The organism is Streptomyces sp. NBC_00727 (assembly GCF_045161745.1).
Classification (GTDB): domain Bacteria; phylum Actinomycetota; class Actinomycetes; order Streptomycetales; family Streptomycetaceae; genus Streptomyces.
In genome coordinates this window covers 4111384-4223330 of record NZ_CP108981.1, presented here as the reverse complement: position 1 = coordinate 4223330, position 111947 = coordinate 4111384, and the positions used below count along the sequence as shown (strand labels likewise).

The window sequence follows — 111947 nt, the reverse complement described above, 5'->3', positions numbered from 1 at the left end:
TGGTCGTTGACGAGCACCGCACCGGCGGTCACATGACCTGGGAACTCCTTCCGGCTCGTCACGTCGGCACCCTGGTCCAGCAGGTCACCGAGCGGTGCGAGCGTGCGTTTGTCCTCGGGGTGCGCGTCGGCGTACTCGGCGACGGCCGTACGGATGTGGTCTGCCGCAATGGGCATGCGATCACCTGTTGTGGTAATGGAGCCAGGCGGCCGCGATGGCCTCCCGGTCGGGGGTGGGTACCTCATGCATAGCGCTGTCCAGATCACCGCGGGCGAGTTTGGCGGCGCCTGCCAGAAGTTCACCCCGAACGAGCGCGATGAACGGTCCGACGCTCGCTAGGAGCGCTTGTCGTGGTCCGCGGCGACGTGGCGTCCGCGCAGCACGCGGCAGTCCGTCTCCCGGCTCCCGTCCCGTTCGTTCCGGGCGACGGCCTCTTCGAGGTCGAACTCCTGGCACGTGCGGCACGGTTCGGGTTCCTCCGGGGCGCTCATGCGACCTCGCCCCGGCTGCGGGCGTTCTCCCGCGCGGTCCTCGCCGCGAGGCGCTCTGCGGGCGTCGCCTCCCGCGTGTGCTCGGGGCGGACCCTCCACTCCGTGCCGCCCTTCGGCGACCGAAGCGTCCAGTAGGGGCCGGCGACTCCTCGGAACTCCCCGACCAGCGGCTGATCCCAGCGCCCGACGTCCACGACGATCGTTCCGACAGCGGGAGTTTCTTCCTGTTCCGGCATAGCCGTACCTCTCCGTAGTCATTCCACCACCAAGCGGGTTCAGCGTGGCCTAGAGTGCAAGGGTCTTCAACTTGCACGATTCGTACGGAGAGTTGGGCGGTGGGCTGTGAACCGCAAGGAGCTGAACCCCGAGAATTCCCCAGTCGCAGCCTTTGGCGAGCGTCTTCGCAGGTTACGAGACGAGCGCGGCTGGACCCAGGATGAGCTGGGGGCGATCATGGGGTACTCGGGAACGCACATTTCAGCCGCCGAAACTGGTCGTCGACCCCCAACTCCCCGTTTCGCGAACAGAGCTGACAGGGCCTTCGGTACCGGAGACCTGTTCGAGCGCCAGGCGCGAGCGGCACGGGATACAGCCCTCCTGGAGGGCTTCCCGGAGTACGTGCGGCACGAGGCCCAAGCCGCCGAGATCCGCCTCTACGAGGTGGGCGTCATGCCAGGTCTGCTCCAGACCCCGGAGTACGCGAGGGCTCTGGCGGAGAGCGCCGTGAAACGAGGGGCGATCACGCCCGACCAGGCGCTCCAGCGGGTGGAGCTCGTCGCCGAGAGGCAGGCTTCACTCCTGCGGCCGGACCCACCGCTGGTGCTGGTCGTCCTGGACGAGAGCTGCCTCCGCCGCCCCATCGGTGAACCCGACGCCATGAAGGCACAGCTGGACCGGCTCATCGAATTCGCCGAACTACCCAACACGGTGCTCCAGGTCGCCCCGTTCACCATGGGCGTCCGTCGGCCGTTCAACCTTCCGCTCTACATACTGACGATGCCCGATCGCTCGCTCATGTCCTACGCAGAGTCGGCGCAACAGGGCCACCTCGAACGGGAAAGCACGTTCGTGCTGCCTCTACTGACGGCCTACCATCAGCTACAGGCCGAGGCGCTCTCTCAGCCGGCGTCCGTGGCCATGATCGAGCAGTTACGAAAGGGCACTCCGTGACGACCGAATCCCCCCGCTGGTACACGTCCTCCTACAGCGACAACGGCGGCGCCTGCGTCCAGGTCGCCACCAACCTCGCTGCCCCCACCGGCGTGGTCCCCGTCCGCGACTCCAAGGTCCCGGACGGCCCCGCCCTCCCCCTCCGCGCCGGCGCGTTCAGCGCCTTTGTCGCGGGCGTCAAGGGCAACGGGCTCGGCCCGGCCTAGTCGCCCCCGGCCCAGGCCCCGGGGCGGACTTCGTGCGGTCGCTCGGGGCCGACGAAGTCGGTGACGTACACCGACGAGAGCTGGGGCGAGCCCCGCGACATCGTGCTGGACGCGGTCGGCGGCGCCCTCCTCCCACGAGCCGTCCACGCACTCGCCCCCGGCGGCCGGCTGGTCGCGTACAGCTCGGGCGGCGGCACGATCGAGGCGTACGACCTCCTCGTGGGCGGCAAGTCGGCCATCGGCGTCGTCCTCACGGTCCCGTAAGCGTGCCCCTCTACCGGACTCCCCCGCCCCGCCACAACTCCGGCCGGGCTCCGGAAACCAGCGCCTACGCTTGCTGCCATGCCCATCCCACCCGCATATGCCCTTGTCGCCACGGACCTGGACGGCACCCTGCTGCGCGGCGACGACACCGTCAGCCCCCGGACCCGTGCCGCGCTCGCCCTGGCCCGCGCGGCCGGGGCCCGGCACCTCGTCGTCACCGGGCGGCCGGTGCCCGGCGTGCGGGGGCTGCTGGACGGGCTCGGGTACGAGGGGCTCGCCGTCTGCGGGCAGGGGACGCAGGTGTACGACGCCGGGGCACGGCGTACCGTCCGGGCCGTCACGCTGGACCGGGAGGCGGCCGACGCGGCGCTCGGGAAGATCGAGGCGCAGGTGGGGCAGGTCTTCGCGGCCGTCGACCAGGACGGGGCCGAGGGGCGGACGCTCATCGAGCCCGGGTACCGGCTGCCGCACGCCACGCTGCCGGCGCAGCGGACCCGGCACCGGGACGAGCTGTGGGCCGAGCCCGTGATCAAGGTGCTCATCCGGCACCCCGAGCTGAGCGACGAGGCGCTGACCGCCGAGGCCCGGGCGGTCGTCGGGGACCTCGCCACGGTGACGCACTCCGGTCCCGGGACCGTCGAGCTCCAGCCGTACGGCATCGACAAGGGTGCCGGGATCGCGCTCGCCGCCGAGGAGCTGGGCGTGGACCCGGGCACGGCGATCGCCTTCGGGGACATGCCCAACGACCTGCCGATGTTCCGCAGCTGCGGCTACGGCGTCGCCATGGGCAACGCCCACCCTGAGCTGCGCGCGGCGGCCGACGAGGTGACGCTGTCCAACGAGGAGGACGGGATAGCGGTCGTGCTCGAGCGCCTCTTCGGCTGAGACGCCGGTCAGCCCGCCGCCACCGCCCCCAGGGACCGCAGTACGTGATCCACCAGCTTCCCCACGTCCTCCGCGTCCTGCATCGGCTTGCGCAGCACGTGGCGGTAGTACAGCGGGCCGTACAGCATCTCCACCGCCAGGTCGAGGTCCGCGTCCGGCGGGATCTGGCCCTGCTCCTGCGCGCTGCGCAAGCGGCCGACCGCCTCGTTGAAGCGGGGTTCGATCAGCTGCGTGCGAACCGTTTCGGCCAGTTGGTCGTCGTGGTGGAGTTCCGAGAGGATTCCCGCGTAGGCCGGGCCGTAGGGGGGAACGGCGAGGACGTTCACCGCACCCGTGAGGTGGGTACGCATGTCCCTCGCGATGTCGCCGGTGTCCACGAACGGGGTCGCGGAGACCAGCATCTCCGTGAACGCCTCCAGCAGGACCGCGCTCTTCGAGGGCCACCAGCGGTAGATCGTCTTCTTGCTGACGCCCGCCCGCGCCGCGATCGCCTCGATCGTGACCCGGCCGTATCCCCTCTCCGTACAGAGATCCAGGGCGGCGTCCAGGGTCGCCCTGCGTGAGCTCTCGCTCCGGCGCAGCGAACTCGGCGATGTGTTCATTCGGTGAGCATAGGTGTGTTCGAGCCAAACCTTATTGACAGCGCGTCGCTACAAGTCGAACAATGCTCTGGCGGAAACGGAACGTACCGTGTCGGCTCGTTCCTTCTGTTTTTCGCACCGTTCGTGCCGTTCGTGCCGCGACGAGCCGATCGGGGGACGGCTCGCCGGCCGACGGTACGGGTGCCGCCTCCGTTTCAGGCCGCGATGTCCTTCGTCGTGAACCGGGCCCAGGCCGCCGAGCCGAACACCGCCGCGTACAACGCCTGAAGCTCCAGGTTCTTCAGCACCTCGTCCCAGTAGACGGGTTCGCGCAGCAGGTCCGAGAAGGACAGCCAGTAGTGCGGGAAGAGGTAGGGGTGGACCGCGCTCAGCTGGGGAATCGTGTCCACGATCTGCACGGTGATCAGCAGGCCGACCGTCGCCGCCATGGCCGCGATACCGCTGTTGGTGAGCGTCGAGACGAACAGGCCGAGCGCCGCGAAGCCGGTCAGGGACGCGGCCACGAACACCGCGACCAGCCCCGCCCGTACCAGGCCCTCGCCGAAGCCGATCGTCGTCCCCGAGATCGTCGTGACGTCGCCCACCGGGAACAGCAGCGCGCCCACGGCCAGCGCCGAGGCGGCCACGACGAGCGTGGCGACCAGGCAGAAGAAGAGCGTGGCGGCGTACTTGGCGAGCAGCAGCCGCGTCCGGCCGGCCGGGGCGACCAGGAGGTAGCGCAGGGTGCCCGCGTTGGCCTCGCCGGCGATCGCGTCGCCCGCGATGACGCCGACGGCCATGGGGAGGAAGACGGGGAGCGTCGCGGCGAGCGCGGCGAAGACCAGGAAGAGGCCGTTGTTCGTCACCTGGGAGAGGAACGCCGGGCCGCCCTCCCCGCCACCGGCCCCCGCCGACGAGCCGTCGGCCGTCTCGATGCGGACCGCGATCCCGATGAGCACGGGGACGGCGGCCAGGACGCCGAGCAGCGCGAGGGTGCGCCAGCGGCGCAGGGTGGTGGCGAACTCGGAGCGGAGGATGCCGAACGTCCAGAGGGGGTTGCGCCCGGCGGACGCGGTCTCGGCCACCGGCTCGGCCACGGCGTCAGCTTGCGACATCGAATCCCTCTCCCGTCAGAGCCACGAACGCGTCCTCCAGCGATGCCCGTTCCACGCCGAACGCGCGCACCCGTACGCCATCCCGCACCAAGGCCGCGTTGAGATCGGCCAGTTCCACCGTGCCCGGCGGGGCGTCGGCCCTGACCCGGTCGCCGTCCACGGTGATGCCCGTGACGCCGTGCTCCTTCAGCACGCGCGCCGCGTCCGCCGGGTCCGGCGTGGTGACGGCCAGGCGGCCGCCCGTGGCCAGGCCCGCGACCGGGCCCTGGGTGAGGAGGCGGCCCCGGGCCATCACCGCCGCGTGGGTGCAGACCTGCTCGATCTCGTCCAGGAGGTGGGAGGAGAGGAAGACCGTGGTGCCGTCCGCCGCCAGTTCGCGGACCAGGGCGCGGATCTCGCGCATGCCCTGCGGGTCCAGGCCGTTGGTCGGCTCGTCCAGGACGAGCAGCCGGCGCGGCCGGAGCAGGGCGGCGGCGAGGCCGAGGCGCTGTTTCATGCCCAGCGAGTACGCGCGCGCCTTCTTGCCGGCCGCCGGGGCGAGCCCGACCCGTTCCAGGGCCTCGCCGACCCGGGCGGTGCGGGTGCGCGGGTCGGCGGTGGGGTCGGCCCTGTCGTAGCGCAGGAGGTTGTCCCGGCCGCTCAGGAAGCCGTACAGCGCCGGGCCCTCGATCAGCGCGCCGACCTCCGGGAGCACCGTGCGCGAGGCGTCGGGCATGGGGCGGCCGAGGACGCTCGCGGTGCCGGAGGTCGGGGCGATGAGGCCCATGAGCATCCGGATGGTGGTGGTCTTGCCCGAGCCGTTGGGCCCGAGGAAGCCGAAGACGCTGCCGCCGGGGACGCTGAGGTCGAGGCCGTCCACGGCGAGCTGCCCGCCCCGGTAGCGCTTGGTCAGCCCGCGCGTCTCGATGACGGGTGCGGTGCCAAAACCTCTCATCGTGTGCTCCCCACTATCGCGCCCGCCCCGCCGCGCTGTCGCACGACGGGGCGGGTGATGGACCGGGCGTCAGCCCGCGTTCGCGGCGGCGACCAGCGCGTCCTTGGTGACCGCGCCCACGTAGATCCGGCCGTCGTCCGTCATCAGCGCGTTGATCAGGCGCGTCTTGAAGACCGTGCCCGAGCCGAACGTGCCGCTGACCTTGTCGCCGAGCGCGTCCAGGAACTGCTGGGCCTCGGCCGGGACGCCCTTCGACGCCTCGGAGGGCAGCGCCGCGCCGCCGGGGGTCTTGAACTCGGCGATGCTGTTCCAGCCCTTGCCGATGACCTTCGGAGCGCCGGCGCCCTCCGCGTCCTTGAACACTCCCAGGTCGCCCGGCGCCTTCTCGTGGCCCTTCGCGTCGTCCGCCTCGGTGATCTTCGCGCCCTTCGGCGGGGCGAAGGTGAAGGAGGACGCGGCGGGCTTCCCGAAGTCGACCGACGTGAAACCGGCGTCGACGACCGCCTTGCCGCCGCTGCTGGGCCGGAGCGTGAACTTGAGCGGCACGCCGTTCTCCGCGTCCACCGCGACGGTGATCGAACCGACCGTGGAGCCCTTCTGCTCGGGCTTCAGGACGAGGCGGTACGCGTCGCGCCCGGCGACCCGGGCGGTGCCGTCCACCGTGACGGACGTGGTGCCGTCGGCGGCCTTCAGCGCCTGCTCGGCCAGGGCCTTCGGGGTGGTGGGGACGCCCTCGGGGGCGGCCTGGTCCTTGCCGTGGGGCGCCTTGCCCTCGCCCTTGCCGTCCGCGTGGTAGACCGCGTTGGACGCGCTGTCGTACGCCCAGACCTGGTCGCCGTTGTGGATCAGGCTGTACTCGGACGTGTCGTCCAGGACCGACAGGCGCTGCTTGTCGGGGCCGTCGGCGGCCACCCGCAGGGTGTGCGTACCGGAGGCGAGCTCGGTGAGCTTGGCCTGCGGGTCGGCGCTCGACGCGTCCTTGCTGCCGTCGCCGCCCCGGGCCGCGCCGGACAGGAAGGAGCCGGCGAGGCCGCCCATGGACGGGATGCCGAGGTCCGTGCTGATCTTCACCGTGCCGGAGAGCTGCTCGGTGTCCGACGCGGCGATCTTCTCGATGAGTTCCTGGGCGGTGATCTTCGGCAGATCGGGGTCGCCCGAGCTGGCGAGCGCCGGGACCAGGCCGATCGTCGCCGCCGCCACCCCCGCCACCGCTACGGGGACGATGTAGCGCGCCGCCTTGCGGCGGCCGGGCCGGGCGGCCGTGCCGGTGGTCTCCGCGCTGTCGTTCGGTGCCATGTGTGCCCTACCTCCGTGGTCGGCGGCTTCCGTCGGGATGCACTCGCCCACTCCAGTGCCGCCATTCTCACCCGTTTTGGTCAGGAGTGGTTGTTCTCCATCTGACCAAATCGGGCGGCCCGAAGCGTCAGCCCCCGGGAGCAACTCCGCGTACCTCTTCGGTATGACGGCGGGGCACCGATTCTCGCCCATCCAGTAGGGGTTGGGCCGCCACGGGCCCTGGGGGGCCGTCAGCCGGCGCGGTGGACCACCGCGTCGCACATCTCTTCCAGGGCGAGCTTCGCGTAGCACTCGGGCAGCGGCCGCAGCGTGGCGCGCGCCTCCTGGGCGTACCGGACGGTGTCGCGGCGGGCCTGTGCCAGCGCCGGGTGGGCGCGCAGCAGGCGCAGCGCCTCGGTGAGCGTGTCCGGGTCGCTGAGGTCGCCGTCGAGCATCTCGACGAGGGCGAGGTCGTCCGGCTTGCCGTCGGCCTCGGCCTGCGCCCTGAGGTGGAGGACGGGGAGGGTCGGGATGCCTTCGAGGAGGTCCGTGCCGGGGGTCTTGCCGGACTCGTGGGAGTCGGAGGCGATGTCCAGGACGTCGTCGGCGAGCTGGAAGGCGACGCCGAGCCGCTCCCCGTACTGGGTGAGGATGTCGGTCGTGGACTCGTCGGCGCCTGCCATCATCGCGCCGAAGCGGCAGGCGACGGCGATCAGCGAGCCGGTCTTGCCGCGCATGACGTCGAGGTAGTGCTCGACGGGGTCGCGGCCGTCGCGCGGGCCCGCGGTCTCCAGGATCTGGCCGGTGACCAGGCGCTCGAACGCCTCGGCCTGGATGCGGACGGCCTCCGGGCCGAGGTCGGCCAGGATGTGCGACGCGCGCGCGAAGAGGAAGTCGCCGGTCAGTACTGCGACCGAGTTGCCCCAGCGGGAATTGGCGCTGTCGACGCCGCGCCGCACGTCGGCCTCGTCCATGACGTCGTCGTGGTACAGCGTCGCGAGGTGGGTCAGCTCCACCACGACGGCCGCGGGCACCACGCCCGGGGCGTCGGCGTCGCCGAACTGGGCGGCGAGCATCGCAAGCAGCGGCCGGAACCGCTTGCCGCCCGCGCGCACCAGGTGCTGCGCGGCGTCCGTGATGAAGGGCACGTCGCTCTTGGTGGCATCGAGCAGGCCCGACTCGACAGCAGCCAAACCGGCCTGGACACCGGCTTCAAGAGCCTGGTCCCGCACGCTCAGTCCGAACGGCCCGACGACGGTCACGAGGGGATCTCCTGTCTGCTGACGATCACACGGAATGTCGATGTGTCGTTGTCATCACTCAAGTCAGCGTATCCGGTCCCCTTTGGATCACCGTGGGCGCCTTCCCGCCGCCGCCGGTATGTTCGGGATCAGCTCATACGATCAGGAGTTGCCGCTTTGTCCCGCACAGCAGCAGACACCGAACCGGCACAGCCGCCCCCGGCGGACGACCACGCCTTTTTCGGCCAGCCCCGGGGTCTGATGACCCTGTCCGGCCTGGAGGTGTGGGAGCGGTTCTCGTTCCTGGGCATGCAGGCGATCCTGGTCCTCTATTTCGCGGACACGGTCGCCAACGGCGGCATGGGCATGGAGGCCGGGACCGCAGCCTCCGTCTCCGCCGCGTACGGCACGCTCGTCTATCTGGTGTCGGTGGCCGGCGGCTGGCTGGCCGACCGCATCCTGGGCTCGTACCGGGCCGTGCTGTACGGCGGCGTTCTGATCGCCTGCGGGCATTACGCCATGGCGGTGCCCACCGACGCCATGACGTGGGTCGGCCTCGGGCTGATCAGTGCCGGTACGGGGCTGCTGAAGCCCAATGTGGCGACCATGGTCGGCAAGCTCTACCGCACGGACGACGAGCGGCGGGACGCGGGCTTCGCCCTCTATTACATGGGCATCAACATCGGCGCGTTCCTCGGCCCGCTGATCACCGGCTGGCTCGGTGACCACGCGAGCTGGCACTGGGGCTTCTCGGCCGCCGCCTTCGGTATGACGCTGGGCCTCGTCCAGTACGTGGCGGGCCGCCGTCACCTGGCCGGGCGAAAGCACGCCGCCGAATTCGCGCTGGCCCCCGGGCCCATGCGCCGGGCGGTCCTGCTCATCGTCGTCGGGGCGGTGGTGGTGGCGGCCGTCGCGACCGCGCTGGCCCTGGCCGGGTGGCTGACCATGGACCGGTTCGTGGACGTGCTCACCCTGATCTCGGTGATCGCGCCGGTCGTCTACTTCGCGGTGATGTTCCGCAGTCCCCGGGTCACCCACGAGGAGCGCGGCCGGCTGCGCCCGTACGTGGTGCTGTTCCTGGCGTCCGTGGTGTTCAACTTCATCCTCTTCCAGGCGTACTCGACGATGATGCTGCTGGCGTCGGCCAACGCCCGTACCGAGATCTTCGGCTTCCACTTCCCGGCGAGCTGGTACGCCTCCGCGCTCGGCGCCTTCGAGGTGCTGCTCGCCCCGGTGGTCGCGGCCGTCTGGGCGAGGATGGGGACCCGCCAGCCGCACGCGTCCAACAAGATCGCGATCGGGGTGATCCTCGGCGGTCTCTCGTTCCTGCTGATGGTCCTGCCCACCTCCGGGCACACCGGCGACACGTACAAGATGGCCGCCTGGTGGATCGTCGGCTCCTATCTGCTGCTCGGGCTCGGCGACATCCTGCTGGAGACCTCCGGCATGTCGGCGACGACCAAGCTCGCCCCGAAGGCGTTCGCCAGCCAGACCATGGCCCTCTGGTTCCTCTCGCTGGCCCTCGCCAACGGCGTCCAGGCCCAGATCGTGAAGCTGTACGGCGAGGTGTCCAACCCCGCCTACTTCGGTGTCAACGGCGCCATCGCGGTGGTGGCCGGTGTGGCCGTCATCGCCGCCGCCCCCTGGCTCAGGCGCACTATGCACCCCGTCCACTGAGGTACGCCCATGCACATCCAGACCGCGTTCCCGTACGAGACGACCCGTGAGGACCTCTATATCCCGCTCGCGGACGGCACCCAGCTGTACGCCCGGATCTGGCGGCCGGTCACGGAGGAGCCGGTGCCCGCGCTCCTCGAATACCTGCCGTACCGGCTGAGCGACTGGACCGCGCCGCGCGACTGGCAGCGCCACCCCTGGTACGCCGGGCACGGCTACGCCTCCGTCCGGGTGGACGTGCGCGGCCACGGCAACAGCGAGGGCATGCCGGGCGACGAGTACGACGCGACGGAGCTGGCGGACGGGGTCGCGGTCGTCCACTGGCTGGCCCAGCAGGAGTGGTGCTCGGGCCGGGTCGGCATGTTCGGGATCTCCTGGGGCGGCTTCAACTCGCTCCAGATCGCCGCGCTGGCCCCGGAGCCGCTGAAGGCGGTCGTCACGGTGTGCTCGGCCGACGACCGCTACGACAACGACGTCCACTACATGGGCGGCTCGGTCCTCGCCGTGGACATGCACGCCTGGGCGGCCACCATGCTGGCCTTCGTCTGCCGCCCGCCCGACCCTGCGGACGTCGGCGACGACTGGCGGCAGATGTGGCTGGACCGGCTGGAGGCCGTGGACCCCTTCATCCACACCTGGCTCTCCCACCAGACCCGGGACGCCTACTGGAGGCACGGCAGCGTCTGCGAGGACTACTCCGCGATCAAGGCGAACGTCCTGGCGGTCGGCGGCTGGCACGACCCGTACCGCGACACCGTCCTCCGTCTCGTCGAGCACCTGGACGCGGCGAAGGTGCGCGGGCTCATCGGCCCCTGGTCGCACCAGTACCCCGACCGGGGGCTGCCGCCCGGACCGGCCGTCGGCTTCCTCCAGGAGACCCTGCGCTGGTGGGACCAGCACCTGAAGGACGAGGACACCGGCGTGATGGAGGAGCCGCTGCTGCGCGCCCGGATCAGCGAGTCGCACCGGCCCGCCACGGTGTACGAGACGCTGCCCGGCCGCTGGGTCGGGGAGACCGGCTGGCCCTCGGAGAACGTCACCCCGGTGGCGTACGCCCTCCAGGGCGGGCCGCAGATCGTCCACTCGCCGCAGCAGACCGGGCTCGACGCCGGACGGTTCTTCCCCTTCGGCAACGACGCCGACCTGCCGCCGGACCAGCGCGACGAGGACGCCAAGTCGCTCTGCTTCGAGTTCCCGGTCGCGGACGCGCCGATCGAGATCCTGGGCCGGCCCCGGGTGAGGCTGCGCATCAGGATGGACGTGGAACGCGGCCAGGCGATCGCCCGGCTCTGCGACGTCGCCCCCGACGGCTCGTCCACCCTCGTCACGCGCGGCGCGCTCAACCTCGCCGCCCGCAACGGCCGCGACCGCACCGAGGACTGGACTCCCGGCGCCACCGAGGACGTGACCTTCGAGCTGAACGGCATCGGGCACACCTTCCCGCCCGGCCACCGCATCCGGCTCGCCGTCTCCTCCTCGTACTGGCCCTGGATCTGGCCCCAGGCGGGCTCGGCCGGCTTCACCCTGGAGGCCGACGGCAGCCTCGTCGAACTCCCCGTGCGCCGGCACACCGAGGACCCCGCGATCCGCTTCGATGAGCCCGAGCAGTCCGAACCGCTGGGCGTGGTCTTCCCGGAGACGCTGGACGCGCCGCGCCCCGAACGCCTCGTCGTCCGCGATGTCGCGAAGGGCGAGTGGCGGCTGGAGGTGGACCCCCGCTACGGCGGCACCCGGGTCTACCCCGACGGGCTCGAGTTCACCGAGGACGCGCTGGAGACGTACACGATCCAGGAGGACGACCCGCTCTCCGCGCGCACCCGGTCCGACTGGACGATCCGGCTGCACCGGCCGGAGATGTCCTGGGACGTGCAGATCGACACGCGCTCGGAGATCACCGCCGACGCGGACGACTTCCACACGGTCAACGAAGTCGTCTGCACCGAGGGCGGCGAGGTCGTCTTCCACCGGACCTGGGAGAAGAGCATCCCGCGCACATCCGGGTGACGGGGCATCCGGGGCTTACTTTCCGGGGCAATGGGGATGGTTGGGACACCACCCGGGTGGGAGCCGTCAGGCACACCGCCCGGGGCGACGGCCCCGACGTAACGTGTCACCCAAGCGACCCGGAAAGCGAGGCAGCGACCGATGCCCGAGCAGAGCAGCCCGCTCGATGTGGCCGAGGGCCATCCCTTCGGCCCGCACAACCTGCCGTACGGCGTGTTCTCCACCCCCGACCGGCCGGAGCGGCGCGTCGGCGTCCGCATCGGCGACCACGTCCTGGACGCCGGGGCCGCCGCGCTCGCCCTCGGTTCGCCGTACGCCCAACTGCTGGCCAAGACCGACCTGACGCCCCTGCTCGCGGCCGGGCGCACCGCCTGGCGCGATGTGCGCCGTGCGCTGACCGCCTGGGTCACGGTCCCCGCCCACCGCGCGGACATGGAGCCCCTGCTGCACCCGCTGGACGCGGTCACCCTGCACCTGCCGTACCAGGTCGCGGACTACGTGGACTTCTACGCGAGCGAGCACCACGCTACCAACGTGGGCCAGATCTTCCGGCCCGACGCCGACGCGCCGCTCACCCCCAACTGGAAGCACCTGCCGATCGGTTACCACGGGCGTGCCGGGACCGTCGTGGTCTCCGGCACCGACGTGGTCCGCCCGGCGGGCCAGCGCAAGGGTCCGGCGGACCCGGCGCCCGTGTTCGGCCCGTCCGTGCGGCTCGACATCGAGGCGGAGGTCGGCTTCGTCGTCGGCACCCCGTCCGAGCAGGGCACGGCCGTGCCGCTGGCCGACTTCCGGGAGCACGTCTTCGGGCTCTCGCTGCTCAACGACTGGTCGGCGCGCGACATCCAGGCCTGGGAGTACGTGCCGCTCGGCCCGTTCCTCGGCAAGTCCTTCGCCACCTCCGTCTCCGCCTGGGTGACCCCGCTGGAGGCCCTGGACGCCGCCCGCACCGCCCCGCCCGCCCGCGACTTCCCGCTCCTCCCCTACCTGGACGACGCGGACGAGGACGAGCCCGGCGGCTACGACCTGCGGATCTCCGTCGCGATCAACGGGCAGGTCGTCGCGGAGCCGCCGTTCTCCACGATGTACTGGACGGCCGCCCAGCAGCTCGCCCAGATGACGGTCAACGGCGCCTCGCTGCGCACCGGCGACCTCTACGGCTCCGGCACCGTCAGCGGCGCCGAGCCGTCCCAGCGCGGCTGCCTGCTCGAACTCACCTGGAACGGGCGCGACCCGCTGGAACTGCCCGACGGCAAGCGGACGTTCCTGGAGGACGGCGACACGGTGACGATCACCGCCTGGGCCCCGGGGCCGGACGGCACCCGGGTGGGGCTGGGCGAGGTCACGGGGCGGGTGGTGTCTGCGGGGTGAGCCGGAGGCGCCAGGGGGCGGTCAAGGACGCGTGAGTCGTTCACACGTTCAGGGGAGCCGCTTCCGGTTCCCTGCGGATACGCTGAAAACTCCGCGAGACTCCGTTCATGGGAGCACTAATGAGCGTCGAACCCGAGGCCCCCGAGCCGCGGTGGGCGGTCCCGCCCGAGGGCGGCTGGACCGCCGATGACCTGGACACACTCCCGAATCTGCCTCCGCACACGGAGCTGATCGACGGGAGCCTTGTTTTCGTGAGTCCGCAGACCCTTTTCCATTCGCGAGCGGTCAGCTTCTTCGAGTGGCAGCTGCAGTCGCTGGCGCCGCCCGACCTGGAGGTCGTGCGTGAGTTCACGATCGACATCGACCGCTACAACCGGCCCGAGCCCGACGTGATCGTCATCGACGGTGAGATCGTCCACGATCCGCGTCAGACTCGCTTTCCCGCCGGGTCCGTCCAGCTCGCGATCGAGGTCGTGTCGGACGAGTCCGTCACCCGCGACCGGGAGACCAAGCCGGTGAAGTACGCCCGGGTGAAGATCCCGCACTTCTGGCGGGTGGAGAACCATGACGGCCGTGCCGTCGTCTACGTCTTCGAGCTGGAGCCCGCCACCGGTGCCTACACCTCGACGGGGATCTTCCACGACCGGATGAAGGTGTCTGTCCCCTTCCCGGTCGACCTCGACCTCAGCGCCATCACGCCGCGCCGCCGGGCGGCGGACTCCCAGTAGGGCCCGCCGCGCGTCCCGCCCGCCTCACTCGTACTCCGGGGGCTCCTCGCCCCAGCCGAACTCGGCGTCGTCGTGGGGGGCCTCCTGGGCGGGGGGCGCGGTCTCGGCGGGCTCCGGGGCCCGGGGCGCCGCCGGAGTGGCCCGATCCGGGGCGGCCGCGCGCTCCGAGGGCTCTGCGGTGAGCCCCGACAGGACCTCCAGCACCCCCTCCCCGTACGTCGCCAGCTTCTTCTCGCCCAGGCCGCTGATGCCGCCCAGCTCGCCGAGGGTCGTCGGGCGGACCGTGGCGATCTCGCGCAGGGTCGCGTCGTGGAAGATCACGTACGCCGGGAGGCCCAGCTCCTTGGCCTGGGCGGCGCGCCAGGCGCGCAGGGCCTCGAAGACCGGGACGGCCGTCTCGGGGAGGTCGGCCGCCGCCGCCTTCGGCTTGCGTTCGCCGCGGCCGGATGAGGACGAGCGGGAGGCCGTCGGCTTCTTGGGCTCCTTGCGGAGCTGGACCTCGCGCTCGCGGCCCAGGACCTTGCCGCTCTCCCCGGTCAGGACCAGCGTGCCGTACTCGCCCTCGACGGCGATCAGGCCCTGGGCGAGGAGCTGGCGGACGACGCCGCGCCACTCCGCCTCGGCCAGCTCATCGCCGATGCCGAACACCGAGAGCTGGTCGTGGTCGAACTGGATGACCTTGGCCGTCCGGCGGCCGAGCAGGATGTCGATGATCTGGCCGGCGCCGAACTTCTGGCCGCGCTCCCGCTTCAGCCGTACCACCGTGGACAGCAGCTTCTGGGCGACCACCGTGCCGTCCCAGGTCTCGGGCGGGGTGAGGCAGGTGTCGCAGTTGCCGCAGGACGCGGTGGTCGGCTCCTGGCCGAAGTACGTGAGGAGCTGGGCGCGGCGGCACTGGGCCGTCTCACAGAGGGCCAGCATCGAGTCCAGGTGCGATGCGGCCCGGCGGCGGAAGGCCTCGTCGCCCTCGCCGCCCTGGATGAGCTTGCGCTGCTGGACGACGTCCTGGAGGCCGTACGCCATCCACGCCGTGGACGGGGCGCCGTCGCGGCCTGCGCGGCCGGTCTCCTGGTAGTAGCCCTCGACGGACTTCGGCAGGTCCAGGTGGGCGACGAAGCGGACGTCCGGCTTGTCGATGCCCATGCCGAAGGCGATCGTCGCGACGACGACCAGGCCCTCCTCGCGCAGGAACCGGGACTGGTGGGCCGCGCGGGTCCCGGCGTCCAGGCCCGCGTGGTAGGGGACGGCCTCGATGCCGTTGCGGCAGAGGTACTCGGCGGTCTTCTCCGTGGAGGCGCGGGAGAGGCAGTAGACGATGCCCGCGTCCCCGGCGTGCTCCTCCTTGAGGAAGGTGAGCAGCTGCTTCTTCGGGTCGGCCTTGCCCACGATCCGGTACTGGATGTTGGGGCGGTCGAAGCTGGCCACGAAGTGCTCGGCGTCGGGCATGCCGAGGCGCTGGGTGATCTCGCGGTGCGTGGCGCCCGTCGCCGTGGCCGTCAGGGCGATGCGCGGCACGTCCGGCCAGCGCTCGCCAAGGACCGAGAGGGCCAGGTAGTCGGGGCGGAAGTCGTGGCCCCACTGGGCGACGCAGTGCGCCTCGTCGATGGCGAAGACGGAGATCTCGCCGCGGGCCAGCAGCGCCAGCGTGGCGTCCAGCCGCAGCCGCTCCGGGGCGAGGTAGAGCAGGTCCAGCTCGCCCGCCACGAACTGCGCCTCCATGGAGCGGCGCTCGTCGAAGTCCTGCGTGGAGTTGATGAAGCCGGCCCGCACGCCGAGCGCCCGCAGCGCGTCGACCTGGTCCTGCATGAGGGCGATCAGCGGGGAGATCACGATGCCGGTGCCCCGGCGGACCAGGGACGGGATCTGGTAGCAGAGGGACTTGCCGCCGCCCGTGGGCATGAGCACGACGGCGTCCCCGCCGGCCACCACGTGGTCGACGATCGCCTCCTGCTCGCCGCGGAACGCCTCGTAGCCGAAGACACGGTGCAGGGTCCGCCGCGCCTCGCTCTCGGTCGCACCGGGGGCCCCGCCCGTGGTCACATCCGTGGTCATGCCCGTCACGCCCGTCCCGCTCATCGCTCTGTCCCCCGATACCGCTCCCGCTGCGTCCCAGCGCTCTCCCCTGCCACGATAGGCGCCGCCTGTGACAACGCCGGACGGGCTTGACTTCCCCTGGGGAATGCCAAGCCCGTCCGGCGTTCTCGTACCGCTGTTTCCGCTACCGCACGAACGTCCCCGCCTGGCTCGCCAGGTCCAGGAAGTACTGCGGGGCGAGGCCCAGCACCACGGTGACGGCCACGCCGACCGCGATGGTGGTCATCGTCAGCGGGGACGGGACGGCGACCGTCGGGCCGTCCGCCTTCGGCTCGCTGAAGAACATCAGCACGATGACCCGGATGTAGAAGAACGCCGCGATCGCCGAGGAGATCACACCGACCACGACCAGGCCGCCCGCGCCGCCGTCGGCCGCCGCCTTGAACACCGCGAACTTCCCGGAGAAGCCCGAGGTCAGCGGGATGCCCGCGAAGGCCAGCAGGAACACCGCGAAGACCGCCGCGACCAGCGGCGAGCGGCGGCCGAGCCCGGCCCACTTCGACAGGTGCGTCGCCTCGCCGCCCGCGTCGCGTACCAGCGTGACGACGGCGAAGGCGCCGACCGTGACGAAGGAGTACGTGCCGAGGTAGAAGAGGACGGACGAGATGCCGTCGGGGGTGGCCGCGATCACACCGGCCAGGATGAACCCGGCGTGCGCGATCGAGGAGTAAGCCAGCAGTCGCTTGATGTCGGTCTGGGTGATCGCGACGACCGCGCCGCCCACCATCGTGACGATGGCGATGCCCCACATGACCGGCCGCAGGTCCCAGGTGAGCCCCGGCAGCACCACGTACAGCAGGCGCAGCAGCGCGCCGAACGCGGCGACCTTGGTGGCCGCGGCCATGAAGCCGGTGACCGGGGTCGGGGCGCCCTGATAGACGTCCGGGGTCCACATGTGGAACGGGACGGCGCCGACCTTGAAGAGCAGGCCGGTCAGGATCATCGCGCCGCCGATGAGCAGCAGCGCGTCGTTGCCCATGGTGTCCGCGAGCGCCGGGTCGATCTTCTGGATCGAGCCGTCGACCACGGTCGCGATCTGCCCGTACGAGACGGAGCCCGCGTACCCGTAGAGGAGGGCGATCCCGAACAGCAGGAACGCCGAGGAGAACGCGCCGAGCAGGAAGTACTTCACGGCCGACTCCTGCGACATCAGCCGCTTGCGGCGGGCGACGGCGCACAGGAGGTAGAGCGGGAGGGAGAAGACCTCCAGGGCCACGAAGAGCGTCAGCAGGTCGTTGGCCGCCGGGAAGACGAGCATGCCCGCCACCGAGAACAGCACCAGTGGGAAGACCTCGGTGGTGGTGAACCCGGCCCGGACCGCGGCCTTCTCGCTGTCGCTGCCGGGGATCGACGCGGCCTGCGCGGCGAAGGAGTCGACCCTGCTTCCATGCGACTCGGGGTCGAGCCGCCGTTCGGCGAACGTGAAGACCGCGACCAGGGACGTCAGCAGGATGACGCCCTGGAGGAACAGGGCCGGTCCGTCGACCGCGATGGCGCCCATCGCGGCGATGTGCGCCTTGGTCGTGCCGTACCCGCCGGCCGCCAGGCCGACCACCGCGGCGAACGCGGCGACCAGCGCGGCGACGGTCAGGAAGACCTGCGTGTAGTAGCGGGCCCGGCGCGGCACGAAGGCCTCGACGAGCACACCGAGGACGGCGACGCCGATCACGATCAGGACCGGGGTCAGCTGGGTGTACTCGATGACCGGGGCCTTGAACTTCTCGTCCGGGGCGGCAGATGTCACCCCGCTCGCCGTCGTCCACAGACTGTGGACAGCTGTTGCGCTCACTTGGCGGCCTCCACCTCGGGCTGGGGGTCCTTCTTCTGTACGTCCGACATGGTGTGCCGCACCGCCGGGTTGACGATCTCCGTCAGCGGCTTCGGGTAGACACCCAGGAAGAGCAGCAGCGCGATCAGCGGGACGACCACCACGAGCTCACGGGCCTTGAGGTCCGCCATGCCCTGCACCTCGGCCTTGACCGGGCCGGTCATGGTGCGCTGGTAGAGGACCAGGACGTAGATCGCGGCGAGCACGATGCCGGTGGTGGCGATGATGCCGACCGCCGGATACGCGGCGAACGCGCCGACCAGGACCAGGAACTCGCTGACGAACGGGGCGAGCCCCGGCAGCGACAGCGTGGCCAGGCCGCCGATCAGGAAGGTGCCGGCGAGCACCGGGGCCACCTTCTGCACCCCGCCGTAGTCGGAGATGAGGCGCGAGCCGCGCCGGGTGATCAGGAAGCCCGCGACCAGCATCAGCGCGGCCGTCGAGATGCCGTGGTTGACCATGTACAGCGTCGCGCCCGACTGGCCCTGGCTGGTCATCGCGAAGATGCCCAGGACGATGAAGCCGAAGTGCGAGATGGACGCGTAGGCGATCAGCCGCTTGATGTCGCGCTGGCCGACCGCGAGCAGCGCCCCGTACACGATGCTGATCAGCGCCAGTACGAGGATCACCGGCGTCGCCCACTTGCTGGCCTCCGGGAAGAGCTGGAGGCAGAAGCGGAGCATCGCGAACGTGCCGACCTTGTCGACGACGGCGGTCAGCAGCACCGCGACCGGGGAGGTCGCCTCGCCCATCGCGTTGGGCAGCCAGGTGTGCAGCGGCCACAGCGGGGCCTTCACCGCGAAGGCGAAGAAGAACCCGAGGAACAGCCACCGCTCCGTGCTGGTCGCCATGGAGAGCGAGCCGTTGGCACGGGCCTCGGCGATCTCGGAGAGCGAGAACGAGCCCGCGACCACGTACAGGCCGATCACCGCGGCCAGCATGATGAGGCCGCCGACCAGGTTGTAGAGGAGGAACTTGACCGCGGCGTAGGAGCGTTGCGCCGCCGCGTTCTCGTCGCTGCCGGAGTGCGCCCGGTCCCCGAAGCCGCCGATGAGGAAGTACATCGGGATGAGCATGGCTTCGAAGAGGATGTAGAAGAGGAAGACATCGGTGGCCTCGAAGGAGAGGATCACCATCGCTTCGACCATCAGGATCAGGGCGAAGAAGCCCTGAGTGGGGCGCCAGCGCGAGGATTTCGTCTCCAGGGGATCGGCGTCGTGCCAGCCGGCCAGGATGACGAAGGGGATCAGTAGGGCGGTGAGCGCCATGAGCGCCAGGCCGATGCCGTCGACGCCCAGTTCGTAGCGGACGCCGAAGTCCTGGATCCAGGCGTGCGATTCGGTGAGCTGGAAGCGGTCGCCGCCGGGCTCGAAGCGGACGAGCGCGATGCCCGCCAGGACCAGCGTGGCCAGCGAGAAGACCAGGGCCAGCCATTTGGCGGCGGTGCGCCGGGCGGCCGGGACGGCGGCCGTGGCCACCGCGCCGATCGCCGGGAGCGCCGCCGTCGCTGTCAGGAGGGGAAAGGACATGTGATCAGACCGCCCTCATCAGCAGGGTCGCGGCGATGAGAACCGCCGTACCGCCGAACATCGAGACCGCGTAGGAGCGGGCGTAGCCGTTCTGCAGTTTGCGCAGCCGGCCGGAGAGCCCGCCCATGGAGGCGGCCGTGCCGTTGACGACGCCGTCGACCAGGGTGTGGTCGACGTAGACCAGGGAGCGGGTCAGGTGCTCGCCGCCACGGACCAGGACCACGTGGTTGAAGTCGTCCTGGAGGAGGTCGCGGCGCGCGGCGCGGGTGAGCAGCGAGCCGCGCGGGGCGGCCACCGGCACCGGCTTGCGGCCGTACATCGCCCAGGCGATGGCGACACCGATGACGAGCGCCACCATGGTGGCCGCGGTGACGGTGGACGCGCCGATCGGGGCGTCTCCGTGGTCGTGGCCGGTGACGGGCTCCAGCCAGTGCAGGAAGCGGTCGCCGATCGAGAAGAAGCCACCGGCGAAGACCGAGCCGAAGGCCAGCACGATCATCGGGATCGTCATGGACTTCGGGGACTCGTGCGGGTGGGGCTCCGCGTGCTCGCCGCGCGTCTCGGCGGCGGGCTCGACGTCCGGCGCGTCAGGGGACGGTGTCGCCGTGCGGCGCCAGCGCTCCTCGCCGAAGAAGGTCATCAGCATCACGCGCGTCATGTAGAACGCGGTGATCGCGGCGCCCAGCAGGGCGACCGAGCCGAGGATCCAGCCCTCGGTGCCGCCCTTGGCGAAGGCCGCCTCGATGATCTTGTCCTTGGAGAAGAATCCGGACAGGCCCGGGAAGCCGATGATGGCGAGGTAGCCGAGGCCGAAGGTGACGAAGGTGACCGGCATGTACTTCCGCAGGCCGCCGTACTTCCGCATGTCCACCTCGTCGTTCATGCCGTGCATGACCGAACCGGCGCCGAGGAAGAGCCCGGCCTTGAAGAAGCCGTGCGTCACCAGGTGCATGATCGCGAAGACGTAGCCGATGGGGCCGAGCCCGGCGGCCAGGATCATGTAGCCGATCTGGGACATCGTGGAGCCGGCGAGGGCCTTCTTGATGTCGTCCTTCGCGCAACCGACGATCGCACCGAACAGCAGCGTGACCGCGCCGACGACCACGACGACCATCTGGGCGTCCGGGGCGGCGTTGAAGATCGCGCCGGAGCGGACGATGAGGTAGACACCGGCGGTGACCATGGTCGCGGCGTGGATGAGGGCGGAGACCGGGGTCGGGCCCTCCATCGCGTCACCGAGCCAGGACTGCAGCGGCACCTGGGCGGACTTGCCGCAGGCGGCGAGGAGCAGCATCAGGCCGATCGCCGTCAGCTTGCCCTCGCTGGTCTCGCCGGTCGCCTCCAGGACGGGGCCGTACGCGAACGTGCCGAAGGTGGTGAACATCAGCATGATCGCGATCGACAGGCCCATGTCGCCGACGCGGTTGACCAGGAACGCCTTCTTCGCGGCGGTGGCCGCGCTGGGCTTGTGCTGCCAGAACCCGATGAGCAGGTACGACGCCAGGCCGACGCCCTCCCACCCGACGTACAGCAGCAGGTAGTTGTCGGCGATGACCAGGATCAGCATCGCCGCGAGGAACAGGTTGAGGTAGCCGAAGAAGCGGCGTCGGCGCTCGTCGTGCTCCATGTAGCCGATCGAGTAGATGTGGATCAGCGTGCCCACACCGGTGATCAGGAGGACGAACGTCATCGACAGCTGGTCGAGCTGGAAGGCCACATCGGCCTGGAAGCCCTCGACCGGGATCCAGCTGAACAGCTTCTGGTGCAGCGCCCGGTCCTCGGCGCCCTTCCCCAGCATGTCGGTGAAGAGCACCACGGCCACGACGAACGAGGCGGCGGCGAGCAGGGTGCCGAGCCAGTGCCCGGCGCGGTCGAGGCGCCGGCCGCCGCAGAGCAGCACCGCCGCTCCGAGCAGGGGCGCCGCGACGAGCAGCGCAATCAGGTTCTCCACGATGCAAGCGCCCCTTACAGCTTCATCAGGCTGGCGTCGTCGACCGAGGCCGAGTGGCGGGAACGGAACAGCGACACGATGATCGCGAGCCCGACCACGACCTCCGCGGCGGCGACGACCATCGTGAAGAAGGCGATGATCTGGCCGTCGAGATTGCCGTGCATACGGGAGAAGGTGACGAACGCGAGGTTGCAGGCGTTGAGCATCAGCTCCACGCACATGAACACCACGATCGCGTTCCGCCGGATCAGCACCCCCGCCGCGCCGATGGTGAACAGCAGGGCGGCGAGATAGAGGTAGTTGACCGGGTTCACTTGGCGACCTCCTCTTCTTCTGTGTCCCGGCCGAGCCGCTCACCGGAGCGCTGCTCCAGTGCCTTGAGGCCGGCCAGTGCTTCCTGGGACACGTCGCGCATCTGGCCGCGCTTGCGCAGCGTCCGCATGACGGTCAGCTCGGACGGGGTGCCGTCGGGGAGCAGGCCCGCGATGTCCACCGCGTTGTGCCGGGCGTAGACGCCGGGGGCGGGCAGCGGCGGGAGGTGGTTGCTCCGCACGCGCTCCTCGGACATCTCCCGCTGGGTCTTGGCCCGTTCGGTGCGCTCGCGGTGCGTGAGCACCATCGCGCCGACGGTCGCGGTGATCAGCAGGGCGCCGGTGATCTCGAAGGCGAAGACGTACTTGGTGAAGATGAGGCTGGCGAGCCCCTCCACGTTTCCGCCGTGCGCGGTGTTGGCGGTGCCCAGGCCGTTGAAGCTCTTCAGCGAGGCGTTGCCGATACCGGCGATCAGCAGGACGCCGAAGCCGAGACCGCATCCGGCGGCCAGCCAGCGCTGGCCCTTGATGGTCTCCTTCAGCGAGTCCGCCGCCGTGACGCCGACGAGCATGACCACGAAGAGGAACAGCATCATGATCGCGCCGGTGTAGACGACGATCTGGACGATGCCGAGGAAGTACGCGCCGTTGGCGAGGTAGAACACCGCCAGGATGATCATCGTCCCGGCGAGGCTCAGCGCGCTGTGCACGGCCTTCTTCATCAGTACGGTGGACAGGGCGCCGATCACGGCGACCGTGCCGAGCACCCAGAACTGGAAGGCCTCGCCGGTCGAGGTCTGCGAGGCCGCTGCGGCCAGGCCGGTCATGCGTCCACCTCCTGCGCGGCGCCGTTGGTCCCGCCGGCCTCGTCGGACGACGGCTTCTCGCCCTTGGAGACGGCGGGCTGGCGCTCCGTACCGGGGGCGGCCTCGGTGACCACGCCCCGGTAGTAGTCCTGTTCGTCCATGCCGGGGAAGATCGCGTGCGGGCTGTCGACCATGCCTTCCTCCAGGCCCGCGAGCAGCTCGTCCTTGGTGTAGATGAGGCTCTCGCGGGTGGTGTTGGCGAGCTCGAACTCGTTGGTCATCGTGAGCGCCCGGGTGGGGCACGCCTCGATGCACAGTCCGCAGAGGATGCAGCGCGCGTAGTTGATCTGGTAGACGCGGCCGTAGCGCTCCCCCGGGGAGTACCGCTCCTCGTCGGTGTTGTCCGCGCCCTCCACGTAGATCGCGTCGGCGGGACAGGCCCAGGCGCACAGCTCGCAGCCGACGCACTTCTCCAGCCCGTCCGGATGGCGGTTGAGCTGGTGGCGGCCGTGGAAGCGGGGCGCCGTCACCTTCGGCGTCTCCGGATACTGCTCGGTGAGCCGCTTCTTGAACATGGCCTTGAAGGTCACGCCGAAGCCGGCCACCGGGTTGAGGAACTTGTCCTCCGAGTTCGGGGAGGACTGCGAGGACGCCGTCGACCCCGTCGGCCCGGTGGACTTCGCCGGCCTCTTGGACCCCGGCAGATCTGGCAGTTCAGGCACCGTCGGCCTCCTTTCCGTCACTCGGATCTCCGTCACTCTGAGTATCCACGCCACCACTGACAACGAGCTCCCGCTCGCGGCGCGGCCTGCGCCGCGGCACGGGCGGCAGGGTCTGTCCGGGCAGCGGTGGCACCGGGAATCCGCCGGCCATCGGGTCGAACGCCGGCTCGGGCCCGGCCTGTTCGGCGGCGGCCTTGTCCTTCTTGTCGCGGAAGATGTCGGCGACGAAGGAGATCAGCAGCACCGCGATCACGGCACCGGCCACGTAGAGCAGGATCCTGGAGAAGTCGTAGCCCTCGTTGCGCAGCGCCCGCACCGTCGCGACCAGCATCAGCCAGACGACGGAGACCGGGATCAGGACCTTCCAGCCGAGCTTCATCAGCTGGTCGTAGCGGACGCGGGGCAGCGTGCCGCGCAGCCAGATGAAGAAGAACAGCAGCAGCTGGACCTTGACGACGAACCAGAGCATCGGCCACCAGCCGTGGTTCGCGCCCTCCCAGAAGGTGCTGATCGGCCACGGGGCCCGCCAGCCGCCCAGGAACAGGGTCGTGGAGACGGCGGAGACGGTGACCATGTTGACGTACTCGGCGAGCATGAACATCGCGAACTTGATCGACGAGTACTCGGTGTTGAAGCCGCCGACCAGGTCGCCCTCGGACTCCGGCATGTCGAACGGGGCGCGGTTGGTCTCACCGACCATCGTGACGATGTAGATGATGAAGGAGACCGGCAGCAGGATGACGAACCAGCGGTCCTGCTGCGCCTCCACGATCTTCGACGTCGACATCGACCCGGAGTAGAGGAAGACCGAGGCGAACGCGGCGCCCATCGCGATCTCGTACGAGATCATCTGCGCGCACGAGCGGAGCCCGCCGAGCAGCGGGTACGTCGACCCGGACGACCAGCCGGCCAGCACGATGCCGTAGATGCCGACCGAGGCGACCGCGAGGATGTACAGCATCGCGATCGGCAGGTCGGTGAGCTGCATCGCCGTACGGTGCCCGAAGATCGAGACCTCGTTGTCCGACGGCCCGAAGGGGATCACCGCGATGGCCATGAACGCCGGGATCGCGGCGACGATCGGGGCGAGGACGTAGACGACCTTGTCCGCCCGCTTGACGATGACGTCTTCCTTCAGCATCAGCTTGATGCCGTCGGCGAGCGACTGGAGCATGCCCCAGGGGCCGTGCCGGTTGGGGCCGATGCGCAGCTGCATCCAGGCGACGACCTTGCGCTCCCACACGATGGAGAAGAGCACGGTCACCATCAGGAACGCGAAGCAGAAGACGGCCTTGATGACGACGAGCCACCAGGGGTCGTTGCCGAACATCGACAGGTCCTCGGCGGCGAGCACCGAATGGTGCGGTGCCGCGGCCAGTTGAGCGAAGGCGGTCACGCCCGCACCTCCGGTGTGACGTCGGGAGTACCGGCAGCGGCGGGGCCGATCCGGACCGGGCCGCCGGGGCGGGCCCCGGTCATGGCCGGCACGCCCCGCCCGGCCGAGTTCAGCGGCACCCAGACCACGCGGTCCGGCATGTCGGTGACCCGGAGCGGGAGTTCGACGCTGCCCGCCGGGCCGGACACCGCCAGCAGGTCGCCGTCCTTGACCCCGGTCTCCGCGGCCGTGGCGGCCGACAGCCGGGCCACCGCCTCGTGCCGGGTCCCGGCGAGCGCGGTGTCACCCTCCTGGAGGCGGCCCAGGTCGAGCAGCATCCGGTGGCCGGCGAGGATCGCCTCGCCGTTGGCGGGCCGGGGCAGCGGCTGCGCGGAGACGCGCGGTTCGTCCGCGTACCCGCCCTGCCAGCCGCCGAGGCGGTCCAGCTCGCGGCGGGCGGCCCTCAGGTCCGGCAGCGCGAAGTGGACGTCCATGGCGTCGGCCAGCATGTGCAGGACGCGCGCGTCGCCCGGGGCGAGGTTGCGGGTCATCTGGTCGGGCTTCAGCGCGGCCTCGAACATCCGCGCCCGGCCCTCCCAGTTGAGGAAGGTGCCGGACTTCTCGGCGACCGCGGCCACCGGGAACACCACGTCGGCGCGGTCGGTGACCTCGCTCGGCCGCAGCTCCAGGGAGACCAGGAAGCCGACCCGGTCCAGGGCCTCCAGGGCCCGCGCCGGGTCCGGCAGGTCCTCGGTCCCGACGCCGGCGACGACCAGCGCTCCCAGCTCACCGGTGGCCGCGGCCTCGATGATCTGGCCGGTGTCGCGGCCGAAGCGGGACGGGAGTTCGGCGACACCCCAGGCGGCGGCGACCTCGTCGCGGGCGCGCGGGTCGGTCGCCGGACGGCCGCCGGGCAGCAGCGACGGGAGCGCGCCCGCCTCCACCGCACCGCGTTCGCCCGCCCGGCGCGGGATCCACACCAGCCGGGCCCCGGTCGCGGTCGCGGCCCGGACCGCGGCGGTCAGCCCGCCGGGCACCCCGGCCAGCCGCTCGCCGACCACGATCAGCGCGCCCTCACCGCGCAGCGCCTCGGCCGCGACGGCGCCCTCGCCCTCCAGCCCGACGCCGCCCGCGATGGCGTCCAGCCACTCGGTTTCGGTGCCGGGTGCGGCGGGAAGCAGTGCGCCGCCGGCCTTCACCAGGCCCCGGGTGGCGTGCGAGGCGATGGAGAAGGTGCGCTGGCCGTTCTTGCGGTGGGCCTTGCGCAGCCGCAGGAAGACGCCGGGCGCCTCCTCCTCCGACTCGAACCCGACCAGCAGCACGGTCGGCGCCTTCTCCAGCGAGGTGTACGTGACACCGCTGCCGTCCAGATCCTTGCCGCGCCCCGCGACCCGGGCGGCCAGGAAGTCGGCCTCCTCGTCGCTGTGGACCCGGGCCCGGAAGTCGATGTCGTTGGTGTCCAGGGCGACCCGGGCGAACTTGGCGTACGCGTAGGCGTCCTCGACGGTCAGCCGGCCGCCGGTCAGGACACCGGTCCTGCCGCGCGCCCCGGCCAGCCCCTCGGCCGCCGCGGCCAGCGCCTCGGGCCAGCTCGCCGGTTCCAGCTCGCCCGACTCGCCCCGCACCAGCGGGGTGGTGAGCCGGTCGCGCTGCTGGGCGTAGCGGAAGCCGAAGCGGCCCTTGTCGCAGAGCCACTCCTCGTTGACCTCGGGGTCGTTGGCCGCGAGGCGGCGCATGACCTTGCCGCGCCGGTGGTCGGTGCGGGTGGCGCAGCCGCCGGCGCAGTGCTCGCACACCGAGGGCGTCGACACCAGGTCGAAGGGGCGGGAGCGGAACCGGTACGCCGCCGAGGTGAGCGCCCCGACCGGGCAGATCTGGATGGTGTTGCCGGAGAAGTACGACTGGAACGGGTCGCCCTCGCCGGTGCCGACCTGCTGGAGCGCGCCGCGCTCGATCAGCTCGATCATCGGGTCGCCGGCCACCTGGTTGGAGAACCGGGTGCAGCGCGCGCACAGCACGCACCGCTCACGGTCCAGCAGCACCTGGGTGGAGATCGGCACGGGCTTCTCGTACGTCCGCTTCTTGCCGTCGAAGCGGGAGTCCGCGTCGCCGTGCGACATCGCCTGGTTCTGCAGCGGGCACTCGCCGCCCTTGTCGCAGACCGGGCAGTCCAGCGGGTGGTTGATGAGCAGCAGCTCCATCACGCCGCGCTGCGCCTTGTCGGCGACCGGCGAGGTGATCTGCGACTTGACGACCATGCCGTCGGTGCAGGTGATGGTGCAGGACGCCATCGGCTTGCGCTGGCCCTCGACCTCGACGATGCACTGGCGGCAGGCGCCGACCGGGTCGAGGAGGGGGTGGTCGCAGAAGCGCGGGATCTCGATGCCGAGGAGTTCGGCGGCGCGGATGACCAGGGTGCCCTTGGGCACGCTGATCTCGATACCGTCGATGGTCAGCGTGACCAGGTCCTCGGGCGGGATCGCCGCTTCGCCGCCCCCGGAGGGCGCACTCGTGGTGACTGTCATGCGTTCACCCCCTGGGATGCGTTCTTGTCGTCGGCCCAGAGGGTCGATTTGGCGGGATCGAAGGGGCAGCCCTTGCCGGTGATGTGCTGCTCGTACTCCTCGCGGAAGTACTTGAGCGAGGAGAAGATCGGTGAGGCGGCGCCGTCGCCGAGTGCGCAGAACGACTTGCCGTTGATGTTGTCGGCGATGTCGTTGAGCTTGTCGAGGTCGGACATCCGGCCCTTGCCCGCCTCGATGTCGCGGAGCAACTGGACGAGCCAGTACGTGCCCTCCCGGCAGGGGGTGCACTTGCCGCAGGACTCGTGGGCGTAGAACTCGGTCCAGCGGGTGACGGCCCGCACCACGCAGGTCGTCTCGTCGAAGCACTGGAGAGCCTTTGTGCCGAGCATGGACCCGGCGGCGCCGACGCCCTCGTAGTCGAGGGGCACGTCGAGGTGCTCGTCGGTGAACATCGGGGTGGACGAGCCGCCCGGGGTCCAGAACTTGAGGCGGTGGCCGGGGCGCATTCCGCCGCTCATGTCGAGGAGCTGGCGCAGCGTGATGCCGAGCGGCGCCTCGTACTGGCCGGGGCCGACGACATGGCCGCTGAGCGAGTAGAGCGTGAAGCCCGGGGACTTCTCGCTGCCCATCGACTTGAACCAGTCCTTGCCCTTGTTCAGGATCGCGGGAACCGAGGCGATGGACTCGACGTTGTTCACCACAGTGGGGCAGGCGTACAGACCGGCGACCGCAGGGAAGGGGGGACGCAGCCGGGGCTGGCCACGCCGTCCTTCGAGAGAGTCGAGCAGCGCGGTTTCCTCACCACAGATGTACGCACCCGCGCCCGCGTGCACTGTGAGTTCCAGATCGAGTCCTGAACCCAGGATGTTCGTCCCCAGATAACCCGCCTCGTACGCCTCTCGGACGGCCTCGTGCAAGCGTCGCAGCACGGGGACGACCTCACCGCGCAAGTAGATGAACGCGTGCGACGACCGGATCGCGTAACAGGCGATCACGATGCCCTCGATGAGGCTGTGCGGGTTGGCGAAGAGGAGCGGGATGTCCTTGCAGGTCCCCGGCTCCGACTCGTCGGCGTTGACAACTAGATAGTGGGGCTTGCCGTCACCCTGCGGGATGAACTGCCACTTCATCCCGGTGGGGAAGCCGGCGCCGCCGCGGCCGCGCAGACCGGAGTCCTTGACGTACGCGATGAGGTCGTCCGGGGACATGGCGAGGGCCTTGCGCAGTCCCTCGTAGCCCTCGTGGCGGCGGTAGGTGTCCAGGGTCCAGGATTCCGGCTGGTCCCAGAAGGCGGACAGGACGGGCGCGAGCAGCTTCTCGGGGCTGGTCCCGTTCTGGTCGAGTTCGGTGGCCAACGTCATCACTCCCCCTCCTCGGCGGCGGGGCCGGCCGGGTGGTCCGGGTCGGACGCCGAGGTCTGCTGCGGCGCGTCGTGGGAGCTGAGGTGCTCGGCGCCCTTCTGCGGCTGGTCGCTGGGTGCCTCGCCGCGCGGGCTCACCACCCGGGCCTGCGGTGCGGCCTCGCCCTTGGCGAGCTTGAGGCCGATGAGCGAGGCGTGGCCCGCGCCGCCGGTGGCCGCGACGGCACCGGGGCGCTCGTCGGGGAAGCCGGCCAGGATGCGGGCGGTCTCCTTGTACGTGCACAGGGGCGCGCCGCGGGTGGGTTCGACGGTGCGGCCGGCGATGAGGTCGTCGACCAGCTGCGTCGCGCTCTCCGGGGTCTGGTTGTCGAAGAACTCCCAGTTGACCATCACGACGGGCGCGAAGTCGCAGGCGGCGTTGCACTCGATGTGTTCGAGGGTGACCTTGCCGTCCTCGGTCGTCTCGTCGTTCCCGACGCCGAGGTGCTCCTTGAGCCGGTCGAAGATCGCGTCGCCGCCCATCACCGCGCAGAGCGTGTTGGTGCAGACGCCGACCTGGTAGTCGCCGCTGGGCTTGCGCCGGTACATCGTGTAGAAGGTGGCGACCGCGGTGACCTCGGCGGTGGTGAGGCCGAGCATGTCGGCGCAGAACGCCATGCCCGTACGGGAGACGTAGCCCTCCTCGGACTGCACGAGGTGCAGCAGCGGCAGCAGCGCGGAGCGGCTGCCGGGGTAGCGCGCGATCACCTCCTTCGCATCCGCTTCGAGCCTGGCGCGCACCTCGGCCGGGTAGGCGGGGGCGGGGAGCTGCGGCATCCCCAGACTGACTTCCTGACGTGCTTCGGTCACCGGTCGACGCCTCCCATCACGGGGTCGATGGATGCGACGGCGACGATGACGTCGGCGACCTGGCCGCCCTCGCACATCGCCGCCATGGCCTGGAGGTTGGTGAAGGACGGGTCGCGGAAGTGGACCCGGTAGGGGCGGGTTCCGCCGTCCGAGACGACGTGGACGCCGAGTTCGCCCTTGGGGGACTCGACGGCGGTGTACGCCTGTCCGACGGGGACCCGGAAGCCCTCGGTCACCAGCTTGAAGTGGTGGATCAGGGCCTCCATGGAGGTGCCCATGATCTTCTTGATGTGGTCCAGCGAGTTGCCGAGGCCGTCCGGGCCGAGCGCGAGCTGCGCGGGCCAGGCGATCTTCTTGTCGGCGACCATGACCGGTCCGGGTTCGAGCCGGTCGATGCACTGCTCGATGATCCGCAGCGACTGGCGCATCTCCTCCAGACGGATGAGGAAGCGCCCGTAGGCGTCGCAGCTGTCGGCGGTGGGGACGTCGAACTCGTAGGTCTCGTAACCGCAGTACGGGTCGGTCTTGCGCAGGTCGTGCGGGAGGCCCGCCGAGCGCAGGATCGGTCCGGTGGCGCCGAGGGCCATGCAGCCGGTGAGGTCGAGGTAGCCGACGTCCTGCATGCGGGCCTTGAAGATGGGGTTGCCGGTGGCGAGCGCGTCGTACTCCGGCAGGTTCTTCTTCATGGTCTTCACGAACTCGCGCAGCTGGTCGACCGCGCCCGGGGGCAGGTCCTGGGCGAGGCCGCCGGGGCGGACGAACGCGTGGTTCATGCGGAGCCCGGTGATCAGCTCGAAGAGGTCGAGCACCAGCTCCCGGTCGCGGAAACCGTAGATCATGATCGTGGTGGCGCCGAGCTCCATGCCGCCGGTGGCGATGCACACCAGGTGCGAGGAGAGCCGGTTGAGCTCCATCAGGAGCACGCGCAGGACGGTGGCCCGGTCGGGGATCTGGTCCTCGATGCCGAGGAGCTTCTCGACGCCGAGGCAGTACGCCGTCTCGTTGAAGAACGGCGTCAGGTAGTCCATGCGCGTGACGAAGGTGGTGCCCTGCGTCCAGCTGCGGAATTCGAGGTTCTTCTCGATACCGGTGTGGAGGTAGCCGATGCCGCAGCGGGCCTCGGTGACGGTCTCGCCGTCGATCTCCAGGATGAGCCGGAGCACGCCGTGCGTGGACGGGTGCTGCGGGCCCATGTTGACGATGATGCGTTCGTCGTCGGACGCGGCGGCGTTCTCGACGATCTCGTCCCAGTCGCCGCCGGTGACTGTATATACAGTCCCCTCGGTGGTGGCTCGGGGCGTTGCATGGGGAGTGGTCATCAGGAGTACGACCTCCGCTGGTCCGGAGCCGGGATCTGGGCGCCCTTGTACTCGACGGGGATGCCGCCGAGCGGGTAGTCCTTGCGCTGCGGGAAGCCCTGCCAGTCGTCCGGCATCATGATCCGAGTGAGGGCGGGGTGCCCGTCGAAGACGAGCCCGAAGAAGTCGTACGCCTCGCGCTCGTGCCAGTCGTTGGTCGGGTAGACCGGGACCAGCGAGGGCAGGTGGCGGTCGTCGTCCGGCGTGGAGACCTCCAGCCGGATCAGCCGGCCGTGGGTCAGCGAGCGCAGGTGGTAGACGGCGTGCAGCTCGCGGCCCTTGTCGCCGGGGAAGTGGACGCCGCTGACGCCGGTGCACAGCTCGAAGCGCAGAGCCGGGTCGTCGCGCAGGGTCTTCGCGACGGTGACCAGGTGCTCGCGGGCGATGTGGAAGGTGAGCTCGTCCCGGTCGACGACCGTCTTCTCGATGGCGTTCTCGGGGACGAGGCCCTGTTCCTCCAGGGCGCCTTCGAGCTCGTCGGCCACCTCGTCGAACCAGCCGCCGTAGGGGCGGGAGGCGGCGCCGGGCAGGGCGACGGTGCGGACGAGGCCGCCGTAGCCGGAGGTGTCGCCGCCGTTGTCGGCGCCGAACATGCCCCTGCGTACGCCGATGACCTCGCCGTGCTCGTCGCGCGGGGCGGGTACGGCGGAGCCGTTGTGCTCGTCGCTCATCGCATGAGCCCCTTCATCTCGATGAGGGGCAGTGCGTTGAGGGCCGCCTCCTCCGCCTCACGGGCGGCTTCCTCGGCGTTGACCCCGAGCTTGGAGCCCTGGATCTTCTGGTGCAGCTTGAGGATCGCGTCCATCAGCATCTCGGGCCGCGGCGGGCAGCCCGGCAAATAAATATCAACCGGGACAATATGATCAACACCCTGAACAATGGCGTAATTGTTGAACATTCCACCCGATGACGCGCAAACGCCCATGGAGATGACCCACTTGGGGTTGGGCATCTGGTCATAGACCTGCCGCAGGACGGGCGCCATCTTCTGGCTCACCCGCCCGGCCACGATCATCAGATCCGCCTGCCGCGGTGAACCGCGGAAGACCTCCATGCCGAAGCGGGCCAGGTCGTAACGGCCCGCCCCGGTCGTCATCATCTCGATGGCGCAACAGGCGAGGCCGAAGGTCGCCGGGAAGACGGAGGACTTCCGCACCCAGCCGGCCGCCTGCTCGACGGTGGTCAGAACGAAGCCGCTCGGCAGCTTCTCTTCGAGTCCCATGGTGTGCCCCTCAGCCCCTCAGTCCCATTCCAGACCGCCGCGCCGCCACACATACGCGTAGGCGACGAAGACGGTGAGCACGAAGAGCAGCATCTCCACGAGCCCGAAGATCCCCAGGGCGTCGAAGCTGACCGCCCAGGGATAGAGGAAGACGATCTCGATATCGAAGACGATGAAGAGCATCGCCGTCAGGTAGTACTTGATGGGAAAGCGGCCGCCTCCGGCCGGCGTGGGTGTCGGTTCGATTCCGCACTCGTACGCTTCGAGCTTTGCCCGGTTGTACCGCTTGGGGCCGATAAGCGTGGCCATGACCACGGAGAAGATCGCAAACCCTGCCCCGAGGGCGCCGAGCACGAGGATGGGCGCGTAGGCATTCACGCTCCTCGCTCCTTCCAGTCGTCCTTGACCGATGGACCGCATCGGGCGAACCGACTCCCCGCCTCACCAAGATCGTGCACATGTGAGGCAGTTCACAAGCCCGACTGCCCCGCATCCTATGCCCGCCGTCCTGTGATCTGCGACACGGGGTGCACCAACGTCTTTGTGATCTCCACCACCTGACGAACGATCATGAAGTCGGATGAGCGGTGATCTTCGTACACGAAGCGGCCGAGTGATCACGAGAGGTGACATCTACTCCCGTTACCGCTGGTCAAAGGGGTGTCGCACTATCAAGCCACGGCGCTGCGCGCAAAATTGGCGATGGACATGATGGGGTGATAAAGGGATCTGCCCCACTCTGCGACCGCACCGGCCGGAACGGGGGCACCCGCGCGGGGATTCCGGTGGAACAAAGCGGGCGCGGCCCAACATAAAGCGCCTATCACCCGAATCGGCCACCCGGCTCCGCGAGTTCGGGGCGCACCGCCCCTCGCTCGCGCGGAGCGCTCGTATGCCCGTCACGGCGAGACCATGCTGTGACCTGCGTCACTCCGCAACGGCCGTCATAGAAGCGGGCTTGGCCAACCGTGTGAACGGGTGGTAAGCGACGGGCAATTCGGGCGTATTGCAGAAAACCCGTGATCACAGCCGTGATCGCGCGTGCCCGTTTTGCCCGTTACGGCGTCAATAAGGGCCGACGGAAAGCGGATTCACAGATTCCGGACGTAACTGTGTCGCAACACACGTTTCTTGATGGGACCCCGCGCGCCCTGATAGCGCTAGTACCCATGTCCCACACCGCTCTCATACCCAGCCACCGGAAGCCCCGCCGAAACGCCTCGAAGACGGCGCTGCGGGCCGGAGTTGCCGGTGGCGTCCTCAGCACCATCGCGGTCGCGGGTGCCGCGGGTCCGGCCCAGGCCGAACCGGTGACCCAGACGATCGAGATGCCCACCATCACGGCGGGTCTCTCCACCACCGTCGCGGCCTCCGCCGAGGCCACGCAGCAGGTCGCCCTGGACCTGGAGACGCAGGCGCACGAGGACGCGGCGGCCGCCGACGCCGCCAAGGACGCCAAGAAGGCCAAGGCCGAGGCCGTCCGCAAGGCCGAGGCCAAGAAGAAGGCCGAGGCTGCCGCGGAGGCCAAGGCGGAGGCCGAGGCGGAGGCCGCCGAGCGCGCCTCCCGTTCCGCCGCGCGCACCACACTCCAGAAGACCACCGGCAGCTCGTCGTCCGGCTCCACCACCGCCGCCACGACCTCGTACTCCTCCAACGCCACCGGCTCCGCGGCCTCCGTCGTCGCGTTCGCCCAGGCGCAGGTCGGCGACGCGTACGTGTCCGGCGGCACCGGCCCGAACTCGTGGGACTGCTCGGGCCTGGTCCAGGCCGCGTTCCGCACCGTGGGCGTCGACCTGCCGCGCGTCTCGCAGAGCCAGTCCACCGCCGGCACCCAGGTCTCGCTGAGCAACCTTCAGCCCGGCGACATCCTCTACTGGGGCGGCGCGGGCAGCGCGTACCACGTCGGGATCTACGTGGGCGGCGGCCAGTTCGTCGGCGCGCAGAACTCCTCCACCGGCGTGGTGCAGAAGTCCCTGGACTACGACCCGCCGTCGGGCGCGGTCCGCGTCCTCTAGTACGCAGGACGCGACCGTCCGCGTTCACGGATTCACAAGCGCCTCGGCGCACATCGAAGGGCCGCCGCTCCCCCGCTCGGGAGCTGCGGCCCTTCGGCGTTCCCGAGCCACGCCACGGGGCCGGCCTCCATGGGGGCGCTTCGGGCACGGTCCACGTTCGCCGGTTCACAAGCGCCCTCGGCCCGGCTCTACGAGCACGAACCAGACCGTCTTGCCATGCCCTACCCGCCCGCCGCGCGTCGTGGTCCCCCACCGATCCGTCAGGCTCTCCACGATGAGGAGCCCGCGCCCGCTCTCCGCGTGCGGCGCGGCCCCCGGCTTCGGCAACCGATCCGGTTCGTCGTCGGTCACGTAAACCATCACCTGACGCCGGTTCACCGTCACATCGACCCGGATGCGCGCCGACCCGGTGTGGCGGTGCGCGTTGGACACCACCTCGCTCACGCACAACCGGGCGTCGTCGACCAGCCCGGGGTGCTCGGTAGCCCGCAGCAGCGTCCCCACGAAGTCCCGCGCGATCCGGGGCGCAGTGGGGGTGTTCGGCGCAACGAGCCAGTAGCGCTCGCCGCGCTGCGGGAGGTTCGGGACGGGCAGGGACGGAACGGTTACAGAGGTCATGACGCGGTCTCTCTACGTGAGCGGGTCTCCGGGTACGCCGGCCCGTACCGGTGATCCGTGGCATCGGCCGGGCCCGCACGAGATCAACTCGCGTGAGGACGACTGCACTTCGGGTCTCCGGCCTGTCACCAGTCGGCAGGGAGAAACGTGGGGGACATTCATGCACCGGTACAAGAATGCACCCTCTGATTCACACGCAGGGGTGAGCCCGTCACGCACCCCCGAGAGGCCCTGCGAGACTGCATACGCGAACAGGAGAAGGTGACATGCCGCCAAGGGACAACCCGACCGCACGCCAGGCCCGCTTGGGCAGTGAGCTGCGCAAACTCCGCGAACGCGCGGGCAGAACCGCCCGCGAGGCAGCCGGGCTCATCTCCACGGACCAGGCCAGGATCAGTCACGTCGAGGCCGGTCGCAGCGGTATCGGCGAGGAGCGGATTCGCCGGCTGGCGAGCTTCTACGCGTGCGACGACGAAGAGCTGGTCGAGGCGTTGTGCGTGATATCCCGCGAGCACCGGGGGCAGTTCTGGTGGGACGAGTACCGGGGCACGCTCGCTCCCGGCTTCCTGAACATCGCGGAACTCGAACACCACGCGAGCCACATGCGGTGCCTCCAATCCATGACGCTGCCCGGACTGCTCCAGACTCCGGAGTACGCCCGAGCCCTGTTCGAGGGAGTACTCCCCAAACTGCCCGAGGACGAGGTGGAGGCGCGGGTCGAACACCGCATGCGCAGGCAGTCGGTGCTCGACAGCGACAAGCCACCCCCGTTCGAGGCGATCGTGCACGAGGCGAGCCTGCGCATGCGGGTCGGCGGCCGCACGGTTGCCCGCGATCAGCTCGCCCACCTGCTGGAGGCAACGGACCGGCTGAATGTGACGGTCCGGGTGATCGCCTTCGCGAGCGAACAGTTCGTCGAAGTCACGCAGACCGTGCTGTACGCAGGCGGAGTCGTGCCCCAGCTCGACACTGTGCACATCGACGCACCGTTCGGGGGCGTACAGCTGGATGCCGCCGCCGATCTCCACCGGTATCGGATGCAGTTCGACGTCGCCCAGCAGGCGTGTCTGGCGCCCGAGGAGTCACGCAGCTTCATTCACCACATCGCAAGGGACCTGTGATAATCCGCAGCATGAACACAGAGATCGAGTGGCAGAAGTCGTCCTTCTCCGGGGGCGGCGGGGAGCAGTGTGTCGAGGTGGCCCAGCGAGCCGGGCAGATCCTGATGCGCGAGAGCGACGACCCCGATGCGGTGACCACCACGAGCCGGGCCAAGTTCGCCGCGTTCATCGAAGGCGTCAAGGCGGGCGAGTTCGACCACTTCGCCCAGTAGGAGCCTCCAGCCGCAGCATTCACGTGAGCCCCCCGCCCGGCGGCGGGGGGGGCTCACGCACATCCGAGAACATGCATGCCCCGGTGCACTGTTGCACCGCACTGGTGAGTGACGCCACTGTCACCCCAAGTCGCCGCCCCGGTCGAACCCACGGCTCGACCACTCTGCGCGATGCGCCAACAGACCTTCCGCGCAAGTCAGTTGAAGTCCATTCCTCGGTCGGACAGTCGACCTCGCATACCTTGCCTCGCGCTGAAACGTACGCCCCCTGCTCCGCCCGGCCCCTCACGCCTTGGGCGCCGGTCCGGCCCATGGGGAGTCCGTTGCTCGATGCCGTAGATCAATTCACCTAGGGACAAGAGGCCCCACATGTTCATCGACATCCCGAGCGAACTCGAAGCTGCTCTGATCGACCGTTCTCTCCCGCCCTGGAAGCTGGACGGTTCGTTCTTGGCGAAGTCCACCATGGAGCGGTACCGGTCAGAGCTGACTGGTACCCCGCAGTTCGGAGAAGTCGCCGCGACCCTGCGCCACGCCCTGACCGGAAAGGGCGGCGGCTGCGCCTGGGGAACGTCGCCAAGGCGCTGAAGAACGACGACCGGTTACTGCGGCTGGCGACGGCCTTCGTGGCCGAGGTGGCCATCCCCTTCTCCCCGTTCCCGCGATGGCCTCTGTGGAAGGACATCGGGGTCAAGGCCGACAAGGATCCCGGCAAATCCAGCGGAATCGGGTACAACGCGTTCCACATGGACCTGGTGAACGGGACCCTGCCCCCGGATTACACCACTCTCCTGTGCGTTCGCCCCGATCCGCTCGGCGGCGGCCGCAGCATCCTCCTCTCCGACACCCACGCGGCGGTGGCACGGTTATCGGAGGGCACCCGCACCCTGCTGGCCGAGTCGGCCTACCACTACGGGACCTTTTTCGACCTGTTCGACGTGGGCGAGGAGTACAAGCCGTTCCCGATCCTGGACCGCTCGGACCCGGGCAGCCCGGGCAGCCCGGGCAAGGGTTTCGTCCGGTTCACCGCCAAGATGCTGGAGAGGTCCGAGCTCACCCAGGCGCATGCCGCATCCGCCAGGGAACTCGCCGAGGAGCTCGTCCAGGGCCAGGTTGCCTTCATGCTCCAGGCCGGGGACTACCTCGTCGTGAACCAGCGACGCTTCCTGCACGGCAGGGAAGCTCTCCAAGGCGGCCAGAAGACAGTGCCGGTCTCCGACCGGCGGCTACTCCTCCAGTTGTTTCTGCGCGCGAGGGCCGACGATGGCTCGGCTGCGTAGCCGGACGACGGCACCGGCGATGCGCCGAGTCCTGCCCCCCGTCTCCGGCCGCCGAGCGCACGACACAGCCACGCGACGGGCCCCGGTCGGGCGCCCGCGCCCCGAGCCATGCCCGGAGTCAGATGCGGGAGTTGCGCAGCGACTGCCACACAGCGCCGGCCAGTGCCCGCGTCGCCCGCGGGACCGACAGATGCTCGTGCGCGCGGTACAGGTTCCAGTTGTACGGAACGAGCGACAGCTTGTTGGAGGACAGCGATCCTGCCTGGTGGGCCCTGTACACCGCAAGCGGCTCGGCAAGGCCCCGGGCGTCAGCTCCGTCCCGCATGATCGACAGCCACAGGGCGTAATCCTGGCGCTTCCGCATCTCCGGCATCAGCCTAGTGCCCAGGACATTGCGGTCGTACATGGCGGTGAGAGCACCGATGTGGTCCTGGACCAGCATCGCGCGGTAGTCCACGTGCGCCCGCGCACGAACCACTCGCCCGTTCGGAACCCAGGCGGTGCTCTCACCGTCGTAGCCGGCGTCCATTTTGAAGTACGAGGTGAACGTCAAAGGCGCTGTGGCCTCCTCAGCGAAGCCAAGCTGCTTCTCGGTCTTCTCCGGCAGCCACATGTCGTCGCTGTCGAGGAAAGCGACGTAGTCCCCCCGGGCCCGCTCGATCGCAAGGTTGCGGGCCCGGCCCGCACCACCCCGCTCGGGCGCCGACTCCGGCAGGACGCGCTCGTCCTGCGCGGCGAACTCGCGAAGCAGGTCCATGGAGCTGTCAGAGGACTGGTCGTCGGTGACCAACAGCTCCAGATCGCTATGCGTCTGTGTGAGCACCGACCGCACCGCCGCGCTCAACGTCGCTGCCGAGTTGTACACGGGCATCACAACAGACACCAGAGGCACAGCGCATCTCCTTGCCGGATCCGAACGACGGTCCATTCAAGCACCGCAATCGAGTAGGAGCTGACATGCAGGTAGTTGTCGCTGGTCAGGGCTACGTAGGGCTTCCACTGGCCGTACGCGCCGCAGAAGTGGGTCACCGAGTCCTCGGCTACGACGTGGACACCCATCGTGTCCAGCAGCTCGCCGCCGGCCACTCCTACGTGGAGGACGTGGCTTCCTCGCGACTTCGCGCGGTCCTGGATGCCGGGAACTACTCCGCGACCGCCGACTCCGCCGCGCTGGCCGACTTCGACATCGCGGTGATCACTGTGCCGACCCCACTGCGGGACGGGGTGCCCGACTTGAGCTTCATCGAGTCCTGCGCCCGGATTCTGGGTAAGCACCTGCGTCCCGGCGCGACGGTCGTCCTGGAGTCCACCACCTACCCCGGCACCACTGAGGAACTGCTTCTGCCGATCTTGGAGAAGGTGTCGGGCCTTGAAGGCGGGGCGGACTCTCTGGCCGGCTTCAGCCCCGAGCGCATCGCTCCGGGGAACAAGCGGTGGTCCTTCGAGGGAACCCCGAAGTTGGTGTCCGGAATCGATGCCAGATCGCTCGCCGTAATCAAGGGCTTCTACGACGACATCTTCCAGACCACGGTCCCGGTGTCCGGGACAAAGATTGCCGAACTGGCCAAACTGATCGAGAACACCTTCCGGTTCGTCAACATATCCCTGGTCAACGAGATGGCCTCGTCAGCGGAAAGCCGATGCACCTGCTGCACGTCACCAGGAACATCAATGCCATCCGCATCAGCCGGGAGCTGCACGTCTCCGGTCCAGCCGCATGCCATTCACGCCCAGCACCTCGGCTTCGCTCTCAGTCTGGCTTTCACCCGAGCTGCGGGAAGCATCCCGATCATCACCCTCGCCCCCGGCCCCGACGTGATGGCGGCCGAGCACAGCATTGGGGAATGCGATGGACTCAATGAAGTTTCCGCGGCAAGCGCCGCCATCGTTGCCCCGACGCCCGCCCTCGCCGACCGTATCGGCCGTCTCACCGGACGCCGATTCACCGATCGCCTCACCGCCATCCCGTGGGGTATCCCTTTGAAGGGGATCCGCGTACGCGATCAACCGTCTACCGACACCGGGCCTCTGTCTCTGGTGCACGCCGGCCGTCTGGACGACAACAAATCCACAATCACCGCGATCGAGGCACTTCAGCTAACGATCAACCGCATTCCTTGACCGTGATCGGCCAGGGGGCCCTGCAGGAGCGCCTGACGCAACGGGCTGTCCAACTCGGGCTGCGGGACCGGGTGCAGTTTGAGCCGTTCATGCCTCGCGCCGAACTCTGGAGCCGCCTGCCAGAGTTCGACGCGTTCGTCTTCACGACCAGGGATTGCGAGGCATTCGGCCTTGTCCTCATTGAGGCCCAAGCCCACGGACTCCCGGTTGCGTACTCCGATCTACCCGGTGTGAGGGAAATCCTCGGGAACGCCGGCCTTCCCTATGCTCCTGGCGACCCGCGCTCGCTGGCCGTGGCCTTGAACGAGATGGGTCGGAACTCCCACTGCCGCAGGACCCTGACCAAGGCGGGCCTCAATAACGCGAGCCGATACGACATCGCCACCACCAGCCGCCGGCTTCGCGAACTGACGCTCCGCGTTACCTCCTGAACTCGACGTTCCTGACATGCCTCAGGGCGACAGCGGCCGCACATTCAGGTGTCAAGTACTCCTGTTTCCCCTTCGACCGCGACGAAAGGAACGAGGAGCAGGAGCCCGCCCCCGCGTCGCCCGACGCTCACGACTTCGGCGAGACCTTCGCCAGCCCGTTGATGATGCGGTCCATCGCGTCGCCGCCCGTCGGGTCGGTGAGGTTGGCGAGCATCTTCAGCGTGAACTTCATCAGCAGCGGGTGCGTCAGGCCGCGCTGGGTGGCGATCTTCATGACCTTCGGGTTGCCGATCAGCTTCACGAAGGCGCGACCCATCGTGTAGTAGCCGCCGTAGGTCTCCTTGAGCACCTTCGGGTAGTTGTTCAGCGCCAGTTCCCGCTGGGCGGGGGTCGCGCGGGCGTGCGCCTGGACGATGACGTCGGCCGCGATCTGCCCCGACTCCATGGCGTACGCGATGCCCTCGCCGTTGAACGGGTTGACCATGCCGCCCGCGTCACCGACCAGCAGCAGGCCCTTGGTGTAGTGCGGCTGGCGGTTGAAGGCCATCGGCAGGGCGGCGCCGCGGATCGGGATCGTCATGTTCTCCGGGGTGTAGCCCCAGTCCTCCGGCATGGACGCGCACCACGCCTTGAGGACCTCGCGCCAGTCCAGCTCCTTGAACGCGGACGAGGAGTTGAGGATGCCGAGGCCGACGTTGGAGGTGCCGTCGCCCATGCCGAAGATCCAGCCGTAGCCGGGCAGCAGCTTCTCCTGCGGACCGCGCCGGTCCCACAGCTCCAGCCAGGACTCCAGGTAGTCGTCGTCGTGCCGGGGCGAGGTGAAGTACGTACGCACCGCGACGCCCATCGGGCGGTCCTCGCGGCGGTGCAGGCCCATCGCGAGGGAGAGCCGGGTGGAGTTGCCGTCGGCGGCGACGACGAGCGGGGCGTGGAAGGTGACCGGGGTCTTCTCCTCGCCGATCTTCGCGTGCACCCCGGTGATCCGGCCGGTGCGCTCGTCGGTGATCGGGGCGCCGACGTTGCACCGCTCGTACAGCCGGGCACCGGCCTTCTGCGCGTTCCGGGCCAGCTGTTCGTCGAAGTCGTCGCGCTTGCGGACGAGTCCGTAGTCCGGGTAGGAGGCGAGATCCGGCCAGTCCAGCTGGAGCCGGACGCCGCCGCCGATGATGCGCAGGCCCTTGTTGCGCAGCCAGCCCGCCTCTTCGGAGATGTCGATGCCCATGGCCACGAGCTGCTTGGTGGCACGCGGGGTGAGACCGTCGCCGCAGACCTTCTCGCGCGGGAACGCGGTCTTCTCCAGGAGCAGGACGTCGAGTCCGGCCTTGGCGAGGTAGTAGGCGGTCGTGGAGCCGGCTGGGCCCGCCCCGACGACGATGACGTCCGCGCTGTGTTCGGACAGGGGCTCGGTCACGGTCGGCTCTCCCGAAGACTCGAATTCGCGTGCCGCGCGGCACAGGTCCAAGGCAGTCTATGGGGGCCTGCCGGGCAACCCTCCGAAGGGCTGCCTCATGTCGATCGCGCCAGTGCGAGGGCGCCGGCCGTCGCCCCGCCGCCGAAGACCAGGGCGGCGACGAGGGTGGCGCCCCAGGTGAGGACGGGGTGCCGACGGGGGCGTTCGGCGGCCATGTGGGCGCGGGGGCCGTCGGGGCCCGGGTAGTGGCTCTGGCCGGGCTGCGGACCGTACGGGCCGGGGGCCGTGCCGGGCGGCGGGGTGTACGCGCCCGGCGTGGGCGGCGGGGTGTACTGGCCGGGCACCGTGCCGTACGGGCCGGACGGGGGCCTGGCCCCCAGGTGGGCCGGGGTGCCGCCGCCCGGGCCGCCGCCGCTGCCCGTCATCCGCACCAGGTACGGCGCGACGAGCACCGCGCCGCCCACCCACAGCAGCCCGAACAGCAGCGCGTCGGCGACGCTCGGGGCGAACTCCAGGGTGCCGTTGCCGCTGAACTCCGCGACGTTGCCGCTGTACTCCACGGACAGGCCGCTCATGCCGGTCAGCACCAGGTACGCCAGCAGGAACAGCCCGCCGACGGTGACCTGTTCGCGCCGGTCGGCGGAGCGGCGGGCGGCGAGCACCCCCACGACGAGGGCGCTGACGAGGCCGGTGGCGAGCGCGCCGACGAGGGCCCAGTCGTTCGCCGCGTCGCTCAGCTCGCCGAGGCCGAACGCGCCGTGCTCCGTGCCCGAGCCGAGCAGGTCCGCCCTGCCCCGCATGTCGTACTCCACGGAGCCGCCCCAGCTCACCGAGAGCACCATGAGCGCGATGTTGGGCAGCAGCGGCAGGGCGATCAGCATGGCCTCGCCGCTGACGTCGTCCTGGGCGGCGTACGTGATGTAGCCGATCAGGCCGCAGAGCAGCAGGACCGCGCCGAGCGCGCGGACGGCGGTCCCGGCGGCGCGTACGAGGCTCAGCGTGCCCGGCCGCTGTGCCAGCCACGCGGCGGCGACGTCGCGTTGCAGGACGGCCCCGGTGGTCACGAGCGAGAGGGCGAGGGCGCCGAGGGTCGCGAGGACCGGCGAGGAGTGGATCGAGAGGTCCTCGATCTCGGGCTGGGCGTACAGGCCGAGGATCAGGACGGCCGCGGCGGCGACGGCGCTGATGCGGAAGGCCGCGTCGAGCCCACCGCCCTGCCGGCGGACGGCCCGGGCGCCGATGATCAGCGCACCGATCCACAGCACGGTGACGGTGAGCGGGACCAGGGAGAGGGACATCTGCCCCTGCCCGCCCGGGTCGAAGTCGTTGTACGTGTCCCCGTAGTCCGAAGCGCCCCCGTACCCACCGGTGTTCATGCCGCCCTGCACGACGGCCCGGACGTCGAAGCCGCCGCCGAACGCCTGGAGCAGCATCGCGAGCGCGATCCGCAGCCGGTCGCTCCACCCGACGGCGGGGTCGTCGCCCTGCCCGTACGAGGGGATGGCGAGCGCCACCGCGAGGCCCACGATCAGCCCGGTCGGCCAGAGCGCCCCCTTGAGCGAGCCGGCCCAGTCACCGCGCATCACCCGGCCGAAGAACACCCCAAGGGGTGAAGGCCCGGCCGGCGCCGGCGCGTAACCGGGCGGCGGAGCGGCGGGCCGCGTCATGTACGACGGCACCGCGGGCGGCGGTGGCGGACCGGCGGGCGGCGCACCGGCGGGTGGTGGCGGCGCGGCGGGCTGCGCAGGCGCGGCGGCCGGGACAGCGGGGCGCTCGCGCCCGCATTTCTGGCAGAAGCGCGCCTCGTCCGGCGCCGGGGTTCCACAGAAGGGGCAGTACGACGGCATGAGGGCTCCGCAGCGGGGACGGGGGCGAACAAGACCGGTGACACACGGAGACGGTGAAGTCGCGTGCCGTATCAACGGACACATCTTCCCCGACCACCGGTTCCCGTCAACTCGGAATACGGGCAACCGCTTTCGCGCGATGCCCGGCCCCGTCCGGCGGCCCGCCCGGTCCGTCAGTCGCGGATGCCCCGGTGCAGGGCCACCACCCCGCCGGTGAGGTTGCGCCAGGCGACCTTCGACCAGCCCGCGTTCTGCAGCTTCTTCGCCAGGCCCGCCTGGTCGGGCCAGGCGCGGATGGACTCGGCGAGGTAGACGTAGGCGTCGGGGTTGGAGGACACCGCGCGGGCCACCGGGGGCAGGGCGCGCATCAGGTACTCGATGTAGACCGTGCGGAACGGCGTCCAGACGGGCTGGGAGAACTCGCAGATGACGACCCGGCCGCCCGGCTTGGTGACCCGGTACAGCTCGCGCAGCGCCGCGTCCGTGTCCTGGACGTTGCGCAGGCCGAAGGAGATGGTCACCGCGTCGAAGACCTCGTCGCGGAAGGGCAGCTTCGTGGCGTCGCCGGCGGTGAAGGGCAGCCAGGCGTTGCGCTTCTTGCCCTCGCGGAGCATGCCGATGGAGAAGTCGCACGGCACGACGTACGCGCCGGTCGCGGCGAACGGCAGCGAGGACGTCGCCGTGCCGGCCGCCAGGTCGAGGACCTTCTGCGCGGGCCGGGCGTCGACCGCCCTGGCGACCTCCTTGCGCCACAGCCGGTCCTGGCCGAGCGAGAGCACGTCGTTGGTGAGGTCGTAGTTCGCCGCCACGTCGTCGAACATCGAGGCGACTTCGTGCGGCTGCTTGTCCAGGGATGCTCGGGTCACGCACCCCATTCAAGCAGCCCGGTCCGCGCGGCCTCGCGGCGGACGCCCCCGGAAAACCCGGCTTCAACCTTTCCGGTCCGGCGGCACTCAGTACTCAGTGAGAGAGACCACCGGAGAGAACCGGAACGAAAATGGGAAGGGGGCAGATGTTCACTAGAGCCAGCCGGAACACCGACGGCTTCGAGGAATTCGCCCGCGCCGGTCAGCGCCGGATCTACCGCACCGCGTACCTGCTCTGCGGGGACGCCGACGCCGCCCGCGATCTGACTCAGACGACGCTGGCGAAGCTGTTCCAGCACTGGCACCGGGTGCGGGCCGCCGACCATCCGGACGCCTACGCCAGGACGGTGCTCACCCGCACCTACATCGCCGAGCGCCGCAGGCGGCTGCGCGACCTCCTCGCCCACACGCCGATCGCCGCGCCCGCTCCGGCGGTCGGTCCTGAGCTCACGGTCACGCTGCTGACGGCCCTCGCCGAACTGCCGCCCCGGGCACGGGCGATGGTCGTCCTGCGGTACTGGGAGGACCTGAGCGTGGAAACGGTCGCCGAGTTGCTGCGGTGCAGCCCGTCCACCGTCAAGAGCCAGTGCTCGCGCTCGCTGGCCACCCTGCGCGCCCGCCTGGGCGACGCGCACCTCTACACCACCCGAAGCTGAGGAGATACGTCATGCACGTGTTCACGGACACCTCCCCGGGCGGCGAACCCGGCCGGGAGGACCAGGAGACGCTGATCCGGGTTGCCATGGAGCGGGCGACCGAGGGCGCGCCGCCGCTGCCCGACCTGGTGCCCGTCGCCCTGGTCCAGGGCCGCCGGCGCCGGGTCCGGGCCCGCGCGGCGATCGGTGGGGCGACGATCGCCGTGGCCGCCATCGGGGTGTTCGCCACCACCCTGCCGGTGTGGGGCGGGGACGCGGCAGCTACGCGGAACGTGTCCGCCGCCTCGTCGGCCGGTGCCACCGCCGTCCCGCGCGCCGTCCGCACTCCCGTACACATCGAGCCCAGCCCCGGCGAGTCGTCCATGGCGGACCTGCCGGCGGCCGAGCGGGCTTGGCAGGAGGAGTTCCAGCAGCGGGCGGCCGCGGTGTTCGACGAGCTGCTGCCCGACGCGTTCGGCACGGTCCACCCGGTCGACCTCGCCGTCAGCCGGTACCAGGGCGGGAAGGACGGCCCGGTCTTCCCCCTCATGTTCTCGGTCCGCCCGCAGGCGGGACCGGAGGCGACGCCCGCCGATCCCCCCTGCACGTCGATCCCGGAGAAGCACCTCCGGTGCAGGGAGGCGACGCTGCCGAACGGCATCACGATCCGGGCCGTCACCGCGTCGGGGAACGAGAAGGAGGGAAAGACGATCACCGGCACCACCCTCACCTTCGAGCGCGGCCGCAGCAGCGTTAAGCTCTCGGTCGGGGGCGACGACCACGCCATGGTGTCGGCGCCGGTGACGACGGACCAGTTGCTCGCCATCGCCCAGGACGCACGGTTCCTGGAACTCGTCGATGACGCCGACGCCCATCCGATGGAGCCGAAGAAGGATATGGTCCGTGGCGGCTGACACACGGGTGGCGCGGCACGGCCGGGGCGGCCGGCGGCGCGCCCGCCGAACGCGGAGGCGTGGCCGGATACGGGTGCTCGCCGCCCTCGCCGTACCGGCCGCACTGATCGCCGCCGTCGTGGTCCTCGCGCCCCACTGGCCGGGCGGGGACGACACCTCGGCGTCCGCCGCGGCGCGCCCCCGCCCGGCTGCCGCGCCGTCCACGAAGCCCTCCCGGAGCCCGGAACCGGCAAGGAGCCCGGCGCCCGCACGGAGTCCGGCGCCCTCCGTGAAACCTAAGCCCTCCCCCACCCGCATCCCCGCCTCCGGCCCCGGCACCTTCACGGCCGCCCGCGCCGACACGTCGTCCTCCGGGCAGTACGCATACCGCGTCGAGGTCGAGGACGGTTCGGGCGTCGACCCGGACGAGGCCGCCGCGCGGATCGCCGGCATTCTCGCCGCCCCGCGCGGCTGGGGGGAGGGCGGGAAGCGCTCGTTCCACCGGGTGGCGTCGGGGCCGGCGGGGCTGGTCGTACGGATCGCCACCGCGGCCACCACCGACCGGATCTGCGGGAAGGGCGGAATGAACACCCACGGCGAGGTCAACTGCCGGCTCTACGAGAAGGTGATGGTCAACCTCAAGCGCTGGCAGACCGGTTCGCCCGAGTTCGACGGCCCGCTGAACGACTACCGCGCCCTGATCATCAACCACGAGGTCGGCCACTGGCTCGGCCACGGCCACGAGACGTGCCCCGGCAAGGGCCGGCCCGCCCCCGCGATGATGCAGCAGATCTACGGTCTCAAGGGGTGCGTCGCCAACGCCTGGCCGTATGACGAAAAGGGGACATACCTGGGCGGCCCATCCGTGCCGTAACGATTCCTCAGGCGGACTCGGCCCGACCTCATATGGATGTGGACTGAACCAATTCGCCCGGTCGCCGGTCCTACAGCGGGGGACGGAACCGCCGAGGACTGGGGAGGGGCACGGATGCCCGAATGGAAAGGGCGCCGGGGAAAGCGGAGGGAGAGCGGGCGCAGCCGGCTGCTCGTGCTCGCCGTCGTACCGGTCGTGGTCGCGGCCGCCGCCGTCGCCGGCCTCCGCTGGAACGACGCGCGCACGCCCGCGTCCGAGGCCGCCTTCACCGTGGCCCGGGCCGCCGCCACCGCGGGCGGGGACGGCAAGGCGTACCGGGTCGAGGTGGAGGACGGCTCCGGGCTCGACGCGGACAAGGCCGCCTCGGTCGTCGCGCGCATCCTGGCCGCGCCGCGGGGCTGGTCGCACCGCGGGGAGCACACCTTCCGGCAGGTCGCGAAGGGCCCGGTCGGGCTGGTCATACGGATCGCCACCCCCGGGACCACCGACCGGATCTGCGGAGAGAGCGGCCTCGACACCCACGGCGAGGTCAACTGCCGCGTCGGCGCCGTCGTCATGGTCAACCTGAAGCGCTGGCAGACGGGTTCGCCCGAGTTCGACGGTCCGCTGGGTGAGTACCGGGCCCTGATCATCAACCACGAGGTCGGCCACTGGCTCGGCCACGGCCACGAGACGTGCCCCGGCAAGGGCCGCCCGGCGCCCGCGATGATGCAGCAGATCGACGGCCTCAAGGGGTGCGTCGCCAACGCCTGGCCGTACGACGCCAAGGGGCGTTACCTGGGCGGCCCCGCGGTGCCGTAGGCCCCTGCCGGCAGGCCCCCCGCTACCGCCCCCGGTACACCAGCCGCCCCGCCGCGATCGTCGCCACACAGCTCGCCGCGCCCGCCGCCAGCAGCGCCGCCTCGTCCGGCGCGTCGAAGGCGGCGAGGTCCGCGCGGCCCCCGGCGGTGAGCGGTGCCGCCGTCGCGTCGGACACCGCGCCCGCCCCGGCCAGCGGGTCGAGCCGGGGCCCGTCGGCGGACGGAACGGCCGGGGCGGCGACCGTCAGCCCGGAGCGGCGGACCGCCGTGAGCAGGGCGGCCGGTGTCCCGGGCGGGGCCGTCACCGCGGTCGTCCCGAACCGCAGCATCCGGTGCAGCCCGCGCCGCACGCTGCCCGCCCGCCACGTCTCCTCGGGCCCCAGCGCGTCGAGCGCTCCACCGGTCAGGGGCTCGGTGCCCAGGGCGTCCGCCTCGCGGGGGTCGGGGAAGTACCACTCCCCCAGCAGCCGGACCGCGTCGCGCTGGAGGAGGCCCGGGGTGAGGACGCCCGGCCACTGCCGGACGCGGGCGCCGGGGTGGGCGGCGGCCACCTCCTCGTACGGCCCGAACGCCGCGATGGACGCGTCCCGCACGGCCACCGCACCGCCGGGCACGGGTGCGCGGCCGCCGCCCGGCAGGAGCAGGGCGGCGGCGTGGATCGTCAGCAAGGCGCCATCAGTTGGCGCTCAGGAGCTTGAGCTCCGGGTGCGCGGTTCCGCCCTCGATCGCGACGGACGAGATGTGCGAGACGACGCGCTCGTCGACCGGGTCGTTCGCCGGGTCGTCGTGCACGACGAGGTGCTCGTACGTGGTGGCGCGCTGGGCCGGGACCCGGTCCGCCTTGCGGATCAGGTCGATGATCTCCAGCCGGTTGGAGCGGTGCTTGGCGCCGGCCGAGGAGACGACGTTCTCCTCCAGCATGATCGAGCCCAGGTCGTCCGCGCCGTAGTGCAGCGACAGCTGACCGGCCTCCTTGCCGGTGGTCAGCCAGGAGCCCTGGATGTGGGCGACGTTGTCCAGGAAGAGCCGCGCGATGGCGATCATCCGCAGGTACTCGAAGAGCGTGGCCTGCGTCTGCCCCTTCAGCTTGTTGTTCTCCGGCTGGTACGTGTACGGGATGAACGCCCGGAAGCCGCCGGTGCGGTCCTGCACGTCACGGATCATGCGCAGGTGCTCGATGCGCTCGGCGTTCGTCTCGCCGGTGCCCATCAGCATGGTGGAGGTGGACTCGACGCCGAGGCCGTGGGCGATCTCCATGATCTCCAGCCACCGCTCGCCGGACTCCTTGAGCGGGGCGATCGCGGTACGCGGCCGGGCCGGCAGCAGCTCGGCGCCCGCGCCCGCGAACGAGTCGAGGCCGGCGGCGTGGATACGGCTGATGGCCTCCTCGGCGGAGACCTTGGAGATACGGGCCATGTGCTCGATCTCGGACGCGCCGAGCGAGTGGATCACCAGCTGCGGGAACGCCTTCTTGATGGCCGAGAAGTGCTCCTCGTAGTACTCCACGCCGTAGTCCGGGTGGTGCCCGCCCTGGAACATGATCTGCGTGCCGCCCAGCTCGACGGTCTCCGCGCAGCGGCGCAGGATGTCGTCGAGGTCCCGGGACCAGCCCTTGGCGGTGTCCTTCGGCGCGGCGTAGAACGCGCAGAACTTGCACGCCGTGACGCACACGTTGGTGTAGTTGATGTTGCGCTCGATGATGTACGTCGCGATGTGCTCCGTACCGGCGTAACGGCGGCGGCGCGCGGCGTCGGCCGCGGCGCCCAGGGCGTGCAGCGGCGCCGACCGGTAGAGGTCGAGCGCCTCCTCCGGGGTGATCCGGCCGCCTTCGGCGGCTCGGTCGAGGATGGGCTGAAGGTCGGCCTTCTCGGTCACCGGGCTGTCACCTTTCGGCGGTTTTTCAACGGATCTACGGACGGTTCAGCGTACGCCAGCGCCTGTGGCGGTCAGCCGCCGGACCGGGTGAGCGTGCCGTACGGAAGTCCCGCGTCCTTCTCGTCGGAGCGGAAGCGGAGCGTGCCGTCGGCCGCCCGGGTGAAGTGGAGGTCGGAGGGTGTGGTGGTGCAGAAACCGGCCGTGCCCGGGCGGTCGGGGTCGGCCCGTTCGCGCAGTTCCAGCTCCTGGTCGGTGCCGGAGGTGAGCGTGGCGACGCTGTGGCAGGTGATCTCCACGCCGAGGGTGGAGACCGAGGTCGTCAGGCGGGCCACCTCCGTGCCCTTGCGGCCCTTGGTGAAGACGGCGGTGAGCGTGCCGTGCGGCGCGCCCGTGGTCTTCTCGGTGAGCGGTCCCTTCCAGGTGCCGACGTACGCGTCGGGCAGTTCGGCGGCCCCGCCCGGGCTCGGCGTGGGGCTCTTCGCGGGGCTCTTGGTGGCTGAGTCCGTCGGGGGCGAGGGCTCGCCGGAGGTGGACGGGGTGTGCCCCACGTCCCCGTGCCCGACGTTGCTGCTGTCGCCGCCGCCGGTGCCCGGCATCAGGTCCAGCAGGAACGCGCTGCCCACGGTCACCGCGGCCAGCGCCCCGGCCACCGCCAGCGCGACGGTGCAGCTCACGCGCCGCCGCCCCGCGCCCTCCCCGCCCGCCGTCGCGCCCAGGGTCAGGCTCCGCCCGCCGGTCCGCTGCCCCGGCAGCCCGTCGCCCCCGGCGGTCCGCGGGTACGGCGGGTCGACCGGCGGCCCGAAGGAACCCAGCGCGGGCCCCGGAGCGGCCGAACCGAACGGAGCGGCCGAACCGAACGGGCCCCCCGCACCCGGTCCGGCCGCGGGCTCGCCCGCCACCGCCCCCGCCCCGAACGACGGGTTGCTGAACGGCACCGGCCCCGACTGCACCGGGGCCTCCTGCGGTTCCAGGTCCAGCAGGGCCACCGCCGACCGGCTCACCTCGCGCACCAGCGGTCCCGGCAGCCAGCCCGCCGCCACCGCGGCCGCCGCACCGCCCGGCACCAGCCGGCGGGCCAGCTCGTCCGGGGTCGGCCGCCGCTCCGGGTCCTTGGCCAGGCAGGCGGCGATGGTCTCGCGCAGGTCGCCCTCCAGCTCGCCCAGCTCCGGTTCCTCGTGGACCACCTTGTAGAGGAGGACCGCCGACGAGTCGCCGAGGAAGGGTGCGGAGCCGGTCGCCGCGTACGCCAGGACCGCGCCCAGCGAGAAGACGTCGACCGCGCCCGAGACGTCGGTGCCCCGGATCTGCTCCGGCGCCATGTAGCCCGGCGAGCCCACGGAGACCCCGGTGGACGTGAGCGAGGCGGTCGCGTCGATGGCCCGGGCGATGCCGAAGTCGATCAGCCGGGGGCCGTCCAGGGCGAGCAGGACGTTGGACGGCTTCACGTCCCGGTGGATCAGGCCCCGCTCGTGCACCGCGGCCAGCGCCTCGCCGAGGCCGGCGCCCAGCACCCGTACCGCGTGCTCGGGCAGGGGGCCGTGCTCGGTGACGGCCGCGGACAGCGGCGGGCCCGCCACGTAACCGGTGGCGACCCAGGGGACGGGGGCGTCCGGGTCGGCGTCCAGGACGGGCGCGGTCCACTGGGCACCGATCCGCCGGGCCGCCTCCACCTCGCGCCGGAACCGGGCGCGGAACTGCTCGTCGAGCGCGAAGTGCGGATGGACGACCTTGACGGCGACGGTACGGCCGCCGGCACTGCGCCCGAGATACACGCGGCCCATACCGCCGGCGCCGAGTCTCCCGAGCAGCCGGTAGGCGCCGATGCTCAGCGGTTCCCCGGCTTCCAGCGGCTGCATATAAGGACTCCCCTGTGAACCCGGCCGGACCTCCGACCGAAGCCTAGTTCGTGTCCGCGAAGTCTGATCCGGCCACGGGGGAAACCATCCGCCGATTTCGCCCCCAAGGGAACGAACGACGTCATTCACCGCGATGAAAGGCGTGAATGCGCCGGTCCCCGCCGAGGGCCGATTGCGGTGGACGCGGGGGCGGATTGCGGGAGACACCGGGGGCGTACTCCCGATGTCTCCCGCAATCCGCCATTCATCGCATGTTCAACGAAATCGAAAATGCCATTCCCCGGCGGCGGGATGTTCTCATCCGCCGAGCAGCTCCACCTTGACGTCCGTCGGGTAGCCCGCGACGTCGCCGGTGCGGCGGGCGAACTCCTCTACGCCGGCCAGCTGGTCCGGGCCGAAGCGGAAGTCGAGCGTCGTGAAGTAGCGCTCCAGGACCTCCGCGTCGAAGGCCTCCCAGCGCGCCGCCTGCTCGGCGACCTTGGTGACCTCCTCCAGGGAGAGGTCGCGGGAGGCGAGGAACGCCTCGTGCACCTGCTTGACCGCGGCCGGCTCGGCCGCCAGGTAGTCCTTGCGCGCGGCCCAGACGGCGAAGACGAACGGCAGGCCCGTCCACTCCTTCCACATCGCGCCCAGGTCGTGGACCTGGAGCCCGAGCCGTGGCGCGTCGTGCAGGTTGGCGCGCAGGGCCGCGTCACCGATGAGGACGGCGGCGTCCGCCTCCTGCATCATCAGGCCCAGGTCGGGCGGGCACGTGTAGTAGTCGGGGTTGACTCCGTACCGCTCGGCGAGCAGCAGGCGTGCCAGCCGTACGGAGGTGCGGGAGGTCGAACCGAGGGCGACCCTGGCGCGGTCCAGGTCCTCCAGGGGCCGCTGCGAGACGATCACGCACGACATGACGGGGCCGTCGCAGCCGACCGCGATGTCGGGGAAGGCGACCAGGTCGTCCGCGTTGCGCAGGAACTCGACCAGGGTGACGGGGGCGATGTCCAGCTCACCCCTGACCAGTTGCTCGCTGAGCTTCTCCGGGGTGTCCTTCGACAGCTCCAGGTCGAGCAGGGTTCCCGTCCGTGCCAGCCCCCAGTAGAGGGGAAGACAGTTGAGGAACTGGATGTGGCCGACGCGCGGCCGGGGGCGACGGTCGTCGACCGCGACGTTTGAAACGGTTGAATTGTCCACATCGCGAGGCTAGACCCGTCCTCGCCCGGCCGTCCCACCGGGGGCGGGCGGCGCACGGGAAGGCCCTCTCGGATGGCTCATCCGGACGCCAATCAAACATCCGGGTGAAGTGATCTTTCCCTCTACCCTTCCCTACACCCTGCGTGCTAGGCTCAACGGCAAGTTGCAGTTTGGTTTCCCTTGCAGTACAGAGCCTGCGGAGCATGTAACCCCGCAGGCTTTTGTAGTTTTCAGACTTCATTGCAGGTTCTGGAGCAGGGCAACCCTTTGGCCCAAGGAGGGCTTATGGCTACCGGAACCGTCAAGTGGTTCAACGCTGAAAAGGGCTTCGGCTTCATCGCCCAGGACGGCGGCGGCCCGGATGTCTTCGTCCACTACTCCGCGATCAACGCGTCCGGGTTCCGCTCCCTCGAGGAGAACCAGGTCGTGAACTTCGACGTCACTCAGGGCCCCAAGGGCCCGCAGGCTGAGAACGTCACCCCGGCCTAGGGCCTTTCGTTCGGACGATAGGCCCGGGGTTGCCCGGGTCGGCCGATCGCGGCCGGTAAGAGCAGTACCCAAGGAGCCCCGCTCCCCCGCACCGGCGGAGGAGCGGGGCTCCTGCCCGTGCGCGACCCTTCCCGCCCGTCCCTTGACCTTCACACCGTGTCAACCCGTGCAGTGGAGGACGTCATGTTCACCATTGGAGACTTCGCCCGGTACGGGCGGGTGTCGGCCCGCATGCTGCGTCATTACGACGAGATCGGGCTGCTGCGCCCGGACCGCACCGACCCCTCGACCGGCTACCGCTACTACGGCGCCGCCCAGCTCGCCCGGCTCAACCGGATCATCGCGCTCAAGGATCTCGGCTTCACGCTCCAGCAGGTGCGGGCCGTCCTGGACGAGACGGTGGGCCCGGAGGAGCTGCGCGGGATGCTGCGGCTGCGCCGTACGGAGCTGGAGGCGGCGATGGCGGCGGCGGCCGCACGGCTGGCGCAGGTCGAGGCGAGGCTCCGGTCCATCGAGAGCGAGGGACACATGTCCACGGACGACGTCGTGATCAAGAAGGTGCCCGCGGTGCGGGTCGCGGAGCTGACCGGGGTGGCCGGGAGCTACGAGCCGCAGGACATCAGCCCGGTGATCGGGCCGCTGTACGACCGGCTCTTCCCCCTCCTCGGGGAGGCGGGCGTCTGCCCGTCGGGCCCGGGGATCGCCCGGTACGAGGACGTGCCGGACGGCGGCGGGCGCGTAGTCGTGCACGCCGGGGTGACGGTCTCCGCGCCGGTGGGACCGGTCGGTGACAGCGGGATCACCGTGGTGGAACTGCCGGCGTTCGAGGCGGCGACCATCGTGCACCGGGGCAGCATGGACGCCGTGCTGCCCACCGCCCAGACCCTGGCCCGCTGGATCGACGCCAACGGCTACCGGTCGGCGGGGTACGCCCGCGAGATCAGCCTGGAGTGCCCGGAGGACCGGGCGAAGTGGGTGACCGAGCTCCAGGAGCCGGTGGTCCGGGCGACGGCCTGACGACCCGGGGGGCGCCCGCCGCGAGGCGACGCCCCCTTCTCGCACCCCTCTCGTCCCAACTGCCCCGTTCCACAATCGTTGTCGAGGGCTTGTGCAGAGAGTCATCCGTTACTGACGGGCCGACCCTTCACAAGGCAGACTGTTGACGGCGATATCAACGGTATGGAGCAATCCGGACAGCCTGTGGCCGATCCGGACACAGTGACCGTGCCGTGTGCTGTGCGCAGGCAGGACAGGAGGCAGCAATGGGCCGTGACGACGGGCCACGGGTACGAGTTCCGCGGCAGCGGACCCCCGAGCGGGGCCCGGAGGACGAGGCCGTGCTGCACTTCTGCGTACTCGGTCCCGTACGGGCCGGGCGCGGCGGCGAGCCGCTGCCGTCCGGTTCCCCGCAGCAGCGCGCCCTGCTGACGGCGCTTCTGCTGCGCGGCGGGCGCACGGCGACGGCCGCCGAGCTCATCGACGGCATCTGGGGCGACGAGCCGCCCTCGCAGGCGCTGGCCGCCGTACGCACCTACGCCTCCCGGCTGCGCAAGGTCCTCGGCCCCGACACCCTGGTCAGCGACTCCGGCGGCTACGCGATGCGCACCGCTCCCGACGCGCTCGACCTGACCGTCGCTCAGGAGCTGGCCGCCGGGGCGGAGAAGGCCCGGGCGGGCGGCGACCGGAACGCGGCGCGGGCCCTGCTGGACAAGGCGCTCGGGCTCTGGGACGGCGAGGCGCTGGCCTCGGTGCCCGGGCCGTACGCGGAGTACCAGCGCACCCGGCTGGAGGAGTGGCGGCTCCAGCTCACCGAGACCCGCCTCGATCTGGACCTGGAGGCCGGCTGCCACGCGGAGGCGGTCTCCGAACTGACCGCGCTCACCGCGGCGCACCCCTTGCGGGAACGCCTGCGGGAGCTGCTGATGGTGGCCCTGTACCGCAGCGGCCGGCAGGCGGAGGCCCTCGCCGTCTACGCGGACACCCGGCGACTGCTCGCCGAGGAGCTTGGCGTCGACCCGCGCCAGGAACTGGCCCAGCTCCAGCAGCGCATCCTGCGCGCCGACGAGGAACTGGCCCGCCCGGCGGACGAGCCGGCCCCCGCCGCGGCGCCGGTCCGGCCCGCGCAGCTGCCCGCCACCGTGCCGGACTTCACGGGCCGGGACGCGTTCGTCCGTGAGCTGGGCGACCGGCTCGCCACGGCGGAGGGCTCCGTGATGGCCGTCTCCGCCCTGGCCGGCATCGGCGGCGTCGGCAAGACGACCCTCGCCGTCCACGTCGCCCACCAGGCCCGCCGCCACTTCCCGGACGGCCAGCTCTACGTCGACCTCATGGGCGCCGGGGCCCGCGCCGCCGAGCCGGAGACGGTCCTCGGCGCGTTCCTCCGGGCCCTCGGCACCGCGGACTCCGCGATACCGGACACGCTGGACGAGCGCGCCGCGCTCTACCGCTCCACGCTCGACGGCCGCCGGGTCCTGGTCCTCCTCGACAACGCGCACGACGCCGCCCAGATCCGCCCGTTGCTCCCCGGCACGGAGGGCTGCGCGGCGCTCGTCACCAGCCGGGTGCGGATGGTGGACCTGGCGGGGGCGCACCTGGTCGACCTGGACGTGATGTCCCCCGAGGAGGCGCTCCAGCTCTTCACCCGGATCGTCGGCGAGGAACGCATCACCTCCGAGCGCGAGGCCGCGCTCGACGTCGTCGCCGCGTGCGGGTTCCTCCCCCTCGCGATCCGTATCGCCGCCTCCCGGCTCGCCTCCCGCCGCACCTGGACGGTCTCCGTCCTGGCCGCCAAGCTCGCGGACGAGCGCCGCCGCCTCGACGAGCTCCAGGCGGGCGACCTCGCGGTCAAGGCCACCTTCGAGCTCGGCTACGGCCAGCTGGAGCCTGCCCAGGCCCGCGCCTTCCGCCTCCTCGGCCTCGCGGACGGCCCGGACATCTCCCTGGCCGCCGCGGCCGCCCTGCTCGACCTGGACCCGCACACGGCGGAGGACCTCCTGGAGGCCCTGGTCGACACGTCCCTCGTCGAGTCCGCCGCCCCTGGCCGCTACCGCTACCACGACCTGGTCCGCCTGTATGCCCGCTCCTGCGCGGAACGCGACGAACAGGCGCCCGGGGAGCGGGAGGAGGCGCTGTCACGGCTGCTGGACTTCTACCTGGCGACGGCGGCGGGGGTGTACGCGCTGGAGCGGCCGGGGGACCGGCTGGTGGACCATCTGGAACGCACGGAGGGGGCGGGGCTGTCCTTCAGCGACCGGCACGACGCCCAGGACTGGCTCTACGCGGAGGCGGGCACGCTGCTGGCCTGTCTGCGCCAGTCGACCGCCCCCACGATGCTGCGCCGGTCGATCGATCTGCTCTGGGCAGCCCTGGACCTCGCCGAGTCCGGTGCCAACTCCAAGCAATTCGAGGTGGCCGCCTCCTTCATGCTGGACGCCGCGCGCGCCGGCGGCGATCGCAGGGCCGAGCGGCGCGCGCTGGTCACGCTGAGCAACGCCCACCTGGTGGCGGGCCGGTTCGCCCTGGCGGACCAGGAGGCTTGTCAGGTGCTGGAGTTGGCGCACGAAACGGACGATCCGCTCCCCGACTGCTGGGCGTACAACCATCGAGGGGTCATCGCCATCTACCAGAGCCGCCACAAGGACGGCGAGAAGTACCTGACCCGCGCGATCGAAGCCTTCCGTGCGGGCGAGAACCTTCCCGGGGAGGCGTCCTCGCTCTGCAATCTCTCCCGGGTCCACCTGGCCATGGGCCGTACGGTGAGTGCTGTGGCCCTGGCGAGGAAGGGCATCGAGATATACGACGGCATGGGCCACTCCCTGCGGGGCGCGAACGCCCGCTACGCCCTGGGCATCGCACTGACCCGGAGCGGCGACCTCCAGGAGGCGACAAGCAGCTTCCTGGAGGCTCTGGAGGTCTTCCGCGACAGCCGGCAGCGGCTGTGGGAGGGCATGACCATCTTCCGCCTCGCGGAGACCGACCTGGCCGCCGACAACCCGGCGCAGGCCGCCTCCAAGGCGGAGACCGCGCTGACGGTGCTGCGCGGCATCGGCGGCGAGTGGCGCCGGGGCAACGTGCTCACCGTCCTGGGGCGGGCCCTGGACGGCATAGGCCAGACGGGGCGTGCCGAGGCGTGCTGGCGCGAGGCGCTCGCCATCTACGACACCGACGGCTCCGAGGAAGCCGCCCAGATCCGTGCCCTGTTGGCCCGCGTCCCCTCCGAGCGGTCCTGAGGGCGACGGGCTGGTCGTTCATCGTTCGTTTATCGCCGGGCGGCAAGCTCATGCCTGTCGATCCGTCGCGTCGGGGGGCAGGCGGGACGACCAGTGGCCAGACCACTATGGTGAGCGGCCCTGACAGGGGCCCGCCCGGCAGTCCACGGGGGAACAGCCGGGCGGGCCCCTCCCACGCAACAACGCCAGCCACAACGGAGATGACCCCATGGGTGACAAGAAGAAGACCGACCCGATTTTCAAGCCGGCCGACACCCACGCCACCGGCGGGGACGCGGACCTGACGACGCAGGACACGCACGCCACCGCGGAGCCCCTCGACCTCGCCACCGGCGGCGAGATCAAGCCGCTCGACACCCACGCGACGAGCGAGCCGGCCAACTGAAGCCGTAATTCCACGGGGCACGGGGGCACGGCCGCGGCGGCGCGGAGGGGGAGCCGTCGCGGCCGCCGCGTTTTCCGGGTGCGGGGCCCGAGCCACCCGGTTCGGGCCCCGCCGACTCGAACGGGACGGACTCGACGAGCTCCTCGCCGATTCCGAGAAGGTCAACGACCCGGCCGATCCACGTGCGGTGAGCGACAAGCGCACCAGACTCCCGGGCAGCGGCACACCGGCATCGTGAACGGCCGCGTGAGCGCCGCTGCGGCACTGCTCCAGAACGCCGGACCGCACGGTCACAAGTACGCCATCGACGCGATGCTCTGCGCGACCGCACTGACCTACCCGGGTCGCGTCACCGTCCTCACGTCCGATGTGGAGGACATCCGTCTGCTCACCGCAGACCATCGCCGAGTGGTGGCGGGGAAGGTCTGATTCGGGCTGGAGACGTTCGGTGCCCGGGCTGCCGGCTGCGGTGAGCGGCCGGCAGCCCGTCGCCCGGTGTCAGTACAGAACCGTCGCCGTGACCGCGCACTTCTGCACCCGGGCGACCTTGTCCGGGTGGTCCATCCGCACCGACACGGTCTTCGTCTCGCCGCGGGACGCCTTCGCCGTCGCGCGGCCCGTGTCGATCGCGGTGCCGGACGCGTCGAGGAAGGTGACGTCGACGTTGTACGTGTGGCTGCCGCTCGCGTTCGCGGTGAGGCGGACCGTGGAGGTGGTGACGGCCTTGACCGCGCCCTTCGCGGGGGTGGCGCAGCGGAAGACGTACGCCTTCGGCGCGGGCGTCGCGGTGGGGGTCGGGGAGGTGCGGGTGGTGCCCGAGGTGCCGCTCGACGTCCGGTTGTAGCGGGTGCCGGAGTCGGTGTCGTGATACGTGCCGTTGCTCTTCTTGTCGTTGGAGCAACCGCCGCCGCCGCTGCTGTGGCTGGACCGGCTCTTGCCGCTCCTGCTCTTGCCCCCGTGGCTGCCGGTGGAGAAGCCGGTGAGCGCGAGCACCACCGCGACCAGGACCACCGTCAGCTTGACGTGCTGCCGTTTCATCGAATCCGCCCCCGAGTGTGTGGAGTTCTGCCGTGGCCGGCCGGACGGCCGGGCGACACGGCACCGTAACCCACAGCATGGCGCGGATGACCGGCGGGCCGGTCATGGCCCTGTCACGGTCTCGTCTCCGTCTGGTGGCGGGGGCAACCCGTGCGGCGTAGCGTCGGAACGAGAGCGCGTCCTGGAGGTACGGACATGATCCGCAACGTCCTCGGTGCGGTCCTCGCTCTCGCCGGAGCGGCGGCCGCCGTGCTGAGCCCCTTCCGTGACTGGTACGACGGCCGCCTCGGGCGGCACTACCGGCTGGGGGACCTCTTCACCGGCACCGGTGTGACCGGTGCGCATCCCGGCGGCCTCTTCGGTTCGCTGTGGCTGCCGTTCCTGTGCGCGGCGGTGGTGACCGTGGTGGGGGTGCTGCTGCGCTCCCGTGCGCTGGTCGCCCTGGCGGGCGTGGTCGTACTCGGGTTCGCGGTGCTGTGGATGGTCCGGGTGTTCCAGGTGACCGACAGCCTTGCCGTCGCGGGCGACGGGTCGGGCCTGGGTTTGGGGGTGGGGCTGGCCCTCGGCGGGGGTGTGCTGATGCTTTTGGGGGCCGGTGCGATGTCGGGGCGCCGCCGCGCCCCGCGGTACGTGGCGCCCGGGTCGGGCGCGCCCGACACGTGGCCCCCTACGCGGGAGCCCGGACCCTCGGTCCAGACGAGCCCGTGGCCCGAACCGGAGGGCGACGACCCCTACGTGGGGCCTCCCCCGGACTCCCCGGGGCCGCGCCCGGACTCCCCGGGGTCTCCCGGGACCCGTCCGCCCGGCGGACATCCCAGCCCGTCCGGCGATTGAGGACGAACCGGTCATCGGGTGAGCCCGAACCGTGGGGCGCCGCCCACCACGGTGAGGGTTCCGTCCTCAAACGCCGGACGGGCTGGGAGTTCGGCTCGGCACCGCCCACCCGCGGCACCGGTTCCGTCCTCAAACGCCGGACGGGCTGAAGTGCACGCCCGCGGGCTGAAGCTCACGCCCGCGTGCGGGCGCCCGTGCCCTTCAGCGCGTCCAGCGCGTACACGCAGCGGTCCTTGCTGCACGCGTACACCACGCCCCCCTGGACCACGGGCGAGCCCGTGATCTCGCCGCCCGTGGCCAGCTTCCAGCGGAGCTGACCGCCCGCCGCGTCGAGGGTGTAGAGGACGTGGTCCGCGGAGCCGAAGTGGACGCGGCCGTCGGCGACGACCGGGGCGCCGACCACCTCACCGCCCGCGGCGAACCGCCACTTCGGGGTGCCGGTGACCGCGTCGAGGGTGTAGAGCGCGCTGCCGCTGCCCACGTGGACGTTGCCCGCGACGACGAGCACCGGCTCCGCCGACTGGCGGGCCTCCGTGGCGATGCGCCAGCGGTCCTTGCCGGTCGCGGCGTCCAGGGCGTACACCGTACCGAGGTAGTCCGCGAGGTAGATCCCGCCGCCGGTGACGGCCGGGCCGGGGGCGAAGGCGGGCGGGGAGAGGAAGACCGCCGGGCACTCGAAGTGCCAGCGGACGCGCCCGGAACCGATGTCCACCGCGAGGACCCGCGTCCCGGCGGCGACGTACACGTGACCGTCCGGCGCCGGGGTCACCCGGACCGGGACGCCGCCGCAGGAGGCCGCGTCGCCGACGGGGTACGACCAGCGCTCGACGCCGGTGCGGGCGTCGAGGGCCTTGAGGCGGGCGTCCTGCCAGACGTAGACCGTGCCGTCGTGGATGACCGGCCCGCCCTCCGGCGTCTCGAAGTCCGTCTGCGCGCCGGTGAGGTCCCACAGCTTCTCGCCGGTCGCCGCCTCCCAGGCCTGGATGCCGCCGCCCCGGGTGGCGGTGACGACCGTGCCCCGGTCGGCCTTGAGCGCGTACACCCAGGCGTCGGTGCCCGTACGCCACCGCTCGGCGCCGGTGGTGGCGTCGAGGGCGTAGAGGGAGGGGCCGTCGGAGGCGTGGATGCGCCCGCCCTCCACGGCCATCGCCCAGGCGACGTCACGGGTCTTGAACTGGCGCCGCCCGTTGCCGGTGTCCAGCGCGTGGACCTCGAAGGACGTGACGTAGAGCAGGTCGCCGACGACGACCGGCGTGCCCCACACGTCGTTGGACATGCGGAACCGCCAGGGCCGCCACCGCGCGGGCCCGGACTGCCCGCCGTCGGGGGCCGGGGCGGGGGCGGGGACGGGTGCGGGGGCGGTGCCCCGGACCCCGGCGGGCGGGCGGACCCAGCCCGTCGCGGGCCCGGCGCCGGCACCGGCCGCCGAGGCGCGGACGTCCTGGGCGCGGGGCCCGGGCCCGATCGGCACCTGGGCACCGGTCAGCCGGACCGGCCCCCCGGCGTCGGGCACCGGTGCGGGCGCGGCGGGCACCCCGCTCTGCCAGGGCCCGTCCCAGTCCGTGCCCGGCGGCTGATGGGGCGCGGTCGCCACGGACTCCGCGCGGGCCCCGACGGGGCGCGAGGGGGCCGGGTCGGCGGGGCGCGGCGGGGCCGCGGGCGGCGCGGCCTGCGGGGCCGGACGGCCACCGCCCCGGCGCCGCTCGATCATCTCGGTCGCAACGGCCGGCAGCCACGCGGAGGCGGTACCGCCGTCGTCGTCACCGCCGCCGGAGGCGAACAGGTGCGGGGCGAGCTGGGCCTGGAGGTCCGCGGGGGTGGGCCGCATCGCGGGGTCCTTCTGCATGCAGGACTCGATGAGCGGCCGCAGGTCGTCCGGCAGGCCGGTGAGGTCGGGGCTCTCGCGCAGCAGCATGAACACGGTCTCGACCGGGTTCGCCCCCCGGTACGGGGCGTGGCCGGTCGCGGCGAAGACGAGCGTCGAGCCGAGCGAGAAGATGTCGCTGGCCCCCGTCACGCTCCGCGAGTCACGGGCCTGCTCCGGAGACATGTACGCCGGGGTGCCGACAGCCACGTTGGTCATGGTGAGCCGGGTGTTGGAGACACCGGACGCGATGCCGAAGTCGATGACCCGGGGGCCGTCCTCCACGACGAGCACGTTCGACGGCTTCATGTCGCGGTGGACGAGCTGCGCCCCGTGGATGGACTGCAGCGCCTCCGCGATGCCCGCCGCCAGCCAGCGCACCGCCTGCGTCGGCATCGGCCCGCACTCGTTCACGATCTCTTCGAGCGAGGGGGCGGGCACGTACGCGGTGGCCAGCCAGGGCACGGCGGCGCGCGGGTCGGCGTCGACGACGGCGGCCGTGTAGAAGCCGCTGACGGCGCGCGCGGCCTCCACCTCGCGCGTGAAGCGCACCCGGAACAGCTGGTCCTCGGCCAGTTCCGTACGGACGGTCTTGATCGCGACCCGCCGGCCCGACGCGGACCGGGCCAGATAGACCAGCCCCATGCCGCCGGCCCCGAGCCGTCCCAGCACCTCGAAGGGGCCGATCCGCCTCGGGTCGTGCTGCGTCAGCTGCTCCACTACCTGCCACCTCCCCGTACGGACCTCAGGGCACAGAGGTCCGCGAAAATCCCGCCGTGTGCAGCGTCTCATCAGTGGGCGCCGCCCGGCGGTGCGCACCCCGATTGTTCCTGGCCGGGGCCCCGGTTGCGAACCCGGGGGCGGATCGGGGTGTCCCGTGCCACACCTCCCGTATCAGGACACAGGCTCCTGAAGTACGGCGAACTCGGCGCCTTGGTCGTCCTGGAGGACCGCCCTCCTCCCGTACGGGATGTCCAGCGGGGGTTCGGTGACCCGGCCGCCGAGCCGCTGTACGGTACGCACGGTCTCGTCGCAGTCCGCGACGTCGAAGTAGTTCAGGAAGTGGCTCGGCAGCTCGGCCGGGAACGCGTCCGTGATGACGCTGCGCCCGCCGACCGCGGTGTCGGGGCCGGGTTCGGTGCCGGGCGGGGACCACGTACGGAAGTCGACGCGGTGCTCGTCGGTGTCCGGGACGTCCCGGGCGGAGTCGTCGATGTCCGCGCAGCGGAAGCCGAAGACCTCCTCGTAGAAGGGGTCGACGCGGTCCTTGGCGCGGGTGTGGACCTCGGTCCAGCAGAAGGAGCCGGGTTCGTGTCGCCGCTGGAAGCCCGCGCGCTCGCCGGCCTGCCAGAGGCCGAAGACGGCGCCGCCAGGGTCGGCGGCCTGGGCCAGCACGCCGTGGCGGCCGGCCGCGACCGGTTCGGTGATCACCTGGCCGCCGGCCGCGCGGACGCGGGCGACGGACGCGTCGATGTCGTCGGTCGCGAAGTAGACACCCCAGGCGGTCGGCATCCGGCCGTCCTTCTTCGCGGCCAGCGCGGCGACGAGCTTCCCCTCTCCGAGGGCGTCCGCGCGGGAGCCCTCGGTCGGGCGGAAGGTCCAGCCGAACAGCTCGCCGTAGAAGCGCTTGCCCGCCTCCAGGTCGGGGAGCTGCACATCCACCCAGCACGGTGCGGACTGCGCGAATGCGGCCATGGGCCCGGATCCTTCCGTCGTCGTGGTGACGCCCGTCACGGTCACGGTAGCTTCGCGCCGCACCCGGCGCGTCCCGGAAGTGCCCCGACCCCTCCGAAACGAACACAGGTTCGAAAGTTATCCACCGAAGTTATCCACAGGCTGTTAATAACATTCATCACACTGTGGGCAACGAGGGGTGCAGCCGGCACTCGGGCGGGCCCCGTTCCCCATTTGCTTCGGCCGAATCGCGCTCCGATCACCCGTCGGTAAGCTGACGGCATGACAGGACAAGTACGCACCGTCGACGGCCGCGTGGCCGGTCGGCGCGGTCAGGCGACGCGGCAGAAGCTGCTCGACTGCCTCAGCGAGATGCTCAGCTCCTCGCCGTACCGGGACGTCAAAGTCATCGACGTCGCGCGCAAGGCGGGGACTTCACCAGCGACCTTCTACCAGTACTTCCCCGACGTCGAGGGTGCCGTCCTCGAACTCGCCGAAGACGTCGCGAAGGAGGGTTCCGGGATGACCGAACTGGTCGCCGGACGCTCCTGGGCCGGCAAGTCGGGCTGGCAGACCTCCGAGCAACTCGTGGAGGGCTTCCTCGACTTCTGGCGGCGCAACGACGCGATCCTGCGCGTGATCGACCTCGGCGCGGCCGAGGGCGACAAGCGGTTCAACAAGATCCGCATGAAGATCCTCAACTCGGTCACCGGCTCCCTGACGGAGTCCGTGAAGGAGCTCCAGGCCAAGGGCAAGGTCGACAAGGACGTCAGCGCCGCCGCGGTGGCGGGCTCCCTGGTCGTCATGCTCGCCGGTGTCGCCTCGCACCAGAAGGGCTTCACGGCCTGGGGCGTCAAGCAGGCCGAACTCAAGCCGAACCTCGCGCAGTTGGTGCACCTCGGCATCACCGGCAAGAAGCCGGCGAAGTAGCGCGCATCCCCGCTGGGGCGACGCGCGTTGATCCCGGCGCCCCCAGGTCCTGTCTCACCGACGGCGGACCACGCCCGTGGTCCGCCGTCGGCGTATCCGGACCGGGTCAGACGGAGACCACGGTAAGCACCGCTTCGAGCCCTCTGAAGTCGTCCGCGTTGCGCGTAAATAGCGGAAACTCGCCGACCGAGGCGACAGCGGCGATCATCAGGTCCATGCGCCGAGGCCTGGGATCGCGGCCGGCGGCAAGTACCAGGGACACCAGACTCCCGTATCGTGCGGCGGCCTCCCCATCGAAGGGAAGCGGCTCGAAGTCGGCCACGGCAGCCCCCAGCTTCTCCATGCGCGCGGCCCGGGTGCCAGGATCCCTGGCCATCGCCACGCCTTGCTGCAGCTCGGCCATCGTTACGGCGGTGAGCATGGGGAAGACGGGAAGATCCTCTGCCGACAAGAGATCGAGGTCGATATAGGTACAGGTGTCGAGCACGCCCGCTCTGTAGCGCTCAGCCACGCGGGCGCTCCCACGGATCGTTGTCTCCGACACGGTCCGCGCCTCCGAAGAACTCGTCCGCCTCCTGCCGCATGAGAGCGCTGTCGACGCGCGGCAGCCGTCTGTGCCGCGTCACCAGCTCCTCGGCACTCAGCCTCCGCTTCCGCGTGAGCGGCCGGAGTTCCGCAACCTCTATCCCGTTGCGCGTGATGTGGAAGACCTCACCCGCCTCCACCGCGTCCATGACGTCGGCGGAGCTGTTGCGGAACTCCCGCTGCGTAATCGTCCTCATGGATCCAGCGTAGCGCGGCGTGCTACACAACGCTACGGCGTACTGCGGGCGTGCGGCGCGAAGCCCCTCATGCCACCGTGATCGCCCCCACCGGGCACGCCCGTACCGCCTCCGCCACCATCGGGCCCGGCTCCGCCTCCGGCAGGAGTTCACTCAGGCCGTCGTCGTCCTGCGTGAAGACCTTCGGGGCGGCCAGGGCGCACTGGCCTGCGCCGATGCACACGTCCTTGTCGATGTCGATCCGCATGGGTCGCTCCTCCTTCACCAGGTCACCGGCAGTTCCAGCAGCCCCTGCACCGTGTCGCCCGGCTTGACCGGGACCTCCTCCGGCGGTACGGCGAGCCGCAGGCCCGGGAGGCGGCGGAAGAGGGCGGGCAGGGCGATCTCCAGCTCGGCGCGGGCGAGGTTCTGGCCCAGGCACTGGTGGATGCCGAAGCCGAACGCCACGTGGTTGCGCGCCCCGCGCCCGAGGTCCAGCTCGTCCGGCGCCGCGAAGGCCGCCGCGTCCCGGTTGATCACCGCGGTGGACAGCAGCACGCCCTCCCCCGCCCGCAGCGTCTCCCCGCCGATCTCGATGTCCTCCACCGCCACCCGGGAGAGCCCGTCCGCGATGGACAGGAACCGCAGCAGCTCCTCCACGGCGGCCGGCACCACGCCCTCGCCGTCTTCGCCTGTCAGCCGGGCCAGCTGGTCCGGGTGCCGGAGCAGCGTGAACGTACCGAGCGAGATCATGTTCGCGGTCGTCTCATGACCGGCCACGAGCAGGATCTCGGCCAGCCGTACCAGCTCCTCCCCTTCCACCGCCCCCGTCTCCAGGTGCTTGGCGATCAGCTCGTCCAGCAGCCCGTCCCCCGGCTCGCGCCGCTTCCGCCCGATCAGGTCGCGGAAGTACGCGTCCAGGTCCTCCCGGGCCGCGACGACGTCCGACGGCCCGGGCCCCCGCAGCAGCTTGCGCGACCGGTCCTCGAAGAAGTCGTGGTCCGCGTACGGCACACCGAGCAGCGCGCAGATGACCATGGACGGCACCGGCAGCGCGAACGCGCCGACGAGTTCGGCCGGCGGACCCTGCTCCACCATCGCGTCCAGCAGCCGGTCCACGGTCTCCTGGATGCGGGGCCGCAGCGCCGCCGTCCGGCGGACCGTGAAGCTCGGGATCAGCATCCGGCGCTGGGCGTTGTGCTCCGGGTCGTCGACCCCGAGCAGCTCCACGCGCCGCTGCTTGATCGCGGCCAGCCGGGGCGCGAACAGCGGGAAGGCCGGGTGCGAGCGGTCGGAGGACAGCCGGGGGTCGGCAAGGAGCGCCCGCGCCTCGGCGTGGCCGGTCACCAGCCAGACCGTACGGCCGTCGAAGAGGCGGACGCGGGAGACCGAGCGCTGCCCGCGGCTCGCGCTCGGGTAGCCGGTGGGCGGGTGGTAGGGACAGGTGCGGTCCTGCGGGAAGGCAACGGGCTCGGAGGCAATGGGCTCGGACTGGGTCTCTGTCATGACGGACCTCGCAGCGAGGGGGGTGGGTCCTGCCGATCACCCTCACTAGATGCCTCAGGCACCTACCCGGCCTAGATGATGTTCGGCCATACCCGCCGAACGGAGCGACAGCATCCACTTTCGGCCGCCGAGGAGCACCATGGAGACAGGCGAGGACTGGAGGGCACCCATGGCCAGAACCCGTAGCCGATACGCCACCGACCGTGGCCTGACCACCCGCATGGTGACCACCATGTTCCTGATCGGGCTGCTGTACGTGGTGCTGGTCGGCGTGCTCCTGGCCGTGCTGCGCGGGTCCTGGCCGATCATCCTGGTCCTGACCGGCGGCATGTTCGTCGCGCAGTTCTGGTTCAGTGACCGGATCGCCGCGTTCAGCATGGGCGCCCGGGAGGTCTCCCCCGCCGAGGCGCCCGAGCTGCACGGCACGATCGACCGGATCTGCGCTCTTGCCGACATGCCGAAGCCACGGGTGGCCATCGCGGAGAGCGATGTGCCGAACGCGTTCGCGACCGGGCGCAGCCAGAAGTCCTCGCTGGTGTGCGCCACGACGGGGCTGTTGCGCAGACTGGAGCCGGAGGAGCTGGAGGGGGTACTCGCGCACGAGATGTCGCACGTGGCGCACCGCGATGTCGCCGTGATGACGATCGCCTCGTTCCTCGGCGTCCTGGCCGGGATCATCACCCGGGTGGCTCTGTGGGGCGGCTTCGCCCGCAGCAACCGGAGCAACGACCCTTCGGGCCTCATCATCATGCTGATCCCGCTGGTCAGCGCGGTCGTCTACGCGCTGAGCTTCCTGCTCACCCGCGTGCTCTCGCGCTACCGCGAGCTGTCCGCCGACCGCACGGCCGCCCTGCTCACCGGCCGCCCCTCCGCCCTGGCCTCCGCCCTCACCAAGGTGAGCGGCCAGATGGCCCGGATTCCGACGGAGGACCTGCGGAAGGCGGAGCCGTACAACGCCTTCTACTTCGTCCCGGCCTTCGCCTCCAAGGAGAGCATCGGCCGACTGCTCTCCACCCACCCGACGCTCGAACAGCGCCTCGAACAGCTGGCCCGCATCTCGGCCGACCTGTCCCGCCCGTGAGCCCTCGTGAAGGAGCCCGTCCGTAAGGAGTCCCCCCGTGGGCCTGCTCGACACGATCCTGGGCCGCAGCAAGCCGGTCCGCCCCGACCTCGACCAGCTCTTCGCCGTCCCCTCCGCCGCGCTGACCCTCCAGGCGGCGACGGGCCTCACACCGACGGGCCTGGGCTCGGTGTGCTTCGCGGGCGTGGAGGGCTCCGCTTTCGCCCGTGTCCAGCAGGACGTACGCGAACTGCTCGACGCGGATACGGGGCGCGGCGGCATCCCGGTGGAGTTCAGCCGGGACGCGTACGGCTACACCTGGCTCCTGGCCCGCCAGCCGCCCGAGGACACGGCGGCCCTGGTCAACGATCTGCACGCGGTGAACACCCTGCTCCAGGACGGCGGCTTCGGCCCGCAGCTGCTGTGCTCGCTCGTCGGCTTCCGGGACGAGCGGGGGCGTGCGCTGGCGCTGGTGTACCTGTACAAGCGCGGCACGTTCTACCCGTTCGCCCCGGTCCGGGGCGGCGCCGAGAAGCGCGACAACCAGCTGGAGCTGGAGGTGCGGGCCGCGCTGGGGGACGACCTTCGCGTGGAGCAGGACCTGTCGCGCTGGTTCCCGGTGTGGGGGGCGCCGGGGCTGTGAGGCCCTAGCGGGGGCGGAACAGCTCGTCGTCGTGGTCCGGGAAGAGGCGCGGCATGTCCTGCCGGAAGCCGGTGACCTCCGCGCTGTCCTCATAGCCCCGGCACAGGGTCTTGGGCCAGTACCAGTAGCCGCGTGAGGCGATCAGGAGTTCCACGTACTCGGTGAAGGTGCGGCCGGTGGAGGCCAGTTCCTCGCCGAAGTAGTGGTAGCTGACCGTGTCCGCGAAGGCGCCGTCATCCGCCCGTTCGAAGGCCGTGCACGCCTCCGGGGTGAAGAAGTCGAAGGGCACCACCGGGCGGAACTCCTGCTCGCCGCTCGGAAACCAGGTGATCCCGCTCCAGTCCCCGAGCACCCGGTCGAGGGGCAGGATGTCGGCCAGGCCGCGGTTCGCCCCGTCGCCCTCGGCGGAGCGCCACTCCAACTTGAACGAGCCGACCTCGCGGTAGAACCCCTCCACGCCGGCGGGGAGCCCGTCTGCAAGCTCGCCGATGCGGTCCGGGGGGAGGGGGTCGGTCAGTTCGTGGTTCAGCAGCTCGACGCGGGGGTTCTCGCGGAGCTCGGCCACCAGCGCGTCGAGTCGGTCCCTTGCGTTGCTCATGTGTGTGTCGCCCGTCGCCTGTCGGTTCCGCCGGTCGGAGTTCCTACATGTTGTTGTTCTCGATCTCCCACGAGTCCCAGCCCACTTCCTTGCCGTTGGCGTCGTACAGGGTGTATTCGGCGGAGATCTTCCCGGGAAGACCGAATCGGTAGATGTTGTCGAAGTCGAGGGCTTCCTGCGACCCCGGCGTCATCTTCATATCGGCCGATGTGGGGTGCGTGCTGAAGTCCGCCGTCACGTGGTACCGCGCGGTGTGACCCTGCTGGAGGATGGCCGCCTTGAGCTTCTTCTCGACCTTGGCGTGGTGCTGGCTGTTGGCCTGCCTGACCAGTGGAGTCAGGTTCTCCAGGTGCTTCCCCGAGCCGCCCAGGTTGTGGTTCAGCAGGTGCCCCTGGACCATGTAGTTCTTGAACCAGTCCCCGATCGGGGTGCCGCTCGGTGGCCACCAGGCGGGCTGCACCTGGGGAGCCTCGCCCGTCCCGAGCGCGCTGGCGAAGAGCTCGCCCTCCATTTTGACGCCCACTTTGCCCGCCGTGCCGTTGACGGTCACGGTGTGCGCCCCCTGCGGGTAGTCGACCCGCTGGTTGTAGCCCGTGAGCTTGGCCCGCTGCACGACCGCCTGGTGCGCGTGCGGGCCCGGGGCCGCCGCGAGCTCTTCCCGCTGTACGGGGGCGGGGCCCCGCATCACGCGGGTCGCGTTGGCCTCCGCCGCCCGCTCGAACCGGTCGGACGGGTCGGACACGCGGAGCCCGGAGCCGTTGTCCGTGCCCGCGACCGGCCCCCGGCGCTGCTGGATGACGTGGGTCAGCTCATGGGCGAGCGTGTGCTTGTCGGCCCCGCCGTCGCCGATGACGACGTGGTGCCCGGAGGTGTAGGCGCGGGCCCCGACCTCGGCGGCCGAGGCCTTGGCGGCGGCGTCGGTGTGGATGCGTACGTCGGAGAAGTCCGCCCCGAGCCGGTTCTCCATCTCATCGCGGACGGCGCTGTCCAGCGGCCGCCCGCCCGAGCGCAGCACGCCCGTGACGGCCGAGCGCTGCACCGGCTGCTCCGCCTCCTCATGGCCGCAGTGCGGGTGCCCGGCGGCCCGCAGCATCTGGACGACGGCCGCGTTGCCGAGGCTGCCCTGGAGGGCGAGGAGTTCGGTGGCGGGCATACCGGCCGCGGCGGCGGGCTTACGGGCCGCCGCGTGCCCCCCTCGATCCGCGCCGGTCTTCTCTGCGCCGTCCTGGCCGCGCATTGGGGCCCTCTTCCTGCCGGAGGTATGACCCCTCCTGCATATCCCGGGGCGCGGCCCCGGTTCCAGGTCCCCCGGGGCAGAGTTGACTGGCCCGGGAGCGCAGCCGCCAGGGCCGGCCCGCACCTGTCGCGGCTCAGAGGGCGAGGACGTGCCGCAGAGCCGTGGCGACCTTCACCATCGTCTGGTTCGAGAGCGCGCCGAGGTCTTCTATGATCTCGTCCCTGTACATGGGGCCCAGGTCGTCGCAGAGCACGCGCCCCACGAGCGGTTCACCGGCCTCCAGCTCGACGATGCTCGCCAGCGGAGGCTTCACCGACGTAGTGATGCGCACGACCAGGACGTCGTTGAGGGCCCGGTTGCGTGCATTGTTCGAGACCACGAGCAAGGGTTTGGGACCTGCGCCGAGGGCGGCGCGGTACACCCATGGTCTGCACGAACACCTCATTGCGCTCAACACCCGCCGCCGCACCGTGAGGTTCACCACCGGGTGGACCATCACCGAGGCCGACGAGCAGGCCATCGCCAAGCTTCCCGAGACGGCCTGGGAGACCTCCCTGAACCAGGACGGCAGCGCCCAAGAGGGCTACTTCGTCGCCGAACTGTCCGGGCTGAGCGAACGCGAGGGCTGGAGCGACGGCCTCCGACTGATCGTCCGCCAGGTCAAGCCCTCCAGCCGGCATCTGGCGAACCTGACCGACTTCGAGAAGAAGACGGGGGGAAGTACTCGGTCATCGCGACCAACATCCGCAAGATGACCCGGATCGCGGGCTCCCACCAGGCGCATTGGCTGGACGCTCTGCACCGTCGCCACGCTGTCGTCGAAGACGAGGTCCGGACGAACAAAGCGATGGGCCTGCACAACCTGCGTCTGAAGTCCTACCACAGCAACACCGACTGGATGCTCGCGGCGAACCTGGCCGCCGACCTCGATGCCTGGCTCCGCCTCATGGCCCTCCACGATGTCGAGGACCTGACCCACGCCGAACCCGACACGATGTGCTTCCGCCTCTACCACCAGCCCGGCCGCCTCGCCCACCACGCAAGGCGCCGCTACCTCCGCCTCGACCCGACATGGCCCTGGATCAACGCATCCACCCTCGCCTGGACCCGGCTCACCGACCTGACCACCGTCACCTGACGGCCAGCCCCCACCCCGACAAAGACCAGGAAGGAGAGCCCGCACCACCCACCAGGAGACGTGGAACCCCAGCGCAACCGCAGCGACACGCGACGGCCCGACCTCACCACATGAGGAACATCACGGGCGAACCACCACAGCGATCAGCTCAGCATCACCACTGACGAATCGAGGTTGACTCCTTTCGCATGTCCAAATAAAGCTCTGGACGTCACCTCGACGGACTGTTAAAGTTCCCCGCCGCGAGCACTCTTATTTCCGGGGGGAATTATGGGAAAAACGCACGTACTGGCACTTGCCGTCATTGTTGCATGGTCCGCATTCGTCAGCCAGCCTGCCGTTGCCAACGACAACATGTACAAGACAGCGAACGCGAACTGGAGTTGCTGGGATGGCAGCATAAGTAATGGCCTGTTCTGTCAGACAGATAATTCCACTCTGACCTACTCTGAACAGAGTTCCGTGAACAGTGGCGTCGAAGCTACGGTGGACCTCACCATGTTCGACAGTTATGACGGCACCGACTTTAACCTCGATCTTTCTTGACGGGCTGCCGACGGAGTCGGTGGCCCGTTTTTGTGCTGTGAGCTGAGGGTGGGCAGGCTGAGGGCCCGAGTGTCGTCTCGGGGTGGCGCCGGGTTCCACTGCTCCGGTTGGTGAAGGGCTGTCGTGGGGACGGGTGAGTTCGCTGGTCAGCCGGGGTTCGGCAGGAGTGCGAGCCGTTCGAGTGCGGCGGTGATGTGGCCGGTCCAGGGCCAGTGCCGGGCCAGGCGGAGGATCCGCCGGCGGCCGGTGGTGACGAGTTGTCCGGCCGCGGAGAACAGGCGGAACCGCAGACGGCGGGGCTCCCAGAGCCGGGCTGTTCCGGTGAGGGCGAGCATGGGCATCCAGGCCAGCAGGTCGAGAGCAATCTGGACGATCTCGAGCCAGACCTTGTTCTGGGCTGTGGTGTGCAGGGGCAGGTTGCGCAGGCCGGTGGCCCGGGCGGCCCGGATCCTGTCCTCTGCCCGGGCCCGAAGCCGGTGACGGAGCTCGAGTTCGGCGATCGGCCGGCCGGCGGTGTTGGTCGCGAAGCACGTGATCCGCATCCCGTCCGCGTCCGTGATCCTCAACTGGGCACCGGGGTGCGGCCGTTCTCTTCGGACGATCAGCCGCATCCCCTTCGGCCAGCCGTCCAGCAGCTTGCCGGTGAGCTCGGCGACCCAGGCCCCGTCACGGACCTCACCATTGGTCTCGACGGCCGCCGTCCAGGCCGAGGCGGGGACCTTCAGCACGTGCTCGTGGACCTGCTCGGTGACCGTCATGCCGACCGAGTAGGACAGCCATCGCCCTCGCCGGGCGAGCCAGGACACGAAGTCGTGAGTGCCGCCCGCGGAGTCCGTGCGGATCAGCGTCTGCCGCCCTCGCCGGTAGCGCTTGGGCAGCTGGGCCAAGGCGAGCTGGGCGGTGGTGATGTGGTCGGCTGCTGTGTTGGAGCCCGCGTTCCCCGGCCTGAGGAGGGCGGCCACGGGCTCACCGGTTCCTCCCGGTCCGTGGTCCACGAAGGCCGTCAAAGGGTGATGGCCGTAGGTCTTCTTCCAGGTCGCGGCCGCGTCCTGTTTGTCGGAATGCGCGATCACGAGGACACCGTCAAGATCGACGACGACCTGGCCGTCGGTGTCCGGGGCGTTCTCACCGGCCAACGACCAGACACGGTGACGGACTTCGGAGCGTGCGGACCGGATCGCCTGCAACGCCTTCTCGTCGGAGGCGGCGAGGGTGCCGATCAGGCGGGAGACGGTCGGGTCGGAGGCGACCGGACCGAAAACGGCCGGCTCGCACCGCAGCAATGCGACGTCCGCGAGGCAGTCCCCGCCCAGTGCGACCGCCAAGGCCACGTCCAGGAGGACCTTGCCGGGATCGTGGACGGCCCGCGGCTTGCGCCACGGCGCCAGAGCTGCCGATATGGCCTGGTCAAGACCGGTCTTGCGGACCGTTTCCACGAGCAGGACCGACCCGGCCTGGGAGACGACCTGGCGACCGCCGTCCTGGACGCGGACACGGGGATAGGACCCGATAGAGTGCTTCACCTGGGAAGTGCCTCCGGCGGTGGCAGGAACAAGGACCTCGACAATCCTCATTCTTGCTGGTCAGAGGCACTTTCTGCTTTCCTGCCCGCCTGCCGGACACCCCGCTTCATGAAAGCGCGAGGTTAATGTGTCCTGGGTTGCGAGCCCTGAATACAGCGGAAGCGCCGAGACCGACATCATTTACCAGGTCAGCACTTCCGGGTTTTCCGGGAATACGATTGGGCAAACTTGGTGTGACGACGCAGTGACTGCGACCAGGTGCGATCAGGAGTACGTTCGCTTCCGCGCTGCCACCTATGTAAACCGAGAACTGGCGTGCCACGAGACGGGGCATGCGGTGGGGTTGACTCATGGGGCCGACGCATATCCCAGTGAGAGCAACACTGCATCCGAACTGGGTTGCATGGAAACGCCCGACTACGGAAATAACCCGTATATCGAGTCCCACAATGTCTCCGAGATCAACGCCACCTACTGACCCGGGGGGTCATCGCATGCGATCTAAGAGATTGATAGCTGTTGTTGGATCAGCTGTCGTCGCCGGAGCGTTGGTGACGGTGCTGGTCGTTCAGGCCGACGGGGATGATCACAAGTCGGCCCACTCCTCGGTGATCATCTCCCATGGTGACCAGCTGCTGCCCAGCGGCACGCTCACGGATTGGACCACGTACGGTGATCACCTTGTGGTTGTGACGGTGACCGGCCAGCGCGAACTTGCCCCGACTTCGGAAGAGACCGAGGCGGGCGAGGGCTATATCCCGCGGGTGATCAGTCTCCGGATCGACAAGGTGCTGTGGTCGCGCAAGGATGCGTCGAACGCACCGTCAGCATTCGAGACGGAACTCGACGGTTGGCAGTTCCACGGTGACCAGCGCAACGCCGTCCGTCTGGACGGCGAGCCCATGCTGGAGGTGGGCAAGCAGTACGTTCTGCCCATCCTCTACTTCACCAAGACCGAGACGGTACAGAATGCCGGCTGGTCGACGCTGAGCCCGGATTCGATCTTTCCCTATCAGGAGGGAATCCTGGGCAAGGGCGACGTCATCCCGAGTCTGCAGCAGGCGGAGGGTGACGCCAAGCCGACCGACGCGCGTGGGCCGTTTTTCGGCAAGCAGTCCGCAGAACTAGTGGCGGCGCTCAAGTCGACGCCACCTGACCCCGCTGCGGCCGACGCGATGAAGCTGCCTCCCGACGAGCGCGCAAAGCACGCCCACGACCAATAGGGAAGCGCGTCGGCCCCACCGGAAGTTCCGTCGCTGATCAAGGGCGCCCGTGGCCCTCACCTGGCCGGGACGGCGAAGCCAAATCGAGCAACGAGCCGGGGCCGGTACGGATACCTGCGGACAGGATGACGACGCTCATCCGCCGGCCTCGGCTCGGCTTCGTCGGCGGGCACCGCGAGCCCGCACGGCCGCCTCGTACGCACGGTCCTCCGCATCGGTGGCCACCTGGAGAGCGGCGTAGCCGCCCTCCAGGGTCTTTGCCTCCCTCGCGGTACGAACACGTTTACGGGTCATCGCCGCCCCGGTGATCAGTTCGCGGTCGCGTGGCCCAGGAACGCGGACCAGGCGGCGGGGGCGACTGCGAAGGTCGGGCCTTCGGTGACCTTGCTGTCGCGGACGTGGACGGAGTGGGGGCAGGTGGCTACCTCTACGCAGTCGCCGCCCTCGTTGCCGCTGTAGCTGGACTTGTGCCAGTTGTAGGCGACCTCGATGCACGCGGCACCTTCGTTGGCGCTGTAGCTGGACTTGAACCAGGCCAGCTCGGAGTTGTCATAGCTCACAGTTGCCTCATCTTCTTCTCGATGATCTCCGCGGAAGTCCACGGGTTGTGCGCCTGGGCCCGCAAGATGCCGAAGAGGTCGAACGTATCGATGACCTGGTCCGGCTGCGAAATATACCTATCGCCGCCACGCGACTCCACGTACACGAGACCGCGTCCTCCCTCCGTGGACAGTAGCTGAAAGGCCCCCCACAGCCCCGCGTGACTGGGCTGCGCCGTCGGCATCACCTGCACAGTCAAGTGCTGATAGCGCTCGATGCAGTCGAGCAGGTGCTGCAGCTGCCCCCTCAGCACCTCCGGCCCGCCCAGGCACCGCTCCAGGGCCGATTCCTCAACTACATACCCGATGTGGGGCGGCGGTGTGCGCGTCAACACCGACTGGCGTTCGAGCCGGGCTTCGACACGGCTGACGACCTCGGCTTCGGTGTACGCAGGCACACGCACCCGGTGCAGGGCGTACGCGTAGGCCTCCGTCTGAAGCAGCCCCGGAATCACCATCGTTTCGTACCCGTTGATGATCCGGGCCGTACGCTCCGACTTGGCCCAGCCCCGGAACTTCGGCGGGTACTTCTCCTCGTCCAGCATGTCGCAGCAGTCCTTCAGCGCGCCATTCGCCTCGAACAGCTCGTCGGCCGCCACCAGCAGATCGTTCGACGGAATGCGTTCCGCACGCTCCACCGCGCCCATCAGCGACTCCGAGATCAGCAGCTCTTGCGCCGCCGTCTTCTGCGTGAACCCAGCACGCACCCGGTGTGCGCGAAGCAACTCGCCCACGAGCCGCCGAACGTGCGATACCTCACTCGTCCCCACAGCCAACCACCCCGTTCCCCACATCGCCCCGATGTGGATCGTGTCCTCCTGGTCACGCTACGCACGCGGCGGAATGCTTACTGCCATGACGCAGAAGAAACTCCCCGAATGGGTACCGTCCTCGGGGCTCCAACTCCACCTGACCGGCATCCACTTCGACGCCATCCGTCTGCGCGGCGTCCGGGGCGAAGCGGTGGTGCATCATCTGTCGACCCTCACGGACGGCGATCCGGGGCCGGTGGTACGGGAGATCGCGGGGGCGCGGTGGACGTACTTCCTGCTGGAGCCCGGGGCCAGCCAGGACTTCGACTGGCCGCCGGGCGCGAAGTGCTTCGGGCCGGCCGTGCGGGACCAGTACGTGGGGATTCCGGCGGCCCACGGCAACACGTACCCGCTGAGCTGGCGTTGTGGGCCGCCGGAGGACGGGGACTTCGTGGACGCGGAGCTGCTGCACGGCGTGGTCACCGCGCAGCTCGTGTCCGAGGAGTAGCCGCTCCTGCGGATTACTCTGCCCATCGGGTAAGTGGACCAAGGGGGCGAGGCCGTGTCGGGGCACCGACTGGTCGCTGAGGTGCGGGCTGGGCGCGCGCACCTCGTGCGGGACGTTCTTTGGGCGGGCGCCGACCCGGAGACGACGGACGCCGACGGGGTCCCCGTACTGTGCGTCGCCGTCGCCGCCTTCGACGGGTACGTGGCGGAAGCGCTCCTGGACGCCGGTGCCGATCCGCTCCGACCGCTGCCGGACGGGAGCACGCCGCTGCTGCGGACCGTGATCTCCGGCAACGCCGGCCTCACCGCCGCCCTGCTCGAACATGGTGCGGATCGGCTCGCGGAGGAGGACCGGGCCGAACTCCTGGCCCGCGCCCGGCGCTGGTGCGGGACGGGAGCCGAAGCGGGGCTGCGCCTCGCGACCGGTGCGGCGGGCCCGGTGGTGCGCCGCAGGGTCCCGGACGACTTCGGCGTCACCGCGTACGACGTGATCACGCTCGGCGGGATGAGCGTGTACGACGGCCATTCCGCCGTCCTCACCCGCCTGGAGGCCGCGTTCGGCCTGCACCGGTCGTTCGAGGACCTTCTCGCCCGTGCACTGGCCCGTGCCGACGGGGAGCACGCCGACTGGACGGAAGCGGTCGCCGTGCTCGCCGAACGGTCCGGCGTGGAGGCCTGGGACGCCGTCCTGGCCCTGCGTCCGGCCTCCGATCCCCTGCGGCGGCTGTTCGCCGCGGACCTCGTGCGAGGGCTCCTCGCCCTCGACGCGGAGTGCACTGAGCGGCGGGCCGCGGACGTCCTCCTTCCGTGGGCCGCCGAGGAGACGGACCCGGCGGTGCTCGCGTCGGTGCTGCGCGGGCTGACGTACGTCGCCGACCCGGCGGCCGAGGGGGTGGGGCTCGTCCTCCGCGCGCACCCCGACCCCCGTGTACGCATGGTGGTGCCGGCCTTGCTGCACAGGACGCGGTACGCGTACACCCACCCCGAGGCGTGGAACGTGCTCACCGCACTGGCCCGTGATCCCGACGCCCGTGTCCGCGCGGCCGTGTGTGAGCTGCTGTACGAGTTCGAGGGCTGCGGCTCCGCCGGGGCCGACATACTGGCCGGATTCCTGCGCGAGGACGACCAGTTGGTGCGTATCAAGGCCGTGAGCGGCCTCGCCCTGACCGACGACGTTCGTTGCGTGGAGGGTGCCCGGCTGATCGGTCCCGTCGACCGGTCGGGGTGGCCGGACACCTGGCTCCTGGACGCGGCGGAGCGTTACGAACAGCGGCAAGGTCGCTGACTGGGCTCCCGCCCAGTGTCGCCAGGAGGGACAAGCCGATCAAGGTGCTCGCGCCCTGGCTGACCTTGGTCAAGAAAACGGCTCGCACACCACGTGGCGTGCGAGCCAAAAAATAGAGGGGCAGTGGCCGTAGCGAGTGCCCCTTCAAGTCTGCCGCCAAATTAGCACGGCGTTCGTGACTTCGTGGACGCGGAGCTGCTGCACGGCGTGGTCACCGCGCAGCTCGTGGCTGAGTGCTGACCGGGCTTCCGTCGCGCCGGGTGGCGCCGGGAAATCTCAGCCGATCCGGGCGCTCGTGCCCGGGGCCAGTCGGTGGTAGCGGGCGGGGGTGCCGGGGCCGCGCTCGCCGAGGAGGCCCCCGACCATCGCGGTGCCGATGTCGTTGAGGGCGCCGTCGTGCACGGCGTAGGCGTCGCGGGGGGCGACCTCGCGCACGTAGTCGAGGAGATCGCCGACCGTGGACCAGGGGGCGTGCACGGGGAGCAGGAGCGTGCCGACCGGGCCGTCCGGGACGGTCAGGGCGTCGCCGGGGTGGAAGAGGGTCTCGTCCACCAGGAAACCGATGTTGGGGATGCGGGGGATGTCCGGGTGGATGACAGCGTGCCAGGCCCCATGCACCCGGATGTCGAAGCCCGCCGCTTCGAAGGCGTCCCCGTCCCCGGTGACGGCGACCTGCGCACCGAGGCCGTCGAGCTGCTTCGCGACGGCAGAGTTGGTCCAGATGCGCAGCCCGGGGCGGGCTGCGGCTGCCCGGCGCAGCACCTCCTCCGAGAAGTGGTCGAAGTGCTCGTGCGTCACGAGCACGGCGTCGGCGCCTTCCAACGCCTCGGGGTCGGTCAGACCACCCGGGTCGATGACCAGGCGGCGTCCGTCCTTCTCGATTCGCACACACGCGTGGCCGAACTTGGTGAGCTCCATGACCGGCATTCCGTTCTTCCGCATCGACAGTTATTTGTACAACTCAACTGTACAACTTGGGTGCGGGGGTATGTCTAGGATGAGCCCATGAACGAAGACGCGCTGGCCGAGGAGCTACGGCGGACAGTCGGTGAGCTGGTCCGGGCGGTACGGGCCGTGGACAGCATGCCTCCCGGCGAGGCCGCCGTTCTCGGCTTCCTCGATCGCCGCGGGCCCTTGACCACGGCCGACCTCGCCCGCCTGCGCGGCGTCACGCACCAGTCCGCCGCCAAGTCGGTCAAGGACCTCGGCGCAGGCGGCCTGGTCCGCGGCGAACAGCACCCCGACGACGGCCGCAAGCTCCTGCTCCACGTCACGGACGCCGGACGCGCACGCCTCCGCCGGGAACGCGCCCTTCGCTCGGGAGCCCTTGGCGACGCCATCCGCGACACGTTCGACGCCGAGGAGCGGGAGCGGCTGCGCGAGGCCGTCGCCCTGCTGTCCCGCCTGACGGACCACCTCACCGGGCACTGACCACGCGCGCGTACTAGGTGCGCTTGAAGTACTCGATCTCGCCCAGGGCGATCGGGTGGCCGTTGCCCTGGCCCGCCGCCTCGCGGATCGTGAAGCGGATCGATACGACGTCGCTGATGCCCGTCCGCAGGGTCTGCTCGCCCGGCTTGTCGGCCAGCGTCATCGTCTTCTCGTGGATCTTGCCGTCCTTCGTCTTGATGGTCAGGTCCGCCCGGGTCGGCCTGGCGCCCTTCTGGAAGACCTCCGGCTTCGTCGAGACGCCCGTGTGGACCGTGACGCCGACCAGCCGGAACGGGTCCTCGAACTTCGCGGTCAGCGCGTCGCCCGCCTTCGGGGCGCCCCAGTACGAGTTGGTCACGCCGTCCGTCGCCGCCTTCGCCGGGTGTCCGGGGGCGGACGCGGTCGCGGTGACGTGGGCCGGGGAGACCTCGCCCGTGCCGCCGAGTTTGTCGCGTACGTCCTCGACGACGTAGCGCCCGGCCGGGATCAGCAGGAAGCCCGCGACCAGGAGCCCCACGATCACGAGGGCGATCAGGCTGCCGCGCAGCAGCCGCCCGGAGCCCGCCCGGACGCGGCGGTTGAACGGCCAGCGGGTGCGCCACCAGGGCAGCTTCGCTGCCTGGGTGCGCGGCTTCAGGGGCTTGGCGCAGTTGCGGCAGAACGTGCGGCCCGGGCGGTTGTTCGCCCCGCACGAGGGGCACGGCTCGCCGTCCGGTTCGTCGTCCACCGCCGCCGTACGGACCGTGGGGCGGGCGGTGACCGGTATGCCGGGCCGGACGGCCCCTACGGGCTCCTCCGCCGGTGGTTCCGGTTCCGGCGGCTTCGGCCGACTCGGCTGTACGGGGGCGGGCGCGGGGGGCCGCGGGGCGGCCGGGCGCAGGGCGGGGGCGGCCCTGGGCTCCGGTGCGGGACCGGGGGCCGGGTGGGCGGCGGGGGCCGGCTCCGACGCCTGCCTGCGCGACCAGCGCCGCGTCGCGCGCGGCTCGGCGGCCGGTTCCGGGTCGGCACCGGTACGCGGCACCGGGCCCCGCCCCGGTTCTGGCGCGGCAGACGCGGCCGGACTCGGAGCCGTACGCGGCCCTGACGCGGGACCTGGCTCCGGGTCCGCACCCGTGCGCGGCCCCGGGCTCGGGTTCGGCCCCGGGCGGCCTTCCGGCGCGGACGGGGCGGCCGGGGCCGGTGCGGACGGGGCCGGGTCCGTACGCCGTTCCGGTTCCGGCGCGGACGGCTCCGGCGCGGCCGGCTCCGGCGCGGGCGGCTCCGGCGCGGGCGGCTCCGGCGCGGGCGGCGCGGCCGCGTCCGGGTGCGGCCCCCCGGGCCGTGCCCGCGTCGACCACCCCAGGTACGTACCGCAGCTCCCGCAGAAGTCCTCGTCCTCCGCGTTCGCGGCACCGCAGGCCGGGCACGGGCGGGTCATGTCGGGCTCCCTGTGTCGTCGGCCGGGGTGCCCGGCAGGATCTCGACCCGGCAGGTCAGGTGCGCCGGGCAGGAGGCGCGGACCACGGCCAGGACGCGGGTCTCGTCCAGGGGGCGGTCCGACCGGACCCGTACCAGCAGCTCGCCCGTCGGGGCGGGCGGCAGCGCGGAGTCCGGTTCGGACGACCACGTGACGCCGCCGCCGTCCTGGATCTCCGCCTCCACGCCGAAGCAGAGGCGCAGGTGGTCCGTGAGGCCCCGGCGGGTGCCTCGGCGGCGGTGGAGTTCGACGGCGCGGGCGACTGCGGCGCGGCGGCGGTCCTCCGGCCAGGCCGGGTCGATGCCCGCGTCGACCCAGGAGGACAGCCAGGGCAGGAAGTCCGGCGGGGTGAGCGCGGGGTCGAAGTAGGCCGGGAGGTTGTCGAGCGTGGACAGGACCGGGGCGAGGACCGTGTCCAGGCCCGCCGTGAAGCGCTGGGCGAAGTCGTCGTCCGCGTACATGGCGGGCAGCAGCGCGCCGATCGGGTAGCGGCTGGGGAGTCCGGGGACGGCGGCCCTCGTCATGAGCGCTCCCCGGACGCGGTGACCGCGATCTGGTGCTGGTGGGAGAAGACCAGCGCGTTCGGGGCGACGTCGACGCGGTCCACCGCGCCGCCGCGCCTGCCGGTGAGGGGGTCGGCGGGGAACAGCCGGACCTCCTCGACCAGGCGGACGCCGGGCACGGCCTGGAGGACGGCGAAGACCTCCCCGTACTGCACGGGCCTGCCGAACTGCCAGCCCGTGCCGTCCGTGCCGCCCCGCAGCGGGTCGATGTGGCGGAAGAGGGCGTCGAGCGCGGCGGCCCTGACCCGGTCCGTGTCGCCCTCGTCGGCGACCAGGCCGGCGACGACGGTCACGCCCTGGTAGGAGGGGGGTTCGACGACCAGGCGGGTGCCGACGAGCCGCCGTTCGTCGAGCCGGGCCGCGACCGCCGCGAGCACGGAGTCCGGCGGGATCAGCTGCTCGAAGCGGAGCCGGCCGCCCTCGTCGGGGACGGCGTCGGGCACGACCAGGACCCGGACCGCGCCGCCCTCGCCGGGGGCGGCGGGCAGGCAGCGGACGCGGCGCAGCGAGGGCGCGGCCTCGCGGGCGATGGCCTCGTGGTCCCCGGCGGTGACGGCCCGCTCCTGGACGCGGAGGATCTGCGGCGCGCGCAGCTTCGCGTTCTCGACGGTCTCCCCGTCCACCCCGCCGCGCGCGGCCTCACGGTTGGCGACGCCGGCCACGTACGGGACGGAGCTGCGCAGGACGCGGATCGCACCGCGTGCCACGTTGCCGGCGGCCCCGCCGCCCGTGCGGTAGCGGGTGAGGCGGATGTGGGCGCCCTTCGGGGGCACCGCCCCGTACGCACGCATGGTGCCGTCGGCCTCGCGGACCTCGGGCGGGAAGGCGAACCGGCCCGCGACGGGGTCGACCTGGACGTGCCGGTCGTCCGGGCCGGAGGCGCCGAAGTGATCGACCGGGGTCCACGTCTGCCAGCCGCCGTCCGACGACGCCTCGACGAGCGGCGGTTCCCCGTCGAGCAGGATCGGTGTCCGGGGCACGGCGAACGTCTGGCCCGCGACGCCCTCGGAGGTGCCGAGCGGGACGTCGAGGACGGTCTCCGCGTGCTCGACGCCTGCCGTGCCGCCGACGGTGAAGACCTCGGCCTCGCGGATCGTCGGGGACTCGGAGTAGAAGGGCTGGCCGGGCACGACGTCGGTGACCCGGCAGCGCAGCCAGCCGGCGCGGGTGCCCGCGGTGACGGACTCGGTGTGCCCGGGCGGCACGAACACCGTGATCTCGCCGGGCTTGTTGAGCCCGCCGGTGGAGTCGGTGCCGGTGGCGCAGGGCGCCCAGCGGGCGCCGTCCCACGCCTCCCAGACGAGCGGGGGCTGCCGGGGGTCGACGCCCACGCCCTCCACCCGGCTGTCCAGGCGTACGGCGACGATGCAGCGGGGCACGGCGGTCGGCAGGCCGAACAGCAGGGCGTCGCCGGGCTGGGGGCGGGACTGGAAGCAGGGGATGTCCTGGCCGTCGGCGAGCGGTCCGGTGCGGTCGGTCTGGTCCCCGGCCGCCGGCACGGTGACCAGGCGGACCAGGGAGCTCGGCACGATCGCCAGGTCCTCGTCGGTCGAGAAGACGACCGCCTCCTCGGTCTCGCCGCGCGCGGTCGCCACCTCCGTACCGGCGGGGAGGCGCACGGTGTCCGGCTGCGGCGCGGACAGCCAGAAGTCGACGTCGGCGCGGGCGGCCGTCGGCGGGAACAGCCGCACGCCGAGCAGGTCGAGGAAGGCGTGGTAGTTGCGGTCGGGCACCCGGTTCAGCCGGTAGAGCAGCTGGTCGACCATGTACGCGAACGTCTCGATCAGCGTGACCCCGGGGTCCGACACGTTGTGGTCGGTCCACTCGGGCGTGCGCTGCTGGACGTACCGCTTGGCCTCGTCGACGAGTTGCTGGAAGCGGCGGTCGTCCAGGTTGGGCGGGGGCAGGGACATCAGCGGGCTCCCGCCTCGGGGATCGTGTAGAAGGGGAAGACGAGGTTGCGCAGGTCGTTGGTGGACCGCACGGTGTAGTGCACGTCGATGTAGAGCGTGCCCTCCTCGACGGTGTCGAACGCGACGACCACGTCCCGGACCTCGATGCGCGGCTCCCAGCGCTCCAGGGACGTACGCACCTCGTGGGCGATGCGCCCGGCGGTGGCGCCGTCGCCGGGGGCGAAGACGTACTCGTGGATGCCGCAGCCGAATTCGGGGCGCATGGGCCGCTCGCCGGGCGCGGTGCCGAGGACCAGGCCGATGGCCTCCTCGATCTCCTGCTCGCGCTCGACCATGCCGATGCCGCCGGTGGCGCCGACGCGCAGCGGGAAGCCCCAGCCGCGCCCGATGAACCCGTGCTCGCTCATATCGGGCCCCCGATCAGGACGTTGGGCGCCCCCATGACGATCTTCGCGCCGCAGCTGGTGGTGTCGCCCATGCGGGCGGCGGGCAGCCCGCCGATCAGGACCACGCCCCCGACGGCCGCCGCCGGGTTCGGCATGACGACGTTCCCCGGGCCGAGCAGGGCGTGCGGCGGCACGACGCACACGTGCAGGCTTCCGGTGACGGCGGCCGGCTTGCCGCCGATCAGCACGGTGGCGACGGCCACCGCGCCCGGGGGCGGGGTGCCGATGACGCCCCCGTGGACGGTGGGGTCGCCCGTACGGGCTGCCTGGGGCATGGCTGGTCTTCTCCTAGGTGGTCACGTCAGTTGATGCGGACGAGTGCGGCCTTCAGTACGGCGAGCAGGCCGCCGTCGACGGTGACGCCGGTCTTGCCGCTGACGGTCACCTGCTTCCCCTTCAGATGGATGTCTCCGACGCCCGCGTCGAGCGTGATCCCGGCGCGGCCGAGGGTCAGGGAGCTGAGGACCCGGGAGGTGCCGCGCGCGTACACCTTGAGCGCGATCTCGCCGCGCCGCTCGTCGAGTACGACCTCCAGCTGCTCGTCGCCGGTGGCCAGCCGCACCCCGGACGGGCCGCGCGGGGTGTCGAGCAGCTCGACCCGGTTGCCCGAACGGGACACCAGGGACCGGCGGTTGACCTTTCCGCTGGTCGGGTCGACGAGCGGCACGTCGTGCGGGGACGGCTTGTCGACGCCGTTGTAGAGCCCGCCGAGCACGTACGGGCTGTCGATCAGGCCCTGTTCGAAGCCGACCAGCACCTCGTCGTTGACCTCGGGGCTGAAGACCCCGCCGCCGCCCTGGCCGCCCCACTGCACCGTACGGACCCAGTCGGTGACGTACGTGTCGTCGAGCCAGGGGAACTTCAGCCGCACCGAGCCGCGTTCCTTGCCCCGGCCCTCGCGGATGTCGGTGACCACACCGATCGCGAGGCCCGGCATCCGGGGCCCCGGCACGGGCGCGCCCTGCCCGCCGGTGAGGCCGGTCAGCGAGCGGTCCGGGTCGGTGCTGACCAGCACGGTCGTACGGTAGCCGTCCTGCGGGTCCAGGGTGTGGTGGGCGGCGGTCGCGGTGTACCGGCCGGCGAAGGCGGGGCCGACGTTCCCGAGGGCGACCGGTTCGCCGGCCCGCAGCTTCGGGTTGCCCTCGGCGACCGCCTCGATCTCCCCGAAGCCGGAGGCGACCCGCCCGGCCACGGCACCGGCGACCGCACGGGCCTCGGCCTGGGTGCGGTACGGGGTGTCCGCGACGGTCATCCGGGCGTTCTTCCCGAACAGGGCGGCGGCGGTGGACGGGTTGGCGCCCGGGGTCACGGTGGTGGACCGGACCGACTGCTCCCGGGCGACCAGCCGGACCTTGTTCTCCACGTCCCAGCCGCGCACCTCCACGCTGTCCGCCCCGTCCGACCCGGTCAGCACGGCCCGCAGCGCCAGCAGGTTGCGCCCGTACTCCAGGACCATCGGGTGCTTGGACGCGGAGGTGGACGGGGACGGCGCCGAGGAGGCGGGCTTCGGCTTCACGAACTGGAGCAGCCCCTTCTCGTCCACCCGCACGTGCGCCCCGCACTCCCCCGCGAGGTACTGGAGGAAGTCCCAGTCCGAGATGTTCGGCTGGGTGAGCTGCTTGTACATGACCGGGGCCGCCTCGACCTTCCCGCACGGCAGCCCGGCCCCGGCGGCGACCTTGCGCACGATGTCGGCGGCCTTCATGTTCCGGTACGCGACGACCTTGCGGCCGCGCCGCAGCCGGTGCGCCTTGGAGAAGGCGCGGACGACGGTGAACGAGCCGGTGGTGTCGCTGTCCAGCTCCAGCGCGGTCACCTCGCCCGTGAACAGCCGCTCGCGCGCCAGTTCCTGGACGGTGACCACGGAGATCCTCAGCTCGGTGCCGATCGTGATCCCGGTGGCGGTGAGCAGTGTGTGGTACGGGTCGCGGTACGTGAGCACGGCGCTGTCGGGCAGTCCCACGTTCTCGTCGACCGCGCAGCTCACCAGCTGCGCGGCCCACGCCTGGGGCAGCTCGGCCGGGGCCTCCACGATCGGGTCGGCGGCGAAGGAGCGGGCGGGTCCGGTCACCGGGCGGCCTCCTGTACGCCGTCCTCGGCCGCGCCGTCCTCCAGCGCGGGCACGAGGAGTTCGCTGCCCGGGAGCAGGTGCATGGGGTCGTCGATGCCGTTCGCCTCCGCGATCGTGCGCCAGGCCGTGGCATCGCCGTACTCCCGCCAGGCGAGCAGCGGCAGGCTGTCCCCGGCGACGACCGTGTGCGTACGCCGTGCCTCCCGCGAGCCGGACGTCGGGTTCTGCCCTGCCGGGTCGACGCTCGCCTCCTCGATCGACAGCGAGCAGGTGGCGCGCAGCGGCTTCCCGTCCACGTCGAACAGCGTGTACGAGACGGAGAGGCTGGAGAGCACTCCGTCGAACGACGTCGTCCTGGACGTCCCCCAGTCGAACCGCACCCAGGGGCTCGACGGCTTCTTCCGCCCGAGGCTGCTCGGCGTCGGCACGCAGGCCGTCATCAGCTGCTCGACCGCCCGCTCCACGGAGTTGTCGTGGGTGGCGGTGGCGTCCAGGAACACGTCCAGGGACAGCGAGCGGGGTCCGCTGCCCACGAACTCGGGCAGCGCGGACTCCCCCGCCGTCCGGGACGGGGTGCGGCGCCACTCGGTGGACTTGCGCAGGGAGAGCGTCGCCGGGTTGAACTGGAGCGTGAGCCGGGCGAGGGTCCCGCCGGGCTTGGCGCCGACGTCCGACGGCGGCTCCATGATGGTCAGCTGTGCGCGGGCACGGCTCGTGCGGGCTGCGGCTGGCACGGGGTCCCTCCTTCCCGGTCTCGTTCCTGGCGGTGGGTCACGACGGCACCAGTCCCTCGTGGGCGATCTCCAGCGTCTCGACCGCCGCCTGGGAGCTGGCCGGGTCGAAGGAGGGCCCCTGCCAGCGGACCGGCACGATGCCCTGGATCTGCCAGCTGATGATCCGGCTCAGGTCGGGGCGCAGGGCGACGATCTCGCCGTCCTTGCGTTCGACGCGCTGCGTCGTCTCGTTCAGCCAGCGCGCGATCTTGAGCGTGTCGGCGGTGACGGGGCGGGTGAGTGTGATGTTGGTCCAGGTGATCCGCCCCGGCAGCTGCCAGGTGAACCCGTTGTTGCCGCCCTCGGCGTACTGCTCCAGCTCCACCTCGGCGCCCAGCCCCGAGCAGGTGTGGAACGCGCCGAGGTCGCTGCCGCCGATCGTGAGCTTGAAGAACACGCTCGTCGCGAAGATGTTGTCCGTCATCTGTTGCTTTCCTTGTCAGCGCTTTCCTGGTCAGCGGCGGCCGTCGTACGGGCGTCCGGAACGTTCCCGGCCCCGCCGCAGGTCGGCCCGGAGCAGCCGGGCGACGGGGTCGATGAGGCGGCGGGCGAGGTCTTCGACGTCCACGGTGCCCTCGGCGGGCTGCTGCGGCGCGGAGGCGGGCGCCGGGGCGGGCTGCCGTTGGACGACCGTGACGGGGACGCCGGTGAGACCGGCCTCCGCCACGGCGCGCTGAACGGCTTGCGCGTTCGCTCGCGCGGGCGGCTCGGTCCGGGGGGCCGTTGGCCGTGCCTCGGCCCGTGCCGCGGCTGGCGTCGCGAGGCGCTGCACGGGCACGGCCGGGCCGCCGGTGCGGGGGGCGCCGGGCGGGTGCGGGCGGACGGCGGGGGCGTGCGCCGCTTCGGGGAGCGGCGGCTCCTGTCCGGCGGGCGGCCCGGTGCGGGCCGGGAGCGGCGCGTGGGGGCGCGGCGGGGCCACGGGGCCGGCGGCGACGCGCTGGACGACGGGGGCGGCTTGCGCCGCCTGGGGTGCCTGGGGTTGCTTGCGCTGCCAGGTCGCGGGTACGACGGGCCGGGTCGCGGACCCGGCGGACGGACGGGCGGTGAAACCTTCGGCCGCCCCGGTGCGCACGGCGAGCGTCCGCCCGGTGAGCAGGGCACGGGCCCGCTGTACGGGAGCGGGTCGCGCGGCGCGGCGCGAGGGCACGGGGCGGACGCGGACCGGGCCGTCGGGGGTGCGTTGCACGGCGGGCGGCTGCGCGGGGGGCGCGGTACGCAGGGGCATGGCGGGAGGCGCGGCGGCCCCCGGTTGCCCGGGGCGCGCGGCGTCGCTCGCGGTGCCTGCGGTCGGCGGGAGTCCGGGCAGGGGCGCGCCGAGACCGCCCCGGGTGCGGGCGCGGGAGCCGGGGCCGGCGGGCGGGGCGTGGTGTGCGGGGCCGGTGCTGTCGGTGGCCTGCCGCTGGACGACGGGCAGCGCGGGGCCGCCCGCGTCGCGGGTGGGCGGGGGGAAGGGGGCCGCCCCCGGCGGTAGTTCGCGCAGGGGCTTGCCCAGGGTGGGGCGTGCGGTGGGCGGGCGCTGCGCGTGCCCGTGCCCGGCCCGGTCCGTGGGTGCCGGGCCGGCCGGTTCGGCGGTGTGCCGCTGGATTACGGGGAGGGGGGCGTCCCCGGCGGAGGTGGTGTCCGCCGCAACGACGGGACCCGGGGTTCCCGCTTCCCCGGCTGGCGAGACGGCTGACGGCTGCCCGCCCAGGGTGGGGCGTACGGAGCGTTCGGCGTCCGGTCCGGTACGCGGGCGCTCCTCGCGAGCGGCCGTCCCGCCACTCAGGGCGGACGCGGGGGCCTCCGCCTGCCGCTGGACCACCGGAAGATCCGGTCCGGGAGACGCCGGCCTGGCGGCCGGGGCCGTCGCTGTGGGCGGTTCGGAGCGCGCGCCCAGCGCGGGGCGCACGACGGGGGCGTCCGGCTCGGACGGCGCCCGCCCGACACCGGCGGACGGGCCCGACCGGCCTGTCCCGGGCAGCGGTTCGCCCGGAGGCGGCCCCGGGGCAGGGCGTACCGCGGGAGCCGCGGGCGCGTCCGACTGACGCCGGACCATCGGGAGGCCCGGCCCGGAGGGGGTCGGCGGGGTGGCCGGCGCCGTCGCGGTGGGCGGTTCGCCGGTGCGCGCGCCCAGCGCGGGACGCACCACGGGCGCGGCGGACGCGGACGCGTCTGGCAGCCGCTGGGCGACCGGGCGGCCGGCCTCCGGCCCGGCACCGGCGGCAGCCCCCGACGGGCCTGCCCCCAAGGGCCGTTCGCCCGCACGCGTGGTGCCGGACGCGGTCTGCTGTCGCTGGACCACCGGCAGCCCGAGCCCCGCCGGGCCCGCACCGACGGGCGGTTCGCCCGGGCTCGCGCCTTGCGAGGGGCGTACCACCGGGGCGCCGGACGCGGGCGCGTCCGCCTGCCGCTGGACCGTCGGCAGACCGGGCCCGGCGGACTCGGGCGCGGCGTCAGGGCCCGACGGGCGCGCCCGGGGGGGCAGTTCACCCAGGGGATCGCCCAGCGCAGGGCGTACCGCAGGTCCGGCGGACGCGTCCGCCTGCCGCTGCACCGCCGGCCCCGACGGGGTTCCCCCGGAGGGCAGGTCACCCAGGGGATCGCCCAGCGCAGGGCGTACCGCAGGAACATCGGACACGTCCGCCTGCCGCTGCACCACCGGCAGCCCCGGCCCCGGCGGAGCAACCCCGGCACCGGACTCCGGCCCGGGCGGGGTCCCCCTGGAGGGCAGGTCACCCAGGGGATCGCCCAGCGCAGGGCGTACCGCAGGAACATCGGACACGTCCGCCTGCCGCTGCACCACCGGCCCCGCAAGCTCCCCTTCCGAGGCGGGCGTCGGGCCCGCCCCCGGCGGCAGCGCTCCCCGCGACCCGCCCCGCCCGGGGCGCACCGCACTCGCCCCCGCGACCGGCGCGGGCACCCCGGACGACGGGACGGCCGCCACGGTGCGCGGGGCCGCCTTCGCCGGGCGGCGGGCGACGATCAGCGGGGGCGCCGTGCGCCGGGCCCGTACCGGAGCGGGACCCGGCTCCGGAGGTGCCGCCGCCTCGGCGGACCGCGCCGAGGCGGACACCACCCGGACCGCGCGCCTGGGCGCGTCCGCGCCCCGACCCGTCCGGCTCGTCCCCGTAACCACGCCGGAAGGCGCGGTGCCGTCCTCCGGGGGCGCGGCGGCGGACACCGCGCGGAGCACCAGGGGGGCTCCTTCGGGCGCCCTGCGTGGGGTGCCCGGGGTGCGGGTCACGCCCTGGATGCGGCCCACCGGGGCCGACGGCAGCACCGCGTGGCCCAGGTCGCCGTCGCTGTAGGCCATGTTCTGCCACGACGCCAGGCGGGAGCGGAAGCGCAGGCCGTCGCTGACGCCGATCGAGGAGCGGGCGACGGTCACCGTCGGGGGCGCGACCCGGCGCCACCCGCCGTCCCAGTCCGCACCGGGACGCCCGGCGGCGGGCTCCGGTGCCGGACCGGCTGCGGGGGCACCGTCCGCGCCGCGCGCGACCCGCCCCCCGGCACCGGGCTCCGGTGCCGGACCGGCCGACGCGTCGCCGGCCCCCGGCCCGCTCGCGGGCCCCCGGCGGAACCAGCCCCTCAACTCCACGCCCTCACCCGCTCTCGTTGACGCGGGTGTTGATCCGCGCTATCTCCCTCACCCACTCCTGTCGCTCACCATGGGTGAGGTCGAGGATCTCCTCGCGCTGCCAGTGGAAGTGGTAGGCGATGTACGCGAGCTCCTCCCGCAGCCGGGCAGGCGCGTACGTCACTATTCCCCCAGGCGTTCACCCGACAGGTCCACCTCGAACGAGCCGTGGCACAGCGGGCAGGTCACCGCCGCGTGGGTGTGGCCCTCGCTGTTGATGCGGCGGTAGAAGTCCTGGAGGAACGCCACGTCGGTGGCGTACATCCGCTCCACGACCCCCGCGTGCACGTCGGTGACCGTGCCGAGGCGGGTGATCACCTGGCTGAGGAGCACCACGCTCAGGTACGCGGGGTTCTCCTTGACCCGGAGGTCGATCTGCGGGCGCAGTTCGTCCCGGGCGGTGGCCAGCCGCATGGACCCGGTCCGGTGGACCTGGCCCTCGTCGTCGACGTACCCGCGCGGCAGCTCGAACTCGAACTCGGTCTGCAGACCGCCGCGTTCGGGCTGCCGGGCCGGCGGCGCGGGCTCCGCGGGCGCCTCCCGCCGGGTGGGCGCGGCGGCGGCCAGGTCGTCCAGGACCTGGTCGAGGTCGCCGCCGGATACGGTCCTGCGCCTCATTCGACCACGATCTCCTCGAAGGTGATGGTCACCGTCTCGGTCGCGGCGCTGGACTCGCCGGCCTTCAGCGAGGGGCCCTCCCAGCGGCTGGCCCAGCCCTGCATCAGCTGGATGCGGCGGACGGTCTCACCCTTGGAGTCCTTGATCTCGATGGTGAGGTTCTGCCGGGCGGTGTCGACGGCGCCGTTGTTCAGCGTCTCCTTGATCCACTTGGTGAACTCGCTGCTCTTGTCGAGTCCCCGGGTGATCGTGACCTCGCCGGCCTGCCGCGCGCCGGGCTGCTTGCGGATGATCTGCTTGCCGGTGGAGGTCACCTGCCGGACCTCCACCACCTCCTCCTCGACGGTCAGCCCGCTGATCTCCTGGATGGACTCCACGAGATAGCCGCCGAGCTGCACGCCGAAGACGTGGGTGGAAAGAGCGTCGCCCTCTGCCATGACTGTGTGTCACCTGTTCCGTTCGCTGTCTGCTGCCTGCTGGGTCACTGCGCGAGAGGGACCGGCGGTCACTCGTCCACGAGGCTGGTGCTGTCGGAGAACTGCGAGAGGCGGAAGATGACGAACTCCGCCGGCTTCACCGGCGCGACGCCGATCTCGCAGATGACCTGGCCCAGGTCGATGGACTCCTGCGGGTTGTTGTCCCGGTCGCACTTGACGTAGAACGCCTCCTCGGCCGTGCGGCCGAAGAGCGCGCCCCGGCGCCACTCCTCGGAGAGGAACGCGGTGACGTTGCGCCGGATGCTCGACCAGAGGCGGTCGTCGTTCGGCTCGAAGACGACCCACTGGGTGCCCAGGAGGATGGACTCCTCCAGGTAGTTGAAGAGACGGCGGACGTTGAGGTAGCGCCAGGCCGGGTCGGAGGAGAGGGTGCGGGCGCCCCAGATCCGGATGCCCCGGCCCGGGAAGGCGCGCACGCAGTTGACGCCGATCGGGTTGAGGAGGTCCTGCTCGCCCCGGCTCAGCCGCAGTTCGAGGTCGAGTGCGCCCCGGATGACCTCGTTGGCGGGCGCCTTGTGCACGCCGCGCTCGCCGTCGCTGCGGGCCCAGACACCGGCGACGTGGCCGCTCGGCGGCATCAGGGTCTGCCGGCCGGTGGCCGGGTCGAGGACCTTGAGCCAGGGGTAGTACACGGTCGCGTAGCGCGAGTCGTAGCCGGCGTCGTCGTTGCGCCAGGTGCGGACGCGCTGGGCGTTCATGGCGGGCGGGGTGTCCAGGACGGCGACCCGGTCGCCCATCTGCTCGCAGTGCGCGATGAGGGCGAGCTGCACGGCGCGGACGCCCTCGTCGTCGATGTCGCCGCGCTGGTGGGCGCCCATCAGGTCGGGGACGGCGACCATGGTGATCTCGTCGATCGCCTCCAGGGCCGCGATGCCGGTACGGGCCGACGCGTCGCCCACGTACTCGGTGGGCCCGGTCCGGCCGGTGGTGCCCGCGTCCGGGGCGGCCGGCGCGAGGGTCAGGCTCTGCTTCTCGGGGCGGGTCTGGGCGGCGCCGGGCTGCTCGGTGACCTCGATGAGCTTGGACTGACGGGCCTGGGTGACCAGGTAGCCCTTGACGTTCTTGCGTACGGAGGTGTCGAAGGTCTCCGCGACCTTGCCGCCCTGCCGGACGAGCAGGCGGAAGCGGTCCTCCGGCGGGTTCTCGCCCTCGGCGTCGGCGACCTCGATGGAGACGCCGTCGCCGGCGCCCGGGCGGGCGGAGACCAGGAAGCCGCCGATGGCCACGGAGGGGGCCGTCGCGGGCGCGGTGTCCTGCGGCGCGTCCTCGGCGGGGCCGCCGATCCGCACGATGTACGCGGCGCCGCCGCCGTTGCTGAAGAACCCGTGGACGGCGAGCGTGAGGTACGTGTCCGGGGTGAACGTGCCGAAGGCGGACACGTACTGGTCCCAGCTGGTCACCAGCGTCGGCCGGTGGAAGGGGCCGGTCTCAGCGAAGCCGACGAAGGCGGCGACCGCGGTGCCGACACCCTCGATGGGCCGTGCTCCGGACTGCACCTCCTCCACGTATACACCTGGGGTGAGGTACGACGGCATGCTCGCTCCTTCGGCTGGTCAGTCGTTCGACCTCCCAGTCTTGCCAGCCGGTACGCGGGGGCAGTAGGTCTCAAAGTCCTGGCCGGGGGGCAGGGCTCCTGCCTTTCCGGGCCGGTGCGCCCCGCCACCGGGCGCGAGGGGTTGGTTTCAGCCAGAAAATACGAGCCCGTCCGGTGAGATCGGCTGGATTTCCCCGGTCATCACGGGAACCGAATGAGACCCGATCCGCTCCGCCGAGCGGAGCACTCGGTGGTCCAGTCCATTTACGGCACGTGGAAATGCCCGGGAATCACCCGGGAAAGGCCCCGATTCACCCACTGCCCGTACTCCGCGGATTTACGCGTCCAGCCCTTCCGGGTGTGTCCGGGTGTGTGGAGGGACACACCCGGATGAACACCGGGTGGCGCATCCCCGCAGGTGGGAAACCCGTCTGTTCACACGGCCGGAACAGAAGGAGAGGACTCCGGCGCTATCGTTCCTCTGGTGCGACATCGCTCAGCACACCGCTCACATTGAGCACTTGGTGACACCCGGAAGCCTGCGTACCGGTGGCCGGAGTCCCAGGCTTGGAACAGGTCACGGAAACGGTGACCGCCGCCTTCTCCGGAATCTGAATGGGGGTGACCCAGTGATAGTCCTGGTTCCTGAACGTCTCCAGGGCAATCGTGGTGATCTTCCGCTTGCCGAAGGAGATGGTCAGCAGTCCCTCGTCGCCCTGGAAATTGGCCACGACGATGTCCGTGACACCGAAATTCTTGCCTTCCGGGACCACATAGGTGCCGGCCTTCCGGGCCCCCGCGCCCGTCTGGACGTCGATGGTCTCGGAGGTCTGCTGGGCGTTCGCACCGGCGCCGCCCCCGCCCGTACCGCCGGTCGGACCGGCACCGCCCGAGCCGCCGCCGGACCCGTCCGCGCCGGCCGTGCCCCCCTGGCCCCCGGGCTTCTCCTGGCCGCCGTCGGCGGCAGCGCCGGACGCCGCACCGCCGCCCTGCCGGGGCTGCCGGCTCTCCTCCTGCGCCGCCTTGGCACCCGCCTCCTCGGCGGTGCTGCGGACGGCCGGGCGCACCAGTGCGAACCAGGCCAGCAGCAGCGCGAGCACCGCCGCGAGCAGGATCAGCAACCACTTCGGGAACAGCGGGAGTTGGGCGAACTCGCCCTGGAGGGGTTCCGGCCGTCCGGTCCGGACGTCCTCGACACCGGCGCCCTCGGCCTCCGGCTCGGCGACGACCACCTCGAACGGCCAGGCGGCGGGCGCGCCGAACCAGATCAGCTTCCGGGCGCGGACCTTCAGGCCCGCCTCCGCGGACTCGCCGGGCTCCAGCCGGCGGCGCTCCGGCGTGAAGGCGAGGCGCAGCTCCTCTCCCGGCTGCCGGCCACTGAGCACGACGTCCATGGGAGCGTTCCCACGGTTCTGCACCGCGGTCCTGAACCTGGCCCCCAGCCAGCCCCTGCGCCGGCCCGGCTCCAGCGTGGCCCGCAGCTCGCGGAACGGCTCGACCACCACCGTCATCTCGGGCACGGCCACCGACTCGGGGTGCTCGGCGGGCAGCACCCGTATCCCCAGGGGTACTTCGCCCGCCCGGACCTCGTGCGACCGGGGCGGCGCGAACCGCACCGTGACGGTCTCCGAGGTGCCCGGGTAGAGGGACACCCGCGCCGGCTCGACCGTGGTCCACGCCGCACAGTCGCCGACCACGTCGAGGGTGTACGCCTCGACGATGTCGCCGTCGTTGCGCACGGTCAGCGTGGTCGTCGCTTCGGCGCCGGGCGACACCGTCACCGTGGGCATGTCGAGTTCGGCAGATGTGGTCACGATGCGACGTTAGGCCGCGCCGCACTCCCGGCAGCAGGGGCGCAAGGGCAATGTGCGGGCACCTCGGGTGCCCCGGGGGCACACCGACGCCGGGTGCCCGCGCCGCATCCCCGAACGACACGCCCCCGGGCCAGGTCGCCCTGCGGACGCGTGACGTACGCGTACGGCACCGGACGTAACGGAATTCGGCGGAAGCGGCCCAGAAGGACGAGCACATGACCACGATTACGACAGACATGACGACGACAGGTGCGGACGTCCGCACCCTCCCGCCGCCCGGGAGCCCCACGCCCGCCCGGGCGCTCGGCCGGATCTCGGTGGCGGTGTACGCGGAGGACCTGATCCTGCGGACCGGGGTGGTGCAACAGCTGCGCCTGCGCCCGGAGATCGAGCTGATACCGGACGAGGAGGCGGACAGCGCGCAGGTCTCGCTGGTGGTGGTGGACATGGTGAACGAGCCCGCCGTCCAGCTCCTGCACCGTCTCCAGCGCAACACCGCCACCCGCACCGGCCTGGTCGTCGGCTACTTCGAGGCGGGCGCCCTGCAGACCCTCATCGAGTACGGGGTCGCGGCCGTGCTGCGGCGCGGGGAGGCCGACCAGGACCGGCTGGTCCACCTCGTCACGGCCGTCGCGAAGGGCGAGGGGGTCCTTCCCGGGGACCTCCTCGGCAAGCTCATCGACCACGTCAGCAGCCTGCACCGCTCGGTCCTGGACCCGAGAGGCCTCTCGCTGTCCACGCTCACCACGCGTGAGGCGGAGATGATCCGGCTGGTCTCGGAGGGCTACGGCACCGCGGAGATCGCCCAGAAGACCTCGTACTCCGAACGCACCGTCAAGAACGTGCTGCACGAGGTCGCCACCCGGCTGAACCTGCGCAACCGGGCCCACGCCGTGGGGTACGCGATGCGGCACGGGCTCATCTGACGGGCACCGGGCGCCGAGGGGCGGTGACGGGGTGCCGAGGGTGCGGTGCCCGCCGCCCCCTCGGGGCTCCGGCCGCAAAGGGCACCCGCTCTTCCCCGTTCCGGGTACTCCCGGCCCTGTTGTGCCGCCGCCATGGGACCGATGCTCGTGGTGGAGAACCATCGACCAGACTGTGAGGTGGACCGTGGGCGGTCCGAGGGGTCCCCGTCTGCGCCGGCTCGGCGGTGCCGTGGTGCTGCTGACACCGTTGCTGGTGGCGGGGTCCGTGTCCGCCCCGCAGGCGCAGCCCGTGGCGGAGCCGACGGCCGCGGCGGTGTCGGACACCGGGCGGATCGCGTTCGCCGGTACGGGGCACCGCAGCCTCGGCCAGGTCACGTCGGAGAAGGCCACCGAGGACGTGTTCGCCACCGGGCCCGCCCACTACGACCAGGACGCCTACGGGCGCGGCCGGACACTCGTCTTCACCAGCCTCCGCGACGAGGCGCACCCGCAGGTGTACCTGCGCGACGCGGACGGCACCGTACTCCGGCTGACCCGCGGCATGGACGCCGCGCACCCCGAACTCTCCCCCGACGGGCAGACCGTGGTCTTCGACTCGCCCGGGAACGGCGGCCGCCGGGACCTGTGGTCGGTGGGCGTCGACGGGTCCGCGAAGCCCCGGCAGCTGACGGACACCCCGGCGAACGAGACCTCCCCGACGCTCTCCCCGAACGGCACCCGCATCGCGTACGCGAGCGACGGCGGCCCCGAGCCGGGCACCCAGGTCTACGCACGCGACCTGGACGGCGGCCCGGTGACGTGCCTGAGCGACAGCGCGGAGGGCGACGCGGACGAGCCCGAGTGGAACCCGCTGAACGTCCACCAGTCCCGCGTCGCCTACACGCTGCACGTCGAGCCGGCCTCCGACACGGACACCGGGCACCGGCTGCGGGTCACCGACGGGCCCGGGACCGCCCGCCCCGTGCTGACCGGCCTCGGCAACGACTGGGGCTCCCGGTCGTCGGCCTGGCAGCCGGACGGCGAGGGCCTGCTCTTCCTCAGCCCCAACACGGACTGCGGGTGCTCCGTCTACGACCACGTCTACCGGATCGTCTCGCTCGGTGACCCGGCCCCGCACATGGTGCTCGACGAGGACCGCGAGGTGGGGACCCCGGCGGCGCTGGGCCCCGCCGGCTCCCCGACGACGGTCGTCACCCGCAGGACCACGAAGGACGCCGCCCTCGTCACGCTCCAGGACATGCGGCAGGACGGCTCCGACCCCCGCGACCTCCGGATCGACGTCCTGCGCGAGGACCCGAGGGCCCGGACCAACACCAGCGACGACCCCGCAGAAGACCCGCTGTTCCACCCGGCCGAGGGCTACGACCCTTGGACCGAGCGGCAGACGTACAGGCCCGACGGGCAGCGCATCGCCGTGACCCGCTTCGAGACGATCGACGGGCAGCGGGTCCAGCGGATCTGGCTCGCCTACACCAACGGGACGAACCCGTCGGCCATGAAGCTGGACGGTCGCGGCCCCCGGGACCGCGACACCGACCCCTCCTTCTCGCCGGACGGCACCCGGCTCGCCTTCACCCGGTCCACGCCCGGCGACAACGGCTCATGGACGAGCCAGGTGCTCGTCGCGGACGTGGCCTCCGGGCACATCACCGGCAAGGTCGTCCCGCCCGCCGGCGAGGTCGCCGGCGCCGACGCGCAGCCCGCCTGGTCGCCGGACGGCACCCGGCTCGCGTTCACCCGTGCCGAGGTCATCCGGGGCCTCGGGGGCATCAAGCACGTGTGGACCGCCCCGGTGAAGGAGCTCGCCGAACAGCAGGACCTGAGCCGCACCGGCGGCTGCCCCGGCGAGTGCAAGGTCATCGACGACAGCCCCGCGTTCTCGCCGGACGGCAGGTCCATCGCCTTCAACCGCAAGGACCGCGCCGACCAGATCAACCAGCGCGCCAGCGTCGTCGTCACCTCGACGGACGGAAAGAAGTGCCGGGTCGTCCTCCCGTCCGGCCGGAGCGACGACGCCAAGGCGTGCGCCGCCGAGATCCCGGACGTCGAGGCGACCGGCCCGTACCAGCCGCGTGACGTGGCCTGGTCGCCGGACGCCTCCCGGCTGGTCCTCAGCCACCGCCGGGACCGGGCGCCGAACTCGCCGGAGCAGCTCTCCGAACTCGACCTGGCCACCGGCACCCTGACCCCGCTGACCTCGGAGCTGCCGGGCCGCCAGAAGGAGCCCGCGTTCCAGCAGAAGGTGGACCTGACCGTCACCGCCCCGCCCACCGCGCCCACCGTGGACACCGGCTCCTCGGTGTCCGTCACGGTCACGGTCACCAACCACGGCCCGGCGCCCTCGCCCGGCACGACGCTGGTCGCCGACCTCCCGCCGGGCGTCCGGCTGGACGGCATGACCACCCCCACGGGCACGTGCGCCGCCGATTCGCCGGCCTGCGGCCTCGGCCTGCTGGCGCCCGGTGCCGAGGTGCAGGTCACCGTGCGGCTCATCGGCGTCACGAACGGCCCCTGGCAGCTGGGGTGGTCGGTGACCGGGGCGGTCGTGGACCCGAACCCCTCGGACAACGCCACGGGCACGGCCGTACGGGTCCGCACCACGCCCGACCTGCCCAGCCCGCCGCCCTCCGGACCGGCGACACCGCCCAAACTGCCGCCCCCGGCCGCACAGCCGCCCGCACAGCCCCCCGCCCTGCCGCCCGCACCCGAGGCCGGTCCCGGCGTCGTCGTCCGCGCGCAGCCCAGCCCGGGCTACGTCGGCGGCCGGGTCGTGGTGACGTACACCGTCCGCAACGGCGAGAACGCCCTGGCCACCGGCCTCCGGCTGCGGCTCGGGCTGCCCGCCCGCATCCCCGTGGCCACGCTGCCGCCCGGCTGCACCGGCGGGGTGTGCACGGTCCCCGACCTGGCGCCGGGCGCCTCCTCGGTCCTGCGCGTCGTGCTCGCCCCCGACCACGCCCTGCGGACCACGATCACCGGCACGCTGACGACCAGCGGCACCGACGCGGACCGGGGCGACAACGTCTCCCGTATCCCGCTGCGCATCCTCCAGCCCCGGATCATCTCGGTGCCGGAGATCGGCAAGCCCGGGTTCGTCACCTCGGTGCGCGGCAAGGACTTCCCGCCCGGCGCCCCGGTGAAGCTCGCCTGGAAGCCCGGGATCACGGCAGCCGCCGCGCCCACCCTGCCGGGCCGGGACGGCACGTTCATCGCCCAGCTGCTGATCGTGGTGAAGGACCGGACCGGGCCGCGCACCATCACCGCGTCCGGGCCCGGCTTCTCCCCGGTGAGGACCGACTTCCTGGTGGTGACGGGCAACCTGGTGCCGCCGGACGAGATGGGACGCCGGTGATCCACGAAGTCGACGAGGCGCTGCGGCTGTTGCTGGTCGACGCGGGCCTGGAGGACAGCGGCGTCGACCTGGTCTTCGACGCCCCGACGAAGGACTGGTCCGCCCGCCGCAACGCGCCCACGGTGAGCGTCTTCCTGTACGGCATCCGCGAGGACGCGACGCGCCGCCGCAGCGGCACGTCCGACGAGTACGACGCCGAGGGCCTGGTCACCGGCCGCCGGACGCCACCGCGCTGGTTCGAGCTGACGTACCTGGTCACCGCGTGGACCAACCGCCCGCAGGACGAACACCGCCTGCTCTCCGAGGTGTTGCGCTGCCTGATCCGCACGCGCGCCCTGCCCGGCCGCATGCTGACGGGCAGCCTCGCCGGCCTCGGCCTCACGGTCGAGATGGAGGCGGCCTCGGCGGGTACGGGCGACCGCCCGTCCACGGTGGACGTGTGGTCCGCGCTGGGCGGCGAGCTGAAGGCCGCGATCGACGTACGCGTCTGGGCCCCGCTGTCCGGCGAGGTCGAACCGGCCGGACCGCCGGTCACCGAGGGCCTGCTCGTACGGACCGCCCCCGCCGTGGACGGCGAGGCGGCGGAGCCGGGGCGGCGGCTGCGCTTCGAGGACGGCGCGACGGACCCGGCGGGCGAGGGCTTCGCCGCCGAGCGCGAGCGCCAGCTGCCCCCGGGGCGGCGCAGGCGCGGGGGCGGGGCGACCCGGTGACCACCGCGCAGCAGCTCGCCGCCCCACCTGACACCGCACTCGCGGATCTCTGGGAGCGGCTCGGGCACATCGAGCACCGCGTACGGCTCGCCGTCGCGCTGCGGCGGGAGGCCGATCCGGAGCCGGACGATCCGTTCCGGGGCCAGTACCTCACGCCCGCCGCCGCCGAACGCGTCCTGGACTCACGCGACGCGTTCCGCCCCGTACCGGGCCCCGGCCCCGACGCCCCGCCCGAGCGCGGCCGGGTCGCCGGGCTGGCCGAGCGGTTCGGGCTGGTCGCGCCGGATCTCGACCTCCTGCTCGTCGCCATGGCGCCGGACATCGACGTCCGGTTCGAGCGGCTGTACGGGTATCTCAACGACGACCTGACCCGGCGCCGCGCCACGATCGGCCTCGCGCTCGAACTGTGCGGCCTGCCCTGCGCGGGCCCCGGCCGGTTCCGGTTCTCGCCGTCCGCGCCGCTCGTCGCGGCCGGTCTGGTGGAGGTGCTGGAGCCCGAACGCCCCCTGCTCTCCCGGGTGCTGCGCGTCCCGGACCGGATCACCGCGCATCTGCTCGGGGACGACGAGGTGGACGCGCGGGTGCACGGCCTGGTCCGGGCGGCCGGGCGGCGGGAGGAGCCGGACGACTGCCCGGTCACCCTGCGCGTCGCGGCGGCGGCCGGCACCGGGAGCGGTCTGGTGCATCTGCTGGACCGGGGCGGCGACCCGGCCCGCCTCGCCACGGCCGCGCTCGCCTCGGCCGGGCAGCGCCCGCTCGTCGTGGACCCGGCGGCCCTGGCGGCGGCGCCCGAACCGGACCGCGTCGTACGCATGCTGGCGACCGAGGCCCGGCTGAGCGGCGGCGGTCTCGTCCTCGGCCCGCTGGAGACCCTGACCCCGGAGCAGCCGAAGGGCGCCGCCCTGCTCGGGGCGCTCTGCGCGGCGGTCGGCGGCGGCTCGCCCCTGATCCTGTACGGGAAGAAGCACTGGGACCCGCTGTGGGCCGCCGAGAGCCCGGTGACGGTCACGGTGCACCCGGCGGACCCGGCGGACGCGGTACGGCGGTGGCGCGGCGCGCTCGCCGAGGCCGGTGGGGCCGACGGACCGGAGGCCGCCGCCGGCGACCGCCTCGCCGACGCCACCCGGGCCTACCGGCTGGACTCCGGCCAGATCCGCCGGGCCGCCTCCGTGGCCTCCCGGCTGGCCGCCCTCGAGGGCCGCCCGGTGGCGCCGGAGGACCTGCGGACCGCCGTCCGGGCCCAGAACGGCGCCGGGCTCGCCCGGCTCGCCCGCCGCATCGAGCCCACGGTCGGCTGGGACGACCTCGTGCTGCCCCCGGCGACCCGACGCCAGCTGTCGGACCTGGCGCTGCGCGCCCGCCACCGGGACCAGGTGCTCGGCCGGTGGCGGATGCGGCCGGGCGGCGGCCGGGGGCGGGGCATCGTCGCGCTGTTCGCCGGGGAGTCCGGGACGGGCAAGACCATGTCGGCGGAGGTCGTCGCGGCGGACCTGGGCATGGAGCTGTACGTCGTCGACCTGTCGTCCGTGGTGGACAAGTACGTCGGCGAGACCGAGAAGAACCTGGAGCGGATCTTCGTCGAGGCGTCCGACGTCAACGCGGTGCTGCTGTTCGACGAGGCGGACGCCGTCTTCGGGAAGCGTTCACAGGTCAAGGACGCGCAGGACCGGCACGCCAACGTGGAGTCGGCCTACCTGCTCCAGCGCATCGAGTCCTTCGACGGCATCGCCGTACTCACCACCAACCTGCGGGCCAACCTGGACGAGGCGTTCACCCGCAGGCTCGACGTGGTCGCCGACTTCCCCGTACCGGACGCCGAGCAGCGGCTCGCCCTGTGGAAACGCTGCCTGGGTACGGAGATCCCCCGCGCCCCGGACCTGGACCTGGTGACGTGCGCGGAGCGGTTCGAGCTGACGGGCGGCTCGATCCGGGCCTGCGCGGTCACCGCCGCGTACCAGGCGGCGGAGACGGGCCGACCGCTGGACACCGAGCAGCTGGTCGCGGCGGTCCTGGCGGAGTACCGGAAGCTCGGGCGGCTGGTCCTGGAGAGCGAGTTCGGCCCGTGGATGGAGCGGCCCAGGCGGCGCTGAACCGCCCCGGTCTCCGTATCATCAGGTGCATGACTGCCGAACTCGCCCGTTCCGCCGCCCGCCTGCGCGCATCCGATGACGACCGCGAGGCGGTGGTGGAGCAGTTGCGGGAGGCTGCGGCGGAGGGGCGGATCGACCTGGACGAGCTGAACGAACGGCTCGAGCTGGCCCTCACGGCGAAGACGTACGGCGAACTCGCCCCGCTCACCGATGACTTGGGCGGCCCGGCCGCGCAGAGCACGGGCGAGCCGCTGGTCCTGCGCGGTGGCATCCACGGCGTGCAGCGCAAGGGCGCCTGGCAGGTCCCGCCGCGCCTCGTGGTCCACGGGGGCATCGGCGGCGCCCACCTCGACTTCAGCCGGACCGAGTGCCGGCTGCGCGTGATCGAGGTGGAGGTGGAGGGACAGATGGGCGGTGCCCGGATCGTGGTCCCGGACGGCTGGGGCGTGGACACGGACGCGCTGGATCCGGCGCTCGGGGGCCTGAAGTCGAAGGTCACGGGCGAGCGGGCACCGGGCGCGCCGCTGCTGAGGCTCAGCGGCTCCTGCGGCGTGGGCGGCGTCCGCATCCGCCGCCCCGGGCTGCGCGAACGCCGCAGGAAGCAGTGAGCCCCCTCAGAGCGGGCGGACGGTGAGGATCTGTTCCGCCCGGCCGACCGGCCCGTTGACGTCGTGCAGGACCGTGCTGGTGATCCCCTGACCGGTGGGCCCGAAGACGACCGTGGTGTCGAGGCCGGTCCAGCGGCCCTCGGGCTGCCGGTGCAGGTGGATCGTCAGGTCGACGTTGGGGAACATCCACTCGGTCGGCTGCTCGCGTACGGCGATGCCGTTGGCGGTGTCGACGAGCGCCACGTACGAGGCCACCGGGCCGGCGGTCTCGCCCGCGACGAGGTCGAGCGGCGTGGAGATCCAGGCGGTCGTGCGGCCGGGCAGGGGCGGGGCGAGCGGGCGGACGTCCAGGGAGGCGATGTAGCCGCCGGGCCAGAGGTCGGCCATCGGCCAGGGCGCGAGCGCCTCCGGCGGGGTGAGCCGGTCGTCCTCGCCGTCGGCGACCTCGGTGGTGTCCACGGGCGCGAGGGACCAGGCCCTGGCCCGTACGACCGGACGGCCCGCGATGAGGGCGACGGCCTCCACCAGCTCGATGGTGCGGCCGGGGCGGACGGTCTCGACGCGGATCTCGCACTCGTCCAGGGCGAGCCGGCCGAGGATGTCGAAGCTCACCCGCGACAGCAGCAGCCGCTCGCCGGGCCGGTCCGCGAGGTGGCGCTCGACGGCGTGGACGAGGAGGCCGCCGAGCGGGCTGAAGTGCACCTCGTCCGTGCTCCACGCGCCGCTCGCGTGCGCGGTCGGCTTGTAGTGGTGGGCGTCGATGCGCTCGTAGTAGCTGCCGGTACTCAACGGATGCTTCCCTCACGGCCGTACGGATCGGGCCCTCCAGCGTGCCACCGGGCACGTTCCGGCCGACGCCCGGGGGCCGCGACCGCACCCGCGTTCGACCGTGATCAATTCGCAATCGATTCCGGTCTTGACCGAGACCCATCAAGGAGTCACGCGATTACCCTCCGAAGCATGTCCGACAGCGCACCTACCGCCGGTAGCACCTCCCCGGCCCCCACCGACCTCACCGAGGACCGCCCCGTCTACGTCATCGGCGGCGGTCCGGGCGGACTGGCCGCCGCGGCCGCCCTGCGCGCGCGGGGCGTCCGGGCCGTCGTGCTGGAGAAGTCCGGGAGCGTCGGCGCGTCCTGGCGGGGCCACTACGACCGGTTGCACCTGCACACCACCCGGCGCTGGTCCGCGCTGCCCGGGCTGGCGATGCCCAGGAAGTTCGGCCGCTGGGTGGCCCGCGACAACGTGGTGCGCTACCTGGAGAAGTACGCCGAGCACCACGAACTGGAAGTGATCACGGGCGTCGAGGTCTCCCGCATCGACCGGGCGGCGGACGGCAGCGGCTGGCGGCTGAGCGCGAGCGGGGGCCGTGAGCTGACCGGCCGCGCCGTCGTCGTCGCCACCGGTTTCAACCACACCCCGCACCTGCCCGACTGGCCGGGCCGCGAGACGTTCACCGGCGAACTGCTCCACGCCTCGGACTACCGCTCCCCCGCCCCGTACACGGGCAAGGACGTCCTGGTCGTCGGCGTCGGCAACACCGGCGCGGAGATCGCCGTGGACCTCGTGGAGGGCGGCGCCTCCCGCGTACGCCTCGCGGTGCGCACCGTCCCGCACATCGTGCGCCGCTCCACGGCGGGCTGGCCCGCGCAGGCCACCGGCATCCTGGTCCGCCGGCTGCCCGTCGCCCTGGTGGACCGGGCCGGCCGCCTGATGGCGCGCGCGGCCGTGCCGGACCTGTCGGCGCACGGGCTGCCCCGGCCGGACACGGGCCTGTACTCCCGCGTCAAGGAGGGCGCGATCCCCGTCCAGGACGTCGGCCTGATCGACGCGGTGAAGCGCGGCCGGGTCGTCCCGGTGGCGGCCGTCGAATCGTTCGACGAGGACGCGGTGGTCCTCGCGGACGGCACCCGGGTCACCCCGGACGCCGTGATCGCCGCGACCGGCTACCGCCGGGCCCTCGAACCCCTGGTCGGCCACCTCGGGACACTGGACGGCCGGGGCCGCCCGCTGGTGCACGGCGCCCGCACCCCCAAGCAGGCCCCCGGCCTCTACTTCACCGGCTTCACCAACCCCATCAGCGGCATGCTCCGCGAACTGGCCCGCGACGCGGAGAAGATCGCGAAGCGGGTTGCCCGGAAGCGGGGTTGAGCGTCAGCGGGCGAGGGTGTACCAGTGCGGGTCGTCCGCCGTGCCGTACTCCCGATTCAGCTTCGGGTGCTCCGGCGTACCGTTGATCCGCCAGTCGAGCGAGCAGTCCGTGACCCTGAGCAGCACGAGCTGGTCCCAGGCGGTGGGGCCGTCGGGCTCGTACGACCAGGTACCCACGCCCGTGCAGTGGAACTTGAGGTCCTCCGCGCGGGCCGTGCCGTCGGCGGCCAGCCACAGGGTGCCGCCGCGTCCGTCCGTATAGGTGCCCGCGAGCCCGGCGGCGTCCATCGTCGGCGGGCGGTACTCGGTGACCACCCCGGTCCCGTACGCGGCACCGGCGATGCCGGCCACCGCCACCGCCGCCAGCGCTCCGTAGCCGAAGACGCGCAGGATCCGGCGCCCATGCAGTGCGGCGTCCCGTGCCAGGAGCGCCGATCCGGTGAGCAGCGGCGCACTCACCAGCCAGGCCACGGTAAGCGGGCCGGACCCCGGCTGCCGGATGACGGCCACGACCGACACGCCCGCGCTCACCGCCACCACGGCGACGACCGGCACCCACCACCAGGTGTCCGGCCCGGTCGTCCGGGCGCTCACCCAACGAGCCGTGGACACCGTCGGCAGCGCCACCAGGAGACTCGCCAACAGCGCGAACGGAGCGCCGAAGCACGTCAGGAACGGCAGCAGGACCAGCGCCCATCCGGGTCCGTCCGGCGGCGCGGGCGCGTCCATGGCCAGCTCCGCGAAGCCGTGCACCTCGACGGCGAGCGCCGTGCCCACGAACAACGCGACCGCCCCGGTCACGATCGCCTGCCCCGTCCAGACATTCGACGGGCCGTCGGACGCCTCGGTCCGCTCCCGTACGTGCCACGCGGTGTTCTCCGTCATGCGGGCCCCCTCCCGCACGCATTCTGGCCCTACGCCACCAGCGCCGCCCCGGCGGGCTCCCGTACCCGCCGGATCACCAGCACCATCAGCGTCGCCACCGCGCACAGCGCCCCCGCCGCGTACCAGACGACGTTGTACGAACCGAAGTGGTCCCGCGCCACCCCGCCCAGGAAGGCGACCAGGGCCGCGCCCACCTGGTGCGAGGCGAGGACCCAGCCGAAGACGATCGCGCTGTCCTCGCCGTACTGCTCCCGGCACAGGGCCAGGGTCGGCGGGACGGTGGCGACCCAGTCCAGGCCGTAGAACACGATGAACAGGACCATCGGCGGCTCGACGGTGGCCTGCATCAGGAGCGGCAGGAACAGCAGCGAGATCCCGCGCAGCGCGTAGTACACCGCGAGGAGCCGGCGGGCGTCGAAGCGGTCGGTGAGCCAGCCGGAGAAGACCGTGCCGATGATGTCGAAGATCCCGATGACCGCGAGGAGCGAGGCGGCGGCGGTGATCGGCATGTGGTGGTCGTGCGCCGAGGGCACGAAGTGCGTACGGATCAGGCCGTTGGTGGAGGCGCCGCAGATCGCGAAGGACCCGGCCAGCAGCCAGAACGGTCCCGTACGGGCCGCGTCGAACAGCACCCGGACGGCCCGGCCCGCCGCCCCGCGCGCGGGCGCCGGCTTCTCGACGTACTCCCCGCCGTACGGGGCGAGCCCCACGTCCGCCGGGTGGTCCCGCATCAGGAGCCACACGAACGGGACGACGACCAGGGCGGCCAGCGCCACCGTCACCGACGCCGGGCGCCAGCCGTGCCGGTCCACGATCCACGCGCAGAGCGGGAGGAAGACCAGCTGGCCGGAGGCGCCGGCGGCGGTGAGGACGCCGGTCACCAGGCCGCGCCGGGCGGTGAACCAGCGGTTGGTGACCGTCGCGGAGAACGCGAGCGCCATCGAACCCGTGCCGAGGCCCACGAGGACGCCCCAGTAGAGCATCAGCTGCCAGGCGGCCGTCATCCACACGCTCGCCAGCGCCCCGGCCGCGATCGCGCTCAGCGCCACGGCCACCACCCGGCGGATGCCGAACCGGTCCATCATCGCGGCGGCGAACGGCGCGGTGATCCCGTACAGCGCCATGTCGATGGAGACCGCGAACCCGATCTCCCCGCGCGACCAGCCGAACTCGTCCTGGAGCGGGTCGAAGAGCAGCCCGGGCAGGGCGTTGATGGCGGCGCCGCCGATGATCGTCACGAAGGTGACGGCGGCGACGATCCAGGCGCGGTGGACGCGCCACCGGCCGGGCGCGCGGGGGGCGTTCGGCAGCGGGGCGACGGGGACGGCGCTCTCGGTTGTCGGATTCACGCGCCCAGCATCCGGTCGAGGAACCCTTCCCCACGAGTGGCCCGAGGGACATGGTTCGCAAGAATCGGGCCACGGCCCCGGTGCCATCCGCATACGCGTACGATCTGGCGCACACCGCTCCGTCCAAGTCCCCGGGGGAACTTCATGCAGTGGGCCGAACGCCAGCACTTCAACCACGGGTCCTCGCTGATGCAGGGCTGGGGCTCCCTGCTGCTGCTCATCGCCTGCGTGCTGTGGGCCTGGCTGGGCTTCCTGATCTGGGACACCGACGACTCGCTGTACTGCTTCCGCGCCTCGTCCATCTGCGAGATGGACACCACCATGCCCAAGCAGCTGACCCTGCTGGGGATTTCGGCGCCGCTCTCGGTGGCCGGTACGGGGCTGCTCGTCGCCGGGAGTGTGCGCCGGCAGACCAGCGCACACGTCCTGCGGGTCATCGAGATGCAGCAGTCGGAGGAGCGGGCGCGCAACAAGTAGTGCCGTGGGGCTGGCCGATGCGTTCCAGGCGGCGGATCGGGCGGGCCGCGAGGAGTACGCCCACCGTCAGCATGTTGATCACCGCCCCGGCGATCAGTACCTCGCCCGTGCCCAGTTGGTCCGCGACCGGGCCCGCCAGCGCACGCCCCGCCGCGACCATCAGCAGCGAGCCGGCCACGTCGTAGGCGTGCAGCCGGTTCAGGGACTCGGGCGGTACGTGGGTCTGGACGGTGGTCGACCACATCACCAGCCAGAACGCGGAGGCCGCGCCCGCCACCAACTGCCCGGCGCCCAGGGCCGCCACGGGCAGCCCGAGGCCCAGCACGATCAGGTTCCCGCACACCCCGGTCAGCGCCACGGCCCCCGCCGCGAGCGGGCGGCGCGGGCGCAGACGCAGGGCGAGCAGGCCGCCGACGACGCTGCCCGCGCCGTTCACCGCCATCATCGCGCCGTACGTCCCCGAGCCGTGCGCCTCGGTGACCCGGACGGCGGTGAGCGGGAGCATCGGGCCGAGCACGGCGAAGCCGTACACCGTCCAGACCGCGATCACGCCCCACAGCCAGCTCCGGGCGGTGAACTCCTTCCAGCCGTCGACGAGTTCGGCCATGAAGGAGCCGCGCGGCGCCTCGTCCGAGGGCGCCGGGGCCAGGCGGAGCAGGAAGAGGCACGCCCCGGAGACCAGGAAGGTGGAGGCGTTGGCCGCGTAGACCGCGCCGGCGCTCGCCAGGCCCACGAGGACGCCCGCGAAGGCCGGGCCCGCCATGGTCATCAGCGCCTCGGAGACGCGCAGCGTGGCGTTGGCGCGCTGGACGTCCGGGGCCACGCGCGGCACGGTGGACGCCACGCCCGGCTGGAACAGCGCCGCCCCGACACCGGCCACCGAGCTCAGCGCGTACACCGCCCACAGCGGCGGGTTGCCGGCGGCGAAGGAGACGGCGAGCAGACAGGCGCCGACCAGCCGCAGCGCGTCGGCGATGATCATCATGCGGCGCGGGGTGAACCGGTCCGCGAGCACGCCGCCGAAGAGCACGAACACGGCGAGCGGGCCCATCCAGCAGGCCAGCGCGTAACCGACGGACGAGGCGGGGCGGCCGGCTCCGAGCAGCCCGGCGGTGAGCGCGACCGGGATCATGCCGTCACCGAAGACGGCGGCGGTCCGGGCGATGAAGAACAGCCTGAAGTTACGGCTCCAGAGCTGTCCGCCGGACTCCTCGAAGAGCGGCGGCAGGGGCGGGAGAGGGGACGGACCGCCGTGGGCGGCCTCGGGGTCCGTGGCGGGAATGCGCACGGTGTCTGCTGACTTTTCCTTCACAGCGATGACATGTATCAGCTTATGGTCTATACCAGCTAGGCACTTTTCGCCGACCGGAACGGACCGAAGGGAGCCCGCCGTGCCGCACCGGGTCGTCGTTCTCGCCCTCGATGGGCTGCTCCCCTTCGAACTGGGCATCCCCCAGAGGATTTTCGGGCTCGCCCGCCCCCTGGAACCGCAGGAACGGGAGCGGAGGCTGTACGACGTCGTGACCTGTTCGGTACGCCCGCCGGGCCCGGTCCACACCGAAGCGGACTACACGATCACCGTCGGCCACGGCCCCGAGGCGCTCGCCACGGCCGACACGGTCGTCATCCCGGCCAGTTACGAACTGGGCCCCGTGTACGACGAGGGCCGGCTGACCGACGAACTGGCCGCCGCGTTCGCACACGTCCGGCCGGGCACCCGGATGGTGTCCATCTGCACCGGCAGCTACACCCTGGCCGCCGCCGGGTATCTCGACGGGCGCCCCGCCACCACGCACTGGGCCCACGCCGACCACTTCCAGCGGCTGTTCCCCGCCGTGCGGGTCGACCCCGACGTCCTGTTCGTCGACGACGGCGACGTGCTGACCTCCGCCGGGGTCGCCGCCGGGATCGACCTCTGCCTGCACATGGTGCGCCGCGACCACGGGACGGCCATCGCCAACGACGTCGCCCGGCGCACCGTCGTGCCGCCGCACCGCGACGGCGGGCAGGCGCAGTACATCCAGCGGCCCGTCCCGGACACCCAGTTCGCCACGACGACCACCGCGCGGGCCTGGGCACTGGCCCGGCTCGAACGGCCGATCCTGCTGCGGGACATGGCCCAGCAGGAGTCGATGAGCGTACGCACGTTCACCCGGCGGTTCCGCGAGGAGGTCGGCGTCAGCCCCGTGCAGTGGCTCACCCGGCAGCGGGTGGAGCTGGCGCGCCGGCTCCTGGAGTCCACCGACCTGTCCATCGACCAGGTCGCCCGGGACGCCGGCTTCGGCACCTCCACGTCCCTGCGCCAGCACCTCCAGGCGGCGCTGGGCGTCTCCCCGACGGTCTACCGGCGCACGTTCCGCTCGGCGGCCGGGAACCGGGCCTAAGGGACCCAGGCGGCCTAGGGGACCGCGGGGCTCGGCTCGGCGCCGTGGACGCCGGGCTGGAGCCGGCCCTGGATCAGCGGGCCGCTGCGGTCGACCTCGCACCAGATGCGCTTGCCCGCGCCCTCCGGCTGCCAGCCCCAGCGGTCGGCCAGGCCGTCGACCAGCTCCAGGCCCCTGCCGCCGGTGTCCTCACCGCGCGCGTGCCGCTGCTGCGGCGGGCGGCAGCTGGCGTCGGCCACCTCGACCCGCACGGTCCCGGCGCCGCCCGGGGAGTCCGGGGAGTCTGGGGAGTCCGTCGAGCCGAACAGCATGCGCAGCACGGCCGGACAGCCGGTGTGCACGACCGCGTTGGTGACGAGCTCCGAGATGAGCAGGATGAGGGTCTCGGCCAGCGGCTCGTCGTCCCGCACCCCGGACCCGGCGAGCCGTGAGCGCGCCCATCTGCGGGCCCGTCCGACCTCCGCGGGGTCGGGCCCGACCTCCAACTGAACCTGAAGCACCTGCACCGCTCACACCATCCGAACCGGCGGACACATCGCCTCGCGCCTCCTCAGGGTCACGGAACGTGATTCCCTTGCACGACAGCATGGTTGACGTACAGTCACCGCAACAAGCGCTTCGGGCATATTCCAGCGCGAAGGAGTACGCGTAGTGCATACTGTGCGACGCACATTGCGGAGAGTCGAACAGTGACGCCGCACGCGCCGGGGAACCGCCTTCCCGGCAGGCCCGGCCCCGCTGCGCCGACCGCGAGCAGCACACCTCGCGCGGACCCGGGGCGCCGCACAGGCCGCACCCGGACCGCCAGGTTCCAGAACCACTCGCATCCCACGGAGGGTACCCGAGGCGGACACCGACTCCACCCCGTGACGAATCACGCAAAGGACACGAGCCGGTTCCGGTGACCGGCCGTCGCGCTGCGTCACGCCGTGGGGTGGGTCGATTCCTGGTGCGGTTCGATCACCGTCACGTACGCCGCGAGCGCGGCCACCGCGTCCTCCTCGACGACCCCGCCGTCCCGGTCCGTGTCCAGGCTCTGCGCGGCGAACGCCGCCGCGTCCGGGCTCGCGCCGAGGACCTTCAGCGCACGTTCCACGGCCGGCACCGGCGCCCTGCGGTCGCCGGACGGGCCGGCCGCGACCGCGAGCGCCGCGCGGAGGAACGGGCGGGCGATCTCCGCGAACCGCTCCGGGTTGTCGCGCAGCCGCTTCACCGCCCCGCCGACGAACTCCTCACGGGTGACGCGCTGGTCCCCGTCCACGTCGGCGATGCCCGCCATGCCCTGCCAGAACGCCTCGGCGCCGTTGTAGAGCGCCTGCCCCTTGTCGCAGCGGGCCGTCGTACCGAACTCGGTGAGCAGACGGGCCGCGGCGGCGTTGAAATCCGCGCGATCGATGTATCCGTTGCCGTCCTGGTCGAAGGCGGCGAAGCGGAAGGCGATCTTGCGCTCATACTCTGCGCTGTCCATGCGGGGAGCGTACGACGCGTTCAGGCGTCACGTGTCACTTGCAGGCCCCAGCCCCGTGACAGCCGCGCATCAAGGGACCGCGACGACGGTTTCAGGCCGTCAGCGGCTCGGCCTCCTCGTCGACGGCCGCGTCCCAGTCCGGGTAGACCTCGAACAAGCGGCGCACGCCGAGGGCGGCGAGCACGCGGTTGACGTGGGAGCCCTCCTCCGCGCCCCGGGCGGGCAGGATGAGGCGCAGCCGGCCCCCGCAGGACCGCATCAGGCGGCGCAGGGCGATGAGCACCCCGACCCCGCTGGAGTCGCAGAACTGGACTCCGGACAGGTCGAGGACGACGTCGTGGCGGCCCACGGCGACCACGTCGTGCACGGACTGGCGGACCGTGGCCGAGGTGAGCAGGTCCAGTTCCCCGCCTATGTGCAGCACGGTCCATCCGCCCCGCTCGGTCTCCGAGACTTTCAGGGTCACGTGACTGGGCCTCTCGTTCCGGGGATTCCGGGGAACCCGGTGATCCGGAGGTCCGGGTTCCTCCTTGGCGGCTGCCCCCACACGCCCCTCGCGAAACACCGACCTCGGGAGGACGGCGTGTTCGCAGACGTACTTGTCGTAAAGGGGCGTGCCCGACCGGGGCGGCCGACTACATTCGGACAGGACGAGCAGGAGATGAGAGGGACTGGCACGGCCCGGGGCCGATGGCGGAGGGGGTGGAGGGTCGGATGGCCAAAAACGCACCACCGCGCTGGGACCGCAGGATGCAGCAGCGGCTGTCGCACGGCGAGGCGGCCGCGCTCGGCGAGATGTACGACCGGTTCGCCGCCCTCGTCCACAGCCAGGCCCACCGGATGCTGGACGACGAGGACGCCGCCGACCTGGTCACCCGCGAGGTCTTCGGCTACGTCTGGGAGAACCCGGACGCGTACGACCCGAGGCAGGGCTCCATGCGGGCCTGGGTGGCCCGTCTCACCCACCGCGAGTCCGTGCGGCGGCTGCGCCGGGGCGGGGACGAGGACCGCGACGACCCGGATGATCCCGACGGGCTGGAGGAGCGGGTGCGCCGGGCCACCGCGGCGGCCCGGGCCGACTACATCGTCTCGTCCATGCCCGCGCCGCTGCGGGCCGCCCTGGAGCTGGCATACGTGCAGCGCCGCGACTACCGGCAGACCGCGGCGGACCTCGGGGTCACCGAGGACGAGGCGCGGCGCCGGCTGCGGCTCGGGCTGCAGCTGTTGTCCACCGCCCGGACCCGGCCGCTGGAGGGCGCCCCGCCGCCCGGATACGGGAGGGCGCTGTGAGCGACGGCGCCGGCGGCCGGGACGAGGAAGGCCGCGACGAGGAGGTACGGGGCGCCCGGCGCATACCGGGCCCCCGTCCCGCCGCGGACGACTTCGCCGACCTGACGCCCGTACCGGCGCCGGAGCCGGTGGCGGAACCCGTCGCGGAGCCTGAGCCCGAGCCGGTGCCCGAGCCCGTCGCGGAGGAGCCCGCACCGCCCGCCCTCGTCCTGCCGCACCGCGTGCTCCAGGCGCTCCTCGGGGCCTGGGCGCTCGCCGCGTGCTCCGCCGAGGAGACCGCGGCCGTCGAGGCGCACCTGACCGAGTGCGCGCCCTGCGCGGACGAGGCGCTGCGGCTGCGGGACGCGGTCGGGCTGCTGCACACCGACGGCAGCCTGGACCTGGACCCGCTGCTGCGGTCCCGGGTGCTGGAGAACTGCCTGAGCCGGCGGCCCGCGAAGATCCCGGTGCCCGGCTGGGCCGCCCCGTACGACGCCGAGACGGCGCGGCTCGACGCGCTGCTGCGGGACATCGGGAGCGCCGAGTGGCACGCCCCGGTGCGGCTGCAGTGGTTCGAGGGCGAGCGGGAGGCGGGCCGCCGGACCACCGTCGCCGGGGTGATCGGGCACCTCATGACCGTGGACGGCCTGGTCGGCGCCGCCCTCGGGCTCGACGACCCGCTGCCCGGCACGCTCTCCCCCACCGCGCGCACCGAGTCGTACTGGTCCGCCACCCGGGTTCCGCCGACCCGGGCCGTGCGCGAACCGTGGCGGGAGCAGAGCCACACGCTGATCCGGACGGTGTCGTTCGCCGGGCGCGGGG

At 71.8% G+C, this 111947-nt stretch carries 110 protein-coding genes and 2 pseudogenes (2 of these 112 only partly in view); 45 read left to right on the top strand and 67 right to left on the bottom strand.

All coding sequences use genetic code 11. From position 1 onward, the window contains the following. The 3 genes from OG242_RS19065 to OG242_RS19055 all read right to left on the bottom strand — a co-directional run. Positions 1-176, bottom strand: the start of a protein-coding gene (locus OG242_RS19065; RefSeq protein WP_405899320.1) for an NUDIX hydrolase. It extends 367 nt beyond the left edge of the window; 176 of the gene's 543 nt are visible here — the first part of the coding sequence; it begins with the start codon at positions 174-176; its stop codon lies beyond the left edge, outside the window. Between the two features lie 159 nt (positions 177-335). Beyond that, positions 336-491, bottom strand: coding sequence for a hypothetical protein (locus OG242_RS19060; protein WP_405899319.1), 156 nt, complete (start codon positions 489-491; stop codon positions 336-338). Then, the gene (locus tag OG242_RS19055; protein WP_405899318.1) at positions 488-727 is read right to left on the bottom strand and encodes a hypothetical protein; all 240 of its coding nucleotides are present in this window, start codon (positions 725-727) and stop codon (positions 488-490) included. The genes OG242_RS19060 and OG242_RS19055 overlap by 4 nt, the downstream gene beginning before the upstream one ends. 106 nt (positions 728-833) lie before the next feature. Here OG242_RS19055 and OG242_RS19050 point away from each other — a divergent pair, with 106 nt between their 5' ends. The 4 genes and pseudogenes from OG242_RS19050 to OG242_RS19035 all read left to right on the top strand — a co-directional run bounded on the left by OG242_RS19050 (position 834) and on the right by OG242_RS19035 (position 3016). After that, a complete protein-coding gene (locus OG242_RS19050) occupies positions 834-1661 on the top strand; it encodes a helix-turn-helix transcriptional regulator (protein WP_405899317.1) in 828 nt (275 codons plus the stop codon). Next, on the top strand, positions 1658-1867 hold the full coding sequence (locus OG242_RS19045) for a DUF397 domain-containing protein (protein WP_405899316.1): 210 nt from the start codon (positions 1658-1660) through the stop codon (positions 1865-1867). Before OG242_RS19050 ends, OG242_RS19045 begins: the two co-directional genes overlap by 4 nt. A gap of 23 nt (positions 1868-1890) precedes the next feature. Continuing rightward, positions 1891-2110, top strand: a pseudogene (locus OG242_RS19040) (zinc-binding dehydrogenase); the annotation flags it as partial. 99 nt (positions 2111-2209) lie between these two features. Continuing rightward, the gene (locus tag OG242_RS19035) at positions 2210-3016 is read left to right on the top strand and encodes an HAD family hydrolase (protein ID WP_405899315.1); all 807 of its coding nucleotides are present in this window, start codon (positions 2210-2212) and stop codon (positions 3014-3016) included. An 8-nt stretch (positions 3017-3024) separates the two neighbouring features. Here OG242_RS19035 and OG242_RS19030 read toward each other — a convergent pair whose 3' ends face one another. The 5 genes from OG242_RS19030 to OG242_RS19010 all read right to left on the bottom strand — a co-directional run bounded on the left by OG242_RS19030 (position 3025) and on the right by OG242_RS19010 (position 8183). Then, positions 3025-3618 (bottom strand): TetR/AcrR family transcriptional regulator, encoded by a 594-nt coding sequence (locus OG242_RS19030; RefSeq protein WP_405899314.1) that lies wholly within the window; start codon positions 3616-3618, stop codon positions 3025-3027. Between the two features lie 194 nt (positions 3619-3812). Continuing rightward, on the bottom strand, positions 3813-4712 hold the full coding sequence (locus OG242_RS19025) for an ABC transporter permease (RefSeq protein ID WP_405899313.1): 900 nt from the start codon (positions 4710-4712) through the stop codon (positions 3813-3815). Then, entirely contained in the window at positions 4699-5646 is a 948-nt protein-coding gene (locus OG242_RS19020) for an ABC transporter ATP-binding protein (RefSeq protein WP_405899312.1), read from the bottom strand. Before OG242_RS19020 ends, OG242_RS19025 begins: the two co-directional genes overlap by 14 nt. 69 nt (positions 5647-5715) lie before the next feature. Beyond that, positions 5716-6942, bottom strand: coding sequence for a LolA family protein (locus OG242_RS19015; protein ID WP_405899311.1), 1227 nt, complete (start codon positions 6940-6942; stop codon positions 5716-5718). A gap of 230 nt (positions 6943-7172) precedes the next feature. Next, positions 7173-8183, bottom strand: a complete 1011-nt coding sequence (locus OG242_RS19010) for a polyprenyl synthetase family protein (RefSeq protein ID WP_405899310.1) — start codon at positions 8181-8183, stop codon at positions 7173-7175. 156 nt (positions 8184-8339) lie between these two features. Here OG242_RS19010 and OG242_RS19005 point away from each other — a divergent pair, with 156 nt between their 5' ends. The 4 genes from OG242_RS19005 to OG242_RS18990 all read left to right on the top strand — a co-directional run bounded on the left by OG242_RS19005 (position 8340) and on the right by OG242_RS18990 (position 13942). Next, positions 8340-9839, top strand: coding sequence for a peptide MFS transporter (locus OG242_RS19005; protein ID WP_405899309.1), 1500 nt, complete (start codon positions 8340-8342; stop codon positions 9837-9839). A gap of 9 nt (positions 9840-9848) precedes the next feature. After that, positions 9849-11843, top strand: a complete 1995-nt coding sequence (locus OG242_RS19000; RefSeq protein WP_405899308.1) for a CocE/NonD family hydrolase — start codon at positions 9849-9851, stop codon at positions 11841-11843. Positions 11844-11984: 141 nt separating this feature from the next. After that, entirely contained in the window at positions 11985-13214 is a 1230-nt protein-coding gene (fahA, locus tag OG242_RS18995; RefSeq protein ID WP_405899307.1) for a fumarylacetoacetase, read from the top strand. Positions 13215-13333: 119 nt separating this feature from the next. Next, the gene (locus tag OG242_RS18990) at positions 13334-13942 is read left to right on the top strand and encodes a Uma2 family endonuclease (protein ID WP_405899306.1); all 609 of its coding nucleotides are present in this window, start codon (positions 13334-13336) and stop codon (positions 13940-13942) included. Between the two features lie 24 nt (positions 13943-13966). On the opposite strand, the gene recQ is transcribed toward OG242_RS18990, so the two are convergent. From recQ to OG242_RS18915, 15 genes are all read right to left on the bottom strand, one after another. Then, complete coding sequence (gene recQ / locus OG242_RS18985; protein ID WP_405901657.1) at positions 13967-15994, bottom strand: DNA helicase RecQ; 2028 nt, start codon at positions 15992-15994, stop codon at positions 13967-13969. A gap of 166 nt (positions 15995-16160) precedes the next feature. Continuing rightward, on the bottom strand, positions 16161-17825 hold the full coding sequence (nuoN, locus tag OG242_RS18980) for an NADH-quinone oxidoreductase subunit NuoN (protein WP_405899305.1): 1665 nt from the start codon (positions 17823-17825) through the stop codon (positions 16161-16163). Further along, positions 17822-19393: an NADH-quinone oxidoreductase subunit M gene (locus OG242_RS18975; protein WP_405899304.1), complete on the bottom strand. Its 1572-nt coding sequence runs from the start codon at positions 19391-19393 to the stop codon at positions 17822-17824. The genes nuoN and OG242_RS18975 overlap by 4 nt, the downstream gene beginning before the upstream one ends. 4 nt (positions 19394-19397) lie before the next feature. Then, entirely contained in the window at positions 19398-21344 is a 1947-nt protein-coding gene (nuoL, locus tag OG242_RS18970; RefSeq protein WP_405899303.1) for an NADH-quinone oxidoreductase subunit L, read from the bottom strand. A 14-nt stretch (positions 21345-21358) separates the two neighbouring features. Further along, positions 21359-21658 carry an NADH-quinone oxidoreductase subunit NuoK gene (gene nuoK / locus OG242_RS18965; protein ID WP_018101339.1) on the bottom strand — a complete coding sequence of 100 codons (300 nt, stop codon included), beginning with the start codon at positions 21656-21658 and terminating at the stop codon, positions 21359-21361. Beyond that, entirely contained in the window at positions 21655-22482 is an 828-nt protein-coding gene (locus tag OG242_RS18960) for an NADH-quinone oxidoreductase subunit J (RefSeq protein ID WP_405899302.1), read from the bottom strand. The genes nuoK and OG242_RS18960 overlap by 4 nt, the downstream gene beginning before the upstream one ends. After that, positions 22479-23183, bottom strand: a complete 705-nt coding sequence (gene nuoI, locus OG242_RS18955) for an NADH-quinone oxidoreductase subunit NuoI (RefSeq protein ID WP_405899301.1) — start codon at positions 23181-23183, stop codon at positions 22479-22481. Before nuoI ends, OG242_RS18960 begins: the two co-directional genes overlap by 4 nt. Further along, entirely contained in the window at positions 23176-24579 is a 1404-nt protein-coding gene (nuoH, locus tag OG242_RS18950) for an NADH-quinone oxidoreductase subunit NuoH (RefSeq protein ID WP_405899300.1), read from the bottom strand. The genes nuoI and nuoH overlap by 8 nt, the downstream gene beginning before the upstream one ends. Beyond that, positions 24576-27083 (bottom strand): NADH-quinone oxidoreductase subunit G, encoded by a 2508-nt coding sequence (locus OG242_RS18945; protein WP_405899299.1) that lies wholly within the window; start codon positions 27081-27083, stop codon positions 24576-24578. The genes nuoH and OG242_RS18945 overlap by 4 nt, the downstream gene beginning before the upstream one ends. Next, positions 27080-28444 (bottom strand): NADH-quinone oxidoreductase subunit NuoF, encoded by a 1365-nt coding sequence (gene nuoF / locus OG242_RS18940; protein ID WP_405899298.1) that lies wholly within the window; start codon positions 28442-28444, stop codon positions 27080-27082. The genes OG242_RS18945 and nuoF overlap by 4 nt, the downstream gene beginning before the upstream one ends. Beyond that, positions 28444-29259: an NADH-quinone oxidoreductase subunit NuoE gene (gene nuoE, locus OG242_RS18935; protein ID WP_405901656.1), complete on the bottom strand. Its 816-nt coding sequence runs from the start codon at positions 29257-29259 to the stop codon at positions 28444-28446. The genes nuoF and nuoE overlap by 1 nt, the downstream gene beginning before the upstream one ends. A 29-nt stretch (positions 29260-29288) precedes the next feature. Then, positions 29289-30611, bottom strand: a complete 1323-nt coding sequence (locus tag OG242_RS18930) for an NADH-quinone oxidoreductase subunit D (RefSeq protein WP_266532260.1) — start codon at positions 30609-30611, stop codon at positions 29289-29291. Further along, positions 30611-31321, bottom strand: a complete 711-nt coding sequence (locus tag OG242_RS18925) for an NADH-quinone oxidoreductase subunit C (RefSeq protein ID WP_405899297.1) — start codon at positions 31319-31321, stop codon at positions 30611-30613. The genes OG242_RS18930 and OG242_RS18925 overlap by 1 nt, the downstream gene beginning before the upstream one ends. Beyond that, positions 31318-31872 carry an NADH-quinone oxidoreductase subunit B family protein gene (locus OG242_RS18920; RefSeq protein WP_018101348.1) on the bottom strand — a complete coding sequence of 185 codons (555 nt, stop codon included), beginning with the start codon at positions 31870-31872 and terminating at the stop codon, positions 31318-31320. Before OG242_RS18920 ends, OG242_RS18925 begins: the two co-directional genes overlap by 4 nt. 18 nt (positions 31873-31890) lie before the next feature. Next, entirely contained in the window at positions 31891-32250 is a 360-nt protein-coding gene (locus tag OG242_RS18915) for an NADH-quinone oxidoreductase subunit A (RefSeq protein ID WP_003967084.1), read from the bottom strand. Between the two features lie 791 nt (positions 32251-33041). Between OG242_RS18915 and OG242_RS18910 the strand changes: the two genes are divergently transcribed. Continuing rightward, positions 33042-33887 carry a C40 family peptidase gene (locus OG242_RS18910; RefSeq protein ID WP_405899296.1) on the top strand — a complete coding sequence of 282 codons (846 nt, stop codon included), beginning with the start codon at positions 33042-33044 and terminating at the stop codon, positions 33885-33887. Between the two features lie 165 nt (positions 33888-34052). On the opposite strand, the gene OG242_RS18905 is transcribed toward OG242_RS18910, so the two are convergent. Beyond that, entirely contained in the window at positions 34053-34505 is a 453-nt protein-coding gene (locus tag OG242_RS18905) for an ATP-binding protein (RefSeq protein ID WP_405899295.1), read from the bottom strand. A gap of 266 nt (positions 34506-34771) precedes the next feature. Here OG242_RS18905 and OG242_RS18900 point away from each other — a divergent pair, with 266 nt between their 5' ends. From OG242_RS18900 to OG242_RS18885, 4 genes are all read left to right on the top strand, one after another. Next, on the top strand, positions 34772-35626 hold the full coding sequence (locus OG242_RS18900) for a helix-turn-helix domain-containing protein (RefSeq protein WP_405899294.1): 855 nt from the start codon (positions 34772-34774) through the stop codon (positions 35624-35626). An 11-nt stretch (positions 35627-35637) separates the two neighbouring features. Further along, positions 35638-35838, top strand: coding sequence for a DUF397 domain-containing protein (locus OG242_RS18895; protein WP_405899293.1), 201 nt, complete (start codon positions 35638-35640; stop codon positions 35836-35838). A 369-nt stretch (positions 35839-36207) separates the two neighbouring features. Beyond that, complete coding sequence (locus OG242_RS18890; RefSeq protein ID WP_405899292.1) at positions 36208-36426, top strand: hypothetical protein; 219 nt, start codon at positions 36208-36210, stop codon at positions 36424-36426. Positions 36427-36464: 38 nt separating this feature from the next. Continuing rightward, positions 36465-37118, top strand: coding sequence for a TauD/TfdA family dioxygenase (locus tag OG242_RS18885; RefSeq protein ID WP_405899291.1), 654 nt, complete (start codon positions 36465-36467; stop codon positions 37116-37118). 118 nt (positions 37119-37236) lie between these two features. Here the strand turns inward: OG242_RS18885 and OG242_RS18880 are convergent, their stop codons facing one another. Further along, complete coding sequence (locus tag OG242_RS18880; protein ID WP_405899290.1) at positions 37237-38010, bottom strand: glycosyltransferase family 2 protein; 774 nt, start codon at positions 38008-38010, stop codon at positions 37237-37239. A 65-nt stretch (positions 38011-38075) separates the two neighbouring features. Here OG242_RS18880 and OG242_RS18875 point away from each other — a divergent pair, with 65 nt between their 5' ends. Together OG242_RS18875 and OG242_RS18870 are read left to right on the top strand one after the other, a co-directional pair. Next, complete coding sequence (locus tag OG242_RS18875; protein WP_405899289.1) at positions 38076-39239, top strand: nucleotide sugar dehydrogenase; 1164 nt, start codon at positions 38076-38078, stop codon at positions 39237-39239. Between the two features lie 2 nt (positions 39240-39241). After that, the gene (locus OG242_RS18870) at positions 39242-39670 is read left to right on the top strand and encodes a glycosyltransferase (RefSeq protein ID WP_405901655.1); all 429 of its coding nucleotides are present in this window, start codon (positions 39242-39244) and stop codon (positions 39668-39670) included. 127 nt (positions 39671-39797) lie between these two features. On the opposite strand, the gene OG242_RS18865 is transcribed toward OG242_RS18870, so the two are convergent. The 3 genes from OG242_RS18865 to OG242_RS18855 form a co-directional block, all read right to left on the bottom strand. Beyond that, positions 39798-41081 (bottom strand): geranylgeranyl reductase family protein, encoded by a 1284-nt coding sequence (locus OG242_RS18865; protein WP_405899288.1) that lies wholly within the window; start codon positions 41079-41081, stop codon positions 39798-39800. 95 nt (positions 41082-41176) lie between these two features. Continuing rightward, entirely contained in the window at positions 41177-42928 is a 1752-nt protein-coding gene (locus OG242_RS18860; RefSeq protein WP_405899287.1) for a zinc ribbon domain-containing protein, read from the bottom strand. Positions 42929-43101: 173 nt separating this feature from the next. Further along, the gene (locus OG242_RS18855) at positions 43102-43794 is read right to left on the bottom strand and encodes a demethylmenaquinone methyltransferase (RefSeq protein WP_405899286.1); all 693 of its coding nucleotides are present in this window, start codon (positions 43792-43794) and stop codon (positions 43102-43104) included. Between the two features lie 146 nt (positions 43795-43940). Between OG242_RS18855 and OG242_RS18850 the strand changes: the two genes are divergently transcribed. From OG242_RS18850 to OG242_RS18835, 4 genes are all read left to right on the top strand, one after another. After that, entirely contained in the window at positions 43941-44450 is a 510-nt protein-coding gene (locus OG242_RS18850; protein WP_405899285.1) for a SigE family RNA polymerase sigma factor, read from the top strand. An 11-nt stretch (positions 44451-44461) separates the two neighbouring features. Next, positions 44462-45343 carry a hypothetical protein gene (locus tag OG242_RS18845; RefSeq protein ID WP_405899284.1) on the top strand — a complete coding sequence of 294 codons (882 nt, stop codon included), beginning with the start codon at positions 44462-44464 and terminating at the stop codon, positions 45341-45343. 73 nt (positions 45344-45416) lie between these two features. Then, complete coding sequence (locus tag OG242_RS18840) at positions 45417-46196, top strand: DUF3152 domain-containing protein (protein WP_405899283.1); 780 nt, start codon at positions 45417-45419, stop codon at positions 46194-46196. A 114-nt stretch (positions 46197-46310) separates the two neighbouring features. Next, on the top strand, positions 46311-46997 hold the full coding sequence (locus OG242_RS18835) for a DUF3152 domain-containing protein (RefSeq protein WP_405899282.1): 687 nt from the start codon (positions 46311-46313) through the stop codon (positions 46995-46997). A 22-nt stretch (positions 46998-47019) separates the two neighbouring features. Here OG242_RS18835 and OG242_RS18830 read toward each other — a convergent pair whose 3' ends face one another. From OG242_RS18830 to OG242_RS18815, 4 genes are all read right to left on the bottom strand, one after another. Beyond that, positions 47020-47664, bottom strand: a complete 645-nt coding sequence (locus OG242_RS18830) for an imidazolonepropionase-like domain-containing protein (protein ID WP_405899281.1) — start codon at positions 47662-47664, stop codon at positions 47020-47022. A 7-nt stretch (positions 47665-47671) separates the two neighbouring features. Next, the gene (gene mqnC / locus OG242_RS18825; RefSeq protein ID WP_405899280.1) at positions 47672-48871 is read right to left on the bottom strand and encodes a cyclic dehypoxanthinyl futalosine synthase; all 1200 of its coding nucleotides are present in this window, start codon (positions 48869-48871) and stop codon (positions 47672-47674) included. 71 nt (positions 48872-48942) lie between these two features. After that, entirely contained in the window at positions 48943-50727 is a 1785-nt protein-coding gene (locus OG242_RS18820; RefSeq protein ID WP_405899279.1) for a serine/threonine-protein kinase, read from the bottom strand. A gap of 297 nt (positions 50728-51024) precedes the next feature. Beyond that, positions 51025-51903: a menaquinone biosynthetic enzyme MqnA/MqnD family protein gene (locus OG242_RS18815; RefSeq protein WP_405899278.1), complete on the bottom strand. Its 879-nt coding sequence runs from the start codon at positions 51901-51903 to the stop codon at positions 51025-51027. Between the two features lie 285 nt (positions 51904-52188). On the opposite strand from OG242_RS18815, the gene OG242_RS18810 reads away from it, so the two are divergent. The 5 genes and pseudogenes from OG242_RS18810 to OG242_RS18790 form a co-directional block, all read left to right on the top strand. After that, positions 52189-52392: a cold-shock protein gene (locus OG242_RS18810; protein ID WP_003967102.1), complete on the top strand. Its 204-nt coding sequence runs from the start codon at positions 52189-52191 to the stop codon at positions 52390-52392. Positions 52393-52575: 183 nt separating this feature from the next. Further along, entirely contained in the window at positions 52576-53409 is an 834-nt protein-coding gene (locus OG242_RS18805) for a MerR family transcriptional regulator (protein WP_405899277.1), read from the top strand. Positions 53410-53654: 245 nt separating this feature from the next. After that, positions 53655-56621, top strand: coding sequence for a BTAD domain-containing putative transcriptional regulator (locus OG242_RS18800; protein ID WP_405899276.1), 2967 nt, complete (start codon positions 53655-53657; stop codon positions 56619-56621). Positions 56622-56829: 208 nt separating this feature from the next. Beyond that, positions 56830-57006 (top strand): hypothetical protein, encoded by a 177-nt coding sequence (locus tag OG242_RS18795; protein WP_405899275.1) that lies wholly within the window; start codon positions 56830-56832, stop codon positions 57004-57006. Positions 57007-57258: 252 nt separating this feature from the next. Further along, positions 57259-57435: pseudogene (locus OG242_RS18790) on the top strand (DNA-binding protein); the annotation flags it as partial. A 69-nt stretch (positions 57436-57504) separates the two neighbouring features. Here the strand turns inward: OG242_RS18790 and OG242_RS18785 are convergent. Continuing rightward, positions 57505-58044, bottom strand: coding sequence for a hypothetical protein (locus tag OG242_RS18785; protein WP_405899274.1), 540 nt, complete (start codon positions 58042-58044; stop codon positions 57505-57507). A gap of 195 nt (positions 58045-58239) precedes the next feature. Between OG242_RS18785 and OG242_RS18780 the strand changes: the two genes are divergently transcribed. Continuing rightward, entirely contained in the window at positions 58240-58878 is a 639-nt protein-coding gene (locus OG242_RS18780; RefSeq protein WP_405899273.1) for a hypothetical protein, read from the top strand. A gap of 172 nt (positions 58879-59050) precedes the next feature. Here the strand turns inward: OG242_RS18780 and OG242_RS18775 are convergent, their stop codons facing one another. Together OG242_RS18775 and OG242_RS18770 are read right to left on the bottom strand one after the other, a co-directional pair. Next, positions 59051-61462: a PQQ-binding-like beta-propeller repeat protein gene (locus OG242_RS18775; protein ID WP_405899272.1), complete on the bottom strand. Its 2412-nt coding sequence runs from the start codon at positions 61460-61462 to the stop codon at positions 59051-59053. 174 nt (positions 61463-61636) lie between these two features. Continuing rightward, the gene (locus OG242_RS18770) at positions 61637-62437 is read right to left on the bottom strand and encodes a VOC family protein (protein ID WP_405899271.1); all 801 of its coding nucleotides are present in this window, start codon (positions 62435-62437) and stop codon (positions 61637-61639) included. A 261-nt stretch (positions 62438-62698) separates the two neighbouring features. On the opposite strand from OG242_RS18770, the gene OG242_RS18765 reads away from it, so the two are divergent. Then, positions 62699-63346, top strand: a complete 648-nt coding sequence (locus OG242_RS18765; protein WP_405899270.1) for a TetR family transcriptional regulator — start codon at positions 62699-62701, stop codon at positions 63344-63346. 106 nt (positions 63347-63452) lie between these two features. On the opposite strand, the gene OG242_RS18760 is transcribed toward OG242_RS18765, so the two are convergent. The 4 genes from OG242_RS18760 to OG242_RS18745 form a co-directional block, all read right to left on the bottom strand. Continuing rightward, positions 63453-63857, bottom strand: a complete 405-nt coding sequence (locus tag OG242_RS18760) for a type II toxin-antitoxin system VapC family toxin (protein WP_405899269.1) — start codon at positions 63855-63857, stop codon at positions 63453-63455. Then, a complete protein-coding gene (locus tag OG242_RS18755; protein WP_405899268.1) occupies positions 63850-64128 on the bottom strand; it encodes a type II toxin-antitoxin system Phd/YefM family antitoxin in 279 nt (92 codons plus the stop codon). The genes OG242_RS18760 and OG242_RS18755 overlap by 8 nt, the downstream gene beginning before the upstream one ends. A 67-nt stretch (positions 64129-64195) precedes the next feature. Beyond that, positions 64196-64375, bottom strand: coding sequence for a ferredoxin (locus OG242_RS18750; protein WP_405899267.1), 180 nt, complete (start codon positions 64373-64375; stop codon positions 64196-64198). A gap of 14 nt (positions 64376-64389) precedes the next feature. Then, on the bottom strand, positions 64390-65613 hold the full coding sequence (locus tag OG242_RS18745; protein WP_405899266.1) for a cytochrome P450: 1224 nt from the start codon (positions 65611-65613) through the stop codon (positions 64390-64392). 169 nt (positions 65614-65782) lie between these two features. On the opposite strand from OG242_RS18745, the gene htpX reads away from it, so the two are divergent. Both htpX and OG242_RS18735 read left to right on the top strand, forming a co-directional pair. Beyond that, positions 65783-66694, top strand: coding sequence for a zinc metalloprotease HtpX (gene htpX / locus OG242_RS18740; protein WP_405899265.1), 912 nt, complete (start codon positions 65783-65785; stop codon positions 66692-66694). 37 nt (positions 66695-66731) lie between these two features. Further along, complete coding sequence (locus OG242_RS18735; RefSeq protein ID WP_405899264.1) at positions 66732-67316, top strand: hypothetical protein; 585 nt, start codon at positions 66732-66734, stop codon at positions 67314-67316. Positions 67317-67320: 4 nt separating this feature from the next. On the opposite strand, the gene OG242_RS18730 is transcribed toward OG242_RS18735, so the two are convergent. The 3 genes from OG242_RS18730 to OG242_RS18720 all read right to left on the bottom strand — a co-directional run bounded on the left by OG242_RS18730 (position 67321) and on the right by OG242_RS18720 (position 69596). Continuing rightward, positions 67321-67914 (bottom strand): hypothetical protein, encoded by a 594-nt coding sequence (locus OG242_RS18730; protein ID WP_405899263.1) that lies wholly within the window; start codon positions 67912-67914, stop codon positions 67321-67323. Positions 67915-67957: 43 nt separating this feature from the next. Then, positions 67958-69151: a DUF4157 domain-containing protein gene (locus OG242_RS18725; RefSeq protein ID WP_405899262.1), complete on the bottom strand. Its 1194-nt coding sequence runs from the start codon at positions 69149-69151 to the stop codon at positions 67958-67960. A 133-nt stretch (positions 69152-69284) separates the two neighbouring features. After that, positions 69285-69596 carry a type II toxin-antitoxin system PemK/MazF family toxin gene (locus tag OG242_RS18720; protein WP_405901654.1) on the bottom strand — a complete coding sequence of 104 codons (312 nt, stop codon included), beginning with the start codon at positions 69594-69596 and terminating at the stop codon, positions 69285-69287. Positions 69597-69621: 25 nt separating this feature from the next. Here OG242_RS18720 and OG242_RS18715 point away from each other — a divergent pair, with 25 nt between their 5' ends. The 3 genes from OG242_RS18715 to OG242_RS18705 all read left to right on the top strand — a co-directional run bounded on the left by OG242_RS18715 (position 69622) and on the right by OG242_RS18705 (position 70835). Further along, positions 69622-69906, top strand: a complete 285-nt coding sequence (locus tag OG242_RS18715) for a hypothetical protein (RefSeq protein ID WP_405899261.1) — start codon at positions 69622-69624, stop codon at positions 69904-69906. Continuing rightward, positions 69903-70289, top strand: coding sequence for a transposase (locus tag OG242_RS18710; RefSeq protein WP_405899260.1), 387 nt, complete (start codon positions 69903-69905; stop codon positions 70287-70289). The genes OG242_RS18715 and OG242_RS18710 overlap by 4 nt, the downstream gene beginning before the upstream one ends. 270 nt (positions 70290-70559) lie before the next feature. Then, entirely contained in the window at positions 70560-70835 is a 276-nt protein-coding gene (locus tag OG242_RS18705; RefSeq protein ID WP_405899259.1) for a hypothetical protein, read from the top strand. 146 nt (positions 70836-70981) lie between these two features. Here OG242_RS18705 and OG242_RS18700 read toward each other — a convergent pair whose 3' ends face one another. Next, positions 70982-72358, bottom strand: coding sequence for an IS1380 family transposase (locus OG242_RS18700; RefSeq protein ID WP_405898298.1), 1377 nt, complete (start codon positions 72356-72358; stop codon positions 70982-70984). Between the two features lie 551 nt (positions 72359-72909). Here OG242_RS18700 and OG242_RS18695 point away from each other — a divergent pair. Beyond that, positions 72910-73581, top strand: coding sequence for a hypothetical protein (locus tag OG242_RS18695; protein WP_405899258.1), 672 nt, complete (start codon positions 72910-72912; stop codon positions 73579-73581). A 308-nt stretch (positions 73582-73889) separates the two neighbouring features. Here the strand turns inward: OG242_RS18695 and OG242_RS18690 are convergent, their stop codons facing one another. Both OG242_RS18690 and OG242_RS18685 read right to left on the bottom strand, forming a co-directional pair. Then, the gene (locus OG242_RS18690) at positions 73890-74141 is read right to left on the bottom strand and encodes a DUF397 domain-containing protein (RefSeq protein WP_405899257.1); all 252 of its coding nucleotides are present in this window, start codon (positions 74139-74141) and stop codon (positions 73890-73892) included. Beyond that, a complete protein-coding gene (locus OG242_RS18685; protein ID WP_405899256.1) occupies positions 74138-74914 on the bottom strand; it encodes a Scr1 family TA system antitoxin-like transcriptional regulator in 777 nt (258 codons plus the stop codon). Before OG242_RS18685 ends, OG242_RS18690 begins: the two co-directional genes overlap by 4 nt. A 121-nt stretch (positions 74915-75035) precedes the next feature. Between OG242_RS18685 and OG242_RS18680 the strand changes: the two genes are divergently transcribed. After that, the gene (locus tag OG242_RS18680; RefSeq protein ID WP_405899255.1) at positions 75036-75440 is read left to right on the top strand and encodes a hypothetical protein; all 405 of its coding nucleotides are present in this window, start codon (positions 75036-75038) and stop codon (positions 75438-75440) included. Between the two features lie 54 nt (positions 75441-75494). Beyond that, a complete protein-coding gene (locus OG242_RS18675) occupies positions 75495-76724 on the top strand; it encodes a HEAT repeat domain-containing protein (RefSeq protein ID WP_405899254.1) in 1230 nt (409 codons plus the stop codon). Positions 76725-77000: 276 nt separating this feature from the next. On the opposite strand, the gene OG242_RS18670 is transcribed toward OG242_RS18675, so the two are convergent. Continuing rightward, a complete protein-coding gene (locus OG242_RS18670) occupies positions 77001-77642 on the bottom strand; it encodes an MBL fold metallo-hydrolase (protein ID WP_405901653.1) in 642 nt (213 codons plus the stop codon). Between the two features lie 87 nt (positions 77643-77729). On the opposite strand from OG242_RS18670, the gene OG242_RS18665 reads away from it, so the two are divergent. Next, positions 77730-78155 carry a MarR family winged helix-turn-helix transcriptional regulator gene (locus tag OG242_RS18665; protein ID WP_405899253.1) on the top strand — a complete coding sequence of 142 codons (426 nt, stop codon included), beginning with the start codon at positions 77730-77732 and terminating at the stop codon, positions 78153-78155. A 13-nt stretch (positions 78156-78168) separates the two neighbouring features. Here the strand turns inward: OG242_RS18665 and OG242_RS18660 are convergent, their stop codons facing one another. The 14 genes from OG242_RS18660 to OG242_RS18595 all read right to left on the bottom strand — a co-directional run bounded on the left by OG242_RS18660 (position 78169) and on the right by OG242_RS18595 (position 93432). Further along, entirely contained in the window at positions 78169-79176 is a 1008-nt protein-coding gene (locus tag OG242_RS18660) for a zinc ribbon domain-containing protein (RefSeq protein ID WP_329028158.1), read from the bottom strand. Between the two features lie 392 nt (positions 79177-79568). Further along, positions 79569-80135 (bottom strand): phage tail protein, encoded by a 567-nt coding sequence (locus OG242_RS18655; protein ID WP_405899252.1) that lies wholly within the window; start codon positions 80133-80135, stop codon positions 79569-79571. Next, the gene (locus OG242_RS18650) at positions 80132-82087 is read right to left on the bottom strand and encodes a putative baseplate assembly protein (protein ID WP_405899251.1); all 1956 of its coding nucleotides are present in this window, start codon (positions 82085-82087) and stop codon (positions 80132-80134) included. The genes OG242_RS18655 and OG242_RS18650 overlap by 4 nt, the downstream gene beginning before the upstream one ends. Continuing rightward, a complete protein-coding gene (locus OG242_RS18645) occupies positions 82087-82494 on the bottom strand; it encodes a GPW/gp25 family protein (RefSeq protein ID WP_164640836.1) in 408 nt (135 codons plus the stop codon). The genes OG242_RS18650 and OG242_RS18645 overlap by 1 nt, the downstream gene beginning before the upstream one ends. Then, positions 82491-82808 carry a PAAR domain-containing protein gene (locus tag OG242_RS18640; protein WP_405899250.1) on the bottom strand — a complete coding sequence of 106 codons (318 nt, stop codon included), beginning with the start codon at positions 82806-82808 and terminating at the stop codon, positions 82491-82493. Before OG242_RS18640 ends, OG242_RS18645 begins: the two co-directional genes overlap by 4 nt. Before the next feature lie 26 nt (positions 82809-82834). After that, positions 82835-84604, bottom strand: a complete 1770-nt coding sequence (locus OG242_RS18635; protein WP_405899249.1) for a VgrG-related protein — start codon at positions 84602-84604, stop codon at positions 82835-82837. Then, positions 84601-85290 (bottom strand): LysM peptidoglycan-binding domain-containing protein, encoded by a 690-nt coding sequence (locus OG242_RS18630; RefSeq protein WP_405901652.1) that lies wholly within the window; start codon positions 85288-85290, stop codon positions 84601-84603. The genes OG242_RS18635 and OG242_RS18630 overlap by 4 nt, the downstream gene beginning before the upstream one ends. Positions 85291-85375: 85 nt before the next feature. Beyond that, positions 85376-85801, bottom strand: coding sequence for a phage tail protein (locus OG242_RS18625; RefSeq protein WP_405899248.1), 426 nt, complete (start codon positions 85799-85801; stop codon positions 85376-85378). 30 nt (positions 85802-85831) lie between these two features. Further along, positions 85832-88954 carry a hypothetical protein gene (locus OG242_RS18620; protein ID WP_405899247.1) on the bottom strand — a complete coding sequence of 1041 codons (3123 nt, stop codon included), beginning with the start codon at positions 88952-88954 and terminating at the stop codon, positions 85832-85834. A gap of 4 nt (positions 88955-88958) precedes the next feature. Next, positions 88959-89117: a DUF6760 family protein gene (locus OG242_RS18615; RefSeq protein ID WP_018519429.1), complete on the bottom strand. Its 159-nt coding sequence runs from the start codon at positions 89115-89117 to the stop codon at positions 88959-88961. Then, a complete protein-coding gene (locus OG242_RS18610) occupies positions 89117-89611 on the bottom strand; it encodes a hypothetical protein (protein ID WP_405899246.1) in 495 nt (164 codons plus the stop codon). Before OG242_RS18610 ends, OG242_RS18615 begins: the two co-directional genes overlap by 1 nt. Continuing rightward, entirely contained in the window at positions 89608-90048 is a 441-nt protein-coding gene (locus OG242_RS18605) for a phage tail protein (protein ID WP_111337042.1), read from the bottom strand. The genes OG242_RS18610 and OG242_RS18605 overlap by 4 nt, the downstream gene beginning before the upstream one ends. 68 nt (positions 90049-90116) lie before the next feature. Next, on the bottom strand, positions 90117-91643 hold the full coding sequence (locus OG242_RS18600; RefSeq protein ID WP_405899245.1) for a phage tail sheath family protein: 1527 nt from the start codon (positions 91641-91643) through the stop codon (positions 90117-90119). 469 nt (positions 91644-92112) lie between these two features. Next, complete coding sequence (locus OG242_RS18595) at positions 92113-93432, bottom strand: hydrolytic protein (protein WP_405901651.1); 1320 nt, start codon at positions 93430-93432, stop codon at positions 92113-92115. Positions 93433-93671: 239 nt separating this feature from the next. Between OG242_RS18595 and OG242_RS18590 the strand changes: the two genes are divergently transcribed. The 5 genes from OG242_RS18590 to OG242_RS18570 all read left to right on the top strand — a co-directional run bounded on the left by OG242_RS18590 (position 93672) and on the right by OG242_RS18570 (position 101142). Continuing rightward, positions 93672-94382: a response regulator transcription factor gene (locus tag OG242_RS18590; RefSeq protein WP_405899244.1), complete on the top strand. Its 711-nt coding sequence runs from the start codon at positions 93672-93674 to the stop codon at positions 94380-94382. Positions 94383-94566: 184 nt separating this feature from the next. After that, positions 94567-97734: a hypothetical protein gene (locus OG242_RS18585; RefSeq protein ID WP_405899243.1), complete on the top strand. Its 3168-nt coding sequence runs from the start codon at positions 94567-94569 to the stop codon at positions 97732-97734. Next, a complete protein-coding gene (locus tag OG242_RS18580; RefSeq protein ID WP_405899242.1) occupies positions 97731-98444 on the top strand; it encodes a DUF4255 domain-containing protein in 714 nt (237 codons plus the stop codon). The genes OG242_RS18585 and OG242_RS18580 overlap by 4 nt, the downstream gene beginning before the upstream one ends. Continuing rightward, the gene (locus OG242_RS18575) at positions 98441-100534 is read left to right on the top strand and encodes an ATP-binding protein (RefSeq protein WP_405899241.1); all 2094 of its coding nucleotides are present in this window, start codon (positions 98441-98443) and stop codon (positions 100532-100534) included. Before OG242_RS18580 ends, OG242_RS18575 begins: the two co-directional genes overlap by 4 nt. Before the next feature lie 29 nt (positions 100535-100563). After that, positions 100564-101142 (top strand): DUF1707 domain-containing protein, encoded by a 579-nt coding sequence (locus OG242_RS18570; protein WP_405899240.1) that lies wholly within the window; start codon positions 100564-100566, stop codon positions 101140-101142. 6 nt (positions 101143-101148) lie between these two features. Here the strand turns inward: OG242_RS18570 and OG242_RS18565 are convergent, their stop codons facing one another. Beyond that, the gene (locus tag OG242_RS18565) at positions 101149-101931 is read right to left on the bottom strand and encodes a thioesterase family protein (protein WP_405899239.1); all 783 of its coding nucleotides are present in this window, start codon (positions 101929-101931) and stop codon (positions 101149-101151) included. A 171-nt stretch (positions 101932-102102) separates the two neighbouring features. Between OG242_RS18565 and OG242_RS18560 the strand changes: the two genes are divergently transcribed. Continuing rightward, positions 102103-103293, top strand: coding sequence for a flavin-containing monooxygenase (locus OG242_RS18560; RefSeq protein WP_405899238.1), 1191 nt, complete (start codon positions 102103-102105; stop codon positions 103291-103293). A 3-nt stretch (positions 103294-103296) separates the two neighbouring features. On the opposite strand, the gene OG242_RS18555 is transcribed toward OG242_RS18560, so the two are convergent. Then, positions 103297-104178 carry a hypothetical protein gene (locus OG242_RS18555; protein ID WP_405899237.1) on the bottom strand — a complete coding sequence of 294 codons (882 nt, stop codon included), beginning with the start codon at positions 104176-104178 and terminating at the stop codon, positions 103297-103299. Between the two features lie 29 nt (positions 104179-104207). Further along, positions 104208-105527, bottom strand: a complete 1320-nt coding sequence (locus tag OG242_RS18550) for an MFS transporter (RefSeq protein WP_405899236.1) — start codon at positions 105525-105527, stop codon at positions 104208-104210. A gap of 144 nt (positions 105528-105671) precedes the next feature. Between OG242_RS18550 and OG242_RS18545 the strand changes: the two genes are divergently transcribed. Further along, positions 105672-106004 carry a hypothetical protein gene (locus OG242_RS18545; RefSeq protein WP_330453108.1) on the top strand — a complete coding sequence of 111 codons (333 nt, stop codon included), beginning with the start codon at positions 105672-105674 and terminating at the stop codon, positions 106002-106004. Here the strand turns inward: OG242_RS18545 and OG242_RS18540 are convergent. Beyond that, on the bottom strand, positions 105961-107292 hold the full coding sequence (locus tag OG242_RS18540; RefSeq protein ID WP_405899235.1) for an MFS transporter: 1332 nt from the start codon (positions 107290-107292) through the stop codon (positions 105961-105963). The two genes, OG242_RS18545 and OG242_RS18540, sit on opposite strands and share 44 nt — an antisense overlap. Before the next feature lie 103 nt (positions 107293-107395). Here OG242_RS18540 and OG242_RS18535 point away from each other — a divergent pair, with 103 nt between their 5' ends. Continuing rightward, complete coding sequence (locus OG242_RS18535) at positions 107396-108388, top strand: GlxA family transcriptional regulator (protein ID WP_405899234.1); 993 nt, start codon at positions 107396-107398, stop codon at positions 108386-108388. A gap of 14 nt (positions 108389-108402) precedes the next feature. On the opposite strand, the gene OG242_RS18530 is transcribed toward OG242_RS18535, so the two are convergent. The 3 genes from OG242_RS18530 to OG242_RS18520 all read right to left on the bottom strand — a co-directional run bounded on the left by OG242_RS18530 (position 108403) and on the right by OG242_RS18520 (position 110322). Continuing rightward, on the bottom strand, positions 108403-108894 hold the full coding sequence (locus OG242_RS18530; RefSeq protein ID WP_405899233.1) for an ATP-binding protein: 492 nt from the start codon (positions 108892-108894) through the stop codon (positions 108403-108405). Between the two features lie 416 nt (positions 108895-109310). After that, complete coding sequence (locus OG242_RS18525; RefSeq protein ID WP_405899232.1) at positions 109311-109856, bottom strand: EF-hand domain-containing protein; 546 nt, start codon at positions 109854-109856, stop codon at positions 109311-109313. A gap of 91 nt (positions 109857-109947) precedes the next feature. Continuing rightward, a complete protein-coding gene (locus OG242_RS18520) occupies positions 109948-110322 on the bottom strand; it encodes an STAS domain-containing protein (RefSeq protein ID WP_093707398.1) in 375 nt (124 codons plus the stop codon). Between the two features lie 248 nt (positions 110323-110570). Here OG242_RS18520 and OG242_RS18515 point away from each other — a divergent pair, with 248 nt between their 5' ends. Continuing rightward, on the top strand, positions 110571-111146 hold the full coding sequence (locus OG242_RS18515) for an RNA polymerase sigma factor (RefSeq protein ID WP_405899231.1): 576 nt from the start codon (positions 110571-110573) through the stop codon (positions 111144-111146). After that, on the top strand, positions 111143-111947 hold the 5' portion of the coding sequence (locus OG242_RS18510) for a zf-HC2 domain-containing protein (protein ID WP_405899230.1). It continues 497 nt past the right edge of the window; 805 of the gene's 1302 nt are visible here — the first part of the coding sequence; the start codon lies at positions 111143-111145; its stop codon lies beyond the right edge, outside the window. Before OG242_RS18515 ends, OG242_RS18510 begins: the two co-directional genes overlap by 4 nt.

Excerpts from the sequence above, each read along its gene's own strand:
- OG242_RS18630 (WP_405901652.1), bottom strand. The coding sequence starts at position 85,290 with ATGGAGCCGCCGTCGGACGTCGGCGCCAAGCCCGGCGGGACCCTCGCC.
- OG242_RS18845 (WP_405899284.1), top strand. The coding sequence starts at position 44,462 with ATGCACGTGTTCACGGACACCTCCCCGGGCGGCGAACCCGGCCGGGAG.
- OG242_RS18960 (WP_405899302.1), bottom strand. The coding sequence starts at position 22,482 with ATGACCGGCCTGGCCGCAGCGGCCTCGCAGACCTCGACCGGCGAGGCC.
- OG242_RS18765 (WP_405899270.1), top strand. The coding sequence starts at position 62,699 with ATGACAGGACAAGTACGCACCGTCGACGGCCGCGTGGCCGGTCGGCGC.
- OG242_RS18525 (WP_405899232.1), bottom strand. The coding sequence starts at position 109,856 with ATGGACAGCGCAGAGTATGAGCGCAAGATCGCCTTCCGCTTCGCCGCC.
- OG242_RS18810 (WP_003967102.1), top strand. The coding sequence starts at position 52,189 with ATGGCTACCGGAACCGTCAAGTGGTTCAACGCTGAAAAGGGCTTCGGC.
- htpX (WP_405899265.1), top strand. The coding sequence starts at position 65,783 with ATGGCCAGAACCCGTAGCCGATACGCCACCGACCGTGGCCTGACCACC.
- OG242_RS18650 (WP_405899251.1), bottom strand. The coding sequence starts at position 82,087 with ATGTCCCTGCCCCCGCCCAACCTGGACGACCGCCGCTTCCAGCAACTC.
- OG242_RS18745 (WP_405899266.1), bottom strand. The coding sequence starts at position 65,613 with ATGACAGAGACCCAGTCCGAGCCCATTGCCTCCGAGCCCGTTGCCTTC.
- OG242_RS18930 (WP_266532260.1), bottom strand. The coding sequence starts at position 30,611 with ATGACCACTCCCCATGCAACGCCCCGAGCCACCACCGAGGGGACTGTA.
- OG242_RS18605 (WP_111337042.1), bottom strand. The coding sequence starts at position 90,048 with ATGGCAGAGGGCGACGCTCTTTCCACCCACGTCTTCGGCGTGCAGCTC.
- OG242_RS18895 (WP_405899293.1), top strand. The coding sequence starts at position 35,638 with ATGAACACAGAGATCGAGTGGCAGAAGTCGTCCTTCTCCGGGGGCGGC.
- OG242_RS19020 (WP_405899312.1), bottom strand. The coding sequence starts at position 5,646 with ATGAGAGGTTTTGGCACCGCACCCGTCATCGAGACGCGCGGGCTGACC.
- OG242_RS18655 (WP_405899252.1), bottom strand. The coding sequence starts at position 80,135 with ATGACGAGGGCCGCCGTCCCCGGACTCCCCAGCCGCTACCCGATCGGC.
- OG242_RS18800 (WP_405899276.1), top strand. The coding sequence starts at position 53,655 with ATGGGCCGTGACGACGGGCCACGGGTACGAGTTCCGCGGCAGCGGACC.
- OG242_RS18900 (WP_405899294.1), top strand. The coding sequence starts at position 34,772 with ATGCCGCCAAGGGACAACCCGACCGCACGCCAGGCCCGCTTGGGCAGT.
- OG242_RS18770 (WP_405899271.1), bottom strand. The coding sequence starts at position 62,437 with ATGGCCGCATTCGCGCAGTCCGCACCGTGCTGGGTGGATGTGCAGCTC.
- OG242_RS18705 (WP_405899259.1), top strand. The coding sequence starts at position 70,560 with ATGGGAAAAACGCACGTACTGGCACTTGCCGTCATTGTTGCATGGTCC.
- OG242_RS18645 (WP_164640836.1), bottom strand. The coding sequence starts at position 82,494 with ATGAGCGAGCACGGGTTCATCGGGCGCGGCTGGGGCTTCCCGCTGCGC.
- OG242_RS19055 (WP_405899318.1), bottom strand. The coding sequence starts at position 727 with ATGCCGGAACAGGAAGAAACTCCCGCTGTCGGAACGATCGTCGTGGAC.
- OG242_RS18670 (WP_405901653.1), bottom strand. The coding sequence starts at position 77,642 with ATGGAGCTCACCAAGTTCGGCCACGCGTGTGTGCGAATCGAGAAGGAC.
- OG242_RS18725 (WP_405899262.1), bottom strand. The coding sequence starts at position 69,151 with ATGCGCGGCCAGGACGGCGCAGAGAAGACCGGCGCGGATCGAGGGGGG.
- OG242_RS19030 (WP_405899314.1), bottom strand. The coding sequence starts at position 3,618 with ATGAACACATCGCCGAGTTCGCTGCGCCGGAGCGAGAGCTCACGCAGG.
- OG242_RS19015 (WP_405899311.1), bottom strand. The coding sequence starts at position 6,942 with ATGGCACCGAACGACAGCGCGGAGACCACCGGCACGGCCGCCCGGCCC.
- OG242_RS18780 (WP_405899273.1), top strand. The coding sequence starts at position 58,240 with ATGATCCGCAACGTCCTCGGTGCGGTCCTCGCTCTCGCCGGAGCGGCG.
- OG242_RS18730 (WP_405899263.1), bottom strand. The coding sequence starts at position 67,914 with ATGAGCAACGCAAGGGACCGACTCGACGCGCTGGTGGCCGAGCTCCGC.
- OG242_RS18560 (WP_405899238.1), top strand. The coding sequence starts at position 102,103 with ATGTCCGACAGCGCACCTACCGCCGGTAGCACCTCCCCGGCCCCCACC.
- OG242_RS18785 (WP_405899274.1), bottom strand. The coding sequence starts at position 58,044 with ATGAAACGGCAGCACGTCAAGCTGACGGTGGTCCTGGTCGCGGTGGTG.
- OG242_RS19025 (WP_405899313.1), bottom strand. The coding sequence starts at position 4,712 with ATGTCGCAAGCTGACGCCGTGGCCGAGCCGGTGGCCGAGACCGCGTCC.
- OG242_RS18920 (WP_018101348.1), bottom strand. The coding sequence starts at position 31,872 with ATGGGACTCGAAGAGAAGCTGCCGAGCGGCTTCGTTCTGACCACCGTC.
- recQ (WP_405901657.1), bottom strand. The coding sequence starts at position 15,994 with ATGACCACGGATGTGACCACGGGCGGGGCCCCCGGTGCGACCGAGAGC.
- fahA (WP_405899307.1), top strand. The coding sequence starts at position 11,985 with ATGCCCGAGCAGAGCAGCCCGCTCGATGTGGCCGAGGGCCATCCCTTC.
- OG242_RS18905 (WP_405899295.1), bottom strand. The coding sequence starts at position 34,505 with ATGACCTCTGTAACCGTTCCGTCCCTGCCCGTCCCGAACCTCCCGCAG.
- OG242_RS18600 (WP_405899245.1), bottom strand. The coding sequence starts at position 91,643 with ATGCCGTCGTACCTCACCCCAGGTGTATACGTGGAGGAGGTGCAGTCC.
- OG242_RS18990 (WP_405899306.1), top strand. The coding sequence starts at position 13,334 with ATGAGCGTCGAACCCGAGGCCCCCGAGCCGCGGTGGGCGGTCCCGCCC.
- OG242_RS19060 (WP_405899319.1), bottom strand. The coding sequence starts at position 491 with ATGAGCGCCCCGGAGGAACCCGAACCGTGCCGCACGTGCCAGGAGTTC.
- OG242_RS18835 (WP_405899282.1), top strand. The coding sequence starts at position 46,311 with ATGCCCGAATGGAAAGGGCGCCGGGGAAAGCGGAGGGAGAGCGGGCGC.
- OG242_RS18820 (WP_405899279.1), bottom strand. The coding sequence starts at position 50,727 with ATGCAGCCGCTGGAAGCCGGGGAACCGCTGAGCATCGGCGCCTACCGG.
- OG242_RS18975 (WP_405899304.1), bottom strand. The coding sequence starts at position 19,393 with ATGTCCTTTCCCCTCCTGACAGCGACGGCGGCGCTCCCGGCGATCGGC.
- OG242_RS18595 (WP_405901651.1), bottom strand. The coding sequence starts at position 93,432 with ATGCCCACGGTGACGGTGTCGCCCGGCGCCGAAGCGACGACCACGCTG.
- OG242_RS19000 (WP_405899308.1), top strand. The coding sequence starts at position 9,849 with ATGCACATCCAGACCGCGTTCCCGTACGAGACGACCCGTGAGGACCTC.
- OG242_RS18640 (WP_405899250.1), bottom strand. The coding sequence starts at position 82,808 with ATGCCCCAGGCAGCCCGTACGGGCGACCCCACCGTCCACGGGGGCGTC.
- OG242_RS18625 (WP_405899248.1), bottom strand. The coding sequence starts at position 85,801 with ATGACGGACAACATCTTCGCGACGAGCGTGTTCTTCAAGCTCACGATC.
- OG242_RS18890 (WP_405899292.1), top strand. The coding sequence starts at position 36,208 with ATGTTCATCGACATCCCGAGCGAACTCGAAGCTGCTCTGATCGACCGT.
- OG242_RS18750 (WP_405899267.1), bottom strand. The coding sequence starts at position 64,375 with ATGCGGATCGACATCGACAAGGACGTGTGCATCGGCGCAGGCCAGTGC.
- OG242_RS18755 (WP_405899268.1), bottom strand. The coding sequence starts at position 64,128 with ATGAGGACGATTACGCAGCGGGAGTTCCGCAACAGCTCCGCCGACGTC.
- OG242_RS19035 (WP_405899315.1), top strand. The coding sequence starts at position 2,210 with ATGCCCATCCCACCCGCATATGCCCTTGTCGCCACGGACCTGGACGGC.
- OG242_RS18710 (WP_405899260.1), top strand. The coding sequence starts at position 69,903 with ATGACCCGGATCGCGGGCTCCCACCAGGCGCATTGGCTGGACGCTCTG.
- OG242_RS18925 (WP_405899297.1), bottom strand. The coding sequence starts at position 31,321 with ATGAGCGACGAGCACAACGGCTCCGCCGTACCCGCCCCGCGCGACGAG.
- OG242_RS18515 (WP_405899231.1), top strand. The coding sequence starts at position 110,571 with ATGGCCAAAAACGCACCACCGCGCTGGGACCGCAGGATGCAGCAGCGG.
- nuoF (WP_405899298.1), bottom strand. The coding sequence starts at position 28,444 with ATGACGTTGGCCACCGAACTCGACCAGAACGGGACCAGCCCCGAGAAG.
- OG242_RS18720 (WP_405901654.1), bottom strand. The coding sequence starts at position 69,596 with ATGAGGTGTTCGTGCAGACCATGGGTGTACCGCGCCGCCCTCGGCGCA.
- OG242_RS18545 (WP_330453108.1), top strand. The coding sequence starts at position 105,672 with ATGCAGTGGGCCGAACGCCAGCACTTCAACCACGGGTCCTCGCTGATG.
- OG242_RS18610 (WP_405899246.1), bottom strand. The coding sequence starts at position 89,611 with ATGAGGCGCAGGACCGTATCCGGCGGCGACCTCGACCAGGTCCTGGAC.
- OG242_RS18680 (WP_405899255.1), top strand. The coding sequence starts at position 75,036 with ATGACGCAGAAGAAACTCCCCGAATGGGTACCGTCCTCGGGGCTCCAA.
- OG242_RS18910 (WP_405899296.1), top strand. The coding sequence starts at position 33,042 with ATGTCCCACACCGCTCTCATACCCAGCCACCGGAAGCCCCGCCGAAAC.
- OG242_RS18850 (WP_405899285.1), top strand. The coding sequence starts at position 43,941 with ATGTTCACTAGAGCCAGCCGGAACACCGACGGCTTCGAGGAATTCGCC.
- OG242_RS18555 (WP_405899237.1), bottom strand. The coding sequence starts at position 104,178 with ATGACGGAGAACACCGCGTGGCACGTACGGGAGCGGACCGAGGCGTCC.
- OG242_RS18945 (WP_405899299.1), bottom strand. The coding sequence starts at position 27,083 with ATGACAGTCACCACGAGTGCGCCCTCCGGGGGCGGCGAAGCGGCGATC.
- nuoE (WP_405901656.1), bottom strand. The coding sequence starts at position 29,259 with ATGCCGCAGCTCCCCGCCCCCGCCTACCCGGCCGAGGTGCGCGCCAGG.
- OG242_RS18805 (WP_405899277.1), top strand. The coding sequence starts at position 52,576 with ATGTTCACCATTGGAGACTTCGCCCGGTACGGGCGGGTGTCGGCCCGC.
- OG242_RS18665 (WP_405899253.1), top strand. The coding sequence starts at position 77,730 with ATGAACGAAGACGCGCTGGCCGAGGAGCTACGGCGGACAGTCGGTGAG.
- OG242_RS18570 (WP_405899240.1), top strand. The coding sequence starts at position 100,564 with ATGACTGCCGAACTCGCCCGTTCCGCCGCCCGCCTGCGCGCATCCGAT.
- OG242_RS18860 (WP_405899287.1), bottom strand. The coding sequence starts at position 42,928 with ATGCCGTCGTACTGCCCCTTCTGTGGAACCCCGGCGCCGGACGAGGCG.
- OG242_RS18795 (WP_405899275.1), top strand. The coding sequence starts at position 56,830 with ATGGGTGACAAGAAGAAGACCGACCCGATTTTCAAGCCGGCCGACACC.
- OG242_RS18590 (WP_405899244.1), top strand. The coding sequence starts at position 93,672 with ATGACCACGATTACGACAGACATGACGACGACAGGTGCGGACGTCCGC.
- OG242_RS18875 (WP_405899289.1), top strand. The coding sequence starts at position 38,076 with ATGCAGGTAGTTGTCGCTGGTCAGGGCTACGTAGGGCTTCCACTGGCC.